Raw genomic sequence first — 115,343 nt, forward strand, 5'->3', positions numbered from 1 at the left:
GATCCTGTAGGGGTCATCCGCCGCCAGGTAAACAAAATTTTGCCCATTGAAATCCTCTGGTGTGAGGACCGCTTTTGCATTGAGCACGTGGTGAGACGGCAAGACACACACCACATCAAGGTTTAACAAGGTTTCGCTGTAGGTTCCAGGTGGCGTCTCAAGGGTCTCGGTGAGCCCCAAATGATAACGCTGAGCCGTCAGCGACTCTTCAAGCGCGGGAGACTCCTGCGGCGTGACATTAATGCTGACACCCGGGAATTTATTACAAAAATCCTGGCACACCTGCGGCAGCAAGGCATTCGAAAACGCCGGCTGGCAGGTCAGCGAAATTTGCCCCTGGCGAAAGTGACGGATCGCCTCAGCAGCGTTCTTGACACGCGCCAGGCCTACATAGCTGCGCTGAACTTCATCGAAGAGCATCAGGCCATGTTCAGTGGGAACCAGTTTTGCGCCTGCGCGTTTGAACAGCGTCAACTGAGTCAAGGTTTCAAAGCGACTGAGCTCGCGGCTGATAGTGGGCTGCGAAGTATGCAGGAGCGCTGCGGCAGCGGTTGCGCTGCCGGTGGTCATGACCGCCCAGAACACTTCCACGTGGCGAAAACTGAAATTCATGGGCAACCCTCACGCTGAATTAAATGGCGCAGAGCATATCAGAAATGAATAGGTGGCCATCATTTTGATATTTTTCCTTTATTTTTTCGCCATGCATACTTTCTACGTACCCAACGCGTCAGTGATCAGGGTGATCACTGACAGGAGTGCGCGTACCGCCCTGAACACAATAACTAGAGAGCGAGTGGGCAATGGAATACCGGCGATTTGGACGACTGGAATGGAGCGTTTCTGAAGTTGGATATGGAATGTGGGGCGTCGCGGGTGGTGAAGGCGGTTGGACCGGTTCTTCGGATATCAGCGGCATGGCAGCACTGGACCATGCGATCAATTCAGGCTGCAACTTTTTCGATACAGCCTGGATTTATGGGCGCGGGCACAGCGAAAAAATGCTCGGTGAAGTACTGCGAAACCACCCAGGTAAAACCTTATACGTTGCGACTAAAGTCCCGCCGAAAAATCGAGAGTGGCCCTCTCGTCGAGGCGACCGCTTAGAGCAGGTTTTTCCGCCGGAGCATATTAAAGAGTATGTCGAAAAAAGTTTGCAGTGCCTGCAGTTAAGCTCGCTTGATTTGTTGCAGTTTCATGTATGGGAAGATGAGTGGGCCAAGGATGAGTCGTGGATGCGGGTGGTGGATGACCTCAAACGTGAAGGCTTGATTCGCGGGATTGGGATCAGCGTCAATCGCTGGGAACCGGACAACGTCGTTGAAACCCTGAAAACCGGCATGATCGACGCGGTACAAGTCATCTACAACATTTTCGATCAGGCACCTGAAGATCTGTTAATGCCGGTATGCCGTGACCTCGACATTGCCGTCATCGCGAGGGTGCCTTTTGACGAAGGTTCATTGACGGGCAGTTTGACGCTCGACTCAAGTTGGCCGGCCGGTGATTGGAGAAACAGCTATTTCGTGCCGGAGAATCTGGCCGCAACGGTTGCACGGGTCGAGTCGCTGAAACAGGCGTTGCCCGCTGATGCAGACCTGGCAGACATCGCGCTGAGGTTCATTTTGTCTAACGACACCCTGGCGACCACCATTCCCGGCATGCGTTCTATCGCACATGTGGAAGCCAACCTGGCATGTTCGCAGAAGGGCAAGTTGGACGACGCATTAAAAAAACAACTTAGACACCACCGGTGGGATCGTGAACCGACGCAGTGGTCGCAATAACATCTGTGCAGCGCACTCTTGATAACACCACCTCTATAAAGGACTGCAGCGTGAACTTCTCGGACTTGAAAGGTAAGAAAGTAGGTATTTGTGCGTCTGGCGGTCTGGTCAGCTTATTCATTGCACAACGCTTGAAAGAAGAAGACGCCGACATTGAACAGTTTATTGTCGATATCGGCCAACCCGGTGACGAAGCGCATGAGTTTTGTGCAGACAACATTGAGTTGATGCACGCGGTCAATGTCATTGACCTGAAGGAAGATATTGCCCTTACCTTTCTCCAGGCGGTACGTGCCCAGGCGCAGTATGACGGCGGCTACTGGAACACCACGGGGATTGCCAGAGCGGTAACGGTCAAGGGCTTGGTGGATGCATTGCGGTCGAGAAAGTGCAGTGTATTGGCACACGGCGCTGTGCATGGCGGCAACGATGAGTTCCGCTTCAATTACTACTTGAAAATGTTTGCTCCGGAAATCACGCCCTTCTCCCCATGGGAAGACGCCAGCACCTCCAGCCGATTCCAAACCCGCACGGACATGGGCGATTTCGTCGCCGACGCTGACGAAACCATGATGCGCAATAAAGCCAAGCATTCGGTTGATGCCAATGTGGGCGGCGTCTCGCATGAAAACCGCGAAGTGGAGGTGCTCTCAAACTCGCCCGACATGATCACCCCTATCATGGGCGTGAAGGTCATGGACGCGCCTGACGTGCCAGAGAAGTGCAGCATCACCTTCAAACAGGGTATCCCCGTTGAGATTAATGGTCAGGCCGTGAGCCATTACCAAGCGATCGCTGAAGCCAACACCATTGCCGGGCGCAACGGCGTGGTCTTGAAAAACGTGCTGGAAAATAGAATGAATGGCACCAAAGGCCGGGGTTTATACGAATCTCCGGGCCTGGACATGCTGGGTATTGCCGCCAAACACCTACTGCAAGCGACTGTCGATAAGGATTCCTGGGAAGTCCTGCGATTTTTATCGCCCTTTATTGCGCGCCAATCTTATGCCGGCCGTTTATATGATCCGGCCACCCAAGCCGCATTGGCCAATGTGGCGACCTTGACTGAAAGCGCAAACGGCACAGTCGATATGATCGCGTATAAAGGCAACTACATGGTCGACCGTGTTCGAGAGTATTCCAAGTCACGCTTCACCGCCCAGCAGTTCCGTTTTGCACATGGCGGACAAAAGTGGATTACCGAGTCCGTTTAAGACCTCGGGCTGACCGTTCCGGCAGCGTGCGCGTACTCTCGAACCAAGGTGACCTATGCAACACAGACTCATTGTCATGTGGGCCCCTCCACGCTCGCTATCCACGGCGTTTGTACGTGTCATCGCTGCCCGTGGTGATTTCACCGTTGTGCATGAGCCACTCTGCGACCTGTCGGCATGTGGTGAATATAAACACCCGCAACAAGAAAACTCATCGCCACCCTTGAACAGCCCCACGGCGCTATTCGATTACATACAGACGCTGCGATCTCACAGTGCGGTATTTATCAAGGACACCTGTGAATTTGACTACCGTCATCTACTGGCAGGTACGCCGTATTTACGTGAGGCGCAGCACGTCTTTATGTTACGCAACCCGGAAAAGGTAATTAATTCGCACTATCACGTTAACCCCCAGCTCACCTGTAATGAAGTCGGGTATCAAAACCTGGCCCAACTTTATGATTCAGTGAAGGCTGAGTCGATACACGCCCCCTTGTTTGTTGATGCGGACGACCTGCTCGATAATCCAGACGCTGCGATATCGCATTTCTGCAGTGAGGCCAACTTGCAGCATTTACCCACAGCCTTGCAGTGGGAGAGTGGGCACCTGGATGTCTGGGAGAGAACCCGGCATTGGCATCTGGATGCTGCCAACAGCACACGTATCGCGCCTATCGAAAGGCAATACAGCACGCGTGTCGACAACCACCCAATGCTCAATGAGTTCTACCTGGAAAACATGCCGTATTACCAATACCTGAAAAATCAAAGGGAGACTGTGAAGAACAACACTTTGTCCCTCGCGGGTGACTGCTGATATGTCTACAACTGATGTGTCTTCTGACCTGACATGGCAATTGTTTCCGGTGGAGCAATCTATGCGCACCGCTAGATTGAAACAACAACCCTGTGTGCTTTGGTTCACCGGTTTGAGTGGCGCCGGCAAGAGTACCGTTGCGGGTTTGGTGGAGTCGTTATTATTCCAGAAAGGCTACCTGACTTACGTATTGGATGGCGACAACGTGCGCCACGGGCTCTGTCGCGACCTGGACTTCACCCCTCAAGGGCGAAGTGAAAATATTCGTCGCGTGGGCGAGGTCAGCAAACTGCTGGTGGACGCCGGTTTAATCGTGATAACAGCCTTCATATCTCCTTTTCGACAGGACCGTGCACGGGTACGCCAGTTGATGGGTGATGCGCATTACGTAGAAATCTTTATCAATGCCTCTTTCGATGTGTGTGAAGCCCGTGATCCGAAAGGGCTCTACAAGAAGGCCAGGAAAAATCAGGTTGCCGCGTTCACCGGGATAAATTCCCCCTACGAACCACCGCTGTGCCCAGAACTCATTATCAACACTGACACCGAAACCGCTATTGCCTGCGCTGAGAAGATCGTCAAACACCTGTACAGCACGGGCCGACTTTTACTGGAATCAACCGATGATGCTCTCCGCCGCGAGCCTGTCTGTGCGCTGAGTTGAAGTCATCCAATCGAGGTAGCAAGATGGACCATTTTAATTTTATCGACGGTCATTTACATGTGGAGCAGGTTGATGTGCGTGCCATTGCGGAACAGCACGGAAGCCCTGTTTATATCTATTCAGCCCAGACGCTGAAGAACCACTACGCCGTACTAAAAAGTGCATTTTCTGCCTTGTCACCCTTGATTTGTTTCTCGGTTAAAAGTTGCAGCAACCTCAGCGTCCTCAAGCTGTTGGTTGATCAAGGATCTGGCCTCGATGTGGTGAGTGGCGGTGAGCTCTACCGGGCACTGATGGCAGGCGTGACGGCAGACAAGATAGTGTTCGCAGGTGTCGGCAAGTCTCATGAAGAAATCAGCTATGCCGTTGATGCAGGCGTATTCCTTTTTAATGTCGAGTCCGAAGCCGAATTGCTGCGCCTGGATGCGATTGCATCGGCAGCCGGCAAACGTGTAAAGGTGGCCATTCGTATCAATCCGGATGTGGCCGATGCGGGTACCCATGAAAAAACGGCAACCGGCGGTCGTCAGACAAAGTTTGGCATACCGATTGAACGCGCCTATGAACTGTTTACACCCGCGCGTTACAGCAGCGTAGATGTCGTTGGCATACACGTTCATCTTGGTTCACCGATTCCATCGGCCAGCACCTACTTGTCTGCCATCGACAAGATTGAGGAAATGGTCAACCGGCTTGCGGCCGCTGACTGCACGATTGAGTTCATTAATATTGGCGGCGGGTTTCCTGCGCAATACGGCACCGAAAGCAACCCCGTGTGTTCACTCACTGAAACGGGTGCGCTTATTTGCGAGCGCCTTCAAGAACTGAAACGCCGTGGCCTGCACTTCATCATTGAGCCAGGTCGTTCGATCAGCGCGAACGCGGGCGTTTTACTCACCACCATCGAGTACACCAAACAAGGCTGGGATCGCAAGATAGCCATTGTGGATGCGGGTATGAACGTCCTGCTGCGCCCCACTTTGTATGGTGCGAATCACGTTATTTGGCCAACCCATTTTGGCGACTTTTCTGGCCACTGGACGGCGTTAACCGAGCATGTCCGTGAGGCAGGTGCCGCGCCTCTTGAAGCGATAGATATTGTCGGCCCCATCTGTGAAACCGGCGATCACTTTGCATTGGGTCGCCCCTTGCCTGTGCTGGAAGACGGTGACTTATTGGCGATTTTCTCATGTGGCGCTTATGGGATGAGCATGGCCAGCCAATACAACTCGCGTGGGCGCCCTGCAGAAGTGCTGGTTGATGGGGCGCACGCCAGGTTGATACGGCGTCGTGAGTCCCACGATGATTTAGTCGCGCATGAACGTTGTGGCCTAGAGAACATTTAAGGCTGCCCCACGCTAAATACACTGGAATGTGACAATGGCTAACAAGTTTGCTGTGATCGTCGACGCGTATTCCACTGGCGCGAAGCTGGCCTCCAAGTTTCAGGCTGAGGGCATCTCTGTTCTGCATGTACAGAGTGCCGCCCCGATCATTGATTTTTACGTCAACGACTTCAGGCCCGACGACTTTATCGCTAACGTGATTTTCACGGGGCTGGCCGAATGTGTTGCTGACATCGACCAAGTGTTGAATGGCGCCAAACCGATGTGTGTTTTGGCCGGCGCCGAGACAGGTATCGAACTCGCCGACCTGCTGGCAGCCGAATTGGGCCTGCCAGGGAACGCCACAAACAGCTCACGTGTTCGGCGCGATAAGTACGCAATGGCCAGCGCGCTGCAGGCGGCTGATTTGGCGACGCCGCACTTTCTTCGCACAGACAGTCTGGATGCGCTGAACCGATGGGCCGCTGACCACTGTTGGCCGCTTGTTCTGAAGCCTTTGGCCAGCGCCGGTAATGACAGTGTTTTCTTCTGCTATGACTCGACTGAACTGAAAACCGCCTTTCAATCCATCTATAACAAAGCCAACCGTTTTGGCGGGCATAATAATCATGTGTTGGCGCAAACCCTGTTGAAGGGTACGCAATACGTTATTAATAGTGTCTCTATCGACGGCCAACATTATATTTCTGACATGTGGGTAGACCGGCGAAAATTTATCCTGGGCGCCTCGAATATCTATGACTGCGAAGAACTCCTGGCCTATGAAGGTGACGTACAGGGTGACTTGATCACTTACATCAAAAAAGCATTGGATGCGCTGGGTGTGCGCAATGGGCCCGCTCATTCTGAAATCATGATGACCGCTGAGGGGCCGGTATTAATTGAAACCGGCGCTCGCCTGCAAGGGGCGATGCTTGAAGAGCCGGTTGTTGAGGCGCTTGGAGAAAGCCAGATCACCCTGACGATCGAACGTTATTGCCACCCGGTGCGGTTCAAGCGTCGTTTGGGTCAGCAGTATGTGTTATCCCGGCATGTGATGTGCGTAGCGATGATCTCCGACCAGGAAGGTGTCGTCGTTGACACCACAGGTTTTGAGCAAGTGTGCTCACTGCCCTCCTATGCCTGTCATTTCCATTTGCCCGAAAAGGGCGATGACATTGTGCGCACCATCGACTTGTTCTCGATCCCTGGCGTTGTTTATCTAAGCCATAAAGACCGCCACGTGCTGCAGCGTGATTACCAGACTATCCGTCAGCTTGAGCAAGCACATCAAGTGTTCACAGTGCACGAAAAAATTCGCGCATAACGTTGGCGCACGCGGCTCAACCAGGCTTGAACGCGTGCACTAACTTCAGGCCATTAGCCAGTTGACCGTCCTTGGCATTCTCGGACTAAAGCCCCCTAGCACAGATTATTTATACATTTCTATTTACAGGAGTATTAGATGATTATTGGTCACGTTGAGCACTCATGGCTGAGTGAGGGGCAAACTGATAGGCCAAGTGTATTGGCGATGGTTGAGGCAGCTGCACAAACGCATGGAAACGCAACAGCAGTCGTCTGTGGTGAAAACCGTCTTACCTACAATAATCTGATCATGTCGGCGCGTGCCAGTGCAGCGCGCTTGCGCACACAAGGTGTGGTCAACAAAGACATCGTGCTCTGTGCGCTGGCGACCGGTGTTGAACTGCCCATTGCCTGGCTGTCCGTAATGATGGCCAACGCCGTCATTATTCCGATCGATATTAGATGGCCAGAGAGCAGACTGCGCGCAGTTGTCGAGGCCAGCCAGGCCAGGCTGGTCATCACCAATGGAGATGAGCCTGCATTAAGGAATGCAGGTTTGAGCCAGTTGGAAATCCTGCTCGACAAGGGTACTGCCCTGCACGCCAAAGAGTACGCCAGTTGTACCGCTGCCGATGTGCTCTACGGCTTCTTCACCTCAGGGTCGACTGGCCATCCTAAGTGCGCCCTGAACCATCACGCTGGATTGGTTAATCGCTTTAGCTACATGACCAAGCGCTTCGGTAGCGGCCACACTGTCTATCAAAACAGCGCCCCTTTATTTGATTCCTCGATTTGGCAAATGCTCTGGCCACTGACCCAGGGTGGCGTGGCAGTCTTGCCTGAGCAACGCGATCACTGGAGCGTTGAGTCGCTGGTAGACGAAATTGAGCACCATCAAATCAGCATGACTGATTTCGTACCGACAACGTTCAAATTACTGGTACGCGCTTTAGAAAACCAAACGATTGCCGCACACCGATTAAACAGCCTGCGGCACGTGCTGATTGGCGGAGAGGAAATCGACGCCGCCTCCGTGCACAGCTTCAGACGCCTGTTTCCTGGCTGTACGATCATCAATACCTACGGCCATACCGAAGCATCAATCGGGATGGTATTTCATGAGGTGCGTGATGAAGATGAGGACAGGATTCCACTAGGACTGGCGATTGATAACACCTTTGTCAAAATAGTCGACGATCAGCGTCTGCCGGTGACTGATGGCGCCTTTGGTGAAATTGTTGTCGCCGGCATTTGCGTGGGCGCAGGCTATCTGAACGCTCCAGAACTGAGCGCGCAATCGTTTATACCCAACCCCTTCCCGGACTTGCCCGGTGAGACCGTTTACTTGACCGGGGACATCGGCCGATTGCGGCCCGATGGGTTGCTGGAATACGGCGGCAGGGCTGACGACCAGGTAAAGGTGCGTGGCGTTCGCATCGAGCTCTGTGAAATAGCGTCGGCAATGAAAGCCAGCTTCCCCGCCGTCAAGGATGCCTTGGCGATTGTCTTGCCCAATGAGCAAGGCGACGCTGGCCTGGCGTTGGTTTACGTGGCTTCACACGCATTGGATTTACAGCAGGTGCGACGCGAGCTGGCGCGACATCTGCCGGCCACCCACATGCCTCAGTTAGTGCACCACTTGAAGCGCTTCCCAGTGTCACCGAACGGCAAGGTCGATCGTAAAAACATCTTGAATGACTTGGAAAAGCACTGTTTGGATGCGGTGCAACCTTGTATCAGCGGGACACTCCTGGAAAAAATCCTGGCCTGCTATCGCGCCGTCCTGCTGAACAGCCAAATCGGAATTGATGACGACTTTTTTGAGAGTGGCGGCGATTCGTTAGCGGCCGCTAATTTGTCACTCACGCTGGGCAAGCACCTTTCAGTCAGTGTGCCAATGACCGCTATCTATCAATACTCCACGCCGCTGCGGCTTACGGATTTCATCACAGGTTGCCAACTGAAGAACGACGCCACGCCGACCTATAGCTCTGCCATCGCCCCCTTCACTAATCACCAGCCCACCGCCGTAATCAGCGCAACGCTGTTGCTCACGGGTGCAAGCGGTTTTGTAGGCATTCATATTCTTGCGCACTTATTGGCAACGACACGCGTTGCAATCACCGTGCTGCTGCGCGGCAGCAATAAAGAGAGTGCTTTACGGCGACTGGAAGCAGTGTTTTCTAAGGCATTCCCAGACAAAGTACTGCAACGCAACCGTATCACTGTCGTGCTCGGTGACCTTGCCCTGCCCTCCTGGGGGTTGGATAACGATGAATGGCAACATCAATGTGCTCATATTGATGAGGTAATTCATTGCGGTGCCGCGGTCAACTTCCTGTTTCACGCCTCGCAATTGTACTCAGCCAATGTGGGGGGCACGCAGGAGCTTATCCGGTTCTGTAATGAAGGTAAGGCGAAGCGATTGCACCATGTGTCCTCTTTGGCCGCAAAGTTGCCGGAAAGCGCGCACCGTGCGCAGGAAGATATTGTGTCAGCCGTCGAGGCCCAAGCGCTGGGCGTTACTGGGTATGGGTACACGAAATATCTGGCAGACAAACTCGTGGCGGCTGCACAAAAACAAGGGCTGCACGCCAGGATTTATCGTGTCGACGATGTACTGCCGTCCATGAGTACCGGCTACTCGAATGGTCAGTCTCTATTCCATTTACTCCTCAAACAATGCGTTCAGATGGGGGTTGCACCGGCGGGCTGCGGAAGTCTTGGACTGTTGTCTGCTGACGCTTTGGCCGATTGGTTATGCACCTTTGTCGGCAGCCAGGAACGTTTCTGCGGTGGGGCGGCGCTGATTGATGTTGTCGGTCAACAATACGTCGGCTTTGACGACATTGTGCACTACACGGCGCAAAAAACCGGCCGTGATGCAACGTCAGCGTCCTACACAGAGTTTTTATCGATGCTCACTCACTTTGATCAAAGTGAAGCAACGCTTATTCATCAAATATTACCGCCGGCGGACGCGGACAAAGTGGCCTTCACAAAAGAAACGCACTGTTTGCCCACAGACATCCCACATGCGCATCTGCTGTCCGGCGGTCTAAACAGCTTTGACGCGTTCATCAACCTGTTTGATATCGAACTCGGAGAAAGCTTTAAGCACCGGCGCAAAGCACTGAGTTAACGCGCGAGCGAAAAACCAAGCATGGTTAACGCTGCTGACGCGCGTTAACTACTTACCTACATTGTTCGGGGAAAACCTGTGATGCGTCGTTTAATTATGATCGGTGGCTGGACTGAAATATATAAAAAGGCCAAGGCGTGCGGCTTTCACCTGACTGTCGTCCAGCAGAAGGAAGATATCCAGTTTGAAGACTTCTTGATCGTGGATCAGATTATTTCCTCGCCCATGGGGGAAAAAGTTGTAGTCGATTTGGTCGAAACGCTGCATCGACGCACGCCCTTTCACGCAGTCGTTTCCTTTCAAGAGTTTGGTCTTTTGAATGCAGCATTGATTCAGGATCGCCTGGGAATACTGGGCAACCCGCTAGGCCCGGTGCTGTTAACGCGTGACAAAGGCCATATGCGCACTCACATGAAAGAAAACGGGATACCGTCGATCCCATTTGCGACCGTCACCAGCCCTGAAGAGGTGATCGTTTTCGCGCGCCAATGCGGATGGCCCATCATCATCAAACCGGTGAACGGTGCGGGCAGTCTGCAGGTGCACAAACTGTTTTCTGAAGATGAAGTGGCCGCCGCCTACCGTTCGATCAAGCAGGACTTCCTGACCACCGATTTAATTAAATACGACTTTCCCGAGATCGGGATTATCGCCGAGAAGTTTATAGAGGGTCCGGAAGTCAGCGTCGAAGCGATTTCCTGGGAGGGTCAACACACGATCGTGGGAGTCACCGACAAGCTCACCACCGGCCACCCCGGATTTGTTGAAACCGGTCACAGCATGCCTTCGGCACTGGCACCGGAGAAAATTGAAGCGATCAAGCATTTAACCGCTGCTTTCCTGGCTTCTATCGGGCATCTGTACGGCCCCTCACACACCGAAGTGATTTTTTCCGAAACCGGGCCGGTTATCGTTGAATCACATACGCGTACCGGTGGCGACCGTATTTTTGAAATGACCCAGTTGACCTATGGTGTCGACATGTTTACCGCCACGCTTCAGGGTCTGGCTGGGGCATTTCCAGACATCCAAATTGATACAACCAAAGGCGCGGCTATTCGCTATCTGTCTTTGTCTACAGGGCGAGTGGCGAACATTTCAGGGCTTGAGAACGCCCGTCAATCTGCCGGTGTCGTCAGATGCGACATCACCGTCAACGTTGGAGATAAATGCAAACACCCGGAAAACTCAGATGAACGCGCAGGCTATATTCTTGCGAATGGAGACAACGGCCCCGACGCTATCGACAATGTCATGCGCGCATTAACCAGGGTCAATATTGAAGTGGAGCCTGTTAATGCTTAGCCTGCTCTCACTTATTGCGAGCCGAGAGTTCAGCAAATATATTGCTGCTTCGATATTGACCGCGATTGGCAGCGGCATGTATTTCGTCGCTATTTCCTGGTACATCTACAAAACATCCGGCTCGGCAATGGCGGTTGGCTGGGTACTGATTTTCTCTTCGTTACCGGGCTTGCTGTTTTCACCCTGGATTGGTGTATTGGTTGACCGATGGAATGTGCGCGTTATTTGCATCGTCACCGACTTTGCCCGCGCACTTATCTTGATCTGCGTTGCTGTTTCAATGTACTACGAAGTACTCGGTCTTGAATTAATATACTTGGCGACATTCCTGATTGCGTTGTGTGAAAACTTTTTCCAGCCCGCTGTCGGAGCGCTGATACGCGATATCGTGCCTAAGGAGCGTCTGCTTGAGGCCAATGTTTCAAGCAGTATGAGCATGCAGGTTGGGCTGCTCATGGGTGCCAGTATCGGCGGCTTCCTGGTGGCTGTTTTTGGTACGCAGTATGTTGTTGTCATTAACGTTATTTCATTTTCCATTTCCGGCTTGCTGACCCTGTGGATCAAACACACTCCCGCCTTGAAACAGATTATTCATACCGTCGACGCGCCCGGCGCTCTTAAGGAGTTTTACCAGGCGATTCACTATGCGATTGGCACCCGTTTCGTGGTCGGACTCGCGATCCAGCAAATGCTCATCTATGTCACGCTGTCGGTGTGTAATACGCTCCTGCCTATTTTTGCCGACAAGGAACTGTCCGCCGGCGCTCAGGGGTTTGGCTTGATTGACGCGGCATGGGGAGTCGGCGCAATCGCCGGAGGGTTTTCCCTGACCTACCTTGTGAAAAAGATAAGCCCTGAGTGGTTTGGGATATTTGGCTTGGGCGGGATTGCTTTATTGCTCTTCATGTTCTTGAGCGCCAACGGTGTTCCCCAGGCAGCGATGGCCTACTTTCTATTGGGCGGCTTCGTGGTCATGATTCGGGTCAATTCAGACACCCTGATTGCCACTGGCGTCGACCCTGCTCAGTTCGGAAAGGTCAAGGCGGCCATTTCGATGCTGATTTCATACATGAGCCTTATTGCCTATGCAGGTGTGGGTTACCTGGGCGATGTCATCTCTGTTCGATGGATTTATCTGGCATTGAGCGCGGTGATTCTATGCTCGGCGCTTGGGATGCTTTGGATAACCCTGTCGCAAAAACCTCTGGTGTCGGAAATCGGTAAAGTCGACGGGGTTACTCAAGCCATTGAGGATGCTTGAACAACCAAAGCCTGGTGGTCAGCAAGCCACCGGGCTCACGCTATTTAAGGAAGTTGACCACCTGTTCGGTCTCGAACGGCCAATCCAGCTCCGCCCCCGTATCCAAGCGCCGAAGCACCGGGATGCGCAGCCCGTAGACGTCGGTGAGATCGACGGGGTCGGTGATATCCACCAACTCCACCAGCAGGCCGTGTTCGACGAGCGGCATGATTTGGTCTTCGGCAACCTCACAAAGATGGCAACCCAGGGTGCCGAACAACTGGCATTCAGGAAGCATGGCGAATGGACCCGTTCAAAAACAGGCAACCATTCTAAGCCCACCCACCTGACGGTGGCGAGCGGGCCAGCCGGTTGCCAGGCGGCCGATCAATCCTGGCTGACCGCGCCAATCTTGTGGATCGACAGGTCCGCGCCGTAATACTCCTGCTCCTGACTCAGGCGCAGGCCATACACACGCTTGATCACGCCGTACACCAGCAAACCACCGACCAGCGCCACGGCCACGCCCAACGCGGTGCCAATCAACTGGCTGATCAGGCTGACGCCGCCCAGGCCACCGAGTGCGGTCTGGCCAAAGATGCCGCAGGCAATGCCGCCCCACACGCCACACAAGCCATGCAGCGGCCATACGCCGAGCACGTCGTCGATCTTCCAGCGATCCTGGGCGGCGATAAAGCACCACACGAACAGCCCACCGGCGACCACACCGGTGACCAGCGCGCCCACCGGGTGCATCAGGTCAGAGCCGGCACAGATTGCTACCAGCCCGGCCAACGGGCCGTTGTGCAGGAAGCCTGGATCGTTGCGGCCGATCACCAAGGCCGCGACCGTACCGCCGACCATCGCCATCAGTGAGTTGACGGCGACGAGGCCGCTGACACCGTTGAGGGTTTGCGCGCTCATCACGTTAAAGCCGAACCAGCCGACGATCAGAATCCACGACCCCAACGCCAGGAACGGAATGCTCGACGGCGCAAATGCGACCAGCCGCCCTTCCCTGTAGCGCCCATTACGCGGGCCTAACAGCAGCACCGCCGCCAGCGCCAGCCAACCGCCCATGGCGTGCACCACCACGGAGCCGGCAAAATCATGGAAGCTGGCGCCAAAGCGCGCGAGCAACCAGGCTTGCAGGCCAAAATTGCCGTTCCACACCATGCCTTCGAAAAACGGGTAGATAAACGCCACGATCAGCGCGGTGGCACACAGCTGCGGGGCAAACTTGGCGCGTTCGGCAATGCCCCCGGAAATGATCGCCGGGATCGCGGCGGCGAAGGTCAACAGAAAGAAGAATTTCACCAAGCCATAACCGTGGTCGGCGCTGATCACCGCGGCCGGCTGCATAAAGCTCACACCGTAGGAGATCCAATAGCCTATAAAGAAATAAGCCAGGGTCGAGATCGCGAAGTCACTGAGGATTTTCGACAGGGCGTTGACCTGGTTTTTCTGGCGCACGGTGCCGACTTCAAGGAACGCGAAGCCGGCGTGCATGGCCAGGACCATAACCGCACCGATCAGGATAAACAGGGTATTGGAGCTGTGGACGAGGGTGTCCACTGCGCTTTGCAAATTTTCCATGGAGGTTGGCAGGCCTGCATTCAAGGCAAAAAGCACCAAAGCGGTTCAAGCCAGGGTTGCGCGCACTAAATTGGCACCATCGGCCCCACCCCTCTTAAGAGGGCATGAACCGTTTTAGCGCAGCGATCAACACAATGGGCCGTTGCCGACAGGGTTTTTCCGCGAGTTTGTGTGATTTAGGGTAAGGTTTTTCCAGGCATTGGCCTTGATCCGCCCCGACTCGGCGCAAGCCCCAGAGCCTGCGCACCAAGGCAAAGCAAAAGCTGTACCAGGCAATTGAAGTGAACCTTCATCGAAGTCGGTGACTCGAAAACTCATCTACACAAACCACGCACACTCAAGACATACAGAATCAGCCAATCACGGAGATACCCATGGCCAGAAGAACTGCTAAGACTGCTCAAGAAATACTGATGGCGGATTTCCAAACCCTGGTCAGTGACACCGAAAAGTTGCTCGACGATACCGCCGTACTGGCGGGTGACCAGGCCGATGAGCTGCGCAGCAAGATCCACGAGAGCCTGCTGAAGGCGCGTGAAACCCTGCAACTGACCGAAGATTCCTTGCGTGAACGCGGCCAGGCGGCGGTTACGGCCACCGAAGATTACGTGCAGGCCAACCCTTGGCAGTCGGTCGGCATCGCCGCCGGCGTGGGCTTTTTGATCGGTCTGCTGGCCACAAGGCGCTAACTATCATGTCTATCGGCGAAACCGGCTCGTCCACGGGCACCAGTTCCACTTCACGACGCCTGGGCGCAGCCGTTCTGGGCTTGCTGCACAGCCACGTCGAATTATTTGGCATCGAGTTGCAGGAACAGAAAGCCCGCACCGTGAGCCTGTTGCTGTTTGCAGGCCTGGCGCTGGTGTTTGCCCTGTTATTGCTGGTGGGGTTGTCGACCCTGGTAATGATTCTGGTGTGGGACACCGGCTATCGTCTCACCGGGATCATCTGCCTTTGCGTGTTCTACAGCCTGGCTGCGGCCTTCTGCGGGGTGCGCTTGAAAGCGGCGGTGTTCGATGAGTCCACGCCCTTCCACGCCACCCTTGAAGAGCTGGCCAATGATCGGGAGCGCCTGCTGCCATGAGCATGACTGAAATCCCGCAAAACACTTCGCGCCGGGAAATGCGCAAGGCGTTGATTCGCCTGCGCATGGAAATGCATCGCCAGGAGATTCGTCACGAGTCCCAGCAACTGATGGCGCCTTTGAACAAAATGCGCGACATGCGCCACAACTGGCAAGACAGCCTGGGCATCAAGCACGCGCCGCTGTGGGGCGTGGCGGCGGTGACGCTGATGGGCTTTTTTACCGGCAAGGGCGCCAAGGGCGGCGGTATCAGCAGCCTGACGCGCCTGGTGCGGCTGGGTGCCGGTTTGATCCCGCTGATCAAATTGGCCATGCAGCGTAAAGGCTGAGCCTGGCTGGCTGCATTCTTGCAAACAGAATCGGCCCGGCCCTCGTCACTGAGGGCCGGGCCTTTTTTCGCCAGCTCTCTTAAGGAGGCCCCGTGATCGACGGGCAACCGCTCGCCTGTTTCCAGCCCTTCATCGATACCGCCACCGGACGCATTGCCGGCGTCGAGGCGCTGGGCCGTTTACGTCAGGCCGATGGCCGCCTGCAATCGGTTGGGCCGCTGTTTGCCGACCCGCGCACACCCGGCGTGGCCCTGCGCCGCCTCGACCGGCAGATCCGCGAAAATGCCTTGAGCCGCCTGCATGAAGCACCCGTCGACTGGTTTCTGAGCCTCAACATCTCACCCCGCTGGATCAACCGGCTGCGCCCTGGCCAAGCCCTGCCCAGCCTGAAACAAGTGCAGGCGCACAACGTCGATCCCCGGCGCATTGTGTTTGAAATCACCGAACTGGGCGGCGACATCCAGCGCCTGGCCGACGTGGTCGCGCGCTACCGCGAAGCCGGCGCACGCATTGCTATCGATGACTTCGGCGCCGGCTATTCGCAACTCGACCGCGTACTGGCGCTGCAGCCGGATATTCTCAAGCTCGACATGCGTCTGTTCCAGGAAGCCGCTAAAGGCGGGCCGAGCAGTGAAGTGGTGCGGGCGCTGGCGCAAATGGCCGAAAAAACCGGGTGCTGGATCATCGCCGAGGGCGTGGAAACCGAGGCGCAACTGAGTTTTGCGCTGGAGTGCGGCGCGCGTTATGTGCAGGGGTATCTGTTTGCCCAGGCCCAGCTGGACTGGTTTGCCGCTGATGCGTTCGTGGCGCGCTTTGCCCAACTGCGCAGGGTTTACGTGCAGCACAAACTCGCCGAACGTGGCCGTGTGATGCAGTTGCGGGTGCAATTGGCCGAGCTGATGAACATCCTGCAAAGCTGGGCACAGGGCCGCGCGCCGCTCGATCAACTGCCCCAATTGCCGAACTTCCCGTGGCTGCTGCGTTTTTACCAGTGCGACCGCCATGGCACCCAGCTGACGCCCAACTTCGAGTGGCGCCAGGATGCCTGGCAGGCCGACAGCCGCTACCTGGGCCACAACTGGTCGTGGCGGCCGTACTTCTATCACCTGCTCGCCGAAGGCTGGGAGGAGCGGCGCCTGACACTGTCGTCGACCTACCGCGATGCCACCACCAACCAGTACTGCCTCACTGCTGGACAATTCTTCGATAACGGTCAGCGTTTGCTGTTAATCGATATCGATGCGGCTGGCCTGTAGATTTTTGCTTGCCGATGCCGCGCTGAACCGGGAAGCTGGGAGGGTCATTCACCGCACGGAGAGTAACCGCCTTGGATTGGCCCACCCTGCTTACCCGCGAACGTCTTGGAAAGCCCCTGCACAGCCCGGAAGAACTCGGCCGTAGCCCGTTCCACAAAGACCACGATCGGATTATTTTCTCCGGCGCGTTCCGCCGCCTGGGCCGCAAGACCCAGGTACACCCGGTGTCCAGTAACGACCATATCCATACACGCCTGACCCATTCCCTGGAGGTCAGCTGCGTCGGCCGCTCCCTGGGCATGCGCGTCGGCGAAACCCTGCGCAGTGCCCTGCCCGACTGGTGCGAGCCGAGCGATCTGGGAATGGTGGTGCAATCGGCTTGCCTGGCCCATGACATCGGTAACCCGCCGTTCGGGCACTCGGGTGAAGATGCCATTCGCCACTGGTTCCAACAGGCGGCGGGACGCGGCTGGCTGGATGACATGAGCAGCGCCGAACGCAATGACTTCCTCAACTTTGAAGGCAATGCCCAAGGTTTCCGGGTGCTCACGCAGCTGGAATACCATCAGTTCGACGGCGGCACACGCCTGACCTATGCCACCCTCGGCACTTACCTCAAATACCCCTGGACCGCCCGCCACGCGGACTCCTTGGGCTACAAGAAGCACAAGTTCGGCTGTTATCAGAGCGAGCTGCCGATCCTTGAGCAGATCGCCCACAAGCTCGGCCTGCCGCAGTTGGAAGAGCAACGCTGGGCACGTCACCCGCTGGTCTACCTGATGGAGGCGGCCGACGATATCTGCTACGCCTTGATCGACCTCGAAGACGGCCTGGAAATGGAGCTGCTCGACTATGCCGAAGTCGAGTCACTGCTGCTTGACCTGGTGGGTGACGATTTGCCCCAGACCTACCGGCAACTGGGCCCGGCGGATTCACGTCGGCGCAAGCTGGCGATCCTGCGCGGCAAGGCCATCGAGCACCTGACCAATGCGGCTGCGCGCGCCTTTGTCGAACAGCAGGACGCCTTGCTTGCCGGTACGCTGCCGGGCGATCTGGTGGAACACATGCACGGCCCGGCCAAGCGCTGCGTGCTGGACGCCAAGGACATGGCGCGCAAGAAAATCTTCCAGGACAAGCGCAAGACCCTGCACGAAATCGGCGCCTACACCACCCTGGAAATCCTGTTGAACGCCTTTTGCGGTGCCGCCCTGGAACAGCATGGCGGGCGTACGCCGTCGTTCAAGAACCGCCGCATCCTGGACTTGCTGGGCAGCAATGCGCCCGACCCTGCGTGGCCCCTGCACGCGTCTTTTCTGCGCATGATCGATTTTATCGCCGGCATGACCGACAGCTACGCCACCGAAATGGCACGCGAGATGACCGGGCGTTCCAGCCCACAGTGAAGCCTTTGATCACGCCGCCTGCGTCCCGTACAGACTTTACCTACGACGGGAACAGAGCGGCCTGATCGAATTCGCACACCCGATCGAGGAATAATCTCGCACGCTTCTTGCGAACCTGACACGCAATTCCTACGTGCCGCCCCCTCTGACTGAGCCGTGTGCCTTCTATGCCCATACCCCGTCTTCGAATCCTATTGGTGGAGGATCACCCCTTTCAGCTCCTGGCCACTCAATGCCTGCTCAAAAGCTTCGGCTTCGAGCATCTGACCCTGGCGGAAAATGCCGAGCAGGCGATCCGCTCGATGTCTTGCGCGACCCGCCCCTTTGACTTGATGCTGTGCGATCAATGCCTGCCTGATCTTCCCGGGCTGGAATTGGTGGACATTGCCAGCCGCCGACACTTCATCACGGGCGCCATATTATTGAGCGGGCTGCCTGCAATAGAGTTGTCCAACCTGACACTTCAAGCCTGGCAGCGCGGCCTGCCACTGCTGGGTTACTTATTGAAGCCCCTGAATAAAGACGCCTTGGCAGAATTGATTGAGCCACTACTTTCTTTATAAATGTAGGATTATAAACGCTGTTCACGGGTAAACAATCGCCGCAACGTCATCGCTGAATCCCTGGCACTGCACCAGGGCGAACGAATTAAACCATTGCTTACATCCGACGACACAGAGCCTTATCAAGCGGTAGGTTATTACCTTTTATTATGTAGGAATTCTCCTGTTTTATATCTACTCCCCCCAACGCTCGTCCTCCTCCCTCATCTTCTGAGCTAATGTGCCCGCTTTATTTGCACTTGCATGGAATATGATTATGAACACGGTTTTTATCATTGATGACCACCCGGTTATCCGGCTGGCGATTCGCATGTTGCTGGAACACGAGGGCTATAAAATCGTTGGTGAAACGGACAACGGTTGTGACGCCATACAAATGGTCCGCGAATGCCTGCCCGACCTGATCATCCTGGACATCAGCATCCCGAAGCTCGATGGCCTCGAAGTGCTCTGCCGATTCAACGCGATGAACACCTCAATGAAAACCCTGATCCTGACGGCCCAGAGCCCGACGTTGTTTGCCACCCGCTGCATGCGCTCGGGCGCAGATGGTTACGTGTGCAAGGAGGGCGACCTGAGCGAACTGCTCAGCGCCATTCGCGCCGTATTGTCCGGCTACAACTACTTCCCCAGCCAGGCACTCAATTCCCATGGCGCCGACAGCAAGGACGCACTGGAACTTGAACTGTTCAAGGCCGTGAACGACCGGGAACTGATGGTATTGCAACTGTTCGCACAAGGCCGTACGAACAAGGAAATCGCCAAAGGCATGTTTCTAAGTAACAAGACAGTAAGCACTTACAAAAAAAGGCTGATGCAAAAACTTAAAGCCAAGTCCTTGGTAGAACTTATCGAGATGGCAAAACGAAACGCGCTAGTGTGAGAAAGCGGATGCCCAGGCGTATAAAGGACTATCTGATTATATTATCGGCCGGCATGTGCTTAAGCGCGACCGTGCCCGCGGTTCCTCAAATCGGACCGGAACACTTCACCTTATTGAGCCGCGCGGGTACCGTTCAACTCGATACTCATCTGGATAAGGGCCAGCGCCAGTGGCTACAGTCCAAGCGCGAGCTGGTACTGGGCACCTCGGCACCCGACTACCCGCCCTTTGACCTCAGCTCCAGCGGTCGCGACTATGAAGGCCTGACCGCCGATTATGCAGGGCTGCTGGCCAAAGCCATGGCCTTGCCCGTCAAGGTGTTGCGTTACCCGACACGTGACGCTGCGATAAACGCGCTGGAAGCCGGCGAAATCGACCTGCTGGGCTCATCGAATGGTTTTGAGGCTGCCAACCCGGAACTCGTCCTGTCGCAACCCTACGCGGTAGACCAGCCGGTGCTGGTGACCCGCGAAGGCGAAACACGCACCTTGAGCGACGGCCTGACCGGCCTGCGCCTGAGCCTTGTCTACCACTATCTGCCGCTGAGCGAAGTCGAAAAGTTGTACCCGCAGGCGGATATCCGCACGTTCCCCTCTTATCAAAACGCGCTGAATGCCGTGGCTTTCGATCAGGCGGACGTGTTCCTGGGGGACACTATTTCCACCCATTACATGATCAACAAGGGCTACCTCAAAAATATCCACATGGCCAACTTCGGCAAGCATGAAGCCTATGGGTTCAGCTTCGCGTTGCGCCACGATCAAACGGTTTTACTGAGCATCGTCGATGCGGTGCTGACCGCCGTCCCCATCAATGAGCGGGACAACATCGCCAAGCGCTGGAGCGCCGGCAGCGACATCTTGCTGACCGACAAAAAGCTGCAACTGACCCAGCGTGAAGAGCGCTGGCTCAAAGAACATCCGGTAGTAAAAGTCGTGGTCAATGAGACGTTCGCACCGTTGACGTTCTTTGATGCCGACGGCAATTTTCGCGGCATCACCGCTGACCTGCTGGAGCTGATCCGCCTGCGCACCGGCCTGCGTTTTGAAGTGCAGCGCAGTCGCGAAGTCAGCACGATGATCGACCAGCTCACCACGGGTAAAGCCGATGTCATCGGGGCCATCGCCCCCAGCGCCGAACGCGAATCTCAGCTCAATTTCAGCCGCCCCTACCTGGAAAACTCCTATGTCCTGCTGACGCGCAAGGAGCCCGATGCCGCCGCGAACCTGGAGCAGATGGCAGGCAAGCGCCTGGCAATCACCCTGGGTAACCCGCTGGAAAAAACCCTGCGGGAGGACTTCCCACAGATTCGCCTGGTAGAAGTCAGTGATACCTTCAAGGCTTCGGAAATGCTGGCTCAGGGAAACGTGGACGGGGCAGTGAACTCACTGGTCATCGCCAACTATTTCCTTGCCTCCCAGGTGTTCCAGGACAAATTGCAGATCAGCGCCAGCATCGGCACCCTGCCCGCCACCTTCGCCCTGGCCACGCCACGGGGCGCCGTCGAACTGAGCTCAATCCTGGACAAAGCGCTGCTGAGCATTGCCCCGGACGAAATGGGCGTAATCAACAGCCGCTGGCGCGGTTACACGCCGGCCTCCGACAGCTACTGGCGCAATTACCACCAACTGATTGCGCAAATCATCATTGGCACCGGTTTGCTGCTGCTGATCTCCCTGACCTGGAACGCTTACATGCGTCGCCAGATCAAGCATCGCAAGATGGCCGAGCGTGCCCTCAACGACCAGTTCGAGTTCATGCGCGCACTGGTCAATGAAACGCCGCACCCGATCTATGTGCGTGATCGCAAGGGGCTGTTGCAGACCTGTAATGACAGCTACCTGCAGGTGTTCGGGGTCAAACGCGAAGAGGTCATCGGCAAGAGTGTGGTGCAAATGGACATGGCCCTGGCGCCTGAAGCCGCGCAGTACCATGCCGACTACCAACGGGTGGTGGTGGAAGGCACTCCGCTGATCCTCGATCGCACCCTGCACATTCATGGCAAAAAACTCACGATCTACCACTGGATCCTGCCCTATCGCGACTCGGACGGCGAAGTCCAGGGCATCATCGGTGGCTGGATCGATATCAGTGACCGGCGCCAACTGTTCGACGAGTTGCGCACTGCCAAGGAACGCGCCGATGAAGCCAACCGCGCGAAAAGCACGTTCCTGGCCACCATGAGCCATGAAATCCGCACGCCGATGAATGCTGTGATCGGGATGCTGGAGCTGACCCTCAAACGCGCCGACCAGGGCCATCTCGACCGCCCGGCGATCGAAGTGGCCTACAACTCGGCCAAGGACCTGTTGGAGCTGATCGGCGATATCCTCGACATTGCACGCATCGAATCGGGCCGCCTGAGCCTGGCTCCCGAGCGCGTTAACCTGCGCGAAGTGATCGAATCGGTGGTGCGCGTCTTCGATGGTCTGGCCCGCCAGAAGACCCTCAGCCTGTTACTCGAATTCGACCCCAAACTCGACAACACCGCCGTGCTGATAGACCCGCTGCGCTTCAAGCAGGTGCTGTCCAACCTGGTCAGCAACGCGATCAAGTTCACCGAGCGCGGGCAGGTGAAGATCAAGGTGCAGGTGCAACCCACCGAGCAGCCCCAAGAGGTGCAGATGAAGCTGGTAGTCGAGGACACGGGCATCGGCATCAGCCGGGACGACCAATTGCGCCTGTTCGAACCCTTTGCCCAGGCGGACAACTCCGGGCACTTGGCCAGGAGCGGAGCGGGCCTGGGGCTGGTGATCTGTCGCAGCCTGTGCGAGATGATGGGCGGGCAACTGAGCCTGAGCAGCGTGCCCATGGTGGGCACTCAGGTACAGGTGAGCTTGAAGATGACCTGCCTCAAACCCATTGAAGCGCCGGACGAGCTCAAGTCTCAGGCGCCAACGGCCGCAGCGGTACTCAATGTACTGGTGGTGGACGATCATCCGGCGAACCGCTTGCTGATGTGCCAGCAATTAGGTTACCTGGGGCACCAGTTCACGGCAGCCCAACATGGCGCCGCCGGGTTTCAGGCCTGGCGCCAGGAGCATTTCGACCTGGTGATTGCCGACTGCAACATGCCCGTGATGAATGGCTATGAGTTGAGCCGTTCTATCCGTGAATACGAGCAGCGAGAGCAGCAGATGCCCTGCGTGATCCTCGGTTTCACCGCCAATGCCCAACCCGAGGAAAAACTCCGCTGTGCGCAAGCGGGCATGAACGACTGCCTGTTCAAACCCATCAGCCTCACGGCACTGGAGCAGCATCTGGCGCTGATCAAACCCCAGTCCAGCGGCCAGCGGCTGGATCTCGATTGCCTGGATGCACTCACCGGAGGCGATCCACAACTGAGCCGACGCCTGCTGGAGGAGCTGCTGAGCAGCAGCCGTCAGGACCGCGAGGACCTGCTGGCCTTGATGGCCCGACACGCCGCGCACCAGGCCATCATTGAGCAAGCCCACAAGATCAAGGGCGCCGCGCGCATCGTCCAAGCGAGCGCCTTGGCCGCGCAATGCGAAACACTCGAGCAGGCCTGTGCCCGCAACGAAGAGCGCCCCACAATCGAAGCAGGGGTCAAGGCCCTGGAAAAACTCATGCTGGAGCTGGAGAGGACCCTGCAAGTGCAGCTACATAAGCTGGACAGCCAATAACGGCGGCCAGCCCTCTCCTGCAAGGTCAGCAGTCGGTCAACCGCAGGAAAATCGCCGCCAACTGCTCGATGCCCGCCTGGTCCTGCTCGCTGAAACGGGCCAGCGACGGGCTGTCCAGATCGAGCACACCCACCAGCAGGCCATCCTTGACCAAGGGCACTACCAGTTCGCTGTTGGAAGCGCTGTCACACGCAATATGGCCCGGGAACGCATGCACATCTTCCACCCGCTGGGTTTGCCGCGATGCCGCCGCCGCGCCGCAGACGCCACGCCCGAAGGGGATACGCACGCAAGCGATCTGGCCCTGGAACGGGCCAAGCACCAGTTCTTCATTGCGATTGAGGTAGAAGCCCGCCCAGTTCAAGTCGTCCAACTGGTTGAACAGGAACGCCGAGAACTGCGCACTGTTGGCGATAAATTCACGCTCATCGGCGAGCAGTGATTCCAGCTGCGCGCAGAGCATGGCATAGCCATCGAGGCCAGTGCCGGCCTGCTGCAAATCGATCATGGTTGACGCTCCAACAACTTGAGACCCACCCAGTAACGGGCAAATTGATACGCGCAACGGCCGTTGCGGTTGCCACGCCCGGTGGCCCAGCGCACGGCCAGGATGTCGAGGGCTTCATCACGCTGCCACTGCAAGCCGGCCTTGCTGGCCAGTTCGCCGATCCAGTGTTCAACCACATCCAGGAAGTGTTCCTGGCTGAACGGGTAGAACGACAACCACAAGCCAAAACGGTCGGACAAGGCGATTTTGTCTTCCACTGCCTCGCTGGGGTGCAACTCACCGTCCACGCGTTTCCAATTGTCATTGTCACTCTGGTTTTCCGGCACCAGGTGACGACGGTTGGAGGTGGCATACAGCAACACGTTTTCCGGCGCTTGCTCAAGGGAGCCATCCAGTACGCTCTTGAGTACGCGATAATCGCCCTCACCCGCTTCGAAAGACAGGTCATCACAGAACAGGATAAACCGCTGCGGCAGCTTGAGCAGTTGCTCGACCACGCGCGGCAGGTCAGCCAAGTGATCACGCTCGATTTCAATCAGGCGCAAACCGGCTTTGGCATGCTGGGCCAGCAAGGCGCGCACCATGGAGGATTTGCCGGTGCCGCGCGAGCCCCACAGCAACGCATGGTTGGCGGGCAGGCCATCGAGAAACTGCTGAGTGTTGCGAGCCAGTTGCTCACGTTGCTTGTCTACGCCGATAAGGTCGGACAGGCGCATGTCCAGGCTCACTTCCAACGGCAGCAAAAAGCCGCTGCGGCCTTCGCGCTGCCAACGGGCGGCGAGGCAATTATTCCAGTCGATGGCTTGACGGGGTGCCGGTAACAGCGGCTCCAGGCGAGCCAAAACCGCGTCGGCCCGCTCAAGAAAGGCATTCAATCGAGAATCCACGATTATTCCTCTGGCAAGTTCTTGCAAAAGATGGCGTATTGGCAACCCTGTGGCAGACCCCACGAGGCTGCGTATAAAACGATTCATGCCGGCCAAGCCAAAGCCTGTGGATGTTCAGCTATGCTTGCCGGGCGAAGGGAAACGTGAAGTGGTTCAACACCCGATGGATATCAAGTTCACCCACCGCTTGTCTTATAAACAAGCTCGATTGACTGTGCTGGTCGGTTTCGTCTTGGGAACCTTGCTCAGCCTGATCCAGATCGGCATTGATTATGCCAGCGAAGACGCCTCGATCAACCGTGAAATACGCTCACTGATCGAAATCAGCCATAACCCTGCCTCACGTATCGCCTACAACATCGATGCCGAGCTCGCCCAGGAACTGACCCTGGGTCTGTTGCACTCGCCGGCCATCACCCATGCGCAACTGGTCGATAACAATGGCGTGGTACTGGCCGACGTGAACCGGCCGCGCAAAGAGAGCGCCTACCGACCCATCAGTGACTTCCTGTTTGGCGCCAACCGCCTGTTCGAAGACCGACTGTTCCTGAGCCACATGCCCGAGGATTCCCTCGGTGTGCTGCGCCTGGACGTCGATACCTACGCCTTTGGCAGCCGTTTCCTGCACCGCGCCGAGATCACCTTGCTCAACGGGTTCGCCCGCAGCCTGCTGCTGACCGGCATTCTGTTGGGGCTGTTTTACGTGATGCTGACGCAACCGCTGGTGCGCATTATCCGTGCTCTCAGCACCAGCAAGCAGGCCCGCCTGGATTGCCCGCCGGGTCACGAAAACGATGAAATCGGCGTGCTGGTGAACGTCGCCAACCAGCAATTCGAAAACATGCAGACCGAAATCCAGCAACGCCAGCATGCCGAGGACCGCCTCACCGAGTACCTGGGTCAACTGGAAGATATTGTCTCGGCACGCACCCTGGAGCTCAAGGCCAGCAACCAGCGCTTGAGCCAATCCAACGATGAACTCGAAGCCGCCAAATTGACCGCGCTGGCCATGGCCCAGGCGCGCGCCGCGTTCCTGGCCAATATGAGCCATGAGATCCGCACGCCGCTCAATGGCTTGCTGGGCATGATCGCACTGTCGCTGGACAGCCCGCTGAACGCCGAACAGCGCCAGCAACTGTCGATCGCCCACGATTCGGGCAAGGTGCTGGTGGAACTGCTTAACGATATCCTCGACCTGTCGAAGTTCGACGCTGGCCAGTTGGAGCTGGAACGCATCCCGTTCGACCTCGGCTCATTGGTGGAAGACACCGCCAACCTGCTGTCGCAGAACGCCGCGCCGAGTGTGGAGTTGACCTGCCTGATCGACCCGCTGTTTCCTGCGCAGGTGATTGGCGACCCGACACGGGTGCGGCAGATCGTCAGCAACCTGCTGTCGAATGCCTTGAAGTTCACCCGCTTTGGCCGCGTGGATGTGCGCCTCAGCGCCCAGGGTGGCCGGGTAAAAATCGAAGTCTGTGACACCGGCATCGGCATTGCCCAGGAAGCGCAGGTGAAGATATTCCAGCCGTTTACCCAGGCAGGCGCAGGTATCACACGCCAGTTCGGCGGCACCGGACTTGGGTTGGCGTTGACGCATAACCTGTGTGAAGCGATGAAGGGCCGCCTGAGCATCAGCTCGGAAGTCGGCTTTGGCAGCCAGTTCTGCGCCGACCTGCCGCTGCCCACACATTTGCCGACCGCACGACAAGCGCCACTGCTGGGCGAAGTCATCGCCATCACCAATACCGGCAGCGGCCTGGCGGAATTGCTCGGCACCTTGCTGCCGGCTTGGGGGCTGGCGCTGCGCTGTTACTCCCAGGATGACGACCTGACCGGGCTGAACCCTGACTTGCTGATCACCGATTGCCCGGAGTGCCTGTTCCGCCTGCGCCCAGGCATCAGCGCGCCGATCTTGCTGGTGACCGCCTATGGCAACTTCATGCCCAGCGAAGAAGTCGCGGCCCTGATGCCGCTGCAGCAACAGGCACGCCCGCTGAGTCGCAATGCGCTGTACCAGATTCTGCAACGCAACCTGCGCAGCGAAGCGCAACTGATCCTCGACCCTGTCCAGATGGACGCCGTGCCCCTCGCCCATCGCGCGCGCATTCTTTTGGTGGAGGACAACCCGGTCAATCAATTGGTCGCCAAGGGCATGCTCAGCAAGCTCGGCTGCGCAGTGATTGTGGCTGCCCACGGCGGCGAGGCGCTCAAGTTGCTGGAGGAGCAGCGCTTCGACATGGTGCTGATGGACTGCAATATGCCGGTAATGGACGGCTACGAGGCCAGCCGGCAGATTCGCCGCAGCGGGCGCTGGCCGGAACTGCCTATCGTCGCCTTGACCGCCAACGCCCTGGCGGAAGAACGCGAGCGCTGCCGGGCGGCGGGAATGGATGATTACCTGGCCAAACCGTTTCGCCGCGAAGAGCTCAAGGCCCTGCTGGACCTGTGGGTGCCGAACTCGACAAGCCTTTGATCTGCGCCAGCAATTGGTCCAGACCATCGCGCAAGACGTCGGCCTGATTGAGGTCGACGCCGCTGTCGCATAACAGCCGGGTTTTCAACGCATGGGCCTGGTCTCTTAGCTGCAAACCCGCCTTGCTCAAACTCAGGTGCATCTCACGCTCGTCCAACGTGCTGCGCTGACGCTTGACCAACGCCAGCTGTTCCAGGCGCTTAAGCAACGGCGTCAGCGTGCCAGAGTCGAGCATCAGGCGCTCGCCCAGGGCTTTAACCGTGGGTTGCGCCGGGGCGGCGGCGTGCCACTCCCACAACACTAGCATCGCCAGATATTGCGGGTAGGTCAGGCCCAACTGATCGAGCATCGGCTTGTAAGCTCGCGTCACTGCGCGGGACGCGGCATAGAGTTTGAAACACAGCTGGTCGTCCAGGGCCAGGGACACACGGGGCACGTCGGTCATTTGAGCAGGGCTTCGATCTCTTGGGTCAGGGCTTCGGGCTTGGTGGTCGGGGCAAAACGCTTGACCAACTTGCCATCACGGCCGATCAGGAACTTGGTGAAGTTCCACTTGATGCGTTGGGAGCCCAGCAGCCCCGGCGCTTGTTTTTTCAGTTGCACGAACAGGGGGTGGGCGTCGCTGCCGTTCACGTCGATCTTCTTGAACAGCGGGAAGCTGACACCGAAGTTCAGCTCGCAGAACTCGGAAATCGCCCCTTCGTTGCCGGGCTCCTGTTTGCCGAACTGATTGCAGGGAAAGCCCAGCACCACCAGACCTTGGTCCTTGTACTGCTGCCACACCTGCTCCAGGCCCTTGTACTGCGGGGTGAAGCCACATTTGCTGGCGGTGTTGACCACCAAAATGGCCTTGCCGGCAAAATCGGCCAAGGTCTTTTGCTCACCCTTGATGGTGGTGCACGGGATGCTCAGCAGGTTGTCGCTCATGGCGGCGCCTCGAATACGGGGAAAGAACTGCAAAGATAGTAGGCAATTCAATTGTGCGCAATTTAATTGACCGCAGTGATGCCTGCACATAGATCGTTCCCACGCTCCGCGTGGGAATGCAGCCCAGAACGCTCTGCGTTCGCTTCTAACGTCGTGACGCGGAGCGTCACAGGAGGCTTCCCACGCGGAGCGTGGGAACGATCAGTCAGCGAGGAACGAGGTCCAGGCACACCGAGTTGATGCAGTAACGCAGGCCGGTCGGTGGTGGGCCGTCCGGGAACACATGCCCCAGGTGCGCGTCGCACTTGGCACAGGTGACTTCGGTACGGATCATGCCGTGGCTGACGTCACGGATCTCGATCATCGCGCTGTCGGCAATCGGCGCGTAGAAACTCGGCCAACCGCAGCCGGAATCAAACTTGGTGGTGGAATCGAACAGCGGCTCATTGCAGCAAATGCAGTGGTACACGCCATCGGTCTTGGTGGCATTGTATTTGCCGCTGAAAGGTCGCTCGGTGCCTTTGAGACGGCACACGTTGTACTGCTCCGGATCGAGCATCGCCTTCCATTCTTCAACGGTTTTCTGCAACTTATCCATCGGTACACCTCGGCAACTGAAAAACCCTGATCTGTGTCTTTTCCATGGATCAGGCGGCACGTATGATTGCGCCTCTTCAAAACGCCAGTCTGGCACCCGCGCTAACGGCATTCAAACGTATTTATGGGTGCAGGCCTCGCAGGATTCGCAGTACGGTAGTGTCCACGCCGTCTGGATCGTTCATTTTCAGGATCACATCGCCATGCAGGTCAGCAAATCGAACAAGCTCGCCAACGTCTGCTACGACATTCGCGGCCCAGTGCTCAAGCACGCCAAACGCCTGGAAGAGGAAGGCCATCGCATCCTCAAGCTGAACATTGGCAACCCGGCGCCTTTTGGTTTCGAAGCGCCGGACGAAATTCTCCAGGACGTGATTCGCAACCTGCCGACTGCCCAGGGCTACAGCGACTCCAAGGGTCTGTTCAGCGCGCGCAAGGCGGTGATGCAGTACTACCAGCAAAAGCAGGTCGAAGGTGTCGGCATCGAAGACATCTACCTGGGCAATGGCGTGTCCGAGCTGATCGTGATGTCCATGCAGGCCTTGCTCAACAACGGCGACGAAGTGCTGGTGCCCGCACCCGACTACCCGCTGTGGACCGCTGCCGTGACCCTGGCCGGCGGCCATCCGGTGCACTACCTGTGCGATGAGGGCGCCGACTGGTTCCCGGACCTGGCCGACATCAAGGCCAAGATCACCCCTAACACCAAGGCCCTGGTGATCATCAACCCGAACAACCCCACCGGCGCCGTCTATTCCAAGGAAGTGCTGCTGGGCATGCTCGAACTGGCGCGCCAGCACAACCTGGTGGTGTTCTCCGACGAGATCTACGACAAGATCCTCTACGACGACGCCGTGCACATCTGCACCGGCTCCCTGGCGCCGGACCTGCTGTGCCTGACCTTCAATGGCCTGTCCAAGTCCTACCGGGTGGCGGGTTTCCGCTCCGGCTGGATCGCCATCTCCGGCCCCAAGCACAATGCCCAGAGCTACATCGAAGGCATCGACATGCTGGCCAATATGCGCCTGTGCGCCAACGTGCCGAGCCAACATGCGATCCAGACCGCACTCGGCGGCTACCAGAGCATCAATGACCTGGTCCTGCCCCAGGGCCGTCTATTGGAACAACGCAACCGCACCTGGGAACTGCTCAACGCAATCCCGGGCGTCAGCTGCGTGAAACCCATGGGCGCGCTGTATGCCTTCCCGCGCATCGACCCGAAAGTCTGCCCGATCCTCAACGACGAGAAATTCGTGCTCGACCTGCTGCTGTCGGAAAAGCTGCTGGTGGTGCAGGGAACGGCGTTCAACTGGCCGTGGCCGGATCACTTCCGCGTGGTGACCTTGCCGCGCGTGGATGACCTGGACATGGCCATTGGTCGCATCGGCAACTTCCTCAAGTCCTATCGCCAGTAATGTAAAAGTCGCTGTACGACCGCCCTCCGGTCGTACAGCGAGTATCTGGCAACACTTCTCTAGCCTGCCTCCCCTCCTCGCTTGCCGCTGCACACCACGGACCGGTCAGCCCCTTGAAACTACAGGGCGCGAAGGCATGAGTGCGGTGATCATGAGTGCCTTTTCAGGTCAGAAATTCCCTTCAGGGCTCTACATTGATGCTGTAGGACACAGTTTGAAATAGTCGCTCGGTTGAATCACCCCAGGCCGCACCTTATATACCCCGCAGTACGCGACATATTAAGCATGAGGAGAATTCTACAACCATGATGCGCATCCTGCTGTTCTTGGCCACTAACCTGGCGGTCGTGCTGATTGCCAGCATCACCCTGAGCCTTTTCGGCTTTAACGGGTTCATGGCGGCCAACGGGGTTGATCTGAACCTCAATCAGCTGTTGGTTTTCTGTGCGGTCTTTGGTTTTGCCGGCTCGCTGTTTTCGCTGTTCATCTCCAAATGGATGGCGAAGATGAGCACCAGCACCCAGGTCATCACCCAGCCACGCACCCGCCATGAGCAATGGTTGCTGCAAACCGTTGAGCAACTGTCTCGCGAGGCCGGCATCAAGATGCCGGAGGTCGGGATCTTCCCAGCCTACGAGGCCAACGCGTTTGCCACCGGCTGGAACAAGAACGACGCACTCGTCGCGGTGAGCCAGGGCATGCTCGAACGCTTCTCCTACGACGAAGTGAAGGCCGTGCTGGCCCACGAGATCGGCCACGTGGCCAATGGCGACATGGTCACCCTGGCGCTGGTACAAGGCGTGGTGAACACCTTCGTGATGTTCTTTGCACGGATCATCGGCAACTTTGTCGACAAGGTGATCTTCAAGAACGAAGGTGGCCGCGGCATCGCTTACTTCGTGGCGACCATCTTCGCTGAAGTGGTGCTGGGCTTCCTGGCCAGCGCGATCACCATGTGGTTCTCGCGCAAACGTGAATTCCGCGCAGACGAAGCCGGCGCCCGCCTGGCCGGCACCGGGGCGATGATCGCAGCGCTGCAACACCTGCGCTCCGAACAGGGCCTGCCGGTTCACATGCCGGACAGCCTGACCGCGTTTGGCATCAACGGTGGCATCAAGCAAGGCTTTGCACGCTTCTTCATGAGCCACCCGCCGCTGGAGGAGCGCATCGACGCGCTGCGTCGTCGGGGCTGATGTGACACAGAAAGGGGCGATTTGATCGCCCCTTTTTTGTGGGTGCTGATAACGCCATCGCGGGCAAGCCCGGCTCCCACATTGGAACGCATTCACTCTGGGAGCCGGGCTTGCCCGCGATGGCGATGCAATAGTCAACGCAGAGTCAGTTGATACACACGCTCCTCCAGCCGCGTAACGCCGTCCTGCACAAACTTCCAGCTCTCGCCCAGGATGTCTTGCTCTTCAAGTACAGTCAGGCTCCAACGCAAGCCCAGCAATACCCTGACTTCTTCGTCAGTCACCGCAAACGGCGGTCCAGCCTTCTGCGTCTGATCATAGTCCAGGGTGATCAGCAGCCCCTTGCAACCTGGACGCAGAAGCGTATTGAGATGCTCAGCGTATTGCGCCCGCATCAGTGGCGGCAAAGCGATCAACGCCGCGCGGTCATAGAGTGCAGTGCAATCGCTCACCGCATCGGCGTCGATGGCGAAGAAGTCGCCGCACCACACCTCGATCAAGCCGCACACATACACCTTGAACGCACCCTGCTGGCGGATATGCGGCGTCAACGATTGCTCATTGAAGAAGGCTTGAACCGCCTGCTCCGACAGTTCGACGCCCATTACGCGATACCCAAGGCTTTCAAGCCAGATCAAATCCAGGCTCTTGCCACACAACGGCACCAGCACTTTCGCAGCATCCGGCAATGCCAGTTTCGGCCAATGCCGCTGCAGGTAAGGGTTGACGTCAGGCAGGTGAAAGCCAATCTGATTGCGCGCCCAGCGCTCTTGCCAAAACTTAGGCTCCATAAATCACTCTGAAAATTCGATCAAAAGGCGCTAAAACTTATATTAGATTTAGATCAATGATCTGATTGAAGATGGGCCCATGTTAACCCTCAGGACCCGACTTATGCTCCCCAGCCTGTTTATCTCCCACGGCTCGCCCATGCTTGCCCTGCAACCCGGCGCCAGTGGCCCGGCGTTGCGGCGTCTGGCGGCTGAACTGCCACGGCCAACAGCGATTGTGGTGGTATCGGCGCATTGGGAAAGCCACGAATTACTCGTCACGGGCAGCGCCGCCCCAGAGACCTGGCACGACTTCGGCGGTTTCCCTGCCGAGCTGTTTGCCGTGCAATACCCGGCGCCGGGCAACCCGCAGCTGGCCGCGCAGATCGTCGAACTGCTGCAAGCCGATGGGCTGGATGCACGAACTGATGAACGCCGTCCCTTTGACCACGGCACTTGGGTGCCGCTGTCACTGATGTACCCGGCGGCAGATATCCCGGTGGTGCAGGTCTCCTTGCCCAGCCGCATGGGCCCGGCGCTGCAAACCCGAGTCGGACAGGCCCTGGCCAGCCTGCGCGAACAAGGTGTGCTGTTAATCGGCTCCGGCAGCATCACCCATAACCTGGGTGAGTTGAACTGGCGCGCCGGGCCAGAGAGCATCGAGCCCTGGGCACGGGATTTTCGTGATTGGGTGGTGGATAAACTTGCCGCCAACGATGAGACGGCCCTGCATGACTACCGCCGCCAGGCGCCGCATGCCGTGCGCAGCCATCCGAGCGATGAGCATTTGTTGCCGTTGTACTTTGCACGGGGGGCCGGCGGTGATTTCAACGTGGCGCATCAGGGGTTCACCTTGGGCGCGCTGGGCATGGACATCTATCGTTTCGGCTAACAGAGATCTAAAGGTGGGAGCTGGCTTGCCTGCGATAGCGGTGGTTCAGTTAGCCTATTTGCCACTGATACACCGCTATCGCAGGCAAGCCAGCTCCCACATTTGATCGGGTGCTGATCCGAAAGAAATGCCAGGCAAAAAAATCCCCGAACCAGTCGGGGATTTTTTATCTGCGATCAATCAGCCCAAGGGCGGATCAATCTTCGCGGTAGCGACGCAGTTTCAGCTGCTTACCGGCAACGCGAGTGTCTTTCAGCTTGGCCAGCAGTTTTTCCAGGCCGTCTTCCGGCAGCTCCACCAGGGAGAAGCTGTCACGCACCTGGATGCGACCGATGGCTTCACGTGCCAGGCCACCCTCGTTGAGGATAGCGCCCAGCAGGTTCTTGGCGGCGATACCATCACGCGCGCCCAGCGCGGTACGGCAACGAGCACGACCTTCAGCCAATGGAACCGGAGCGCGACGCTCACGATCACCACGGTCTGGACGGTCGCCAGTACGCTCTGGACGATCACCGCGTGGCGCGTTGTTCGGTACCAGTGGGCGTTCTTTCTCGATTGCTGCCAGGGTCAGGGCCTGACCATTGGTAGCTTTGCGCAGCAGGGCTGCAGCCAGGGCACGTGGGGTGCAACCGATATCGGCAGTCAGGCGGTCCAGCAGCTCGCCGTGGGTCGATTCAGCGTCAGCCACCAGCGGCGACAAGCTGTTGGTCAGTTTCTTGATGCGAGCATCGAGAACGGCCTGGGCATCCGGCAGGCGGACTTCGGCAACTTTCTGACCGGTTACACGCTCGATCACTTGCAGCATGCGGCGCTCACGTGGAGTCACCAGCAGCAGTGCACGGCCTTCGCGACCGGCACGGCCGGTACGGCCGATACGGTGAACGTAGGACTCTGGATCGTAAGGCATGTCAACGTTGAACACGTGGGTGATACGTGGAACGTCGAGGCCACGGGCGGCAACGTCGGTCGCCACAACGATGTCCAGACGGCCATCCTTGAGGGAGTCGATCACGCGCTCACGTTGGTTCTGGGCAATGTCACCGTTCAGCGCAGCGGCTTTGTAGCCTTTGGCTTCCAGGGCGCTGGCCAGGTCCAGGGTCGCTTGCTTGGTGCGCACGAACATGATCAGGGCGTCGAAGTCTTCGACTTCCAGCAGGCTCAATACAGCCGAGGTCTTCTGGTCAGCGTGAACCAACAGGTGAGCCTGTTCGATCGCGGTAACGGTCTGAGTCTTGGTCTGGATCTTCACGTGTTGCGGATCGCGCAGGTGGCGTTCGGCAATGGCACGGATCGACTGTGGCAGGGTGGCCGAGAACAGTACGGTCTGACGGGTCGGTGGCAGCGCTTTAAAGATGACTTCCAGGTCATCCATGAAGCCCAGCTTCAACATTTCGTCAGCTTCGTCCAGAACCAGGTGGTTCACGGTCGACAGGACTTTCTCGTCACGACGCAGGTGGTCGCACAGACGGCCCGGAGTGGCGACAACGATCTGTGCGCCGTTACGGATTGCTTTCAGTTGTGGGCCCATAGGCGCGCCGCCGTAAACGGCCACAACGGTTACGCCTGGCATTTGCTTGGCGTAGGTTTCAAAAGCGGTTGCTACTTGCAGCGCCAACTCACGGGTTGGCGCCAGGATCAGGGCTTGCGGCTCGCGCTTGGCAGGATCGATGCAGTGCAGGATAGGCAGGGCGAACGCGGCGGTTTTACCGGTACCGGTTTGCGCCTGGCCAATCATGTCTTGGCCGGCCATGATGATCGGAATCGATTGCTGCTGAATAGCCGAAGGTTCTTCGTAGCCGGTCGCAATGACGGCAGCAAGAATGTTCGGGTTAAGATTAAAAGCGGCGAAGCCGCCGGTTTCCTGGGTCATGGGTCTGCCTCTAAGTGCATCCGCAAAGACCCATGCTCCAAAGCTGCGCATGCCGTGTTGAGACTCAAGAGTCGCCCTGGCTGCTTTGTCGGCGGGGATTTGCGAAAACGAATGAATGAAAAAGATTCGTCAAGGGAGAGTCCGCTGTGCGGACGTGCAGCCGAAGCTGACTTCGGGGAATTGCGCTACCTAAACGCGGCCCGGTTAAAGGCCGGCGCGCACTATACCGGAAATAGCTGAAAAAGGGAGCTTTTTTTATCCGAAAGTGCCGATATACCGCGCTGCGTCACAGTCTTTGCGCATACCCGCGCCAAGGTCTATTTTTCAAAGGCCCGGCCCTGTTGGTCACAACACTTAAACGGTTCACCTGTGCATCAAGACCCATTGGTCTAAAACCCTACCCAAGCCCCCGAGGCCACACCCGATGAATCAAGCCAGCAGCAGTCGCGTCAGCCGTGAATTACAGGGTCATGTCCTGCTGTTGGGGCTGGATCGAGTGGCCAAGCGCAATGCCTTTGACCTGGACCTGCTCAATGAGCTGAGCCTGGCCTATGGCGAATTTGATCGAAACGACGACGCTCGCGTGGCCGTGGTATTCGCCCACGGCGAGCACTTTACCGCAGGGCTTGATCTGGCCAATGTCAGTGGCGTGATGTCGGGAGGCTGGCAACCACCCTTGGGCGGCTGCGATCCGTGGGGCGTGTTTGCCGGCCCTCGCGTCAATAAACCGGTGATCGTCGCAGCCCAGGGTTACTGCCTGACCATCGGCATCGAGTTGATGCTGGCAGCGGATATCAACCTCTGCGCCAGCAATACGCGCTTTGCGCAGATGGAAGTACAGCGCGGGATCTTCCCGTTTGGCGGCGCGACCCTGCGCTTTCATCAGATTGCCGGCTGGGGCAACGCGATGCGCTGGCTGCTGACCGGCGATGAATTCGACGCCCATGAGGCGCTGCGTCTGGGGCTGGTGCAGGAAGTGATGGCCAGTGAAGACCTGCTGCCCCGCGCCGTCGAGTTGGCCAACCGCATTGCCCGCCAGGCGCCGCTGGGCGTGCAGGCGACGTTGATGTCGGCGCGCCAGGCGCGCATGGAGGGTGAAACCGTGGCGGCGGCCGGGTTGCAGGGGGTGGTGGAGAAATTGTTGAACAGTGAAGATGCCAAAGAAGGTGTGCGGGCCATGGTTGAGAAGCGGCCGGGGGTGTTCAAGGGCATTTGAGTGGGCTGTGCTGGCCTAATCACGGGCAAGCCCGCTCCCACAGGTGGAATGCATTTCAACCGGAAAATGCTATTCAACTGTGGGAGCCGGGCTTGCCCGCGATGGCGTCAGAACAGGCAACTAGGTCGCCGGCCGAATCGCCTTGATCAACGCCTGCAACGAATACCCCAACCGCGGCGCCAACGCCTCGGCGCGGTCCGACAAAGCGGCCATATCCAGTTCCTGATCCAGCTCCGAAGGCACCAGCAAAATCACATTGCCCTCCTTCACCGGCAGTTCCCAGTAATGCCGGTGATACAACCCGCGCAACAACGCCGCGCCCAATGGTTTACCGTCATCGGTCGCCCACTGGTTGATCACCAGCCAGCCGCCGGGGTTGAGTTTTTTCTGGCAGTTTTCCAGGAAAGTCCAGGCCAGGTGCCCGACGCCTGGGCCAACATCGGTGTACAGGTCGACGAAAATCAAGTCGGCCGACTCGGCGGTATCGAGCAATTGCAGCGCGTCACCAATGCGGATGTACAAGCGCGGGTCGTCATCCAGCCCCAGGTACTCGATGGCCAGGCGCGGCACATCCGGGCGCAGCTCAATGGCCTCGACGTCTTCCAGCGGCAGGAACTTGAGGCACGCCTGGGTCAGCGTGCCGGCGCCCAGGCCGAGGAACAGCGCGCTCTCCGGTTGCTCATGGCACAACGCGCCAATCAACATCGCGCGGGTGTAGTCGTACTCGAGCCAGCTCGGGTCGGCGGTAAACACGCAGCTTTGCTCGATGGCATCGCCAAACTCGAGAAAACGGTAATCGGCCACTTCGAGCACACGGATCATGCCGAAATCATCATGGACTTCGGCCAGCAGGTGCTCGACACGCTCCTCGCTCATCACTACTCCTAAAGGGTTTACCGCACGGCAAAGGCGCGATTGTCGGCCAAGCGGCGGCAACAGGTCACGCACTAATTGCTGCTAACATTGGCGCCCGACCGTCAATCAACCTATCGAGTTCATGATGAGCCAACCCTGGAGCCCCGACAGCTGGCGCGCCCTGCCGATCCAGCAACAACCCCAGTACCCGGACGCTGCGCACTTGCTGCAAGTGGAGCAGAACCTGGCCAGCTACCCGCCACTGGTGTTTGCCGGGGAAGCCCGCGAGCTGCGCCGTCAGTTTGCCGAAGTGACCCAGGGCCGCGCCTTCCTGTTGCAGGGTGGCGACTGCGCCGAGAGCTTTGCCGAGTTTTCTGCGGCAAAAATCCGCGACACCTTCAAGGTGCTGCTGCAGATGGCGATTGTGATGACCTTCGCCGCCGGTTGCCCGGTGGTCAAGGTCGGACGCATGGCCGGCCAGTTCGCCAAGCCGCGTTCGGCCAACGATGAAACCATCGACGGCGTCACCCTGCCCGCCTACCGTGGCGACATCGTCAACGGCATCGGCTTCGACGAAAAAAGCCGTGTGCCGGACCCGGACCGCTTGCTGCAGTCCTACCACCAGTCCACTGCCACCCTGAATTTGCTGCGTGCGTTTGCCCAGGGCGGGTTTGCCGACCTGCATCAGGTGCATAAGTGGAACCTGGACTTTATCGCCAACTCCGCGCTGGCCGAAAAATACAGCCAACTGGCCGACCGCATCGACGAAACCCTGGCGTTCATGCGCGCCTGCGGCATGGACAGCTCGCCGCAATTGCGCGAAACCAGCTTCTTCACCGCCCACGAAGCGCTGCTGCTGAACTACGAACAGGCCTTTGTGCGCCGCGACAGCCTGACCAACGACTACTACGACTGCTCGGCCCATATGCTCTGGATCGGTGACCGCACCCGTCAGCTGGACGGCGCCCACGTCGAGTTCCTGCGCGGGGTCAACAACCCGATCGGGGTCAAGGTCGGCCCGAGCATGAAGCCTGAGGACCTGATTCGCCTGATCGACATCCTCAACCCGGACAACGACCCAGGCCGCCTCAACCTGATTGCGCGCATGGGCGCCGGCAAGGTCGGCGACCACCTGCCCAACCTGATTCGTGCGGTACAGCGCGAGGGCAAGCAGGTGCTGTGGAGTTCGGACCCGATGCATGGCAACACGATCAAGGCCAGCAGCGGCTACAAGACCCGCGACTTTGCGCAGATTCTTGGCGAGGTGAAGGAGTTCTTCCAGGTGCACCAGGCCGAGGGCAGCTATGCCGGCGGGATCCATATCGAGATGACCGGGCAGAACGTCACCGAATGCATCGGCGGCGCGCGGCCGATTACTGAAGATGGCTTGTCTGACCGTTATCACACCCATTGCGACCCACGGATGAATGCCGACCAGTCGCTGGAATTGGCGTTTCTGATTGCCGAAACCTTAAAGCAAGTCAAACGCTGAGGTTTGGGTTGCCTGGGCCGACGCCATCGCGGGCAAGTCGAATCGTCGCACCGCCGCTCCCACAGGGGAATGCATTCCAACAGGGGAATGCAATTTTTATGTGGGAGCGGGCTTGCCCGCGATGGCGTCCTAAAGTCCAACACCCAAGCTGAGCATCGCCACCCGCAGCCGCGCCGCACTCGGCCGCTGGCAGTTGAGCTGCACCTGCTCCAACCCAAGCCAGTCCGCCATCTGCCGCAGATTCAGGGCCAACGCCTGCATCCCTTCCTCATCCAGCCCCGGTTCTTCTTCATGTACCGCGTGCACCGCCAGGCGCCCATTCGCGCGTTCGGCGCGCAGGTCAACCCGGGCGGCGATCCGCTCGTTGTGCAAAAACGGCAGCACGTAGTAGCCGTACACGCGTTTGTCTTGCGGCGTGTAGATCTCCAGCCGGTAACGAAAATCAAACAGACGCTCGGTGCGGCTGCGCTCCCAGATCAATGAATCGAACGGCGACAGCAAAGCGCTTGCCGGCACTTTGCGCGGCACTTTGGGTTCGGGCAGGCAGTACGCTGGCTGTTTCCAGCCTTGTACCTGGCACACCTGCAACTGCCCATCTTCGACCAACTCGGCCAGACGGCCGCGGCTGTCGGCGGGGTCCAGGCGAAAATAGTCGCGCAGGTCTTTTTCGGTGGCGACACCCAATGCGGTTGCGCTGTGCAGCAGCAAGCCGCGCTGAGCCTCGGCTTCGCTCACAGACGCTTGAAGAATGTCGGCGGGAATGACCCGTTCCGGCAAATCATAAAGCCGCTCAAACCCGCGCCGCCCCGCGACGGTGACCAAGCCGGCGGCGAACAGCCATTCCAGCGCGTGTTTTTCATCACTCCAATCCCACCAGGGGCCGGCACGCTCCTCGCGGGTCGACAAACTGCCCGCGCCCAATGCGCCTTGCTGCTCGACAGTGTGCAACACGCGCTGGATGGTGGCTTGCTGCTCACGCCCAAAGCGCGCCATCTGCGAATAGATGCCCTGCCCCAACTTCGCTCGCTCCATGCGCCAGCGCATCAACGGGTACAACGCCATGGGCAGCAAAGAGGCCTCATGGCCCCAATACTCAAACAACGAACGCCGCCGCCCCTGGCTCCAGGCAGCGTGTTCAAGGATCAACGGGGAGTAATGGCCCAAGCGCGAAAACAGCGGCAGGTAATGCGAACGCACCACGGCGTTGACCGAATCGATCTGTAATACGCCCAACCGCTCAATCACACGGTTGAGGTGCGCAGCCTTGATCAGTGCTGGCGCCTGGCGCCCGGAAAAACCCTGGGCCGCCAGTGCCATGCGACGCGCTTGCTTGAGGGAAAACGACAGGTCGGCGGGCATGGTTCTCTCCGTGTGGGCTCACCGACCACCCTACTGCATCCTGGGTTATTTTCGCAGCGGATCTTGCCAGAAATGCAGGTGACGCTCCTGCTCGACATCGCCGCGGTTGAGCCCGATATCCTTAAGCGCCTCATCGCTCAAGCTTGCCAGGGTATGACGCTCTTCATGCAGCGCCTGCCAACGGGAAACCGTGCGCAACAGCCCGGAAAACGGGCGCTTGCCCAACAACACAAAACCTTTCTGACTTTTCATCTTCTCGCCCTCCAGTAGGGATGGCGCAAGTGTGTGCCGGGCCTTATGATCAATCCAACGAATGTTTTTTATGCAATACATCTCGGAGATTGATCAATTGCCCGGCTACCCCAGCATCGACACCGAAGTGCTGCGCACCTTCGTCGCCATCGCCGACCAGGGCGGTTTTACCCGTGCGGGCGAGTTGGTCAACCGCACGCAATCGGCGGTGAGCATGCAGATGAAGCGCCTGGAAGAAGACGTGCTGCAGCGCAAGCTGTTCGAGCGCGATGGCCGCCAAGTAAGGCTCACGCCCGAAGGCCAAGTATTACTGGGTTATGCACGGCGCATCCTGAAACTGCACAGCGAGGTGTTCAACACCCTGCGCGAGCCGCATATGGTCGGATTAGTGCGCATCGGCACGCCGGATGACTACGTGATGCGCTTCCTGCCGGGCATTCTCAAACAGTTTTCCAAGGCCTACCCGCTGATCCAGATCGAGATGCACTGCGAGTCGTCGTCGGTACTGATGCAGCGCAGAGACTTGGCGCTGACCGTCATCAGTCGTGAACCCGGCAAGGAAATCGGCGAGTTGTTGCGTACCGAGCGCATGGTATGGGCGGCCGCGCCGTGCTTCTGCGTGGACGAGCACGAGGCACTGCCCTTGGCAGGTTCCGGTACTGACTGCCTTTACTACCAGTGGACCCGCGCTGCGCTGAATGCGGCCGGGCGTGACTATCGCATGGCCTACCACAGCTCGAATGTGGCGGCGATCCAGGCGGTAGTTAACGCGGGCCTGGCAGTGATGGTGTGCATGGAAAGCCTGGTGACCGACGACTTGCGGATTCTGAGCAGTGACGAAGGTTTCCCGCCACTGCCCTCGATGAACCTGCACTTGTTGCGCAACCCGGCAATGAGCTCGCCGATCACCGAATGCCTGGCGCAATACATCGTCGAAGGCTTCAGACTTTAAAGGTCAACATCACCGCACACACGGCCAGGAAGCCGCAGAACAGCCCGCGCAACATACGCTCCGGCAGCGCGTGGGCGACTTTCACGCCCCAACTGATGCTGAGCAGGCCGCCCACCGCCAGTGGCACGCCGATCATCCAATCCACCTCATGGTGCCAGGCGTAGGTGACCAGCGTCACGCTGGTGCTGGGCAATGCCAGGGCCAGCGACAAGCCTTGCGCAACCACCTGGGTAGTGCCGAACACGCTGGTCAGTACCGGCGTGGCAACCACTGCACCGCCCACGCCGAACAAACCACCCATGGAACCGGACGCGGCACCCAGCACGCCAAGCCACGGCCAGGAATAACGCATTTGCGCAGTCGGCGGTGCGTTGCGGGTAAACAGGCGCAGCAGGTTGTACGCCGCCAGCGCCAGCAAGAACGCGATAAAGCCGATGCGCATGGCCCCGGCGTCCAGGCCCACCGCCCAGATCGAACCGAGCCAGGCAAAGCTGAAGCCCATGACCCCCAGAGGCAACGCGTGACGCAATTCAATCCGGTTACGTTGGTGATAGCGCCACAAGGCCAGCATCACGTTGGGCACGACCATCACCAAGGCCGTGCCTTGGGCAATCTGTTGATCCAGGCCAAACAGCACCCCCAGCACCGGGATTGCGATAAGCCCGCCACCAATGCCAAACAAGCCGCCGACCGTACCGAGCGCTGCGCCCAATACCAGATACATTGCCAAATCCACCACGCTCACCACTCCACAAACCCAAGCCTTGCATGCTACGCAGTCGGCTCTAGCGTGGAAACGCACAGCAACGCACAATGGCTATGCCAATCTCGCATAAGCGTACACCCATGAACCCCAATGCCCTGACTGATCAACTGAGCCTGTTTCTGGACGTATTGGAGACCGGCAGTTTTTCCGCCGCCGCACGCCGCCATCCGCTGACACCCTCGGCGGTGGCGCGCCGCATCGACAGCCTGGAAAGCTCGGTGGGCAGCCGCCTGTTCCAGCGCAGCACCCACGCGGTGGTGCCCACCCCAGCGGGCCTGGCCTTCGCCGAGCGGGCGCGGCGGATCGTCAGCGAGTTGCAACTGGCCCGCGCCGAGGCTGTGTCCTTGAGCCATGCGCCGGAAGGTCTGATCCGGGTGGACGCCCCCGCCGCCTTTGGTCGACGGCATTTGGCGCCGGTAATTGCCGACTTTTTGAACGTGTACCCAGGGCTGGACGTGCACCTGCACTTGATCGACAGCTTTGTCGATATGCAGGGCGCGCACTTGGGCAAAGTCGATCTGGTGCTGCGCGCCGGGCATATCGTTGACACGCGCCTGGTGGCCACGCCCCTGGCGAGCATTGTGCGCATCGCCTGCGCCAGCCCGGCCTACCTCAAAAACCGTGGCACGCCGCGCCATCCACGTGAGCTGAGCGAGCATGATGGCCTGGACTGGGACGGCCTGGCGCCGATGTTCGCCTGGCGCTTCGAGCTGGATGGGCGCCGCACCCTGTACCGGCCGCGCCGGATCCGCATGAGCGCCAACAATGCCGAAGCCCTGCTGTCCGGCGCCCTCGCCGGGCTGGGCATTGCCCACCTGCCCACGTGGCTGGCCAGCGAATACCTGGTGCGCGGCGAACTGGTGCCACTGTTTTGCGAAAACGGTTTGCCCAGCCCGGAAACCGCCGGTATCTACGCGTTGCGCCTGGAACAGCAACCGAATGCCCGCAGCCGCTTGTTGCTGGAATACCTCAAATCGCGTTTCAGCCCCGTGCCGCCGTGGGATCTGGCGCTGCAGAGCGGCTTGGTCTGACCGGTGCGCCAGAATTATCTGGCGCATTAAAGATTTGCCCGCTAGATTCTGGGCATACACGCTTTTTAAGGCAGCACCATGAGCAAAAATCCCGACCCGTGCGAAAACCTGATGCTGGACAACCAGCTGTGTTTCGCCCTGCACTCCACGTCGCTGCTTATGACCAAGGTCTACAAGCCCCTGTTGCAAGCCCTCGGCCTGACCTACCCGCAGTACTTGGCCATGATGGTGCTGTGGGAAGAGGATGGCTTGACCGTCGGCGAAATCAGCCACCGCTTGCTCACCGACCCGGGCTCCCTCACGCCATTGCTCAAACGCCTGGAGGCCGAAGGCCTGCTCAGCCGCACCCGTAAGCGCGAAGATGAGCGGGTGGTGGTGGTGGAACTGACTGAAGCGGGGCGTGCCTTGCAGGTAAAGGCAATGGGGATTCCGCAATGCATCCTTGGGGCGAGCGGCTTGCAGCTTGAGCAGTTGCGCAAGCTGCAGGCGGATCTGGTTGCGTTGCGTAGCAATTTGCAGAACGCGGTCTGACGCAAATTTCCAAGCACTAAAAATTTACATGTGGGAGCGGGCTTGCCCGCGATAGCGGTGGATCAGTTAGCACATCTGGCGACTGACACACCGCTATCGCGAGCAAGCCCGCTCCCACATTTGTTTTTTTGAACCCATCAAATATTTTTTATATTTATCTTGCGCACTAAATATTAGCGCTATATATTCGCCTCACCAACTACTTAGCGCGCAAACATTTAGCGCTAAAAACCAAGAGGAAAATACCATGCAAACGCTCTATACCGCAGTAGCCACCGCCACCGGCGGCCGTGATGGTCGTGCTGTTTCCAGCGACAACATCCTCGACGTCAAACTCTCCACCCCTAAAGAACTCGGCGGCGCTGGCGGCCAGGCCACCAACCCGGAGCAACTGTTTGCCGCCGGCTATTCGGCCTGCTTTATCGGCGCGCTGAAATTCGTTGCCAGCCAGACAAAACGCAAAATCCCGGATGACGCCTCGATCACCGCCCACGTCGGCATCGGCCAAATCCCCGGCGGTTTCGGCCTGGATATCGATCTGCACATCAGCCTGCCTGGCCTGGCACAAGACGAGGCGCAAAGCCTGGTCGACGCCGCGCATCAGGTGTGCCCGTACTCCAACGCCACCCGTGGCAACGTCGATGTACGCCTGCATGTAACGGTCTGATTTACACACGCGCACAAAAAAGCCCGACGCTAGGTCGGGCTTTTTTTGTCGTACGGTTGGGCCAGAATTACTTCTTGGCGCGACCTTTGTACGAACCACCTTCACGGGTGTCAATCTCGATCATGTCGTCGATTTCGATGAAATCAGCAACTTGCAGCTCGGTACCGTTAGCCAGTTTGGCAGGCTTCATCACCTTGCCCGAAGTGTCGCCGCGAGCGGAACCTTCGGTGTAGGCAACTTTACGCACGATGGTGGTTGGCAGCTCTACGGAAACCAGACGGTCTTCGAAGAAGATCGCTTCGCAGACGTCTTCCATACCTTCTTCGATGAACGGCAGAACGGCTTCGATATCTTCAGCGTTCAGCTCGTACATGGTGTAGTCGGTGGTGTCCATGAACGTGTAGGTGTCGCCGCTGATGAAGGACAGGGTCGCTTCTTTGCGGTCGAGGATCACGTCTTCCAGTTTGTCATCGGCGCTGTAGACGATCTCGGTCTTGTAGCCGGTCAGCAGGTTCTTCAGCTTGGTCTTCATGATTGCGCTGTTACGACCAGACTTGGTGAACTCAGCTTTCTGAACCAACCAAGGGTCGTTTTCGAGCTTGATGACGGTACCGGGTTTCAGCTCTTTACCAGTTTTCATTGCGTATATCCGAAATTTGGATGGGATTTACAAAAATCAAGGTGGCGTATCATATCCAACTTTCATAAAACTGTACCAGCGCCGTAGCAAGATCGGCCTGCAAGCCTTGTTCCAGACACCACGTTTGCGCGTGCTGGTGCACCTCCGGCCAGTGTTCCATGAGCATTTTCCACGCTTGTGTCATATCGCCATCAGCGTTCCAGGCTTGCCACAGGGTCACGACAGCGACCTTGGCGGCGGGCGATAAGGCGGCGGTGTAGAGCGTCAGGAAAGCATCGAGCTTGTCCAGATGGATGTCTTCGTCCTGGCGGTAGATGTGCCACAGTAACGGCCGCCCGGCCCATTGGGCACGCACGAACGAGTCTTCGCCGCGCACGGCGTTGAAGTCGCAGCACCACAGCAGGCGGTCATATTGTTCCTGGCGCACGAACGGCAGCACCTGCACGGTCAGCGTCTCACGCTGATGCACATCGCCCACCGCCAGCGCCTCGACCCCGAGCCAGCGCTGCACGTCGCCGAGAATGCGGCCTTCGGGCACCAGCAGATGAGTGGCATGCCCATCCGTCGCCAACACGTCCAGCCAGCTGGCGAGCCCGGCATTTTCATAGGCAAACAGCGACATCAGCCGCGCACCCGCTACCGGAACGATGCCCATCGACTGCAGGAATTGGTGTTGCGCTGCGCCGTCTTGCTGGAATGCCTGACGCTGCTTTAATAACCCGCCTTCGCGTAACAGCCCGCCCGTGCCCGGACGAAACCCCGGAAAGAAGAAGTACTTTTGCACGCCCTTGAACTTCACCGACGGCAGGCGGTGGCAGCCCACCACCCAGTCTTCGGCGCTGAGGTAATCGAGGTTCATCCACAGGGGCGTGCGTTCGCACGCGGCCATGGCTTCCATATAGTCGGGCGGCAACTGGCAGGCAAAGGCGGCGATCACCACGTCGGCTGACGGTGTTGGCGACCAGTGTGCCGGCCAGTAGCGCACTTCAACGCCCTCTTGCCATTGCTGATCCAACTGCACATCGATCGCGGGGCACATGCGCTCAAAGGCGCGCAGGTCATCGACCCACAAGCGCACTTCGCAGCCATGCTCCACCACCAATTGCCGGGCCAGGCGCCAGGTCACGCCGATGTCGCCGTAGTTGTCGACGACGCTGCAAAAAATATCCCAGCGGGCTTTCATTCCGGGCTCCAACATTCAAAGGCTCGATTGTCCGCATAAATGCGCCGATGCAGAAGGCTTGATCACGATTATTCTGCACAGTGGCTGTGCGACAATCGCCGCTCTGCCGCTAATGCCCGCCAGGAGGCCATCATGTCTGAACGTCCGTTGTCGCTGTTCAAGCTCAGTGCTGCCGTGGCTTTTGGCCTGTGGCTGGGGTTTATCGCCATTGTGCTGACCGCCTGGCTGGCCTCGCGCTACCTGTTCCCGCAAAGCTTCGCTCCCGTGGCTCAGGCGGTTCAACAATTGGCAAAACCGGCGGCTGTGGCACCGGAGCCGCCGAACCGAATGTTTGAGCAATACACCGAGAACCTGCGCAAACAGGAACAGCAACAAACCCTGGACCAGGCGCGCAACAATGCGCGCAACCTGTCCAACCCCAAATGCCAGTTCTGGCTGCAACAAGACCAGAACGCGCCCAATGAAAAGAGCAAGGCGAATGTCCTGCAATTTTGCGAATGACCCAGCACACCCATGAATAAACATGCCGTTCACCAACTGATCCTGGAAAAACTCAGCGTCGACCTCGACATCGCCCAGCGCGCTGCGCAGACCGCCTACGAAACCGCGACCCATGAAGAAAACATCGCGGAAAACAAATACGACACCTTGGGGCTGGAAGCTTCCTACCTCGCGGCCGGGCAAGCCAAGCGCGTCGAAGAGATCAAGCAAGCGCTGGCCCTGTGCCAGAACCTGCAACTACGCGCCTACGATGATCAACGCGGGATAGAGGTCGGCACGCTACTGGGCCTGGAAGACGAGAATGGCCGCCAGCAGTGGCTGTTCCTGGCGCCGGATGCAGCTGGCCTGAAAGTGGATGTGGTGGGCCAGCCGGTGACCGTCATCACCCCGCGCTCGCCTTTGGGCAAAAGCCTGCTGGGCAAGTTCGAAGGTGATGAGGTGGATATTCTGGTGGCGGGCGCCCGGCAACACTTTACGGTTACCGAGGCCAAATAAACCACTCCTGTGGCGAGGGAGCTTGCCCCCGCTGGGGTGCGTAGCAGCCCCAAAAAACTTGCGGGCGCTACGCACCCGAGCGGGAGCAAGCTCCCTCGCCACTAAAAGCTCGCCCTCACCGTCAGGCAATATCAGTGGACGGGCAATTCAACGCCGTCAAACAACTCCTCGAGTTCCTGCTTATTGTGGCACTGGATCGCCTTGGCCATGACTTCACGGGTCAGGTGCGGCGCAAACTTTTCGATGAAGTCGCACATGAAGCCCCGCAGGAAAGTGCCGCGGCGGAAGCCGATCTTGGTCACGCTGGACTCGAACAATTCGCTGGCGTCGAGCACGACCAGGTCTTTATCGAGGTTGGTGTCGACCGCCATCTTGGCGACGATACCGACGCCCAGGCCCAGGCGCACGTAGGTCTTGATCACGTCGGCGTCGGCGGCGGTGAACACCACTTTCGGCGTGAGGCCGCGATGGCTGAAGGCTTCATCGAGCTTGGAACGGCCGGTAAAGCCGAACACGTAAGTGACGATCGGGTATTCAGCCAGGGCTTCGAGGGTCAGCTTCGGCAGCTTGGCCAACGGGTGGCCCTGAGGCACAACCACGCAACGGTTCCAGCGGTAGCACGGCATCATCACCAGGTCGCCGAACAGCTCGAGGGCTTCGGTGGCGATGGCAAAATCGACGGTGCCGTCAGCGGCCATCTCGGCGATCTGCATCGGCGAACCCTGGTGCATGTGCAGGGCGACATCGGGGTATTGCTTGATGAAATCGCGGATCACCGGCGGCAAGGCATAACGTGCCTGGGTGTGGGTGGTGGCGATCGACAGGGTGCCTTTCTTCTCGTTGGAGAATTCCTGGGCGATCTGCTTGATGCTTTCGACTTTGCGCAGGATCTCGCCGGCGGTGGTGATGATGCGCTCACCGGCCGGGGTAACGCGGGTCAGGTGCTTGCCGCTGCGCGCGAACACTTCGACGCCCAGCTCGTCTTCGAGCAGGCGGATCTGCTTGCTGATACCGGGTTGCGAGGTGTAAAGGCTTTGAGCGGTAGCGGAAACGTTGAGGTCGTGGTGCGCCACTTCCCAGATGTAGCGCAGTTGTTGAAGCTTCATATATGTCCCTCAAAGCGGATAGACGCCACGGGTATCAGCGACGGTATATAACTATATTAAAGGTCAGACAGATAAATCTAGAACTTTTTATCGTTTTTACCAATCACGCATCATCACTGCGTCGACGCTGCAACGACGGCACCATATAAACCGGCACTGTCGCCAACTGCAGCACCCGCGCCGCTGTGCGCCCAAGCGGTGTGGCGGCCGCAGTTGCGTGGCTATGACTTCCTACGATCAACAGGTCAACGGAAAGTTTACGCAGCTGGTCGAGAATCACCTCGCACGGGTCCCCCTGGATGACGCGCACCGAGCGAATCAACTGCAAGTCTTGCTCGCCCTCCCCCAACTCCTCGCGAAAACTGTCGAGCACCCGTTGCTCGATGGTCGCCATCACCGTGTTCAGGCCCTGGCTCTGCCATTCGCTCAGGGCCTTCTCATCAAGGTAGCTCTGCAGCACCGATTCGGCGAACAAGCCAATCGGCTCGACCACATGGATCACATACAAATCCGCCTTGAACGTTCGGGCCAGCGCCAGCGCATGTTGCATGACATACGGCGCATACAGACCGAGGTCCGTGGCATACAGCATCGAACGAATCATAGAACCTCCTGGACTGCCAGGATGGCGGGGATTGATTGAGCTTAGCAGCTAGCTCTCGGTCTGGATTTTCAACTCATTGCTGATGCCATGGGGCACATGCCCGGTGGTCACCACCTCCCTGGCTTTCTCACAATGACCGGCCTGGTCATCGAAAAACACATCGGCGGCGAACGCTTCCAGGAACGCGGATTTCTCCAGGCCGCCAAGGAACAGTGACTCATCCAGGCGGATGTCCCATTCGCGCAAGGTGCGAATCACCCGCTCATGGGACGGCGCCGAACGCGCAGTGACCAGGGCGGTGCGGATCGGGCAGGCCTCGTCCGTGAACTCGCGCTGCAACAAGTTGAGCGCCGCCAGGAAGCCCTTGAACGGGCCGCCGTGCAAAGGCTCGCGTGCCGACTCGCGCTCGCTGGCATGAAACGCCTCTATCCCACCGACCTGATACACGCGCTCGGACTCATCGGAAAACAGCACCGCATCGCCGTCGAATGCAATGCGCAGCTCTTCACTCGATGCCCGGCGCGCGCCGCCGGACAGAATCGTCGCCGCAGCGAAACCAGCATCCAGGGCGCTGCGGACATCTTCAGCATGGGTGGACAAAAACAGATGGCAACCAAACGCGGCCAAATAAGGATAGGGACTACGCCCGCCTACGAAAGCGGCGCGGGAAATATCCAGGCCGTAATGCTGGATCGAATTGAACACGCGCAAACCGGTATCGGCGCTGTTGCGTGAGACCAATACCACTTCGACGCGGGCACGCCCAAGGCTGGCGTTGAGGCTCAAGAGCTTCTTGACCAGCGGGAAGGCGTCGCCGGGTTCGAGGGTTTCTTCCTCGTGTTCGATCTGGTATTTGCGATAAGCCTCGACCCCTTCGGTCAGGTAGACCTTGTGGCTGTCGCTCAGGTCGAACAGTGCCCGTGACGAAATCGCCAGCACCAGTTTGTCGCCCAATCCTTTCGCCATGGTGTTTCTCCCCAAATCAGCGGTTGCGCCGATCAATAAAACTCAAGGCCTGGTAGAGCGCCTGCATGCGTGGCAATTCACAGCCCGCCGCTTTGGCAGCGGCCAATGGCCGGGCGTAGATTGCCGCCAGTTCCAGCGGGCGTTTGTGCACGTGGTCGTGGTACATGCTGGGCAGGTAGTCAGCCATCGTGTCGGTCATGGTGAGCATTTGCTCGACGTAACTGCCGGGAATTTCATGCCCACAGGCGTGGGCGCCCTGTACCACTTCGGTCATCAAGGCCTGGATCAGTTCGCGACTGGACTCATCGGCCATCATTGCGCTGGTGCCGGTGCCCAGCAACACCGAGAGGCCATTGAACGGCACATTCCAGACCAATTTATGCCACCGGGCCTGGTGTACATTGGCCATCGCCTGGGATTCGATACCGGCCTGGTGAAACAGCGCGGCGCCCTCTTCGACAATGGCTTGCTGGCGTGCCTCATCATTGGCCGCCGTGCCACTGTGATAGCCAAGATTCACCCGGCCCAACGCCTGATGCTCGACGACACCCGGCCCGGAACGATGCACGCCGATGTAACACAGGCCACCCAACAGGTGCAGCGACGCAGGCAGGTGTTCGCGCAGACTGTCTTCGACGTCGAGGCCGTTTTGCAGAAGCACGACCTTGGCGCCCGGTGCGGCGACCTGGGCAAGGGTTGGGGCCAGCTCCACATTGCCGGTGGATTTGGTGCCGACCAGCAGCCAGTCGCACGCCGGCATATCGGCAGCCTGGGCATAGGCCTGCACCGGGTGCAGGTGCAGCTTGCCATGCAAGGTGCTGTTGAGGTGCAGGCCTTGATCGGCGACCACCGCATATTCACTGCGCAACAGAAAGTGCACATCGAACCCGGCACGCGCCAGCATCAGGCCGTAGAAACCACCGATGGCACCGGTGCCGATAATGCCGATGCGGGGCGACTGTGCTGTCATGGCAAATCCTCTGGAGTACGGGTAAGTGCTTGATTAATCGCATCTGTAAGCTCGGTCTGAGTAAGACGCGCCTGTAGCTGCCCAAGGAATTGACCCTCGCACACGAGGAACAACGCAGGCAAATGAAAGATCTGGTAGCGTTCAACCGCCCCGCCGTTGTGCCCGGCGTCCACCCAGCACACGCGCTCGACCGGCAACGTCCAGCCCGGCAGTTGCTGGCGTGCCCAACGGCAACTGGAACAGCCTACGCTGGTAAACACCAGCAGCGAAATACCTGGCAATCCCAGCAATTGCTGGTCAATATCCAGGTCGGTCAATTCCAGTTCCTTCACTATACTGCTGCCACTGCCGTCAATTGGACGGTGCTCGGAGTCCGTGTACATGGGTCGTTTTTTACCTCACCCTGATGATGTCGCTGTCGAGTTAATCCAACGTCCCGCCCCAGCTATTCCCCGCCAACGCCTGCACACTATCGGCCTGGGCGGCGTCGCCTGCAATTGCCCGCGTGCCTGGCGCCAGGGCACGGCGGTTGATCTGCGCATCCCGTCACTGGGCGCCAGCGCCCGTTATCCGGGCTATGTAGCCTGGTGTCGCAAAGTCGAAAACGGCTACCGCATCGGCATCTCCTTTACCGATGAACATGCCTTGTTCGGTGCGCGCATGGGCGAGCAAGTGTGCCAGATCGAACGCTACTGCCGCCTGCACGAAGCCACCGAGCCAACCCCTGCCCAGCTCGAGACCCTGGCCCGTGAGTGGGTCTCGCGCCATGCCAGTGAGTTCGCCCTCGACACCTTTGTGGCGCCGGTGCTGGATTAAAGCCGGCTTTGCCCATTGTCGCGGCCCCGTGTTACGCGCTAAGGTTCCTCCCCCCTGCATTCAAATCATGCTGTGCCCGCCGCACGGGGATAGCTGGCGGCCGGCACCCGTGACCCTGGCGAGTAACACGATGGCTGATTTACCGATCAATGACCTTAACGTCGAATCCAACGAGACCCTGATCACCCCTGATCAGCTCAAGCGCGAAATCCCTTTGAGCGATGCTGCCCTGCAGACCGTGACCAAGGGCCGCGAAGTCATCCGCGAAATTCTCGACGGCACCGACCACCGCCTCTTTGTAGTGATCGGCCCTTGCTCGATCCACGACCTCAAGGCTGCCCACGAATACGCCGAGCGCCTTAAAGTGCTGGCGGCTGAAGTGTCCGACACCTTGTACCTGGTGATGCGCGTCTATTTCGAGAAACCACGCACCACCGTCGGCTGGAAAGGTTTGATCAACGACCCGTACCTGGACGACTCGTTCAAGATCCAGGACGGCTTGCACATCGGTCGTCAATTGCTGCTGGACCTGGCCGAAATGGGCCTGCCGACCGCGACCGAAGCGCTGGACCCGATCTCCCCGCAGTACCTGCAGGACCTGATCAGCTGGTCGGCCATCGGCGCACGTACCACCGAGTCCCAGACCCACCGCGAAATGGCGTCCGGCCTGTCCTCGGCCGTGGGCTTCAAGAACGGCACCGATGGCGGCCTGACGGTTGCGATCAACGCCCTGCAATCGGTGTCCAGCCCGCACCGCTTCCTGGGCATCAACCAGGAAGGTGGCGTGTCCATCGTCACCACCAAGGGCAATGCCTATGGCCACGTGGTATTACGTGGCGGCAACGGCAAGCCCAACTATGACTCGGTCAGCGTGGCGCTGTGCGAACAGGCGCTGAACAAGGCCAAGATCAAGCCAAACATCATGGTCGACTGCAGCCACGCCAACTCCAACAAAGACCCGGCCCTGCAACCGCTGGTGATGGAAAACGTCGCCAACCAGATTCTTGAAGGCAACCAGTCGATTATCGGTTTGATGGTCGAGAGCCACCTGAACTGGGGTTGCCAGTCGATTCCAAAAGACCTGGCCGACTTGCAATACGGCGTGTCGATCACCGATGCCTGCATCGACTGGTCCGCCACCGAGACGACCCTTCGCAGCATGCATGCCAAGCTCAAGGACGTGTTGCCCAAGCGCAAACGCACCTGACCTTAAACTGCACACACAAAAACGCCGGGCTAAGCCCGGCGTTGATCGTTCCCACGCTCTGCGTGGGAATGCAGCCATGGACGCTCCGCGTCCCGCCTCACTCAATATTCAGAGCTTCGCGGCATGGCGCTGATGGCGCTCCATGTAGCGCTCTACGTAAGAGCACGAGGGAATCACGGTGTACCCGGACTCTTCGGCGAACTTCAACGCTTCCTCGGTCAACGCAGCAGCAATGCCGCGTCCGCGCAATGCGTTGGGCACGAAGGTGCGATAGATGTCCAGGGTCTGCTTGCCCAGGTCCATATAGGTCAGATAGGCACGATGACCGTCCACATTGGTCTCGAACTGATGACCAGCCTGGTCATGGTGGATGGACAACGCCTCGCTCATCACTACTCCTCGCGGGTCTTGGATCTCGACCCCTACCTTACCGATGTTTTTCCGGCGAAGGAACATCTACGCCACCCCGTGCCGCTTTCGACAACGAGAAAACCTATAGCGCTCACAACCAGCACGTAGAGAATAGTAGGCACCAATGCTGCAATAGCTCAAGGCGCACTCGTCATCCCCGGCCGCTGGTGGTTACAGAAAGGGCTTCGATCAATCGATGATCGATAGCCTGAACATTGCCGGCAGTTGAAGCTTGAGACGAACTGCCGCTCTTAAAGTCACCTCTAGATGCGGCTACATACGCAAAAGATGCCGGACCAGGCAAAGACCCACTGAAAAAAAGTGTCATCGTAGATATATAAATCTACACCTGCTTGCCCAGCCTGACACAGGCTGGCCGGACCTCTCAGCTTGGATCCAGTTCCCGACAAAATGAAAATTCCTGAGCGGTTTTTATACAAACCTCCAAAAGATTAGCCAAAATAGATACGGCACAAGAATTTTTTTTGCTTCTTGCGCTACGTCAGTTTACTTACTACAAGTAATGAGTAGTATGTACGCCGGCTATCAGCTCACCCTGAGAAAGTAGCCATTTAATAGAAAGTCCTTGAAGGGGAACACGATGAACAACGTTCTGAAATTCTCTGCTCTGGCTCTGGCCGCAGTTCTGGCTACCGGTTGCAGCAGCGTCTCCAAAGAAACCGAAGCTCGTCTGACTGCAACTGAAGACGCAGCAGCTCGCTCCCAGGCTCGTGCAGACGAAGCCTACCGTAAAGCTGATGAAGCTCTGGCTGCTGCTCAAAAAGCACAACAGACTGCTGACGAAGCTAACGAGCGCGCTCTGCGCATGCTTGAAAAAGCAAGCCGCAAGTAATAATCCCTCGGGGTTGTTATCAAGCCGATCCATTCTTGGATCGGCTTTTTTATTGCCTGCAATTCAGCCCTGAATCCAGCGCAATAAAAAGCCCGCCATAGCGCAAGGCTTTGGCGGGCTTTTGATCAACAGCTTTATTGCTGCAGATCGACCGGCGTGCTGGACACCACCGGCGTATTGGCACCCGGTACACCAATCTCGGTGGGCAGGCCATCTTCGGCGGCCACCACGTCACGTACCTGATCCCAGTTGACGCGCAAGTTGTTGGCCAGGTCTTCGCGCTTGAGCAGGGCATTGATGACGGCGGTGTGCTTGTCGACCACCGAAGGCGTGCCATCGTCGTTCAACGGCGTATGCGCCTCAAGGTAGACCTTGCCGCCACTGCTGCCGAACTTGTAGGCATCGTTGATGATGCGCACCGATGTGCCGACCGGCACCATGTCGGCCATCTCCAGCACGTTGTTGTTGAACATGCGGAAGCAGCCATGGCTTGTACGCGTGCCGATACCAAATTTCATGTTCGAACCGTGGATCAGGTAACCCGGCGTGCCCAAGGTGAACTTGAATGGCCCCAGCGGGTTATCCGGCCCGGCCGGCACCACATTGGGCAGCGGGTCGCCATTGGCGGCGTGCTCGGCCTTGATCGACGCCGGCGGGGTCCAGGTCGGGTTAGGGATCTTACCGGTGATGGTGGTGTGCGCGACCGGCGAACCCCAGCCTTCACGACCAATGCCCAACGGGAAGGTGTACACCACGTTCTGGCCCTTGGGGTAATAGTAAAGCCGGTATTCCGCCAGGTTGATCACGATGCCTTCGCGTGGGCCGGGCGGCAGGATAAAGCGCGTAGGCAGCACAATATCGGTGCCCGCACCGGGCAACCAGGCATCTACACCGGGGTTGGCCGCGACCATTTCCGAATAGCCCAGGTCATAGGTGGTGCCCAGGTCGGCAAAGGTGTCTTCGTACTTGGCCTTGATCACCTGGACCTGACCGACGATGTCTTCACCCGGCGGGGGCAAGGGCAACTGCAAGGCTGACGCCGAACCAGCTGCACACAGGGCAGCAAGAGACAGGCAGCAGGTAACGACGGAAAGGCGCGACAACATCCGGAAAATCCTTCGCAGAACGACGGGTAGGTAAAAAACGAGCCGCAAGCAGCAAGCTTACAGCTTATAGCTAGAAGCTTGCAGCTGCTTCAATTATTCAAAGCGCAGCTCTGGCCAGATCAGCGGCGTGCCGCGCTTTTGCGATTCGAGAATTGCCCGGCACAGTGGGCACAGGCGCTGGTCCTGGAAGATCGCACGATCTACCGATGACCAGCGTGGTTGCGCCGGCAATAAAGTGCCGCAGAGCGTGCGGTCGATCGAGCCACCCAACTCCAGTTGACGCGCGACCAGATGCACCCGGACTTCCTGGCAGGCGAACAGATCCAGCTGCTCGTCAGGCTCGATCAGTTGGTAGTTGAACAGGGACCAGGCAGGGCGCGACATCGGGGGCTCCAGATCGGGGGGGCGCCACCTTAGCCGAAAGCCTGCCGGTAGAAAAGCGTCATAGCAGCGGTTTTAGCGTCGGCCAGACATTTTCCAGCAACTTGCCCTGTGCACCGACGGCCGGGTGAAGCTGATCGGCCTGCATCAACTCGGGATGACCACCCACGCCTTCAAGGAAAAACGGCACCAGCGGGATGTTTTTTTCCTTGGCCAAGGCACCGTAGACCTCGGCAAACGCCGTGGTGTATTTGGGGCCGTAGTTAGGGGGCAACTGCATGCCCAGCAACAGCACCTTGGCGCCACCGGCCTTGGACTGGTCAATCATCGACGCAAGATTTTGTTTCAATTGCGCTGGTGGCTGCCCACGCAGGCCATCATTGCCGCCCAACTCGAGAATAACCACATCCGGTTTATGCTCTGCAAGCGCCGCCGGCAGCCGCGCCAAGCCTCCGGCACTGGTGTCGCCACTGATGGAGGCATTGACCACTTTATCGTCGAAACCTTCGCTCTTGAGCCGTTGTCCCAGCAACGCTACCCACCCTTTGCTGGTATCCAGCCCGAAACCGGCACTGATACTATCGCCAACGATCAGGACTGTACCCGCCGCTGCGTTCTGGGCCATGCACATCAAGGCCAGGCCAGCACTCAAAAACCACATTCGCATCGGATTCTCCATGGGCGCAAGCATTCTCACCGCGCGAAACCTTAGCAAAGTGGTTCCCAGCGCGGAAGGTGAACTGACTATCCTGCACGAACTGAGCCTGGAACTGAACAAGGGCGATAGCCTGGCTATCGTCGGCAGCTCCGGTTCCGGCAAATCCACCCTCCTCGGCCTGCTGGCCGGCCTCGACCTGCCCAGCAGTGGTGAGGTCACGCTTGCAGGCCAAGCCTTGAGCACCCTGGATGAAGACCAGCGCGCGCGCATACGCGCAGAGCACGTGGGGTTTGTCTTCCAGTCATTCCAATTGCTCGACAGCCTCAACGCCCTGGAAAACGTCATGCTGCCGCTGGAACTGGACGGCCGCAAGGACGCCCGCGAGCGCGCCACCCACCTGCTGGAACGGGTAGGCCTGGGCCAACGCTTGACCCATTCGCCGCGCCAGCTGTCCGGTGGCGAGCAACAGCGCGTCGCCATCGCCCGGGCCTTTGCCGCCGAACCGGATGTGCTGTTTGCCGATGAACCCACCGGCAACCTCGACAGCCACACCGGCGAGCGCATCAGTGACCTGCTGTTCGAACTCAACAAAGAGAGCGGCACGACCCTGGTGCTGGTCACCCATGACGAGCGCCTGGCCCACCGTTGCCGACGCCTGATCCGCCTTGAAGCCGGCCTGATGGTCGCGCCCCTGGAGCCTTGATGGCACGTTTGCCGCTGTTGCGCCTGTTCAGCCTTGCCATGCGCCAATTGCTGCGCGACGCCCGCGCCGGTGAGTTGCGCGTGTTGTTTTTCGCCCTGCTGGTGGCGGTTACGGCCAGCACCGCTATCGGCTACTTCGGCGCACGCCTCAACGGCGCCATGCTGTTGCGGGCCACCGAATTCCTTGGTGCCGACCTGGTGCTCGAAGGCAGCTCACCGGCCCGCCCCGAGCAAATAAGGTCAGGGACCGAACTGGGCCTGGACCACGCACGCATTGTTGAGTTCTCCAGCGTTATCGCGACCGATAACGGCATCCAACTCTCCAGCATCAAGGCGGTCAACGAGCAGTACCCGTTGCGCGGCGAACTCAAGAGCGCCACTGAGCCCTTCGGCGCAGAAACCGCCGGAGGCGGCCCCAAACCCGGCGAAGCCTGGGTGGAAGCACGGCTGCTGACCGCGCTGGACCTCAAAGTCGGCGACAGCATCGACGTGGGCATGAAGACCCTGCGGCTGACGCACATCCTGACCTACGAGCCCGACCGCGCCGGTAACTTCTACAGCCTCACGCCGCGGGTGATGATCAACCTCGCCGACCTGGACGCCACCGGCGTGGTGCAACCCGGCAGCCGCGTGAGCTACCGCGAACTGTGGCGTGCGCCCCAGGGCAGCACGGCACTGCAAACCTATCGCGACCTGGTCAAGCCGGGCCTTGCCGCCAACCAGCGCTTACAGGATTCGCGTGACGGCAACCAGCAGATCGGCGGAGCCCTGGGCAAGGCCGAGCGTTACCTGAACATGGCCAGCCTGGTGGCAGTGTTGCTGGCCGGCGTGGCCGTGGCGCTGTCGGCCAACCGCTTTGCCAGTCGCCGCTTCGACGCCAGTGCGCTGCTGCGCTGCCTGGGTTTGTCCCGCCGCGAAACAATGCTGCTGTTCAGCCTGCAATTAAGCGTACTGGGACTGTTGGCCAGCCTCACCGGCGCCGTGCTCGGCTGGTTGGCGCAATTTGGCCTGTTCTATTTCCTGCATGACCTGCTGCCCGCCGACGTACCGCCCGGCGGGCTGCTGCCGGCGGTGGCGGGTATCGGCACCGGGCTGGTCGCCCTCGCCGGCTTCGCGCTGCCACCCTTGGCAGCGCTGGGCCGGGTGCCGCCGCTGCGGGTATTGCGGCGCGACATGCTGCCGATCCCTTCCAGCACCTGGATGGTCTATGGCGCGGCGCTGTTCGCCCTTGGTCTGATCATGTGGCGCCTGAGCCTCGATCTGGTGCTGACCTTCGCGTTGCTCGGCGGTGGCGTGATGGCCGCGCTGATCCTCGGCGGCCTGCTGTTGTTGTTGCTGCAAAGCCTACGCCGGCTACTGGCCCGCGCCTCGCTGCCCTGGCGCCTGGGCTTGGGCCAACTGCTGCGCCACCCCTTGGCGGCGGCCGGCCAGTCCCTGGCGTTTGGCTTGATCCTGTTGTCCATGGGTTTGATCGCCCTGCTGCGCGGCGAATTGCTCGACACCTGGCAAAACCAGCTACCCAAGGACGCTCCCAACTATTTCGCCCTGAACATCCTGCCGGCCGACAAAGACGCCTTTGGCGCGCGCCTGCTGGAGTTGCAAGCGCAAGCGGCGCCGCTGTACCCGGTGGTGCCGGGCCGCTTGATCAGCATCAATGGCGAGCCGGTGCAGGAGATTGTCAGCAAGGACTCCAGTGGTGACCGCGCCGTGCAGCGCGACCTGAGCCTGACCTGGGCCGCTGACCTGCCACCGGGCAACGTCCTCACCGCAGGCGCTTGGTGGTCACAGCAACCGGGCGATGGCATCCCGGGGGTGTCGGTGGAAGCCAAGGTCGCTGAAAGCCTGAAGCTGAAGCTCGATGATCACCTGGTGTTCACCGTCGGTGGCGAGAACCGCGAAGCACGGGTCACCAGCCTGCGGACCATCAACTGGGACAATTTCCAGCCCAACTTCTTCATGATCTTCCAGCCCGGCACCTTGAAGGACCTGCCCGCCACTTACCTGACCAGCTTCTACCTGGCACCCGGGCATGACCAGCAGATCGTCGACCTGTCCCGTGCGTTCCCGGCCGTCACTATCCTGCAGGTCGAAGCCTTGCTGGAGCAGCTGCGCAGCATCCTCGCCCAAGTGACCCTGGCGGTGGAGTACGTGTTGCTGTTTGTGCTGGCGGCGGGCATGGCTGTGTTGTTCTCGGGCCTGCAGGCCACCCTGGATGAGCGGATTCGCCAAGGCGCGCTGTTGCGTGCGCTGGGGGCCGAGCGCAAGTTGCTGGTCAAGGCGCGACGGATCGAGTTCGGCTTGCTGGGTGCGGTAAGCGGCTTACTGGCAGCCCTGGGCACCGAATTGGTGACCTGGGTGCTGTACCGCTACGCCTTTGACCTGGCGTGGCATCCGCACGCATGGTTGCTATTGCTGCCGGTGATCGGTGCCGTGCTGATCGGCGGCGCTGGTGTATTCGGTACGCGTCGCGCGTTGAATGCCAGCCCATTGACGGTGTTACGCGAAGGTTGAAACCCGCGCTGGCCAGCACGCCCGACGGCGTGTCGGCCAGCCTTTACTTCACATACTCGATACCCGTAATCCACCAGCACACCTCGCCGGTCGGCGTCTGCACCATGGCTTCATCGTCAACTTCCTTGCGCAGCAGCGCCCGGGCCATCGGGGAGTCGATGGAGATGTAATCCATGCGCTCATAAATTTCGTCATAGCCAACGATCCGAAACCGCTTGGTCTCGCCTTGCTCGTTTTCGATATCGACCCAGGCGCCGAAAAACACCTTGCCCTCCTGCTCGGGCATGTACTCCACCACCCGCATGTCTTCCAGGCGCTTGCGCAGGTAACGCACACGACGATCAATCTCACGCAGCAGTTTCTTGTTGTATTGATAGTCCGCGTTCTCGCTGCGATCACCGAGGGACGCCGCCCAAGTCACCTTGCGGGTAGTATCCGGACGTTTTTCACGCCACAGGTAATCCAGCTCTTTTTTCAGCGCCTCATGACCTTCTTTGGTAATCAGCTTGGTACTCAAACGCGTGCATCCCCAGACAGTGTCCAATGGTGCCGATACGCCAAGGCGTCATGCCCTGGCGCCGGCCGGCTGGGGTTGATGATAAATGAACCCTGAAAAGTAGCCAGACCATAGAGCACATCAGCTTCACGCCTGGCCATCCAGGGTTTGATCCAACTCCAGGAGCACACCTTGCAGACGCTCGCGTATCCCGGATACATGCGACAGCGCCAGCGTCAATTTTTCAGCCTTCTGGCCAACCTCAAGGTTTCGCGCCTGCAACTGCAGGGTGTGCTGCTGCAACTCCCGGCTCTTTTCTTCCAATTCGCGTTGCTCCTGTTCGAGTCGCGCCTGCCACTGCTCAAGCTTCTGCTCTCGCTCGATTGCCACTTGCTGCTGTTGCGACAGCTCTTGGGCGACCTTGGCCAGGCTGGTCAACGTGCTGTCTACCTCAACCAACGAGGCATGTTCCATCTGCGGCGCAGATGGGCGCGGTGCAGGCGCGGCCGGCTCAACCTGAACCGGCGGCGCGCTGAGCTGGACCGGTTCCGGCTCTGGCTCTTGTTCTGGCTCTGATTCAGGCTCTGGTTCCGGCTCCAATACCTGCTCCTGAGCAACCGCGACGGGTGCCTCCAGTGGTTGCGCCTTGAGCGCCTCGGAAACCGTTGGCTCAGCGGAGTCGGCCGGGTTCGTGGGCCTGGGCGGGGCAATCATCTGCGACGAGAAGCGAATCGAAGGCACGATCAACGAAGCACTTTCGATGGCCGGTAGTGCGGGCGCAGACATGCCCAGGGTAATGACCTTCATGACCAAACCCTTCTTGATGATCACTGAATGATGATCTTCCGGTCTGGCGGGCGGCAACTTGCAGCCTTTCAAATCAATGAAATGGAAAGGGATCGAAGATTCGCTAACAGCGCCGGTCTTGGTGCCGGAGGCCGCCGCCGCCATCAGGATCTGCTTGAACACTTGCATAGCAACTTGCAGGTCTTCCTTGGACTCGACCCCACCCAGGAAATACCGATCAATTTTCTTACGGAGCGCCGCGATATAGACCCTGGAGTTACCAGGTTCGGTCTCTTCATCCAGGCTATAGACCAGAAAGTTTGAATCGATCTGTGCAACGGCAAACCCACACAGTAGTGCACCGTTGATCGGCGTGTCCTGACCGCTGCGTTCAAGAACAAGCGTGCGAAGAAGCATCATGATATTCAGGCCTTATTGCGAAAGAGTAAACCTTATATAAACGCCAGATAAACACCTGACCGTTAACAAGCCTCGGAACAACGCAATTGTTTCAGCAAGTTAGGCGATGCGGCGTAGGACTTATCTGATAAACATGTCCCCACGTTCCCAAGTCCAATGATTAAACGTAACCTTCCTGGCGCTCACCGTACATGACGGTAAATGTTCCTACGCCTCGCAAAACTTATTCGGTAACAAGATGCTCGAGTTAAGCAGCCTGACAAAGCGTTTAGGTAAAAGAAACGTCATCACTAATGTCTCATTTTGTGCTCAACGCCAGGAATGCATAGGCTTGTTTGGGGAGAATGGCGCAGGCAAGACCACACTACTGAACGTGATAGCCGGGCTCGCCAAACCTTCTGCGGGGCATGTGACGGTACAGGGCTTCAACACTCAGACGCAGCCACTGCAGGCGCAAAAAAACCTCGGTTATCAACTCTAGGGCGGCTTCAGCCATCAGACACTGACGGTCAAAGGCGTGCTCAATTTCATTGCCGCTGTTCGCGGCTTCAGTGGTGCCGAAAAACGCAGCCGTGTCGATCGGGCCGCCATGCGCCTTGAGTTGTCACGGGTGCTCGATACACCGATTGCTATGCTCTCGATCGGGTTGAAACGCAGAGTCGCCATCGCCCAGGCGATCCTGCACGCCCCCGGCCTGCTGTTGCTGGATGAGCCGACCGAGGGGCTCACACCGGATCAGTTGCTCAGGTTCAAGCTACTTATCCAGGCGCTGACCGAAGACATGGCCGTCATCATCGCCTCCCGGCACTGTGACCACCTGTCCGGCCTCTGCACGCGCGCTCTGGTTATCGCCGGTGGGCACCTTGTGGCAGATACCCCGCTGCCCGACTTGCAGCGCAACTCCCGGCATTACCGCGCTGTCACGCTGGCGGCAGAAACACCCCTGGATTTACTCGCCCTTGCCGTATTACCCGGCGTGGCAGGTATCGAAGAGGACCGGCACTCGCCCGGCACCGTGACGGTTCTGGCCATGCCCGGGCACGCCATCTACCCCCATATCAATGCACTTATCGCCAGCCGCGGCTGGAACATAACGTCACTGAATCTGGAGCCAGGTCGCCTGAACGAAGTCGTTCAGCACCTGAGCCACGAGGTCACTCTTTGAAACTGTTGCCTGTCATTTTCAAGCGCCAACTGGCCAGTTATGCCTGTACACCCAGCACGTACCTCGGTATTGCCGCGTTTCTAGTGTTGTGCGCCACCTTGGGGTTGTACACAAGCAAGTGGCTGGAACAGGACAGCGGCGACCTGCTGGTGTTTTTCCAATTGCACCCTTGGCTCTACCTGCTGCTGATTCCCATGTTGTCGACACAATTGTGGTCGGACGAACACCACGCCGGCATGCGCGACATGATGAAAACCCTGCCCATCACCAGCGCAGAGCGGGTCATCGGAAAGTTTCTGGCTGCGTGGGTCGTGTGCGGTATCGCATTGTTGCTTACTTTCCCACTGGTAATCCTCGCCAACTACCTCGGCACCGCCGACAACCGTGTTATCGCGTCACAGTTTCTAGCCAGTTGGTTGCTGGCCGGCGCTTATCTTTCCGTCGGATGCTTTACGTCTGCCCTGACCCACCAACGTTTGGCTGTCTTCCTGATAACGGTGGTGATGTTACTGGCAGTCAGCGGACTTTCATCGGTTCTCGATGCACTTGAGCATCAGGCGCCGATCTGGGTCCTGGACAGCCTGGTCTCGATTAACCCGATTTCGCGTTTCGGCGCTATCGACAACGGCAAACTGACACTGCATGACGGCTTGTACTACCTCAGCATGATCCTTGCCTTTCTCTCGGCATCCACAGTCACGCTCAACTACAAAACCAGTTGAGAAGGAAAGCAAACGATGCGTTCCACTCTGAGTACGGGTATGACACTGGTGGTCATAGTGCTGCTTTTCCTTGCATTCAATCTCGCTTGGCTTGGCAAACTACCGAATATCCGCTGGGACTTCTCACAGCAGGAAATCCACACGTTATCGCCGCCTGCGCGACAACTGCTTGCGACTCTGGAACACCCACTGGATTTGTATTACTTCAACTCAAGTAATGATGCGAGAAGAAGCCAGGCAATAAACCGCTTCGGCGAACGAGTGGAAGATTTACTCAAAGAGTTCGAAAAAGCATCAGAGGGCATGATTAACCTACATGTTATAGATCCGACCCCTTATTCGGAGGATGCCTACAAAGCCGGCCTGTTCGGATTGGATGACAAGCAAGGCTTTCTTGGCCTGATCGGCACCCGCCCAGGCCAGCCCGCACAACGCATCAATGTTCTGCGCCTGGATGACGAGCCCTTGCTTGAGTACGAAATCAGCCATCTGATCCACCAACTGATGCACCCCGAGCCCCCCACCGTCGGTGTATTGGCGGGGTTGGCATTGAACGCGTCCGGCGAACAGATGCTGGCACAGATGCATCAGCATTTTGAACTGATAGGCCTGGGATCAAGCACCCCGACAGTGCCCGAATCGATCAAAACCCTGATGGTCGTGCACCCGCGCACCCTGCCGGAACAAACCCTGTATGCGATTGACCAGTTTGTATTGAGGGGCGGCAAACTGATGCTCTTTATTGACCCGGTGAGCGAGACCGAGACAAATGCCAAACCCGCCGACACAAGGCTGGACGGGCTACTGGCGGCTTGGGGCATACAGATGCCGGCGGACAAACTGCTGGTCGATCACACATTTGGCTCAGGTGCGCCAGCAGTACTGCACCCGGCCAAGCTGAACCTGCCACGGCAAGCGATGGCGGCCAACGATGTGAGTGCCTGGAAACTGGACACAGTCATCGTCTCGAGCAGCGGTGCGCTGTCGCGCGTGAGGAAAAGCCGCACCACACTCACGCCTCTGTTGCAAAGCTCCAGGCGCTCCGCCCTGCTGGACGCTGGCCGCTTTGCAACAACGTCTGCAGCCGACTTGCTGGCTGAAGGGATACCGGTTGCCGCGCAACCCCACATGATCGCGGCGCGCCTCGAAGGTCCCGCCTACTCAGCCTTTCCAGACGGCATCAAGGGACAACCCGCCGGAGTGCAAAAGGCTGCACATATCGAGGTGGTGGTGGTTGCCGATACCGATTTGCTGATGGACGCTGTGGTCAACTCTGCGCCCAATAGCAACGTGATGTTTGTCTTGAATACCTTGGATAATCTTACCGCTCCCGACGTGCTCGCAAACATTCAACCGCGTACCAGGGCCAGCCATTCTCCCCGCGCACTGGAGCAACTGCGCGAGGCTGCCGAGCAGACTTATGCGCAGAAGGCCGGCGAACTGCAAAGGCGGCTTGTGCAAACCGAGCAGGAATGGCAGCGCTTGAATCCACCGAGTATCGGCTTCGGCACCCGGGCAGTGGACACCACTATCCAATTGCAGGCGCTCAACAAGGAACGCCTGCGCCTGCCCATGGAGTTGCAGGCACTCAAGGTCCAGGCGTATGCATCCGTGAATCAAGTGGAGCGCAATCTCAAATTATTGATGATCGGCGCGGTGCCGTTGCCGTTATGCCTGATCGCCTGCGCAGTGTTCCTCTATCACCGGCGCCGTCAGTCGGCGGCTGTCGTTCACTGATCAGCCGTCAACGACGCGCAATCAGCCCTTGCCGGGCGATGCGCGTCAGTTGGCGGATCACCTCATCGGCATCGCCCGCACTGGGCGCCTGGATAACGGCAAGATCAAAGCTGTTGCTGGCAAAACGCGCCAGGGAATCGCCATCTTCCACAAACTGGATAAGAAACGCCGAGGGTCTGCCTGTACGGCGCGGCCAGCCGTCGAGGTAGCGCAGCAACGTCGGCTGATGCTTGCCGCCCAGCAGGATTTTGGGGTTGCGTTGAGTCAGGTCCGCAGTGATCGGGGCCAGGCGTATGAGGGGGCGTAGTGCATTCATCGTGTCGTGTCTCTGCCTCAAAAGTCTGCGGGCAGGTGAGAGGCAACACCGAACCAGCGCTTTAGCGGTATTTCGAAGCCTGACTCGTGATGAGTGCATGCTTCTGTCGGGCTGCATTGAGTCCCAGTGGCGCCCCGCAATTAGCTGTTTAAATCGGCGCATGAGCAGCATCCTAGAGAAGCCGGTAGGGCGATGTCAAGAATCCCGAGCAATGAAAAAGCCCGCTCATGGCGGGCTTTTTCAGGCGGTTACGCAGGTAATCAGTGGGCGATGGCGCGGTCGACGGACAGTTTGCCGGCGCCTTCGAACAGCACCGCCAGCGCACCGCCGAGCAAGGCCAAGGCGAACTCATAACCGTTGTTGGCCATGAACAGGCCGTTGTGGATATGCACCGAGAAGATCGCCACCAGCGACAGGAACGCCAGGCCCAATGCCGCTGGGCGTGCCAGCAAGCCGATGATCAAGGCCAGGCCGGCAAAGAACTCAGTACCACCTGACAGCACCGCCATCAAAGTGCCCGGTGTCAGGCCGAGGCTTTCCATGTACTGCGCCGTACCGGCCAAGCCGCCGCCACCAAACCAGCCAAAGAGCTTTTGCGAACCGTGGGCGGCGAAAACGATGCCGACGAAAATTCGCAGGATGGTCAGGCCGTAACCGGCGCGGGTGGACAGAATGCAAGTGATCAGTGGGCTCATGGTGAGAATCCTTTTCAAAGTAGGGGTTGGTTGGCCGCTATATTAATCGGATCAGACTATGATAAAAGCGCAAAAATCGCCTAATACTTATCGATAAAACCGATTATTTCCGTGAGGCAATTTTCGGCGCCGACGGTTCCAGGGATTCGCGCTCCCGATCAAACGCCAAGTAATACTTGTTCACGCTATTAACATAGCTGACGCCACCCATTCCGACCTGCTCCATGGCAATGCGCTCGACCTGGAAGAACCATTGATTGGGGTTCAAGCCCCGCCGGCGAGCCTCTGCGCGCATACCCTGAACACGCTCCGGCCCCATGTTATAGGCCGCCAGCACAAAGGCCATGCGTTCGCGCTCGTTGAGTTTGGGGCTGGCGAAGAACTTGCGGCGGATCATCGCCAGGTAGCGCGCACTGGCCTGCACATTGCTGTCCAGGCTCTCGATATTATTCACGCCCACCCGCTGCGCCGCCGATGGCGTGATCTGCATCAAGCCGGTCGGCCCGCCGCTGTTGCGCGCGCCAGGGTCGAGGGCGGATTCCTTGAATGCCAGCGCGGCCAGGTTCAGCCAGTCCATGCCCTGCTCGCGGGCGTGCTTTTGCAGCACCGGACGCAGTTTCTCCAGGCGCTGGCGATCGGCGCGGGCCAGCGGATTGCGCACTTGGTAGAGACGTCGATAGATCCGCTGGAACGCCACGTCCTGGTCGGACGGCGTGTGGTAGGTCTTGAGGAAGCGATCAATGCTGGCCCGCAGCATCGAGGCATCCTGGCGTACAAACCAGTATTCATCACCTGGCTCGCTGATGGCCACTTGCCGATCAACACGTAACTTGGGCAGGATTTTTGACCAGCGTTCGGCAATCGGCTTTTCGACGATCGTGAGGTGGAAGATCCCGGCCTGGACCATCTCCAACACATCTTCCACGGCCAGCGTCGGGTCAACCCACTCCACCTTCACCGGCGGGCGCTTGTGCAGCGCCAGTTGCTGGTTGACCTGGTTGATCGCATCCGCCGCCGCACTGCCGGTGGTCAACGCCAGGGTGCGCCCGGACAATTGCTCCAGCTTGGTAAACCGCCGCTCACCCTTCACGCCCACCAGCCATAGCGGCACACCACTGGCAATCGGGTCACTGGTGCTGATTTTGTGCGAGGCCTTCACATCGATTAATTCACCCGGCGCCACCAAGTCGCCTTCGCCACGGGCTAACGCGCCGAGCAATTGGTCCTTGGCCTTGGGGATGATCTTGAGATTGATTGCTTCGCCGTCCCGGGCATGGCCGTTCAGGTATTGCTCGAAAGCCCGCAGGCGATGGTATTCGACCCCGATGGCCTGGCCCTGGACCTCACCGGAACTGTTACGGCTCTGGTTGACCAGCACACGCAGGGTGCGACTCGAGCGGATCTGCGCCAGGTCGCGGACCTTGCCGGGCTTGGTCACTTCCAGCGGCCCGTCCAGTCGCGCGACCGCCGCCGTGGGCAGCAGTAACGTCAGGCACAACATAAGCAACGCCGAGGGTCGGATCATCCGCTCTCCGGAAAGAATACTGGCCAGCCATTTCGTGAAAGACGAAAAGCTGGAGGTCAGAAACAGAGCGCTTCAAGCGCTGGCAAGGCACGCAACGGTGGCGTCGGGGCAGGCAGTCAGCCAACCACAATGTCACTTGCGACGTTCAAAGACAGCTATAACGCGTTGTAGTTCTTAGTTTTTCTTATAAATCTACAGCTCTGATATGCTTTCCGGCCGCAGGCGGAGCTAGCACCATGCAACTCATTGATATCGGCGTCAACCTGACCAACCCCAGTTTCGACGAGAGGCACCAGGCCGTTCTCGACCGTGCCTACGCCGCTGGCGTGCAACAATTGGTGCTCACCGGCACCAGCGTCGACGGCAGCGAACAGGCGCTGGAACTGTGCGTAAAACTCGATGACAACGGCCAACGCCTGTTCAGCACCGCCGGCATCCACCCGCACTCGGCCAGTGACTGGAACGGCGACAGCGCCCAGCGTCTACGCGCATTACTCAACGAAAGCCGCGTACGTGCGGTGGGTGAATGCGGGCTGGACTTCAACCGGGACTTTTCCCCGCGCCCACAGCAGGAAAAAGTCCTCGAAGAGCACCTGGCACTGGCGGTTGAGCTGAAACTGCCGGTGTTTCTGCACGAACGTGACGCCAACCAGCGCCTGCTGGAAATCCTCAAGGACTACCGCGATCACCTGACCGGCGCCGTGGTGCATTGCTTTACCGGCGAGCAACAGGCGCTGTTCAGCTACCTCGACCTCGACTTGCACATCGGCATCACCGGCTGGATCTGCGACGAACGCCGTGGCACACACTTGCATCCGCTGGTCAGGGAAATTCCCCGTGGCCGCCTGATGCTGGAAAGCGATGCGCCGTACTTGCTGCCGCGCACGTTGCGGCCCAAGCCGAAAAATGGCCGCAATGAGCCGGCTTATTTGCCCGAAGTGCTGCGTGAAGTGGCCCTGCATCGCAATGAAACGCTGGAGGACCTGGCCGAACACAGCACCGCCTGCGCCCGTGCGTTTTTCGGTTTGCCCTCGGTGGCAACGCAGGGTTCGACCTAAGCTCAGAAGCCATACCCGATTAAATGCGGGAGCTGGCTTGCCTGCGATGCAAGCACCTTGGTATGTCAGGTGTACCGAGTTGATGCCATCGCAGGCAAGCCAGCTCCCACATGATGCGGCGCATTGACCCATGTCAAAAACGCTTTCCTGAGTAGCGGCACAATAATGGCACCTTGCCAATGCTGTTTCCGCTATCAGAGAAAACCTTCCATGGGTGCCTGGCTTAGCAATATCTCGCTGAAATACAAATTCTGGGCCGTCAATGCGGTCGCTTTCATCACCACGCTGCTGCTGGTGCTGTATGCCGTGCAGCTCGAACAACAGGCCCGCAGCGATGCGTCCCGGGCCTCAGCCCAGGCGCAGGCGCAACTGCTCGGTGCCTGGCCGGCCGACAAGGCACTGCCCACGGGCGAGCACTGGCTGACCTTTGCCCGAGGCCAAATCCCACAGTTGGCCGATCAAGATCTTTCCGCCCTGAGCACCGCCAGCGGTTGGGTCGAACTCAAGCACATGCCCTTGTTCGGGGAAAACCCGCTGATCGGTGCCGAAGTCGTCACACGTGCCGATGGCCAACAGATCGCCGTACTCGCCTACGGCCGTAGCCTCAGCCAGGTCTTCAGTGAACGCTTCGCCAACTACGCCGTGGCCGTGTTGATCCTGATGCTGGCGATGCTCGGAGCCTCGCAGTTGCTGATCCGCTTCTTGCTCAGCCAACTCAACACCCTCAAGGACGTGATGCTGCACGTAGAGAAGACTGGCGACCTGTCGGCCCGCGTGCCTCTGGCGTGCAAGGACGAAGTTGGCCAGATGGCCAGCGCCTTCAACGCCATGCAGGCCGGCTATCAGCGCGTAGTCACTACCGTGGCGCGCACCGCCCAGCAACTCGACGATGGCGCCGCGCGCCTGGCCAGCAGCATGAACGAGGTACAGCACGGCATGCTCGGCCAGCAAAGCGAAACCGACCAGGCCGCCACCGCCATCAATGAGATGACGGCCACCGTCTACCATATTGCCCAACATGCCGGCGCTACCCGCGACCTGTCCCAGACCGCCGACACCCTCGCCGGCAGCGGCCAGGAAGTGGTCATTCGGGTGCAGCGCTCTATCGCCGGCCTGTCTACCGGCGTGCAGCAGACGGCTGAAATGATCCAGAAACTCGCCGAAGACAGTCAGAAAATCAACGGTGTGGTCGGCGTGATCCACAGCATCGCCGAGCAAACCAACCTGCTCGCCCTCAACGCCGCCATCGAAGCCGCGCGCGCCGGCGAAATGGGCCGTGGCTTTGCCGTGGTCGCCGACGAAGTACGCAACCTGGCCAAGCGCGTGCAAAGCTCCACCGACGAAATCACCCGCATGGTCTCGGCGCTGCAAGCCGGCACCCGCGACGCGGTGGACTTCATGCAGGAAAGCTCGTTCAAGGCTGACGATTGCGTGCAACAGGCCCAGGAAGCCGGCGCCGCACTGGCGGAAATCACCGGCGCCGTGGCCCAGATGCGCGAAAGCAATACCCAGATTGCGGTGGCGGCCGAACAGCAGAGCCATGTGGCCGAAGAGATGAACCGTGCGGTGGTGAGCATTCGCGATGTGACCGAGAACACCGTGCAGCAGACAGTGGAGTCGGCCACCACCAGCAATCAGCTGGCGACCTTGGCTGGGGAATTGAGCAAGGCGATCGGGCAATTGAAACTATAAGCCAAGCAAGGCTGGCTATGGCCTTCATAGCGAGCCTTGATTCGCCGTCCCACGTGCCCGCGACCTACACTTTGTCCATGTTGTTCCAACGGACAGAGGATTGATCATCATGGGCAAACGTCACCCCAACTTCCCCGCCTGGCAATGGCGCACTCAGCCACAGGCTCATCAGCACCCCACCAACCTGGGCCTGCAACTGCTTGCCGTACCTTTGCTGATCATTGGTTTTCTGTTGATGGTGTCAGGCGTGTTCAGCTTCAGCCTGGCCAGCTTTGCCATCGGCGTCGTCGGTCTGTTGGCGGGCGTGGCGCTGCAACGCCACGGCCGCACGCTGGAAGCCCAGGGCAGCCAGCACTTCTAAGGATCAGGCGAAGACCACCACAGTCTGGCGGCTGATGGCGATCAACTCGCCGGTCGGGCTCCAGAGCGCGGCAGCGGCATGGCCGTAGCCGTCGCGGGCGTGCTCGATGTTGACGTAGTACTGGCACCAGTCGAGGGTGGTCAGGTTTTGCAGCGGCTGGATGAACTCGATGGTCCAGGTCAGGGTGCTGCCCGGCGCCGGTTTGGTCAGGTGTGGCAACAAGGCTGGTGGCCAGGCGTCGACCAGGGCAAGAATATGCGACTCCGTCAGCGGCTCTTCCTTCACGTCGCCACGCAAACGCACCCAACCGCCCATGTCGCGGGATTTATTACCGGTAAACGGCAGGCCGCCGACACTCCAGCGCATCGCCAAGTGGCGCATGAATTCGGGGGTAACGCCCTTGATATAGGGCAGCTCCTGGCACTCATCCCAGTGTTTGAACACCGGCGGCGGCTCGCTCGCTACATCAATGACCGACTCGCGGGCTGCGCCAAAGCTGGCTTGCACCAAGGTCGCCACTTCGCCGTTCTGCACCACACGGCCGAGCAACTGGCTGACCGCCTTGCCTTCGCGCAGCACTTCGACCTGGTAACTGGCGGGCACATCCGGCGCTACCGGGCCGACAAAAGTGATAGCCAGCGAGCGCAAAGGGCGATCCGCCGGCACTTGGGCGCGCAAGGCTTCGTATTGCAACGCAGCCACCAGGCCACCAAACGTCGCGCGGCCCTGCGCCCACTCGGCGGGGATGGTCACCTCCAACGGGTTGTTACGGGCGGCATCGAGCAAATCACTAAAGCGCATGGCAACCTCACATCCAGAAAACCGATGCAGGGATCTTAACCAGCAGGCTGGCCAGGCACAGCGCCTATTCCGGCCAAAAGCCGGACCGGTTAGAAACAATCCGCGCTGAGCTTGTCCAGTACCCGATCCGCCTGGCCTTCAGCCTTGGCCATGGTACGGTGCCAAACCGCAACGCACGGCTGCAGGTCGGGTTGATGTTCGGCCTGGGCCAGCCATTGCCAGCAATCGTGCCAATCGCCCAGGGCGCCTTGCGCTTGCTTGAGGCGTTGCATCGCCTTGGCAGGCAGTTTGTCCAGTTCCGGGTAGGCTTCGGCCGCGTAACGCACGCGCTTGATCAGCAGGCGCAGACGGTGGCGGTCATGATCAGGGTCTTTGAGGGCGTCATCGAGTTTCAGCCATTGCTTGGCCAGACGCTTCTCGATGCGCGGGCGCAGGCCTTTGAGCAGTTTCTGGTGTTGGGAGGCGCGGATAAAACGCGGGAAGGCATCCAGGATCAGCAGCAAATGCGCGAGCTCCGGGCTTTGCGCCACCTGGCGATAGGCATCGGCTTGCAAACGCAGGCGCCGGTCGGCCGCCGCGTGATGACCGTGCTGGTGCAGGTACGCCGCCAGCACCTCACGGTCACGCAGCGGCGTGGTCAATTGGCCGACCGTGCTGGCGGCCAATTCCAGTTGCTCGACACCCGGCAGCCCACGCAAGGGGCGCAACAAACTGCGCAGGCGCCGCACGGTAGTGCGCAGGTCATGCAAGGCTTCATCGTCGGTAACGGCGACGAGGCGAGCCTGGCAGCTCAGTAACCCTACTTCCAGGCCAATGACCTGAGCGACTAACTGATCAACCAGCGCTGACATCCCTTCCCCCTTAACGATGAAACCCTGTTCGCCGCTTACCGATCAACGCCCGGCGCGCGACTCACGAATATAGAAACGCGCCTTCTCGGCCTTGTTGGAACAGCCTTCAAACGCTTCGAATTGCTGCTGGGTCTTGGCGCCCGTCAACAACGACAAAGCCTTAGAGTAGCTCACGGTGCCGGCAAAGCCCTCGGCCTTGGCCAAATCCAACTCGTGCCAGGCCGCATCCAATTGCGTGCCACAGCTGTCGCGGTACGCGGTTTTCCCGGCACAACCGGCCAGGGCCAACACGATCACAGGCACACACATCCAGGCTTTCATCAATGACACCTCAAATACAGAAAAACAGTCGTAGGCTGTAGACGTTGCCTACAAGGAAAAGTGCCTTGTGCGCAGCCTGAAATCAGAAACGCCTATTGCCAGAGCATACCCGAGCGTTATGACTATTCTGGAGAAATATTTTGATGCTCTCGGTGACTAAGCGCATTGTGGGCCACTGTTTTGCGAAGGATCAGCTCATGAAAAAACGTGTTGCCTTGGTGCTCGGTTCCGGCGGCGCCCGCGGTTACGCCCATATTGGCGTGATCGAGGAAATCGAACGGCGCGGCTACGACATCGCCTGTATCGCCGGCTGCTCCATGGGTGCCGTGGTCGGCGGGATCTACGCCGCCGGCAAGCTCGACGAATACCGCAACTGGATCGAGAGCCTCGATTACCTCGACGTGCTGCGCCTGGTGGACGTGAGCTTTCGCCTGGGGGCGATTCGTGGCGAAAAAGTCTTCGGGCAAATCCGCAAGATCGTCGGCGAGATCAATATCGAAGAGCTGCGGATTCCCTACACTGCCGTGGCCACCGACCTGACCAACCAACAGGAAATCTGGTTTCAGGAAGGCTGCCTGCACCAGGCCATGCGCGCTTCGGCGGCGATTCCCAGCCTGTTCACGCCGGTAATGCAAGGCAACCGCATGCTGGTGGACGGCGGCCTGCTTAACCCGCTGCCGATCGTGCCGGTGGTGTCGAGCCATTGCGATTTGATCATCGCGGTCAACCTCAACGCCACCAACCAGAAGCACTACCACCTGCCGGTGATCCAGCGCCCGCCGGCGTTCAAGAGCCGCTTCAACAGCCTGGCCAAATCACTCGGTTCGCACCTGCCGTTTCGACGCAAGCAGGCCGAGCAACTGATGAAGCTGGAGCAGGAAGCCTTGCAGTCCCAGGCCGCCGACATCAACCCGTGGCTGGAGTCGGCCGAACCCGAGGCCCAGCAACCTGCGGCCGCCCCGGAAAAACAAGGCGCGCCGAAGTCCGCGACCGGCTCGTTCATCATCGATAACGTCGGCCCGGCGTCACTGCTGGACCTGATCAACCAGAGCTTCGAAGTGATGCAGACCTCGTTGGCGCAGTACAAGATTGCCGGTTACCCGCCGGACGTGCTGATCAACGTGCCGAAGCGCGTGTGCCGTTTTTTCGAGTTCTACAAGGCGCCGGAGTTGATCGCGTTGGGGCGGGAAATTGCCAGTGATACGTTGGACAAGTACGAGAGTGAGCAGGGTTGAACGTGTGGATGTGGCTGATGGCTCTATCAGCAGGGCTGACCAGGAGGGTGGGCGGTCGGGGTGGGGGCATATCCATTATTTAGGTAACGGCGGCCTATGGTTCCGCTCTTACAGCGGGTCACTTTTGTAAAGACACAAAAGTAACCAAAAAGTCTTCGCCCCAACACTCGGTGCCTCGCTTAGGCTCGGCATGCCCGCAATCCGACAGTGATTTGGGGGGTCGCCGCGATGGGCCATCCTTGGCCCAGCGCGGCTAAACCGGCATCCCTGCCGGTTTACCCCCCAAATCACTGTCAGATTCCGGCCATCGTGTTTGACGGGGCGATTTCAGATCAAGATCAAAAGCGCAGATCAAAAGACCGCTGACTTCGTCATCGAAAAGGATGTAAGAGCCAGAGCAACAGCAACAGCAACAGCAACAGCAGAGCCATACTCGGTCAACTGTGGGAGCTGGCTTGCCTGCGATGGCATCAACTCTGTGTACCTGATACACCGAGGTGTCTGCATCGCAGGCAAGCCAGCTCCCACAGAAAAGCAGTTCTTCAGTGTATTCAGATAGGCTTTTGCCTTGCACTTGATCTGGCTTTTGCTTCAACCACTCAGGTCGGCTTTCAGGCCGCCGTGCTGTAGATCTTGATCTTGATCTGCTTTTGATCTGAGACGCCCCGTTAACCACGATGGCCGAACGCAGGCTTGAATCCGTGGGTAACCCGGCAGGACGCCGGGTTAGCCGCGCTGGGCCAAGGATGGCCCAGCGCGGCGGCCCACGGATTCAAGCCGGAGTGAGGGCACACCGAGCCTAAGCGAGGGGCCGAGTGGTGGGGCACAGACCTTTTGGTTACTTTTGGGGCGTTTGCCAAAAGTGACCCGCTGTAAGAGCGGAACCATAAGCGGCCGTGACCGCAGCAACGGATATACACACCCACTGCGACGATACCCCCCCCCAACACCCCAACACCACAAACGCCAATATGTGTGTAGATACCCACGCTACGATAAGGCCAGTTCAGGCACTGCAACCTTCAGGCGTTCAACAACCGATACCCCACACCCGCCTCGGTCACGATAAACCGTGGCTGGGTCGGATCATCCGCCAGTTTCTGACGCAGATGGCCTACCACGATGCGCAGGTAATGGCTGTCTTCGGTATGGGTCGGCCCCCAGATATCCTTGAGCAATTGCTGTTGGGTGATCACCCGCCCAGGATGCCGCGCCAGCTGTGCCAGCACCGCATACTCCTTGCGGGTCAGGGCCACCTCGACACCGTCCAGCAGTACCCGGCGATAGGCCAGGTCCACCGTCAACGGGCCGAAACTCAACGCCGCTTCCTGGGCCTCTCCCGCTGGCGCCTGGCGCAACAAGGCGCGCACACGGGCGAGAAATTCCTGGATGCCAAAGGGTTTGGTTACATAGTCATTGGCGCCGCTGTCCAGGGCTTCGACTTTTTGCACTTCGCTGGCGCGCACCGACAGCACCAATACCGGCACCGTCGACCACTCGCGAAACTCGCGCAACACTTGCTGGCCGTCCATGTCGGGCAAGCCGAGGTCGAGCACCAGCAGATCCGGTTTGCTCAATGCCGCTTGGGCCAGGCCCTCGTTGCCGGTGCCGGCTTCGATCACCTTGTAGCCTTGGGAGGCCAGGCTGATACGCAGGAATTTGCGGATCTGCGGTTCATCATCAATGACTAAAATCGTCGCGGTCTGGCTCATGGTGTCCAATCAAAATCCGTGGAAAAAAGAGGGTAGCTCAAGGCTCGCGCTCCGGGCCAGGTTGCGTCGGTAACGGCAGGAATAAACTGATGCAGGTGCCGCGCCCTTCTATACCGTCATCGACGCGGATGTGCCCACCGTGAGCGCCCACCATGCCCTGGCAGATCGCCAGGCCAAGGCCCGTGCCCTGCCCGCCGCGATCACCACGAGCGGCGGTGTAGAACATATCGAAGATCTTCGCACGCTCGTCCTCGGGGATCCCCGGCCCCTCATCGGCCACTGCAAAAAACAGCTGTTCATCCGCCACGCCGGCACTCACCTGCAAACGGCCGTGGGGCGGTGAGAAACGCGCGGCATTTTCGAGCACATTGACCAGCGCCTGCTCGATCAATGCGGCGTGTACATACAGCAGCGGCAACTGCGCCGGCACGTCAGTGTGTACCTGCAACGGCGCCAGCACCGCGCGCAAGCGGCCCATGGCGCTGCCGACGATATCACCCGGCGAGACCCAATCGCGCGCCAGTTTCAGCGCGCCGTGGCCCAGGCGTGTCATGTCCAGCAGGTTCTGGATATAGCGGTCCAGGCGCTCGGCTTCATCGCGGGTGCCTTCCAGCAATTCGCGGCGGTCCTCCAGTGGGATGGCTTCGCCGAGCGCCAGCAGGCTGTCGATGCTGCCGCGCATCGAGGTCAACGGCGTGCGCAAATCGTGGGACACCGAGGCCAGCAAAGCGCTGCGCAGTTGCTCGGTTTCGCCGTGCAGGCGCGCCGACTCCAGCTCCTGCGCCAGTTGCGCGCGCGCCAGAGCCTGAGCCAACGGCTGGCTCAATGCGGTGAGCAAACGTCGGCGTTGGCCGCTCAATTCCAGGCCCGGTTTGGGGCTGACACCGAGCAGGCCTAACGGCCCCTCCTCGCCCGACAGCGGCCACCACCACCAACGCCCAAACGGCAAGGTACCGGTGCCCATGCCGGCCGGTTGATCATGCTGCCAGGCCCAGTCGGCGGCAGCGCGTTCGGCTTCGGTGAGGTTCAGCGCGGCGCCGGTTTCGACCTTCCAGTCGCCCTGGCCGTCTCGGTTCAACAGGCACAGGTCCAGGTCACTCCAGCCTTCCAGGTGATGGGCCGCCGCACTGATCACCGCCTGGCGGTCGGTGGCGGCGGTGAGTTTGCGCGACAGGTCGAGCAGTTCGCTGGTTTCTTCCTGGGTGTCACGCAGAGCCTGCAATTGCCGACGCTGACGCGCCGCGAGGTTGCCGGTCAGCGCGGCCATCAGCAGGAAGAACAACAGGGTCAGCACGTCTTCTTCACGCTGGATGGCGAAGGAGAAACTCGGCGGGATAAACAGAAAGTCGTAGGTCAGGAACGACAGCGCCGCACACAGCAGCGACGGCCCCAGGCTGCTGCGCACACCGACCAACAGTACTGCCGCAAGAAACACTAACGAGATATTCGGCAGCGGCAACACACTGGCCACCGCCCAGGCCAACGCAGCCGCGACGATGGTCGCAACCACCGCCAGCCCATAGTCGAACCACACCAGCCCGCGTACATCCGGCAGGCGTGGCGGCGCGGGCATGTCGTCGCTGTCGAGGACGTTGATCTCCAAACCCCGCGCATTGCGCAGCAAGCGTGCCGCCAAGCCACCTCCGAACAGCCTGCGCCGCCAGCGCATCCGCGACTGCCCCACGAGTAGCAGGCTGGCGCGGCGTTCGGCGGCATGCTGGATCAGCGTCTTGGCCACTTCACCGGCGCGCAGCAACACCACTTCGCCGCCGAGCCGCTCAGCCAGTTGCTGGGCATTTTGCAGGCGCAGGCGCGATTGCTCATCGCGCGCGCGACCGTTATCGATATGCACCAGGCTCCACGGCAAATGCCGACGCTGGGCCACGCGGCTGGCGTGACGCACCAGGCGTTCGGCCTGCGCATCACCGTCCACGCCCACCAGCAAACGCCCGCGCACCGCCGGAGCAGCCTGGCCAAGCTGGCGGTAGCCTTGGGCCAGATCGTCATCGACATGCGCAGCGGCGGTTTGCATGGCCAGCTCGCGCAGGGCCATGAGGTTGGTCTGGGTGAAGAACGCATCGATGGCGGCGCGGGCCTGTTCCGGCACATACACCTTGCCGTCGCGCAGGCGTTCCAGCAGCTCGCGGGACGGCAGGTCGATCAGCAACAGCTCGTCGGCCTCTTGCAGCACCCAGTCCGGCAAGGTTTCACGCACTTGCACGCCGGTGATGCCACGCACCTGATCGTTCAAGCTTTCCAGGTGTTGGACGTTGACCGTGGTGAACACGTTGATGCCGGCGGCGAGCAGTTCCTGGATATCTTGCCAGCGTTTTTCATGGCGGCTGCCGGGGGCATTGCTGTGGGCCAGTTCATCCACCAGCACCAGCTTGGGCTTGGCGGCGAGCAGGCCGTCGAGGTCCATTTCTTCGAGCATCACGCCACGGTATTCGCTGCGCAGCAGGGGTTGCTGCGGCAGGCCGCTGAGCAAGGCTTCGGTCTCGGCGCGGCCATGGGTTTCAACCACGCCTGCGATCAGGCGCACACCTTGGCGCAGTTGGGTGTGGGCGGCCTGGAGCATGGCGTAGGTCTTGCCCACACCGGGCGCCGCACCGAGGAAGACTTTGAGCCGGCCACGGCCGTCCCGTGGCAGATCGGCTAACAGGGCATCGGCGCGGCCGGAGTCGCTCATGCTTTGGAGTTCCTTCAGGTGTTTATTTGGAATCCTTCAGGCCGTCATCGCGGGCAAGCCCGCTCCCACATTTGGAATGCATTTCCCTGTGGGAGCGGGCTTGCCCGCGATGACGGCACCACGGTTTACAGTTTTTCCAGCGCCATGTTCAGCGCCAGCACATTCACCACCGGCGGCCCCACCAGCGGGCTTTCGATGTGCTCATCGAGCAAGCGCTGCAGTGTAGACACCAGTACATTTCGCGCCGCCGCCACTCGCGCCAGTTGATAGGCAATCGCCGCCGGTGGCAAGTGTGGATCAAGGCCGCTGCCGGAGGTAGTCAGGGAGGCCAAAGGCACCGGCCCCTGGCCTGGCACCAACTGTTTATTCGCGTCATCAAAAATACGCGTGGCCAATGCCGGGTTGCTTGGGGCCAGGTTGCTGGCGCTGCTGGAGACCGTGGCGAACGCGCCGGCCGATGGCCGTGGGTGGAACCAGCTGTCACCGGTAAAATCCTGGGCGATCAGGCTGGAGCCGCGCACTTTGCCCTCGGCGTCACGCACCAGGCTGCCGTTGGCCTGGTCGGGGAACGCAACTTGGGCGACGCCGGTGACCACCAGCGGGTAGGCAACGCCGGTGATCAGGGTCATGAGGACCAGCAGGCTCAGGGCCGGGCGGATCATGTTAGTCATCTTGAAATCCTCAATAAATCGAGTAACCACTGTGGAGAGGGAGCTAGCTCCCTCTCCACAAAAAGTGCGATCCAGTTACACCAGGTGCAGCGCGGTCAGGAGCATGTCGATCGCCTTGATGCCCACGAACGGCACCAGAATCCCGCCCAGCCCGTAGATCAGCAGGTTGCGGCGCAGCAACGCCGCCGCACTCGCCGCCTGTACGCGCACACCGCGCAGTGCCAGGGGAATCAACACCACGATAATCAGCGCGTTGAAGACGATGGCCGAGAGAATCGCGCTCTGCGGGCTCTGCAAATGCATCACGTTGAGCACGCCCAGTTGCGGGTAGATCGAGGCGAACAGCGCCGGCAAAATCGCGAAGTATTTGGCCACGTCGTTGGCGATGGAAAAGGTCGTCAACGCGCCGCGGGTCACCAGCAGTTCCTTGCCGATCTGCACCACGTCCAACAGCTTGGTCGGGTCGCTGTCGAGGTCGACCATGTTGGCGGCTTCGCGCGCGGCCTGGGTGCCGTCGTTCATCGCCATGCCGACGTCGGCCTGGGCCAGCGCCGGAGCGTCGTTGGCGCCGTCGCCGCACATCGCAACCAGGCGCCCGTCGTTCTGCTCGTGGCGGATGCGGGCGAGTTTTTTCTCTGGCGTGGCCTCGGCCAGCACGTCGTCCACACCGGCTTCAGCGGCAATCGCGGCGGCGGTCAACGGGTTGTCGCCGGTGACCATCACGGTGCGAATCCCCAGTTTGCGCAGTTCGGCAAAACGTTCGCGGATGCCGGGCTTGACCACGTCCTTGAGGTGGATCGCACCGAGCAGTTTGCCATCGGCGCATACCAGCAATGGCGTGCCGCCGCTCTGGGCGATCTTGTCGATTTCCCGCGAGAGTGCCGGTTGCAGGTCACGGCGTTGTTGGCCGATAAACGCCAGCAGCGAATCGACCGCGCCTTTACGGAACACACGGCCTTGGTAGTCGACACCGGACAAGCGCGTTTCGGCACTGAACGGCACGGAGGTCAACTCGTCCAGGGTTGGCTCGGCCTGAGGGTGCAGAGTGCGCAGGTATTCAACGATGGATTTACCTTCCGCCGTGTCGTCCGCCAGGGACGCCAGCAGCGCGCCTTCAGCCAGGTCGCGACCACTGACGCCCGGCGCCGCGATCACGGCCGCACAACGACGGTTGCCGAAGGTGATGGTGCCGGTTTTATCCAGCAGCAACACATGCACGTCACCCGCCGCCTCCACGGCACGCCCGGATTTGGCGATGACGTTGAGGCGTACCAGACGGTCCATACCGGCAATACCGATGGCCGACAACAGGCCGCCGATGGTGGTCGGAATCAACGTCACCAGCAGAGCAACCAGGAACACCAGCGGCAAGCTGCCATTGGCGAAGTGGGCGAACGGCTGCAGGGTGACCACCACCAGCAGGAAGATCAGCGTAAGGCCGATCAGCAGGATATCCAGCGCCACTTCGTTAGGGGTTTTCTGGCGCTTGGCGCCTTCCACCAATGCGATCATGCGGTCCAGGGTGGACTCACCCGGGTTGACGGTGATGCGCACCAGCAACCAGTCCGACACCAGCCGCGTGTTACCGGTAACGGCCGAACGGTCGCCGCCGGATTCACGGATGACCGGCGCGGATTCGCCGGTGATCGCCGCTTCGTTGACGGCCGCGATCCCCTCGATGACCTCGCCGTCACCGGGGATCATCTCCCCGGCAGCGACGCGCACCACATCACCTTTGCGCAGGCTGGTGGCCGGCACGACTTTGAAACTGCCGTCGGCTTCTTTGCGGCGCGCGCTGAGGCCTTCGCTGCCGGCCTTGAGGCTGTCGGCGCGGGCCTTGCCGCGACCTTCAGCCAAGGCTTCGGCGAAGTTGGCGAACAGCACGGTGAACCACAGCCACACGGCGATCTGTACGGCGACAAAAGTCGGCACGTTGATGTCGGGCACAAAGCACAGCACGGTGGTGAGCATGGCGGTCAGTTCGACCACCAGCATCACGGGCGAGCGTTGCAGTTGGCGTGGGTCCAGCTTGACGAAAGCCTGGACCAGCGCCGGACGCCAAAGAGCGGAGATGGCGGTTTTGGCCGGTTCCTGAGTAGTCACAGGGGCCGCATTTTTTGCAGGCATATTCATTTTCATATCCCCTCTAGCTCTTTATTTAGGAGCAGCCATGCTCAGATGTTCAGCGATAGGCCCAAGTGCCAGCGTCGGCAGGAAGGTCAGGCCGCCCACCAGCAAAATGGTCACGGTCAACAGGGTCACGAACAGCGGGCCGTGGGTCGGGAAGCTGTTCTGGCCAATCGGTGCGGTCTTCTTCATCGCCAGGCTACCGGCCAGGGCCAGTACCGGGAGGATGTAGCCGAAGCGGCCGAGCAACATCGACAAGCTCATCATCAGGTTGTGAAAGGTGGTGTTGGCGCTGAAGCCGCCGAACGCCGAACCGTTGTTGGCACTGGCCGAGGTGTAGGCGTACAGCAATTGGCTGAAACCGTGCGGGCCAGGGTTACTGATGGCACCGGCCGGGCCAGGCAGGCTGGCGGCGATGGCGCCCAGTACCAGGGTGCCGAGCGGCATCACCAGCAAGGTCACCACCAGCAATTGCACTTCCTTGGCCTGCAGCTTCTTGCCCAGGTATTCCGGGGTGCGGCCGATCATCAGGCCGGCGAGGAACACCGCGATCAACACGTTAAGCAACATGCCGTACATACCGGCGCCGACACCGCCGAAGATCACTTCGCCGACCATCATGTTGACCAGCGACACCATCCCGGTCAGCGGGTTGAGGCTGTCTTGCATGCCATTGACCGAACCGTTGGACGCCGCCGTGGTGGCCACCGACCACAACACCGTGCCAGTGGTGCCAAAGCGCGCTTCTTTGCCTTCCAGCGGTGCGGTTTGTTCAACCGCTGGATTGTTCAGCGTCGGGTTGGGCTGGTATTCGGCCCACATCGACGTCGCGCCACCGATCAGGAACAGCGCCAGCATGCAGCCGAGAATTGCACGGCTCTGACGCAGGTCTTTCACGTAGTGGCCGAAGGTGAACACCAACGCTACCGGGATCAGGATGATTGCCGACAGCTCGAACAGGTTGGCCCAGGCCGTCGGGTCTTCAAACGGGTGCGCCGAGTTGACGCCAAAGAAGCCACCGCCATTGGTGCCCAGTTGCTTGATCGCAATCTGGCTGGCTGCCGGGCCGAGTGGGATCACTTGGTCCACGCCCTGCATCGTCACGGCATTCGCATAATGCGCGAAGGTTTGCGGCACGCCCTGCCACACCAGGAACAACGCGAACACCAGGCACATCGGCAGCAGGCCGTAGAGGGTGGCGCGGGTCATGTCGACCCAGAAGTTGCCCAAGGTCTTGGTGGACTTGCGCCCGATACCACGGCACAGCGCGACCAGCACAGCCAGGCCGGTGGCGGCGCTGACGAAGTTCTGCACGGTGAGGCCGATCATCTGGCTGAGGTAGCTCAGGGAGGCTTCACCGCTGTAGTTCTGCCAGTTGGTATTGGTCATGAAACTGACGGCGGTGTTGAAGGCCAGCGTCCATTCCTGACCCGGCAATTTCTGCGGGTTGAGTGGCAGGTATTCCTGGAACAACAGCACCGCGAACAGCAACACAAAACCGGCCAGGTTGAACGCCAGCAGCGCCAGCGTGTATTTCTGCCAGCTCTGTTCCTGGTGCTCGTCCACGCCGGACAGGCGATAACACGCGCGCTCGACCGGGCCGAGCACCGGCGAGAGCCAGGTGCGCTGGCCTTCCATCACCTTGTAGTAGAACCGCCCCAGGAACGGTGCCGGCACCAGCACCACGGCAAAGAAGGCGATGATCAGCCAATAGTCATAACTGTGCATAGCCTGCTCCTAGTTCCGATCCGCGCGTAACAGCGCAACCAGCAGATAAATGAACAGCGCCACGGCCAATAGCAGTGACACCCCGTCCAGAACGCTCATGGAAGTCTCTCCGTTTTGCGGCGATTGCCGCGTGTGAGGCAATTGTCCGCAGGAGTGGCGTAAAGGAACGAGAGCGACGGTATGGGCAGGGCGTAAAGACGGCGTAAAGAGTGGGTTTATGCGGGGTTTACAGGGGGATTTTCAGTGCCTGGGCGGGGGGGGTTATCGTGGCGGTGGGGTGTATATCCGTTATTTAGAGCACGGCGGCTTATGGTTCCGCTCTTACAGCGGGTCACTTTTGCAAGGACGTGTACGGACCGGACACATGGTGGACACATGTGCGGGGACATGGTGGACACATTATTGACCATAATCAGGCTTACTAACTTCGATAGTTCGCAAAAAATGATGGCAGAAATAGACATCGAACAGACCATCGCTTTCAGGGTTAGGGCGGATTGCTATGTGTTGCCCTGCCAGGCCTTTTGCGATGCTGAAATAGCTTTTCTGAAAGCGAAAACGGCTGTGATAAACCTTGGCTAATACGTCATCTGGTCCGTATTCAAACTCCGGTAGTTGCTGCGGATAATCCCAAGAACTGCTGCGATAACGGTCCATTGGCACCTTGTATTCCAGCGCCTGATGGGGACGTTGCAGGTTGTATATTTCACGCCATTGATCGAAAGCTAGCTGGGCATCTGCCAGTGTAGAAAAGTGACGTCCGTTAAGGACTTCTGCCTTGAGTGATCGATGGAAACGCTCGATTTTCCCATTTGTTTGCGGATGGTAGGGACGACTGAAACTTATCCGAATTCCCAAACGCACCAGCCAAATGCTCAACTCGGTGATCTCGCCAGGATTACGCGGTGAGCCCCAAGGCGCGCCATTGTCGACGTTGATACGTGCTGGTAAACCGTAAATTTCAAATACCTTGCTCATCTTCTCTTTTACGGTGGTACCTCGCTCGTTATCACACGCTTGGATGGCCAGATTGAACCGCGAATGATCGTCCAGGATGGTCAGGGGGTGGCATCGGCCTTGCTGCATTGCAAAGTGGCCTTTGAAATCCATCTGCCAAAGATCGTTGGGCTCAGGATGTTCAAATCTCAGCAGGGCCCCTGGTTCTTTATCTGAGGGTTTAATCAAGCTATGCCGGTGCAAGACATTCGTGACAGTACTGGGGGCAATTCGCTTGTCCAGCATGCTGCTAATTGTGCGTCCGCCCCATGCCGGATGATCTTGGCGAAGTGCAATAACCTCAGCCTCCAGCTCGGCCTGGGTCAGCTTGGGGCTGCTGACGGGCTTACGTGACTTCTCTTGCAGGCCTGCAGAACCGCCGGCCTCGTAGCGTTTTAGCCACTTGTAGGCTGTCTGCGGACTTATGCCGAATCGTCGGCACAGCTCTCGCTTATTACTGCCGGGTTTCTTTGCTAAGGAAACAAACTCTTCTTTTAGGCTCATGGCGTCTCTCGAGTTCCAGGGCATGATGGCCTCCCGGCGCAGTTAGCTTGCCGAGAAGTGTCCACCATGTCCCCGCACACCCGTCAACCATGTGTCCGGTCCGTACACAAGGACGCAAAAGTAACCAAAAGGTCCTCGCCCCACCACTCGGCACCTCGCTTAGGCTCGGTGTGCCCTCACTCCGGCTTGAATCCGTGGGCCGCCGCGATGGGCCATCCTTGGCCCAGCGCGGCTAACCCGGCGTCCTGCCGGGTTACCCACGGATTCAAGCCTGCGTTCGGCCAGCGTGGTTAACGGGGCGTCTGAGATCAAAATCAAGATCAAGATCTACAGCACGGCGGCCTGAAAGCCGACCTGAGTGGTTGAAGCAAGAGCCAGATCAAGTGCAAGGCAAAAGCCTATCTGAATACACTGAAGAGCTGCTTTTCTGTGGGAGCTGGCTTGCCTGCGATGCAGACACCTCGGTATATCAGGCACACCGAGTTGATGCCATCGCAGGCAAGCCAGCTCCCACAGTTGACCGAGTATGGCTCTGCTGTTGCTGTTGCTGTTGCTGTTGCTGTTGCTCTGGCCCTTACATCCTTTTCGATGACGAAGTCAGCGGTCTTTTGATCTGCGCTTTTGATCTTGATCTGAAATCGCCCCGTTAAACACGATGGCCGCAATTCGACAGGGATTTGGGGGGTAAACCGGCAGGGATGCCGGTTTAGCCGCGCTGGGCCAAGGATGGCCCATCGCGGCGGCCCCCCAAATCACTGTCGGATTGCGGGCATGCCGAGCCATAGCGAGGCACCGAGTGTTGGGGCGAAGACTTTTTGGTTACTTTTGTGTCTTTACAAAAGTGACCCGCTGTAAGAGCGGAACCATAGGCCGCCGTTACCGCAGCAATGGATATGCCCCCGACCGTCCAGCCCCACCAAGACCGCCTCAACGTTAACGTTGTATAGATACCCATGGCCATCACGGACAAGCCCTGCTCACACAGGGAATGCATTTCAAAGGTGGTGGGGCTTGCCCGCGATGGCGTCAGCACTGTCACCACTGCCCCCATCTGGTGCGACGCCGAAACGATTCAAACGCCAAACCGTCCCCGTGGCGACAGTTCGACGCCTTTACGACATGAGTTCGCGCAATGGCATGGCCACTGCAACACCCAGAATCATTTCAACCAGTTCAGGGAGCGCGACACGATGAACACACAACTCAAACCCACCTTGGGCACCCTGCATTTGTGGGGCATTGCCGTGGGGCTGGTAATTTCCGGCGAATACTTCGGCTGGAGCTATGGCTGGGGCGTGGCCGGTACGCTGGGTTTTCTGGTGACCTCGTTGATGGTCGCCGCCATGTACACCTGCTTTATATTCAGTTTCACCGAACTGACGACTGCGATTCCCCACGCAGGTGGCCCATTTGCCTACAGCCGTCGCGCCTTTGGCGAAAAAGGCGGCTTGATCGCGGGCCTCGCGACATTGATCGAGTTTGTCTTCGCACCGCCTGCGATTGCCTTGGCCATCGGCGCTTACCTGAACGTGCAGTTCCCGGCACTCGACCCGAAGCACGCAGCGGTGGGTGCCTACATCGTGTTCATGGGCCTGAATATTCTGGGAGTGAAGCTTGCCGCCACCTTTGAGCTGGTGGTGTGCGTGCTCGCCGTCGCAGAATTGCTGGTATTTATGGGCGTGGTTGCGCCGGCGTTCAGTTTCAGCAACTTCGCCCTGAACGGCTGGGCGGGTTCCGACACCTTCGGCGCGCCGGCGATTGCCGGGATGTTCGCAGCGATCCCTTTCGCCATCTGGTTCTTCCTCGCCATCGAAGGCGCGGCCATGGCGGCTGAAGAGGCGAAAGATCCCAAGCGCACCATTCCAAAAGCCTACATCAGCGGCATCCTGACCTTGGTGATCCTGGCCATGGGCGTGATGTTCTTCGCCGGTGGCGTGGGCGACTGGCGCACCCTGTCGAACATTAACGATCCGTTGCCGCAAGCGATGAAAAGCGTGGTCGGCACCGGCTCCGGCTGGCTGCACATGTTGGTGTGGATCGGCCTGTTTGGCTTGGTGGCAAGCTTTCACGGCATCATCCTCGGCTATTCTCGCCAGTTCTTTGCCCTGGCCCGAGCCGGTTACTTGCCGCCGTTCCTGGCCAAACTCTCGCGCTTTCAGACACCACACCGGGCAATCATCGCCGGCGGTGTGGTCGGCATCGCCGCGATCTACAGCGATGGCCTGATCAACCTGGGTGGCATGACGCTGACCGCAGCGATGATCACCATGGCCGTGTTCGGTGCCATTGTGATGTACATCATGAGCATGCTCAGCCTGTTCAAGCTGCGTAAGACTGAACCGCTGCTGGAGCGCACATTCCGCGCACCGGGCTATCCGATCGTGCCCGCTATCGCGCTGGTATTGGCGCTGGTGTGCCTGGTGGCCATGGCCTGGTTCAATGCCCTGATCGGCCTGATATTCCTGGGCTTTATGCTGGCAGGGTTCATCTATTTCCAGCTGACCGCACAAGACCGTGCCGACGCACCGGCTGACGCAATGTTGACGGGGCTCTGAAGGTTAACGAGGCGGAACAGGCCTACAATGAACTACTCAGAAAGCCTGTTACTCAAAGCCGTTATTAGCGTTGGAACATCCTCCGACGTTAGTCCGCCTCAAGGAGAGCCTTATGCCGTGGTATGCGTGGTTGATTTTAGTGGTAGCGATCGGGTCGATCGTCGGTGGGCTGCTGATGCTGCGTGACAGCGCCAACAAGGTAGAACTCACCGACGAACAACGCAAACGCGTGGTCGAGCGCAACGCCCAGGCGGACGCCAAGGACGCGCAGGACCGCTGAGGCGGGTTATTCCCGCCCTTTATTCCCAGTCTGCCTTGGCAATATGCAAACCGTGCTGCCCTTTGTAGGCAGCACGCTCAGGCTGGCTCCAGCCGTTGAGCAACGCCTCCTCCAAGCGATAGATCTCTACGCCCAACGGGCGGCACACGGTCAATGGGTCTTGTGCGTCCGGCCCCCACATCGGCAGCGACAGGTCCCCGCCCGGGCATGTCGACAATGCACAGAGCAAATCAATCTCGGCAAAAAACTCCAGGTAATCGCCCTTCTGCGCCGGGCAAGCTTTCATGAAGTACATGTCGTCGTGATTAAGGCCGGTGCACTGGAAAATATTCAGCACGTCGTGCACGTCAAATTCTGTGAGGCCATGGGGCAGCACTGCGCGGGTCAAATTGGAATGGCAGTGGTGGTGGAAGTCTTCGCCGGTGAGCATGCGGTTCACATACGGGTCACAGCGGGTGCCGAGCAAATCGTGCAGGCGCCCGCCGTGTTCGTCGATGCCATAGCTTGCCAGGCTGTCATCGGTGATGGTCACCAGGGGGCGCAGAAACGGCAGGTTCGACCATAGCCGGTCATAGGTACTGACATGGGCGCCCTGCAACTGCCGCGTGCGTGCCGCCCATAGGCGTTCGCGCGGGTCATTGGCGTTCCAAACGTTGAAGTCGCCGACCTGTGGGCCTACCGGCGTCGTCACGCGAAACACATGCCCGGCCGGCACTTTCCACGCCCTGCCCGTGCGAATCGGCACTTCAAACTGCTCGATCAAAGTGCGTTTATCCGCCTGGTCGCGAATACGCGCGTAGAAGGCCGTGTCCACTTGCAGCGCCGAGCCTTTGCTGACCTGATAGGCGGCCGGATAGTCTTTGTACATGGGTGCAATCCTCCATCAAGGGTAATCAAACAGCGCCAGGGAAAGACGTTCAGAGTCGTGCAGGTAGAGGCTCATCGCCTCCTGCGCAGCTGATTTATTGCCCTGTGCCAGCAAGGTGTAGATCTCACGATCACGCTCCAGCCAGGGCGACTGAAAACGTTGTTCATCGGGCGCCGCGCAAAACACCAAGCGCAATTGAGCGATCACTTGGGCGAAGAACTCATCGAATAATGGGCTGCGCATCAACCCGACAACGTGCTGGTGGAACACCAGGCTGTGAGTGGCAACGGCGCGCCAATCTTCACGCTCGCGCGCCAGCGTGGTGGCTTCGATGGCATTTTGCATGCGCACGTCGTGGTCGCCCGTCAGCGTGCCACTCTGGGCGATGGCCTGCAGCTCAAGGGTACGGCGTACTACGAACAGGTCGCGTACTTCGTCGCGCGCCACACGCCTAACCATCACGCCTTTGTTGCGCACATAGCGGGTAAGCCCCTCCTGCCCCAAACGGTGTAACGCTTCGCGAATGGTATTGCGCGAGGCGTTGTAGCGTTTGACCAGGTCCACTTCGACCAGCGCCATCCCCGGTAAAAGCCGCCCACCCATGATGTCGGCGCGCAGTTCAAGGGCAATCTGGTCGGCTAGCGACAAGCTGAGCGTCATTATTACGCCTCGATTGTTGAACAATTCATGCAGCAGATGTAATCACTTTTCATGCCAAGCCCGCTGAATCCTGTCTCTATGGGTAAACGGGCTCGACTCCGCTAAAATGCGCACTCGTTCTAGAGGCCGTCCTATGCGTTATTCAACAGACCACAAAGCCCAGACTCACCAACGCATCATCAAGGAAGCCTCCGTCAGATTTCGCCGCGATGGTATTGGCGCTACCGGCCTGCAGCCCTTGATGAAAGCCTTGGACCTGACGCACGGCGGGTTCTATGCGCATTTCAAGTCCAAGGATGAACTGGTGGACAAAGCCCTGATGGCTGCCGCCGCAGAGCTGGATGCCCATTGCGCAATGTTGTTCAGCCAGGAACGACCGCTGGACGCGTTCATCGACAACTACCTGTCGCAGTGGCACCAGACCTCACCAGGTGAAGGCTGCCCGCTGCCTACGATGTCGTCGGAGCTGGGCCTGCGAGGGCAGCATAGTCCGGTAACGGATGCGGTACTTGAAGCCAGGCTGACGCAGATCGACTCAGCATTGGAGCATCCCAAGGGTGAACACGAGAGCCTGGTACTGATGTCGACGCTGGTGGGCGCATTGGTGTTGGCCAGAAGCGTCGAAAGCTCGGAACTGGCAGCCCGCATCCTGGAAGGGGTAGGTGGGTGTTTGAAAGCACAGGTCTCGGACAAACAGAAGGCCGGTCAATGACCGGCCTCTTGCACAGGCTTTACACCCTTAGTTGATTGCCAGCCTGTCGCGGTTTTTCTCCAGCAACGCCTTGCCGATACCTTTGACTTCCAGCAGTTCGTCTACCGCGGTGAAAGGACCATTGCTGTCACGATAGGCGATGATCGCCTTGGCCTTGGCGGCGCCAATACCGAACAGGTCGCGGCGCAGTGATTCCGCGTCGGCGGTGTTGAGATTGACCTTGGTGGATTGCTCGACGTTGGCCATCTGGGCCGTGATAGGTGCCGGGGCTTCGGTTTTGATGGAAGGGGCTGCGGTGGTTGCTACGGAGAGGCTGGTGAGGACGGCAAAGATCAGGGAAGAAATATAGGCGTTTTGCATTGGTGACACTCCATGACATCGGTAGAAGAAAAGCAGCTTTCCAAAAGCTGCTTTTCTAACTTAGGCGATGTGGCGAGAGAGTCAAAAGTGGGTGAGTAACAGGGTGTTAACTCACGGCTCCAAACGACGCTGCTGGTAGATCCAATCGACGATTTCGCCGTCGGGAGAGTAGCCGCTCACGGTGTCGCGCAGCAGTTGGCGAACGCGCGAATAATCATCCGCATCTATTGCTGCCAGCAGCTCAGAGAGCTTGCCTTTGAGCACATCCCAGGACAGATGGTCTTCATTGGCACTCATGATCATGGGGTGCTGAGTGGCAACCACGTTGTCGCCTATCAGTAACTCTTCGTAAAGCTTTTCGCCCGGACGCAGGCCGGTGAATTCAATCGCGATATCCCCGTGGGGATTTTTGTCGGAGCGCACGCTCAAGCCGGAAAGATGAATCATCTTCTCTGCCAGCTCGACAATTTTCACCGGCTCGCCCATGTCCAGCACGAATACATCACCGCCCTGACCCATGGAGCCAGCCTGGATAACCAACTGCGCCGCTTCTGGGATGGTCATGAAATAGCGGGTGATTTTCGGGTGGGTGACGGTGATCGGCCCTCCCCATTTGATCTGCTTGTGAAACAGGGGAATAACCGACCCCGAGGAGCCCAGTACATTGCCAAAACGCACCATGGTAAAACGGGTTTTGTTGACACAGGAGATGTTGAATTTGTCGCCAAACATGACCGGAGCCAACTCGCGGCTCAGGGCCTGCAGCGTCAGTTCAGCCAGGCGCTTGGAGCTGCCCATCACATTGGTAGGTCGCACCGCTTTGTCTGTGGAGATCAGGACGAAGTTGGCAACCCCCACCTGAAGCGCCGCCTGAGCGGTGTTGAGCGTTCCGATCACATTATTGAGCACGCCTTCGGCAATATTGTGTTCGACCATTGGCACATGTTTATAGGCCGCCGCGTGGTACACCGTATCGACGCGCCAGGCTTTCATGACGTCCAGCAACTTGGCCGGGTTACGCACAGAACCGAGGATCGGCAGCAACTTTATCGGCAATGATTCGCGGGTGACGCGCTGCTCAAGTTCCGAAAGGATGCTGTAGAGGTTGAACTCGCTGTGTTCGAACAACAACAAGGTGGTGGGGCGCAACGACAGGATCTGACGGCAAAGCTCAGAACCGATGGAGCCGCCGGCGCCCGTCACCATCACGCATTGACCCTTGATACAGTGCTCCAGCAAATCGCCCTGGGCAGGCACGGAATCACGCCCCAACAGGTCGGCAATATCGACCTCCTGGATGTCATCAACCTTTACCCGACCGCTGGCCAGATCCATAAACCCGGGCACACTGCGCACATGCAACGGGAAACCTTCCAGGAAGCCAAGGATTTCACGGCGCCGACCTCGGTTGGAGGATGGAATAGCCAGCAGGATCTCTTGGGCGCCGGTCGCATCAATCATGCGTTGTATATGTTTAGGCTTATAGACCTGGAGGCCGGATATGACGCGATCGGCAATACTGGCATCGTCATCGATGAACGCAACCGGGCGCATCAGCCGCCCTATTCGCAAGGCCGCCACCAGTTGGTTGCCGGCCGCTCCCGCACCATACACGGCAACCCGCGGCAGCCCGTCGTCACGGCTGGTGAACGGCACGTGTTGGGAGGCGGAGAACCAGTCGCCAAGGAAGTACTGGCGCATGGCCAGACGCAGCCCGCCGACCATAATCAGACTGAGCCACCAGTAATTGAAGATGATCGAGCGTGGGACGACGTGCGTGTGGTTACTGTTCCAGTAGACCACCAGGCCCAGGATCAAGGCGGACAAGCTCACGGCCTTGATGATGGCGATCAGCGCATCGTTACCGAAATAGCGCATGACGGCGCGGTACATCCCAAAGCGAACAAACAGCGGGATGGCGACGACAGGTGCTGCGACAAACAGCCAGAGATGGTCCCGAAATGGGTTGGCCATCTCATCAATGCCGAGCCGCACGACAAATGCCAGCCACAGAGCGGCCCAGACCACCACGACGTCCGTAGACACCTGAATCAGGCGTTTTTTACGACGCGGCAGTCCCACCAAACGGGCCCGTAACCTTTCCATCATCCCTTCGTCCACCTCAGGCAATTCCTCTCGTTAATGACCACGTGGCCGTACGACACATCCGACTGATTCAAAACCTTTTGAATCCTCAGGCGCCTTCCTTTGCAGTGTCAGCTTTTTCCAGTTCGCCTGCATGGTATTTGATCGCCAGCACCACCAGGGGCACATAAGCGATAACCGCACCCAGCGCGCCGTCCAGCCCCAACACGACCACGCACAGCGCCACCGGCAGTAACCAGAACAGGTTCAGCCCGGCGACAGCGAGTGTCACTGGCAAATGCCGGCCAAATCGCCGCGAAGCAAACTGATAAGCGTGGCTGCGATGTGCCTCGTACACCTTGTCTCCACGCACCAGACGACGTATCAACGTGAACGTGGCGTCTACGATGAACACCCCCAGCAAGATCAGCCACGCCCACAGTAGCGGCGAGGACACCCAGGCCGCCTGGAGTGATAAAACCCCCAGGACAATCCCTAGAAAACCGCTGCCGGCATCGCCCATGAATATCCGCGCGGGAGGAAAGTTCCAGAAAAGAAATCCAGCCACCGCCAACGCCAGGGTCATTGGCAACCACGCCAAACCTGTGTGTCCACTCAAACCGTACAGCAAACACATGCCCAGGCACGCGCAGATAGCTTCAACACTGGCAATACCGTCGATACCATCCATGAAGTTGTATAAGTTCAGCATCCAAACCAGGTAAAAAGCAGCGAGCACGCTCCCTACCCATCCCAGGTTTGCAGCAAAGCCAAATACGCTTATCTCAGGCAAACCGCCTAGCCAGTATAGCGCCCATGCGGAAGCCACAAAGTGCCCCGCCAAACGCCAACGGGCGGCGATATGCCCGTGGTCATCCATAAAACCGATGATTGCAATCAAGGCACCCGCGCCACCCACGGCCAGCAGGACAGGCATTGAAACGACCTGCCCCCATGCCAGCAAAGGCAAAGCCAGTAGGAAAGAGACTACGATCGCTACGCCTCCCCCTCTGGGAGTGGGGACTGTATGGGAGCTACGCGCAATGGGAATATCAATGATGCTATGAGCCAGCGCGTAGCGTCGTAACGCAGCGGTCAACACCCACGAAAAAAACCCTACGACGACTACAAACCACCAATATGTCATTGTTTCTTATCACTCTTATACTGCGCAGCGACGGATGCCAGTGCGTTATCCACCGAGACGGGAGGCGACCATTGCAATAAGGTTACGGCCTTTTGGATATCAACCTGCAGTGAGCCACACAATCTCTGTGACAGCGCCTTTTTACCCAAGAGCCTGGCAGCCGTACTGAGCATCCAGGCCGGGATGGGCAGCAGGCGAGCGGGCCTGCCGAGCGCTGCTGCGGTCCGACGCAAAAGCTGCGTGGTGGAGAGATCCTCACCGTCGCTGACCAGGAAGATCTGGTTGGCCGCTGCCGGGTGATTAATCGACGTCACGATCAAGTCCACCAGATTATCCAGCGCCACCAGACTGCGGCGGTTATTGATCGCGCCAAAGGGCAAAGGCACACCGTTATCCAACCAACGCATCATGTTCAGGAAGTTAGCTTTGACGCCTGGGCCGTAGACCAGCACTGGGCGAATGATCACGACCTCCATACCCGTGCGCTCAGCCAGGGCCAGCAACCCCTGCTCCGCTTCCATTTTCGAAATACCGTAGGGATCACTCGGCTCAGGTGTGTCATCCGCCGTATAAGGCTTGCCGGGCAAGGTGCCCTCGCCGTTCACCTTGATCGAACTGATGAAGATAAAGCGCCGCACGCCAGCCTGTGCCGCCTGCTCCGCAAGGTTCAACGTGCCCTGCACGTTGACCTTGCGAAAGGCCGCCAATGGGTCCGTTTCGACATCGTTCATGACATGCACACGCGCCGCGCAATGAACCACCGCATCGATGCCAACACAGTTTTCGTGCCAGTTCGTGGTGTCAAACGCGTCAAACCAAACCGTGTGAGCAGCCTTCTCAGGCACATTGGCGCCATGACGAACAGCTGCCGTGACAGTGACGCCATCCATGATTAAACGGCGCAATACCGCGCTGCCAACAAAACCGCTGGCGCCCGTCAACAAAACAGATTGCGACATCATTGCTGTTCCTTACGTAAAGTTGCCTCGCGAAACAGCGTTTCCAGACGAGTCATCAACGTTAGCTTCGAATAATTTTCAAGATAATACCGCCGGCCTGAGGCGCCCATTTCCTTGCGCTGCTCGCCATCGAATAAAGCCAATTTCGATGTTATTTGCGCCAAGGCAGCTGCATCACCTGACGGGCAGCACAACCCGGCGCCTGCGGCTTCGATAACACGTGCGGCTTCGCCATTGATCATGCCCAGGATCGGCTTGCCCGACGCCAGGTAGGCCTGCACTTTTCCGGGGATGGTTTTCTCAAACACATCGTTGGTTTTGAGCGAAACAAGCAGTGCGTCTGCGCAAGCGAACAAGCTAGGCATTGCCTCCAGCGGATGGCGTCCCAACAAAAGCACGTTACCCATGTCGCGAGCGCGCACTTCATTGGCGAGCCACTCACTCATACGGCCATCGCCTACAATCACCCAACGGACCGCGACCGTGCCTGCCAGTGCGCGAGCAGCTTCAATGATCGCGGGAAAATCCTGCGCATCTCCCAGGTTACCTGCAAAGAGCACGGTAAAAACCGAGTCATCTCGGTCAAGTAACGCGGAGGTTGGTTGCGCCGTGCCGGAGAAATCGTCCTCAGCCCAACTCGGAAAATACACCAGGCGATCAAGGGCAATGCGCTTGGTGCAGTAGCCCTTTACGTTCTCAAGAAAACCATGGGACTGCAGCAGCAAGTAATCAGCGCGATTGTAAATCCACGACACCATTCGCCCCACGGTCTTCAGCAATATAGGGTTGCGTACAACGCCTACCGCCCGCAGGGTTTCCGGCCACAAATCCAATACCCAGATGAACACCGGTGCGCGTTTGATCCGGCCGAGTACCAACGCAGGAATAGCAGCCATGACCGGTGAAACGGCATAAACGAAGACGGCGTCATAGCGCTCTGAGCGTAACTTCCAAGGCCCCAAGAGTGATGCCGAAATAAAAAACGAGGCATAGTTCAACATCAGGCTAATGCTGCGCTTCCCACGCGGCACCAAGGGCACACGGACTACTTTCGCACCTGCATATTCAGCAAACTTCTCCGGCGCGGCGCGATAACTGCTGTAGACGCTGCCTTCGGGATAGTTGGGGAGCCCTGTCAATACCGTAACGTTATGCCCCTTCTCGGAAAAATCACGCACAAGATCATTAATACGCATATTTTCCGGCCAAAAATATTGCGTAACGACGAGTATATTGAGTTTACGATCAGGCATTGACATAAACTCGATTAGTAGCGTTTCCAGACTATCCGATTCACATAATCAGTATAGCTGTGAATAATCCGAGCTACTTTTTCGGAAACATTCGGCATGCTGTAATCAGCCACCTGGCGCAAGGTCCTATTTTCTTCGGTACCCTGCCCTTCCAATACGCTCAGTCCTTGAAGCACTCGATTAACCTCCAGTCCAACCATCATTACCGCAGCTTCTTCCATGCCTTCCGGGCGCTCGTGAGCTTCACGAATGTTCAGTGCCGGGAAGTTCAATATCGATGACTCTTCGTTAATCGTTCCGCTATCAGACAGTACCGCCTTGGCGGTCAGCTGCAACTTGTTATAGTCCTTGAAACCCAACGGCTTGAGCAACTTGACGTTCTTGTGGAAGACGATGCCCATGGCATCTACGCGTTTTTGCGTGCGCGGATGGGTGGACACGATCACCGGGAAGTCATACTGCGCAGCCACGGTATTGAGCACATCCGCCAACTTCAAAAAGTTCTTATCCGAATCGATGTTTTCTTCACGGTGCGCGCTGACAACGAAGAACTTGCCTTTTTGCAGGCCCAGTCGTTCAAGAACGTCCGACGCCTCAATACCTTCACGGTAGTGAGTCAGTACCTCAAACATCGGGCTACCGGTTTTAATCACCATGTCTGGAGACAGGCCTTCGCGTAACAGGTAGTCACGTGCAATGGTGCTGTAGGTCAGGTTTATATCCGCCGTGTGGTCAACGATGCGACGGTTAATCTCCTCCGGCACCCGCATATCAAAGCACCGATTGCCGGCCTCCATATGAAACGTCGGAATCTTGCGGCGCTTGGCAGGGATCACCGCCATACAGCTATTGGTATCCCCTAGCACCAGCAGTGCTTCAGGTTGAATCTCGGCCAGCACGCGGTCGACCGAAATGATGACGTTACCAATCGTTTCCGCGCCACTGGCACCGGCCGCGTTTAAAAAGTGGTCGGGTTTACGAATGGCCAAATCCTGGAAAAAGATCTCATTGAGCTCGTAATCGTAGTTTTGGCCGGTGTGCACCAGGACATGATCACAATGCCTGTCAAGCGCATCAATAACGCGCGACAAGCGAATGATTTCAGGGCGGGTACCGACCACCGTGACAACTTTCATTTTTTTCATAACTGGATGCTCAAGATTATAGTTAGGCTTCAGTGCCGACAGCCATTGAGAAAGTGTCCGGATGCTCACGGTCAAAAATCTCATTAGCCCAGAGCATAACGATTAACTCACTGTCGCCCACATTGGTCACGTCGTGAGTCCAACCCGGCACCGTCTCGACAATCTCGGGTTCTTCTCCCCTGGTGAATAACTCATAAAACTCACCCGAGACGATATGCCTGAATCTAAAGCACGCGTGGCCTTTGATAACCAGAAACTTTTCAGTCTTGGAGTGATGGTAATGGCCACCCCGGGTAATCCCTGGGTGGGCAGTAAAGAACGAAAACTGACCCGCATCCGGGGTTTTAAGCATCTCGACAAACGTTCCCCGCGGGTCCTCATATTTGGGAACCTTGTAGGTAAAACGTTCGGGAGGCAGGTAGCTCAAGTAGGTGGAGTACAGCGCGCGAACCAGGCCTGTACCCACACGTTCACTGACCATAGTGGTACGGCTGTCTCGAAAGGCCGACAGTTGCTCGACCAGGCCGCCAACACTGATGCTGTATTGAGGCTCAACGTCGACAAAGCCCTGGGTGCTGACGTTGCCATCCATGACCTGGATAAACCGGGTCACCACGTCATCAATATAAACAAGGTTAATCATCGCCTGCGGATCATTGATCTTGATCGGGATATCACGGGCGATGTTATTGCAGAATGTCGCAACGGCAGAGTTGTAATTAGGGCGCGCCCATTTACCAAACACGTTGGGCAAACGGAATAGGTAGACGGGAACATTCGCAGACGACTGCAGATTAAGCAGTAACTCTTCAGCCCCACGCTTGCTGCTGCCGTAAGGGTTATCCAGTTCAGCCTGACTGGACGACGTATACAGCACCGGCACACGCCGACCACTGCTGATGACCGCATTGCAAAGCGCACCGGTCAGGTCCGTATTCCCGGTATTGAATTCCTGCGGGTCAACAGGCCGGTTGACACCAGCAAGGTGGAAAATAAAATCCACCTGCGCTACCAGGCCAGGCAGGCTCGAGAGATCATCGTCGCGAGTAAAGCGCACGACGTCGATATCATCACGCTCTCCAAGATGCGCGACGAGGTTCTGGCCGACAAAGCCATTGGCGCCCGTGATCAAAACCTTCATTGCTTATTCCTCAGGGGTTGCGTGCTCACCGCGCTGAATTGCACGCATGAAGTCCAATTTCAACAAAAGCTTTTCCATACCGGCAACGTCCAGCCGCTCGGTGTTGTGGGAATTGTAGTCTTCGGTTCTGGAAATTTTGGTTTCGCCCTGCTCTACAAACTTGGCGTAATTGAGGTCACGCAAATCAGGTGGGATACGGAAGTATTCGCCCATGTCTTCAGCGCACGCCATCTCTTCACGGCTCAGCAGCGCTTCAAACAGTTTCTCGCCGTGGCGGGTACCGATCACCTGAATCTCATGCTCAGGCTTACCCACCATGGCAGTCAGTGTCTTAGCCAATACTTCCACGGTGGCAGCTGGCGCTTTTTGCACAAACAGATCACCGTTGTTGCCATGTTTGAACGCGTAAAGCACAAGGTCGACGGCGTCGGCGAGGGTCATCATGAAACGCGTCATGTTCGGATCAGTCAGGGTCAACGGCAGGCCAGCGCGGATCTGCTCAATGAACAACGGGATCACCGAACCACGGGATGCCATGACGTTGCCGTAGCGCGTACCGCAAATGACGGTCTTTGTCTCATCAACATTTCGCGACTTGGCGACCATGACTTTCTCCATCATCGCCTTGGAGATCCCCATGGCGTTGATAGGGTATACAGCCTTGTCGGTGCTCAGGCACACAACACGCCTGACCCCGTTCTGGATCGCGGCTTCAAGCAGGTTCTCGGTCCCCAGCACGTTGGTCTTGACCGCCTCCATGGGGTGGAACTCGCACGACGGGACTTGCTTTAACGCGGCGGCGTGAAAAATGTAATCGACGCCGCGGGTAGCGTTCAACACACTTTGATAATCTCGAACGTCACCGATGTAAAACTTGAGCTTGGAGTTTGCGTAGCGCTTACGCATGTCATCCTGTTTTTTTTCGTCGCGGCTGAAAATTCGGATTTCGGTAATATTGGTATCCAGAAAGCGCTTAAGAACGGCGTTACCGAAAGAACCGGTCCCCCCAGTAATGAGCAGCTTTTTTCCTTCAAACATATCGTTCTCCTTTAATCTCTTCTAATAACTTACGTACCTGTACACCAGGCATTTTATTGTCAACGATAAATCTTTTGGCAGAACGGCCCTTTGCCAAAAGCTCCTCGTCAGAAAGCCTTGACAACTCTAGCAGCTTGTCCCTCAGGCCATTATCACCCAGCGGGACCACAAAGCAAAACTCGTAATACTCATCGGGGATGCCATCCAGCTCATACATCAACACGGGCGTACCCGAGGACATGTATTCAATGACTTTCGAAGGGAACGAAAATTTCGTAAAAGCAGATTCGTTATCCCGAGGGTTGATCAGCAGCTTCGCTTGACGCTGATAATTGAGCACTGCACTGCGGTCTAACTGCCCAAGAAATTTCACCTGAGGGTGCGCAGCCGAAATTGTTTCAACATATTTACGGTCGTCACCATCACCGCAAATTAGCAATTCGTATTGATCAATACCGGCGGCAATGAACGAGTCAAGCAAATTCCTTATGCCATAACGGCGGTCTAAGGTCCCCGTGTAAAGAAAGTAATTCAACTTGCCCTCAGGCTCGCCGGCCGATAGATACTTTTCATCCGCAATGCCTTCTATGACCACTTTTTTCATGGAACTGTGAAAGACATTCAGCATTTGAGCGGTGATAGCTACGATACTATCTGCACGATTAACGACAAAATAAGAGACCTTTGACAGCACCTCGAAAAGCGACTTCATGAACCCGGTTCTTACACTCATGTATTCGGGCAGGTCCGGGACGATTACACACAGATGAACGTCCTTTTTTATTCGCTTGACGATATGACACGCCACCAAGAACGGCAGGTGCATCGAATAGCAGACCAATACACAATCTTTGCCATTATGTTTGTTGACATGAGCAATAATCTGCGTAATTGCGAGGACAACCTTATGAATATTCTTGACCACTGAAAGGTTGAAGAAACCTACATTAAAGACGGTTGCACGCCCCAGCAGCTCAGTACTTTGCACTGGCCGAAAATACACATCGTCGTATCGCTTGGGGTAAGCGCCAATGAAGGGCAAATTAATCACGGATACAGACTGCACACTCTCATTCTGGCAGAACCCATCGAGGTAGTTTTTTTGTAGCGTGTCCGCGGCGTATTGCATACTGCCCTTGGACTTGCGGGTGATTTGCCCCTTGTCCAACTCGGTAAAAATCCCACCCAAGAACAAAATATTCACACAGACCTCACTTAAAAAAACGTCGACAGATGTACGGCTGCACGCAAACACCTTCTACAGCGCTCTGGCTCATACCTCAGTTTAAAAACAGATTGTTTTTCCACATGGCAATATAGGTGCCCTGAGCAACAGGCACGAGGAAAAACAGCACCAGATAGCCACCGAACACCACCACATACGACAACAAAAACAGATAGCTGCGGCGCTTTATAAATAGCGAGTTGGCACAATGTAAAATATTAAAGAAAATAATCACTCGCAACAGCCGGATAAAAATCTCAGATTCGAAATACAGCACAAGAAAAAACAATGAGAAAATATTCAAATTCAGAATGAAGGCTAGTTCCTTATCGCGCCCCGCCGAGCAGTCTACTCTGCTGAGACTCTTGCGCTCCCCCATCACTGCCAGTACGAACAAGACAAACGATACGAGATGAGTAAGGACGTTCGCCAGTATACTCTTCCAGGTCGTATTATAAAAATTAAAATGGCTTGCCACACTGTCCGGCAGGGGCACCACGTACCGGGCGATTACATAGCATGCTATGAATGTCAGGTAGCACAGGAAAAATCTCCCAAGCGGCACCACCCGATCCAGCGGCATAAAAATAAACACCATGAACATCAATGATGATTGATGCATGGCTGTTGCCAGCACGATTAGCAGCGCGTACTTGACCCGGCAATACTTATGCCCTTCAAAGAGGATAATCATAGCCTGTAAGAAAATAGCAAAGGCCAGAAAATTTCGCATCAACACAAAGTCGAGCGAAAAAAAGCACACCATGTAAATAAGAATAGACAGAAACGGCGACACTGTTCGTTTGACGATATACCTAAAGACCAAGAACAGCGTGACCAGCGAAATCAAGATCTGGAACGACTGAAATGAAAGCCCAGACTGGCTAGCGAGTATATTCAGATAACCATAGCCTACCTCACCACCCCAACTGGCATAGGTATCACGCGTATGGTAATACAGTTCATACGCGTCCCTGTCGCCGTTCCAGGAGTTCCAGCCATAGAGCCCCCACATTATCAAAAACACCAATAATGCTAGAAAGATGGACAGTGAACGTTTCTTGTACATCCGCATCACTTCCCGAAAAACCGACTCTTTAGAAAGCTTACTATACTTTGGGTTTTCTTGATTCCAAGGCGCTCCCGGATGAAACGAGAGGTTCTGGAGCGCAACGAAAAGAACCCGGGATTCAATATTATTTTCGCAACAGGCACTTCAAAACCCACGTCCAGAAGTACACTCTGTGGGTGTTTCAAGGGAAACTCCATTGCCTTGGTCTGAATCCCGCAGAACCGCTCCACCATCACGTCCGCCAAGCTATTACCGCCATGCGTGGAATCATTATCAACGCCAATGTTTTTTATCTGATTATACTTTGGCACCACGGCATAGACGTTATGCACACGCATCGAAAAGCTCATCTGGTAATCCCAGGAGTAAAACTTTCCACGCGTCGCCTTGGCGTCCAGTTCGTATTCGAAGTTATACTTATCCTGGTAGTACAGTTTCTTGTAAAGGTATTCGCCTTTAAGTCGCTCCTGCACATACGTGTTCTGCCAAAGCGTGAGTTCACCATCATAAAACTTATTGAATTTGTGCGCCCATGACGCCCAACCACACGGCATCATATTCTTGCTGAACACGTAACTGGAACCGTCGGCAGGTTCGTACTCTTTCAAATAGTTTGTACCGCAAATCCACAACACTCGCGTATCATCTTGATACTTGGCCAATACCTCTTCACAGAACTTGAAAAACGACAGTTCCGGCAAATTATCATCTTCGAGAAAAATAGCGAACTGTTCGCGCTCAAAGACCCATTTCGCGCCTTCGGCGATGTTTGCATAAACCCCTATATTCTCGTGTTCATATTTTTTTATGACCTCACAATCCCATGTGATCGCACCCTCAATAGCTTCCCTGCACTTCGCAGCCTGAGCCTTCTCCTCTTCGGTACGCCCACCATCGGCCAGCAGGTAGAGCCTGGCAGGCGCCACCTTGGAGATCTGCTTGATGACCTCGAGAGGCTTATCTATTCTCTTGAACAGAAATAAAACCACTGGAATATTAAACGGGTCCATTATTTTCTCGTACTCCAACTCTCACAGAGGGGCTTTCATCCAGCAACACACCGGCTGGCGGCCTGACCATACAGCGCATAACGACCTGCCTTGACAGACTAATACCCCTCCACTTTTTTTACCAATGAGTAACTATAGACAATTTCCAGCAGGGCCGAGCTGACAAGCGCCAACACCACAGAATAGACGCTCCAGCTGACCATCAGGTAAGCAGCACAAAAACTATAGAACGATATCACCGACACCACTTGGTTTCGCAAGACAAGGTCGTAGCGCTGGTGCGGCACATAAATGAAATAGATATGACTGCCGACAATCAAAAATGTCATTATGTTAAAACTCAACATGATCGACAAGTAATAGGCATCGTGCATATCATGCACCGACACGAGGTCCACCACCCAGTAACCGCCGACCACCACAGAAAGAATACATAGCAGCCCGACAAAAAACTCTATCTTGATTACCTGACTGACTACATTTTTCTTGGCTTTCTTTACCATGATGGGAAACAGAGCCGCGTTTATATTAGAGGCCAACAAGCTGGGCACCGAAAATATTTTATTCGCCAGATCATAAATAGCCAGCTCTTTCATCCCGAAGAAAGAGCCAATGATAATTTCAACACTTTTTTGCTTGAGTGTATTCGTCGCCGTCGACCAAAAAAACGGTTGAACCTGCTGAAGCAACTGCTTCAGACTTGAGAATAATGGCCACGCCAACGCTTGACCGCTCATGTGAACAGCCACAACAAACGCTACCGCCGACGCAATCACGTTGGTGAAGACCACAATGGCTGTATAAACTGCTATATCACCCTCGCCACTGATGGAAAAATAGATCAGCGGCAGAGATAGCAATTTAAAAGACAGCTGGATCAACGTCAGCACCTTCATTTTCTGCAAGCCATGAAAGTACCAGGTCGGTAAAAATATACACGACAGGGTATTGGCAAAGCATAAAAAGAACAGCGTGCTGTTGGATTTTAAAAAATCGATATTCAGCACCAAAGCGACGAACACAATCAGCGCCAATACCTCCAACAACACTTTCGCCAGTGTCACTGAAGACAACAACGAGGCATGTAAATGCCTGTCGTCCTGGCTCAGCGAAACGAGTTTGGCGGCATGCATATCAAAACCAAAATTTATGAACACCATAAAATAGGTTGCGATACTTGTGGCAAACACGAACAACCCATAATTATCAACACCCACCGTATTAATGACAAACGGGTAGATCAGGATATAAAAGAACGAGTTCATGACTTGCAAAATAGTCATATGGGAATAATTACTGATTACCCTCATATTTTGCTGTAGTAGTATTTTTATAGCAGCAAAATTCAACCAACACCTCACAAAGTTTTAACCACCTCAAAGCTCCCTTCAACTCAACACCCGAGGCTGCTGAAATCGCCGGGGCAAGCCTGAAGGAAACCTACACCGGAAATCAACTAAAACAAAGATTTTTCCCGTCTAAGCAGGCACAGCTCAGGCAAAGCCTCCAATGAGCAGCCCCGCACTCGATGGAGTAGTAGAATATCCAACATCGGTAATATTTTGTAAGAAAAAGCTGAAAGCTGCTGCCTATACGCATTAAGCGTACAAAAACCCGCTCAACGGCTTAACAACCTACTCCTTGAAAAGCTATTTCCGACTTGCAGCGCAATTGTACCCTTCAGTCCATGCTGCTGCAGCCAGCATGACTTTCGGTTAACTAGGCAGAAGGGTGAGAGTGTAGCAGGCGATTCAGACTATCCATGCCTAATGTGCAAAGAAACGCCTGGTAGATGGACAGCAAGACCCGCTAGACAGGGTTTAACCTGTTCCGCGCAGCATCAAGGTGCCATCATCAAGAATTGCGCACTTGGAAGGATCGATTATGCACAGGTATAAGCATCGTGCAAAAGCTGCTAAATGCCATAAGCATCCGCTCTAGAAGGGAACTGCGTGGTTGCCATACAAGGAGTTTGAAAATATAGGCATCAAACTACACCCTTCACATATCACTTGGGGCGAGGCCCGCATGATGGGTGTAGATACGAACAGAAGGACTAACGCTCTGACGGCTTCGACCGACGCCGACCGTTAACGCGCAACAGCACGCCTAGTACAGGGCCGATAACCATCCCTACGATCAAGGACAGCACCATGAACACAGATGCCGGCATCTGCATGGTGGACCAGCCCAGGAATGAAACAGAGACCGCCTGCTGGTTTTCCAGCACAAAGCCCAAAACCACCAGCGCGACAATCAGCACCGATAAGACCAGAACAACGCGCTTAACCCCACGCATAATTTACTCCTACCTCAAAAAGACTCAGACGCCTTCTTCCTCGTCTTCGTTCACACGATCGCGCAATTCCTTGCCCGGCTTGAAGTGAGGCACAAACTTACCGTCAAGGCTCACGGATTGCCCGGTTTTCGGGTTGCGACCTACGCGCGGTGCGCGGTAGTGCAGGGAGAAACTGCCGAAACCACGGATCTCAATGCGGTCCCCGGTAGCGAGGCACTGGGACATCTGTTCAAGCATAGTCTTGATAGCCAGCTCTACATCCTTGGATGAAAGCAGCCCTTGATGGGTGACAATTCGTTCGATCAACTCCGACTTCGTCATATTTTTCCCTTCTTTTTCAAGCAGCTAGGAAAAGCGCTTCGAAGGTTTTAGCATGACTTGGTGAATTTGAACAGCCCACCTGCCAACTTATCTGCGGCGCCCTTGGGAACCCGCTACACATGCTTGACCCGCTCATTTACAGATCACCAGCATGGTGCGAGTGACAGCGCCAGCAGGGTTCCAGCCGAACAGGTAGTCGCCCTCCTCGTCCTTGGCGTCACTGGAACGAGTGATGACCTTATAGCCCTGCATCTTGCACTCACGGGCGGCACGCTTCTCACACTTGCCCCAGTTGCTGCCAAGCCCCGAGCAATCGATCTCGATGCCGCTGACGCCGCGCTTGGCGTGGGTTATGGCGCTGGTGGCGGTGCAGCCTGCAAGCAGCGCCACTGCGAATAATACGATGAGCCTGTTCATTCAAATCCTTATTGAAACAACAACACGGCGGAGCCTGTGTTAAGAACTATAGCCAGCTCTGACACTGGGCCGCACACCTTGGTTCTAACTTGTTGATTCAACGAATTTCAGGCACAAAAAAGGGCGACCGAAGTCGCCCTTTTTCTATGGTCTGACAGAACTTAGTTCTGCTTTTCCATTTGTGCACGCAGCAGGTCGCCCAGAGTGGTAGGACCAGCAGCAATTTCAGAGGTAGCTGGCTTGTCGCGCAGGCTCTGGATTGCTTCTTTCTCTTCAGCATCGTCTTTCGACTTGATGGAGAGCTGGATTACGCGGCTCTTGCGGTCAACGCTGATGATCTTGGCTTCTACTTCCTGGCCTTCTTTCAGAACGTTACGCGCATCTTCAACGCGGTCACGGCTGATTTCGGAGGCTTTCAGAGTCGCTTCGATATCGTCGGCCAGAACGATGATGGCGCCTTTAGCGTCAACTTCTTTCACGATGCCTTTAACGATTGCGCCTTTGTCGTTGTCCTGAACGTATTCAGAGAACGGATCGCTTTCCAGTTGCTTGATACCCAGGGAGATACGCTCGCGCTCTGGGTCAACCGACAGGATAACGGTGTCCAGCTCGTCGCCCTTCTTGAAACGACGAACAGCTTCTTCGCCGACTTCGTTCCAGGAGATGTCGGACAGGTGAACCAGGCCGTCGATGCCGCCGTCCAGACCAATGAAGATACCGAAATCGGTGATCGACTTGATGGTGCCGGAGATTTTATCGCCCTTGTTGAACTGGCCAGAGAAATCTTCCCATGGGTTAGATTTGCACTGCTTGATGCCCAGGGAGATACGACGACGCTCTTCGTCGATGTCCAGAACCATAACTTCCACTTCGTCGCCGACTTGTACGACTTTCGAAGGGTGGATGTTTTTGTTGGTCCAGTCCATTTCGGAAACGTGTACCAGGCCTTCCACGCCTTCTTCCAGCTCTGCGAAGCAGCCGTAGTCGGTCAGGTTGGTAACACGCGCGGTTACGCGAGTGCTTTCTGGGTAACGAGCTTTGATAGCAACCCATGGATCTTCGCCCAGCTGCTTCAAGCCCAGGGAAACGCGGTTACGCTCACGATCGTACTTCAGAACCTTGACATCGATCTCGTCGCCAACGTTGACGATTTCGGAAGGATGCTTGATACGCTTCCAAGCCATGTCGGTAATGTGCAGCAGGCCATCGACGCCACCCAGATCGACGAATGCGCCGTAATCGGTGAGGTTCTTGACGATACCTTTGACTTGTTGGCCTTCCTGCAGGGATTCCAGCAGAGCTTCACGCTCGGCGGAGTTCTCTGCTTCCAGGACGCTGCGACGGGAAACGACAACGTTGTTGCGCTTCTGGTCGAGTTTGATGACCTTGAATTCGAGTTCTTTGCCTTCCAGGTGCGTGGTGTCGCGCACAGGACGAACGTCGACCAAAGAACCTGGCAGGAACGCACGGATGCCGTTAACGTCGACAGTGAAGCCGCCTTTAACCTTACCGTTGATAACGCCCTTGACCACTTCTTCAGCTGCGAAGGCTGCTTCGAGAACAATCCAGCATTCAGCGCGCTTGGCTTTTTCACGGGACAGCTTGGTTTCACCGAAACCGTCTTCAACCGAGTCCAGAGCAACGTGAACTTCGTCACCGACATTGATAGTCAGATCGCCAGCATCGTTGTAGAACTGTTCCAGCGGGATCAGAGCTTCAGACTTCAGACCAGCGTGAACGGTTACCCAGCGAGCTTGGTAATCGATATCAACGATAACACCGGTGATGATGGAGCCTGCCTGAAGGTTCAGGGTTTTTAGGCTTTCTTCAAAGAGTTCCGCAAAGCTTTCGCTCATTTTAATTCCTGTTGATAAGGGCGAAGAATACGCCCATCTCCACACCCCAGACGGTGTGGGTCAGTTTCAGTTAAAAGAAGCCACCGCAGGACTATGACTGGTCCCCTGCGGCCTTCTTGATCACCCGGCGATATCGCGAATGGCGATTTCACTCAAGATGCGTTCCAGCACCTGCTCGATGGACAACTCCGTGGAATCCAGCTGTATGGCGTCAGCCGCCGGCTTTAGCGGGGCTACCGCACGCTGGGTATCACGCTCATCGCGTGCACGGATCTCATCTAGCAGACTCGACAGACTAACACCATCGACTTTGCCCTTCAACTGCAAGTAACGGCGGCGAGCACGCTCCTCGGCGCTGGCGGTCAGGAAAATCTTCAGCGGCGCGTCGGGAAATACCACCGTACCCATGTCACGGCCATCAGCGACCAGGCCCGGCGGCTCCTGAAACGCCCGCTGGCGCTGCAGCAATGCGTCGCGCACGGCCGGCAGCGCGGCAACCTGGGAGGCCCAGGAGCCGACTTGTTCGTTGCGCAGATCATCGGTCACGTCATCACCTTCGAGGATGATGCGCTGCGGGTGACCTTCCGTCGCGCCGACGAACTGCACATCAAGGTGCGCCGCCAGCAGCTTCAGGGATTCTTCGTTGGTCAGGTCGACGCCATGGTTGCGTGCGGCAAAGGCCAGCAGGCGGTATAGCGCGCCGGAGTCCAGCAGGCACCAGCCCAGGCGCTTGGCCAGAATGCCGGCGATCGTGCCTTTGCCCGAGCCGCTTGGCCCGTCGATGGTAATCACCGGTGCTTTGATATTCACAATTGAGCCTCTTGGGCAACACGGATGCCGACGTGGGCACACAGTGTAAGAAAGTTCGGAAAAGATGTAGCTACGTTGGCGCAGTCACGGATACGAATCGGCGCCGTCGCCCGTAGGGAAGCCACGCTGAAGGCCATGGCGATGCGGTGATCACCATGAGATTGCACTTCGCCACCGCCCATTGGGCCGCCGTCAATGATAATCCCATCAGATGTCGGTTCACACTTCACGCCGAGGGCCAGCAGACCGTCGGCCATGACCTGGATGCGGTCGGACTCCTTGACCCGCAGTTCTTCGGCGCCACGCAGCACGGTGCGCCCTTTGGCACAGGCCGCCGCCACGAACAACACCGGGAATTCGTCGATCGCCAGCGGCACCAGGGCCTCAGGAATCTCGATGCCTTTTAACTCAGCGGCGCGCACGCGCAGGTCGGCAACCGGCTCACCACCCACTTTACGCGGGTTTTCCAGGCTGATATCCGCACCCATCAGCCGCAGGATATCGATCACGCCGGTGCGCGTCGGGTTGACGCCTACGTGCTCCAGCAACAACTCGGAGCCTTCGGCAATCGAAGCCGCCACCAGGAAGAACGCCGAAGAGGAAATATCCCCCGGCACTTCTATATGGGTCGCCGTCAATGCGTGGCCCGACTCAACAGACGCTGTAGCCCCCACCACGCCAACCGGATAACCAAAGCCGCGCAACATCCGCTCGGTATGGTCACGGGTTGGCGCAGGCTCGGTCACTGAGGTCTTGCCCTCGGCATACAATCCGGCCAGCAATAGGCAGGATTTAACCTGTGCACTGGCCATCGGCATCGAATAATCCAGGCCCTTGAGCGCCTGACCACCGTGAATCGTCAGCGGCGGGCGCCCGTCCGGCCCGGTCTCGATCACTGCACCCATTTCCCGCAGCGGCTTGGCCACGCGGCTCATCGGGCGCTTGGACAGCGACGCATCACCGGTCAACACGCTGTCAAAGCGTTGCGCCGCGAGCAACCCGCAGAGCAAACGCACCGACGTGCCGGAGTTACCCAGGTAGATCGGCCCCGGCGCCGGCTGCAAACCGTGCAAACCCACACCATGGATCGTCACGCGCCCATGGTGCGGCCCTTCAATGACCACGCCCATGTCACGAAACGCCTGCAGGGTTGCCAGGGCATCTTCGCCTTCGAGGAAACCTTCGACTTCGGTCACGCCGTCGGCCAATGAGCCCAGCATGATCGAGCGATGGGAGATCGACTTGTCGCCCGGCACCCGGATCTGCCCGCTCAAGCGGCCACCCGGGTTGGCGAGAAAGGTCTGCTCATCGGCGTTCACAGCGGTTTCCATGTAGGCCCGGCGCGCCAGGATCTTGCTGAAATGCTCACGCGCCACCCGCGCACGGGTGAACACGCCCAATAATTGATGGCCATCCCCCGCATCCACCGCATCGCGCAAGGCGTCGAGGTCACTGCGGAAGGTGTCCAGGGTGCGCAACACGGCTTCGCGATTGGCGAGGAAGATGTCGTGCCACATCACCGGGTCACTGCCGGCAATCCGCGTGAAATCGCGAAAGCCGCCGGCGGCGTAACGGAAAATCTCAAGGTTTTCGTTGCGCTTGGCCAGAGAATCCACCAAGCCAAAGGCCAGCAAGTGCGGCAAATGGCTGGTCGCCGCCAACACTTCGTCGTGGCGCTCAACCTGCATGTGCTCGACATCCGCGCCCAACTCGCGCCACAGGCGATCCACCACCGCCAAGGCCGCCGGATCGGTCTGCTCAAGCGGCGTCAGAATCACCTTATGGCGACGGAACAACTGCGCATTGGACGCCTCGACGCCGCTCTGCTCGGAACCGGCAATCGGATGGCCCGGCACAAAACGCGCCGGCATGCCGCCAAAGGCGAGTTTGGCAGCGCGCACCACATTGCCTTTGGCACTGCCGACGTCCGTGAGGATCGCCTGGCCAAGGTCCATGCCCGCCAGCAAGGCCAGCAACTTCTCCATCGCCAGAATCGGCACGGCGAGCTGGATCACATCCGCGCCCTGGCACGCCAGCGCCAGGTCTGCCTCACAGCGGTCCACCACACCCAGCTCCACCGCCAGCTTGCGCGATTGCGGGTCCAGGTCCACACCGACCACCTCGCCACACAGCCCGCTTTCACGCAGGCCTTTGGCGAAGGAGCCACCGATCAACCCCAGGCCGACCACCACCAGGCGACCGATCATAGGCACAGCAGGTTGCAATGCAGTGACATCAACCACGAGCCAGAACCTTGGCCAACGCCTCCAGGAAGCGGCTGTTTTCAGCCGGCAAGCCAATGGTGATACGCAGGTGGTTCGGCATGCCGTAGTTGGCCACCGGGCGCACGATCACGCCCTCACGCAGCAGGCCCTGGAACACCGGTGCGGCGACCTGGCCGAGGTCCACACAAATGAAGTTGCCCTTGGAAGGAATCCAGCCCAGGCCCAGCTCACGGAAACCTTCTTGCAGCTGCAGCATGCCACTCTCGTTGATGCGACGGCCTTCTTCCAGGTACTCGGCATCCTTGACCGCCGCACACGCCGCCGCCAACGCCAGGCTGTTGACGTTGAACGGCTGGCGCACACGGTTGAGCACATCGGCAACCACCGCGGTGGACAAGCCGTAACCCACGCGCAGCGATGCCAGGCCGTAGGCCTTGGAGAAGGTGCGCGACACCAGCAGGTTCGGGTAAGCCGCCAGGAAGTCCAGGCCGTCCGGCAGGTCGCTGCCTTCGGCGTACTCGATGTAGGCTTCGTCCAGCACCACCAGCACGTGCTCGGGCACATCCTGCAGGAAGTCGTTCAGCGCCTGGGCGTCAAACCAGGTACCGGTCGGGTTGTTCGGATTGGCGATAAACACCACGCGGGTTTGCGCGTCGATGGCCGCCAGCATGGCCGGCAGGTCATGGCCCCAATCCTTGGCAGGAATGACGCGGGCGTCAGCCCCCACAGCCTGGGTCACGATCGGGTAAACGGCGAACGCGTGCTCACTGAACACCGCATTCAGGCCTGGCGCCAGGTAAGCACGGCCGACCAGCTCAAGAATGTCGTTGGAACCGTTGCCCAACGTCACCTGGTTCAGCTCGACGCGGCAGTTTTCCGCCAGCAACGACTTGAGGGCGAAGCCATTACCGTCCGGGTAGCGGGTCAGCTCGGTCAATTCTTCACGAATGGCCGCCAACACCTTGGGGCTTGGGCCCAACGGGTTTTCGTTACTGGCCAGCTTTACGATCTTCGACGGGTCCAGGTTCAACTCACGCGCCAGCTCGTCCACAGGCTTGCCTGGAACGTAAGGCGACAGTTGTTGCACGCCCGGCTGAGCCAGGGCGAGGAAGTTGCCACTCATGTTAAAGCCTCACAAAACCGCTTTCGGGTAAGAGCCCAGCACCTTGAGTGCCACGGCTTCCTGACTGATTTTCTCCAGCACACCTTTGACCAGTGGGTCGCGGTGGTGGCCGATGAAGTCGATAAAGAACACATAAGTCCATTTACCGCTGCGCGAAGGGCGAGTTTCAATTCGCGTCAGGTCAATCCCGTTATCGTGGAACGGCACCAGCAGCTCGTGCAGCGCGCCAGGCTTGTTGCTCATGGAGACGATGATCGAGGTCTTGTCGTCGCCAGTGGGCGGCACTTCCTGGCTGCCGATCATCAAGAAGCGCGTGGAGTTGTCCGGGCGGTCTTCGATTTTTTCGGCCAGGCGCGTCAGGCCATACAGGCCCGCAGCCATGTCACCGGCGATAGCCGCCGAATTCCACTCACCCTTGACCCGCTTGGCCGCTTCGGCGTTGCTGGACACCGCCACGCGCTCGACATTCGGGTAATGCGCGTCCAACCACTTGCGGCACTGGGCCAGCGATTGGGCATGCGAGTAGATACGGCTGATGCTGTCGGTCTTGGTGTTCTCGCCCACCAACAGGTGGTGGTGGATACGCAGCTCAACTTCGCCGCAGATCACCATGTCGTGCTCAAGGAAGCTGTCCAGCGTGTGGTTGACCGCGCCTTCGGTGGAGTTTTCCACCGGCACTACGCCAAAATTCACCGCACCGGCCGCCACTTCACGGAACACTTCGTCGATGGCCGCCATCGGCTTGCTGATCACCGCGTGGCCGAAGTGCTTCATGGCCGCCGCTTGGGTGAAGGTGCCTTCCGGGCCGAGGTATGCCACTTTCAGCGGCTGCTCCAGCGCCAGGCACGACGACATGATTTCACGGAACAACCGCGCCATCTCTTCGTTGCCCAACGGGCCTTTATTGCGTTCCATCACACGCTTGAGTACCTGGGCTTCACGCTCAGGCCGGTAGAACACCGGCACTTCGCCTTCGGCCAGGGACGCCATCTTCACGCGGGCGACTTCCTGGGCGCAGCGCGCACGCTCACTGATCAGCTCCAGGACTTTCTCGTCCAGGCTGTCGATGCGTACACGCAGGGCCTTGAGTTCTTGCTCAGACATTAGCCGTGTTCCTTTTCGAACTCTGCCATGTAGGCAACCAGCGCGTTGATCGCGTGGATGTCGACAGCGTTGTAGATGGAGGCGCGCATGCCACCGACCGAACGGTGGCCCTTGAGGTTCAGCAGGCCGCGCGCGTCGGCACCGGCCAGGAATGGCTTGTCCAGGCGGTCATCGGCCAGACGGAACGGCACGTTCATCCACGAGCGGTCGGTGAGGTTGATCGGGTTGCTGTACAGGCCGCTGGCGTCGATGAAGTCGTACAGGGTGCGCTTCTTCTCTTCGTTGAGCTTGCCCATGGCGGCAACACCGCCCTGCTCTTTCAGCCACTCGAACACCAGGCCCGACAGATACCAGGCGAACGCCGGTGGCGTGTTGTACATCGAGCCATTATCGGCCGCGACCTTGTAGTTGAGCATGGTCGGGCACAGCGAACGCGCGCGGCCCAGCAGGTCTTCGCGGATGATGTTGACCAGGATGCCGCTCGGGCCGATGTTTTTCTGCGCACCGGCGTAGATCATGCCGTACTTGGACACATCGATCGGGCGCGAGAGGATGTCCGAAGACATGTCGCACACCAACGGCACGTCGCCCACTTGCGGCACCCAGTCGAACTCCAGGCCGCCGATGGTTTCGTTGGCCACGTAGTGAACGTAGGCCGCGTCTTTGGACAGCTTCCACTCGTTCTGACCGGGAATGGCGAAGTAGTCGTAAGGCTTGGCGGTGCCGGCCACGTTGACGTGACCGTAGCGCGAAGCCTCTTCAATCGCTTTCTGGCCCCAGATACCGGTGTCGATGTAGTCGGCAGTGCCGTCTTCCGGCAACAGGTTCAGCGGAATCTGAGCAAACTGCTGACTCGCGCCGCCTTGCAGGAACAGCACTTTGTAGTTGGATGGGATGTCCAGCAAGTAGCGCAGATCCTGCTCGGCCTTGGTGGCGATGGACACAAACTCATCGCTGCGATGGCTCATTTCCATCACGGAGAGGCCTTTTCCATGCCAGTCGAGGAGTTCACCCTGCGCACGCTGCAGGACTGCTTCAGGAAGCGCCGCGGGACCGGCACAGAAGTTATAGGCTCTCTTGCTCACATCCAATCTCACTCTGATCTGGTTGGGGCTGCAATCATGTTCGGCAACGGCCTTGCGCTGGAGCGAGCCCTTGTGGGAGCTGGCTTGCCTGCGATACAGGCACCTCGGTAGTTGCAGTGATACCGCGGTGATGCTATCGCAGGCAAGCCAGCTCCCACAGGGATCGAAGCCAGACTAAAGACCTGTATTTCAAAGGGGACACAAACAACAAGGGGGCGAATCTTCATCCGCCCCCTGTGTGTCCGCTTATTCCTGCGGTTCTTCTTCGTCTGCGGCAGCATCGAGGGTTGGCTCGTCGACGTTGTCATCGCCTGCTGCGATCACCTCGCCATCGAATACCGCACCTTCTTCGCCTTCCAGCTCTTCGCCTTCGACTTCCGATGGCTCCTGGACGCGCTCCAGGCCTACCAGCGTTTCGTCGCTGGCCAGCTTGATCAGCGTCACGCCCTGGGTGTTACGGCCCAGGCTCGACACTTCAGCCACACGGGTACGCACCAGAGTGCCCTGGTCGGAAATCAGCATGATCTCCTCACCATCAAGCACCTGCACTGCGCCAACCAGACGGCCGTTGCGGTCGTTGCTGACCATGGCAATAACGCCCTGGCCGCCACGCTTGTACTCGGGGAACTCGCTGATGGCGGTCCGCTTGCCATACCCACGCGCCGAAGCGGTAAGGATCTGGCTGCCTTCTTCCGGGATCAGCATCGAAATCAGCTTCTGCCCTTCCGGCAGACGCATGCCGCGCACACCGCGGGCGGTACGGCCCATGGCGCGAACGTCGGATTCCTTGAAGCGTGTCACTTTGCCGCCGTCGGAGAACAGCATGACTTCACGCTCGCCGTCGGTGATGGCCGCAGAGATCAGTACGTCGCCTTCGTCCAGCTCCAGGGCGATAAGGCCCACGCTGCGCTGGCGACTGAAGGATTCCAGCGGAGTCTTCTTCACGGTGCCTTTGGCGGTGGCCATGAAGATGAAGTGACCTTCGGTGTATTCCTCGACCGGCAGCATGGTGGTGATGTATTCATCACTGTCCAGCGGCAGCAGGTTGACCAACGGACGACCACGGGCAGCGCGGGAGGCTTCCGGAATCTCGTAGGTCTTGAGCCAATACACCTTGCCTTTGCTGGAGAACAGCAACAGCGTGGTGTGGCTGTTGGCAACCAGCAGGTGAGCGATGTAGTCCTCATCCTTCACGCCGGTAGCCGATTTACCTTTACCGCCACGACGCTGAGCCTGGTACGCAGCCAATGGCTGGGTCTTGGCGTAGCCACCGTGGGAGATGGTCACCACACGCTCTTCTTCCGGGATCATGTCACCCAGGGTCAGGTCGAGGCGCGCATCGAGGATCTCGGTGCGGCGCACGTCGCCGTATTCGGCGCGGATCACTTCCAGCTCTTCGCGGATCACTTCCATCAGGCGCACAGCGCTGTTGAGGATGCGGATCAGCTCGCCGATCTGGTTGAGAATCTCCTGGTACTCGGCCAGCAGTTTCTCGTGCTCCAGGCCGGTCAGGCGGTGCAAACGCAGCTCCAGAATGGCCTGGGCCTGTTCCGGCGACAGGAAGTACTTGCCGTCACGCAGGCCGTATTGCGGGTCCAGGGTCTCCGGGCGGCACGAATCGGCACCGGCACGTTCAACCATCGCCACGACGGCGCTGGATTCCCACGGCATCTTGATCAGGGCTTCCTTGGCTTCCGACGGCGTCGGCGAAGCCTTGATCAGCGCGATCACCGGGTCGATGTTCGACAGCGCTACCGCCTGGCCTTCCAGGATGTGGCCGCGCTCGCGGGCCTTGCGCAGTTCGAACACGGTGCGGCGGGTGACCACTTCGCGGCGGTGACGCACGAAGGCTTCGAGCAGGTCCTTGAGGTTCAGGATGCGCGGGCGGCCGTCGATCAGGGCCACTACGTTGATACCAAACACGCTTTGCAGCTGGGTCTGGGCGTAGAGGTTGTTGAGGATCACCTCAGGCACTTCGCCACGACGCAGCTCGATCACCACGCGCATACCGTCTTTGTCAGACTCGTCGCGCAGTTCGGTGATGCCTTCGAGCTTTTTCTCTTTAACCAGCTCGGCGATCTTCTCGATCAGACGCGCCTTGTTCAACTGGTAAGGCAGTTCGGTGATAACGATCTGCTGGCGGCCACCGACCTTGTCGATGTCTTCGATCATCGAGCGGGCGCGCATATAAATGCGGCCACGACCGGTGCGGTAGGCTTCGATGATGCCGGCGCGACCGTTGATGATCGCGGCGGTCGGGAAGTCCGGACCGGGGATGTATTGCATCAGCTCGTCGACGGTCAGCTCAGGATTGTCGATGAGGGCCAGGCAACCGTCGATGACTTCACCGAGGTTGTGTGGCGGGATGTTGGTGGCCATGCCCACGGCGATACCGCTGGAGCCGTTGACCAGCAGGTTGGGAATACGGGTCGGCATGACGGCCGGGATCATCTCGGTGCCGTCGTAGTTCGGCACCCAGTCCACGGTTTCTTTGTGCAGGTCGGCCAGCAGCTCGTGCGCCAGCTTGGTCATGCGCACTTCGGTGTATCGCATGGCCGCAGCGTTGTCGCCGTCGACCGAACCGAAGTTGCCCTGGCCGTCTACCAGCAGGTAGCGCAGGGAAAACGGCTGGGCCATCCGAACGATGGTGTCGTACACC

Annotated in this window: 106 protein-coding genes and 2 pseudogenes (2 of these 108 only partly in view); 44 read left to right on the forward strand and 64 right to left on the reverse strand. The window is 58.3% G+C overall.

From position 1 onward, the window contains the following. A protein-coding gene (locus P5706_RS23370; protein ID WP_058422857.1) for a LysR family transcriptional regulator crosses the window boundary here: on the reverse strand, window positions 1-612 show its 5' portion. The gene continues 300 nt to the left of window position 1, outside the view; 612 of the gene's 912 nt are visible here — the first part of the coding sequence; the start codon lies at window positions 610-612; its stop codon lies beyond the left edge, outside the window. Window positions 613-803: 191 nt separating this feature from the next. Between P5706_RS23370 and P5706_RS23375 the strand changes: the two genes are divergently transcribed. The 9 genes from P5706_RS23375 (at window position 804) to P5706_RS23415 (ending at window position 12,826) form a co-directional block, all read left to right on the forward strand. Beyond that, on the forward strand, window positions 804-1,787 hold the full coding sequence (locus P5706_RS23375; protein WP_200432745.1) for an aldo/keto reductase: 984 nt from the start codon (window positions 804-806) through the stop codon (window positions 1,785-1,787). 50 nt (window positions 1,788-1,837) lie between these two features. Continuing rightward, window positions 1,838-3,001: an argininosuccinate synthase domain-containing protein gene (locus P5706_RS23380; RefSeq protein WP_200432746.1), complete on the forward strand. Its 1,164-nt coding sequence runs from the start codon at window positions 1,838-1,840 to the stop codon at window positions 2,999-3,001. Between the two features lie 55 nt (window positions 3,002-3,056). Then, a complete protein-coding gene (locus P5706_RS23385) occupies window positions 3,057-3,821 on the forward strand; it encodes a sulfotransferase-like domain-containing protein (protein WP_200432747.1) in 765 nt (254 codons plus the stop codon). Window position 3,822: 1 nt separating this feature from the next. Further along, complete coding sequence (cysC, locus tag P5706_RS23390; protein WP_219268101.1) at window positions 3,823-4,485, forward strand: adenylyl-sulfate kinase; 663 nt, start codon at window positions 3,823-3,825, stop codon at window positions 4,483-4,485. A gap of 23 nt (window positions 4,486-4,508) precedes the next feature. After that, window positions 4,509-5,831: a diaminopimelate decarboxylase gene (gene lysA, locus P5706_RS23395; RefSeq protein WP_200432749.1), complete on the forward strand. Its 1,323-nt coding sequence runs from the start codon at window positions 4,509-4,511 to the stop codon at window positions 5,829-5,831. 34 nt (window positions 5,832-5,865) lie between these two features. Further along, the gene (locus tag P5706_RS23400) at window positions 5,866-7,137 is read left to right on the forward strand and encodes an ATP-grasp domain-containing protein (protein ID WP_200432750.1); all 1,272 of its coding nucleotides are present in this window, start codon (window positions 5,866-5,868) and stop codon (window positions 7,135-7,137) included. Between the two features lie 138 nt (window positions 7,138-7,275). Continuing rightward, window positions 7,276-10,260, forward strand: coding sequence for a non-ribosomal peptide synthetase (locus P5706_RS23405; RefSeq protein ID WP_285682074.1), 2,985 nt, complete (start codon window positions 7,276-7,278; stop codon window positions 10,258-10,260). Between the two features lie 81 nt (window positions 10,261-10,341). After that, a complete protein-coding gene (locus P5706_RS23410; RefSeq protein ID WP_200432752.1) occupies window positions 10,342-11,565 on the forward strand; it encodes an ATP-grasp domain-containing protein in 1,224 nt (407 codons plus the stop codon). Next, window positions 11,558-12,826, forward strand: coding sequence for an MFS transporter (locus tag P5706_RS23415; RefSeq protein WP_200432753.1), 1,269 nt, complete (start codon window positions 11,558-11,560; stop codon window positions 12,824-12,826). Before P5706_RS23410 ends, P5706_RS23415 begins: the two co-directional genes overlap by 8 nt. 40 nt (window positions 12,827-12,866) lie before the next feature. On the opposite strand, the gene P5706_RS23420 is transcribed toward P5706_RS23415, so the two are convergent. Together P5706_RS23420 and P5706_RS23425 are read right to left on the reverse strand one after the other, a co-directional pair. Further along, window positions 12,867-13,103 carry a glutaredoxin family protein gene (locus P5706_RS23420; protein ID WP_200432754.1) on the reverse strand — a complete coding sequence of 79 codons (237 nt, stop codon included), beginning with the start codon at window positions 13,101-13,103 and terminating at the stop codon, window positions 12,867-12,869. A gap of 89 nt (window positions 13,104-13,192) precedes the next feature. Further along, the gene (locus P5706_RS23425) at window positions 13,193-14,401 is read right to left on the reverse strand and encodes an ammonium transporter (RefSeq protein ID WP_138816078.1); all 1,209 of its coding nucleotides are present in this window, start codon (window positions 14,399-14,401) and stop codon (window positions 13,193-13,195) included. Between the two features lie 374 nt (window positions 14,402-14,775). Here P5706_RS23425 and P5706_RS23430 point away from each other — a divergent pair, with 374 nt between their 5' ends. The 8 genes from P5706_RS23430 (at window position 14,776) to P5706_RS23465 (ending at window position 23,563) form a co-directional block, all read left to right on the forward strand. Continuing rightward, window positions 14,776-15,090, forward strand: coding sequence for an ElaB/YgaM/YqjD family protein (locus P5706_RS23430; protein ID WP_017136182.1), 315 nt, complete (start codon window positions 14,776-14,778; stop codon window positions 15,088-15,090). Window positions 15,091-15,095: 5 nt separating this feature from the next. Then, complete coding sequence (locus tag P5706_RS23435) at window positions 15,096-15,485, forward strand: phage holin family protein (protein WP_017136181.1); 390 nt, start codon at window positions 15,096-15,098, stop codon at window positions 15,483-15,485. Next, entirely contained in the window at window positions 15,482-15,814 is a 333-nt protein-coding gene (locus tag P5706_RS23440) for a hypothetical protein (protein ID WP_017136180.1), read from the forward strand. Before P5706_RS23435 ends, P5706_RS23440 begins: the two co-directional genes overlap by 4 nt. A gap of 92 nt (window positions 15,815-15,906) precedes the next feature. Beyond that, a complete protein-coding gene (locus P5706_RS23445; protein ID WP_200432755.1) occupies window positions 15,907-17,070 on the forward strand; it encodes an EAL domain-containing protein in 1,164 nt (387 codons plus the stop codon). A 71-nt stretch (window positions 17,071-17,141) separates the two neighbouring features. Further along, the gene (locus P5706_RS23450) at window positions 17,142-18,473 is read left to right on the forward strand and encodes a deoxyguanosinetriphosphate triphosphohydrolase (RefSeq protein WP_200432756.1); all 1,332 of its coding nucleotides are present in this window, start codon (window positions 17,142-17,144) and stop codon (window positions 18,471-18,473) included. Window positions 18,474-18,640: 167 nt separating this feature from the next. Then, window positions 18,641-19,036 (forward strand): response regulator, encoded by a 396-nt coding sequence (locus P5706_RS23455; RefSeq protein WP_200432757.1) that lies wholly within the window; start codon window positions 18,641-18,643, stop codon window positions 19,034-19,036. Between the two features lie 256 nt (window positions 19,037-19,292). After that, window positions 19,293-19,919, forward strand: a complete 627-nt coding sequence (locus P5706_RS23460) for a response regulator transcription factor (RefSeq protein ID WP_200432758.1) — start codon at window positions 19,293-19,295, stop codon at window positions 19,917-19,919. An 8-nt stretch (window positions 19,920-19,927) separates the two neighbouring features. Beyond that, window positions 19,928-23,563 (forward strand): transporter substrate-binding domain-containing protein, encoded by a 3,636-nt coding sequence (locus P5706_RS23465; RefSeq protein WP_285682082.1) that lies wholly within the window; start codon window positions 19,928-19,930, stop codon window positions 23,561-23,563. A 25-nt stretch (window positions 23,564-23,588) separates the two neighbouring features. Here P5706_RS23465 and msrC read toward each other — a convergent pair whose 3' ends face one another. Together msrC and P5706_RS23475 are read right to left on the reverse strand one after the other, a co-directional pair. Then, on the reverse strand, window positions 23,589-24,071 hold the full coding sequence (msrC, locus tag P5706_RS23470) for a free L-methionine (R)-S-oxide reductase MsrC (protein ID WP_285682083.1): 483 nt from the start codon (window positions 24,069-24,071) through the stop codon (window positions 23,589-23,591). Continuing rightward, the gene (locus tag P5706_RS23475) at window positions 24,068-24,958 is read right to left on the reverse strand and encodes an ATP-binding protein (protein WP_138816083.1); all 891 of its coding nucleotides are present in this window, start codon (window positions 24,956-24,958) and stop codon (window positions 24,068-24,070) included. Before P5706_RS23475 ends, msrC begins: the two co-directional genes overlap by 4 nt. A 163-nt stretch (window positions 24,959-25,121) precedes the next feature. On the opposite strand from P5706_RS23475, the gene P5706_RS23480 reads away from it, so the two are divergent. Then, window positions 25,122-27,431, forward strand: coding sequence for a hybrid sensor histidine kinase/response regulator (locus P5706_RS23480; RefSeq protein ID WP_285682086.1), 2,310 nt, complete (start codon window positions 25,122-25,124; stop codon window positions 27,429-27,431). Here the strand turns inward: P5706_RS23480 and P5706_RS23485 are convergent. The 3 genes from P5706_RS23485 to msrB form a co-directional block, all read right to left on the reverse strand. Next, window positions 27,385-27,876: a MarR family winged helix-turn-helix transcriptional regulator gene (locus tag P5706_RS23485; RefSeq protein ID WP_200432761.1), complete on the reverse strand. Its 492-nt coding sequence runs from the start codon at window positions 27,874-27,876 to the stop codon at window positions 27,385-27,387. The genes P5706_RS23480 and P5706_RS23485 overlap by 47 nt on opposite strands. Further along, the gene (locus P5706_RS23490; protein WP_065912391.1) at window positions 27,873-28,358 is read right to left on the reverse strand and encodes a glutathione peroxidase; all 486 of its coding nucleotides are present in this window, start codon (window positions 28,356-28,358) and stop codon (window positions 27,873-27,875) included. Before P5706_RS23490 ends, P5706_RS23485 begins: the two co-directional genes overlap by 4 nt. 205 nt (window positions 28,359-28,563) lie before the next feature. Next, on the reverse strand, window positions 28,564-28,956 hold the full coding sequence (gene msrB / locus P5706_RS23495) for a peptide-methionine (R)-S-oxide reductase MsrB (RefSeq protein ID WP_200432762.1): 393 nt from the start codon (window positions 28,954-28,956) through the stop codon (window positions 28,564-28,566). Between the two features lie 202 nt (window positions 28,957-29,158). Between msrB and P5706_RS23500 the strand changes: the two genes are divergently transcribed. Then, on the forward strand, window positions 29,159-30,370 hold the full coding sequence (locus P5706_RS23500; RefSeq protein WP_017136168.1) for a pyridoxal phosphate-dependent aminotransferase: 1,212 nt from the start codon (window positions 29,159-29,161) through the stop codon (window positions 30,368-30,370). A gap of 305 nt (window positions 30,371-30,675) precedes the next feature. Beyond that, complete coding sequence (gene htpX, locus P5706_RS23505; protein ID WP_200432764.1) at window positions 30,676-31,563, forward strand: protease HtpX; 888 nt, start codon at window positions 30,676-30,678, stop codon at window positions 31,561-31,563. 134 nt (window positions 31,564-31,697) lie between these two features. On the opposite strand, the gene P5706_RS23510 is transcribed toward htpX, so the two are convergent. Next, complete coding sequence (locus P5706_RS23510; protein WP_285682091.1) at window positions 31,698-32,354, reverse strand: thiopurine S-methyltransferase; 657 nt, start codon at window positions 32,352-32,354, stop codon at window positions 31,698-31,700. A 103-nt stretch (window positions 32,355-32,457) separates the two neighbouring features. Here P5706_RS23510 and P5706_RS23515 point away from each other — a divergent pair, with 103 nt between their 5' ends. After that, window positions 32,458-33,225, forward strand: a complete 768-nt coding sequence (locus tag P5706_RS23515) for a DODA-type extradiol aromatic ring-opening family dioxygenase (protein WP_285682093.1) — start codon at window positions 32,458-32,460, stop codon at window positions 33,223-33,225. Window positions 33,226-33,421: 196 nt separating this feature from the next. Here P5706_RS23515 and P5706_RS23520 read toward each other — a convergent pair whose 3' ends face one another. Beyond that, entirely contained in the window at window positions 33,422-35,095 is a 1,674-nt protein-coding gene (locus P5706_RS23520) for a DEAD/DEAH box helicase (RefSeq protein WP_053255160.1), read from the reverse strand. 424 nt (window positions 35,096-35,519) lie between these two features. Here P5706_RS23520 and P5706_RS23525 point away from each other — a divergent pair, with 424 nt between their 5' ends. Further along, window positions 35,520-36,311: a crotonase/enoyl-CoA hydratase family protein gene (locus tag P5706_RS23525; RefSeq protein ID WP_200432767.1), complete on the forward strand. Its 792-nt coding sequence runs from the start codon at window positions 35,520-35,522 to the stop codon at window positions 36,309-36,311. A 120-nt stretch (window positions 36,312-36,431) separates the two neighbouring features. Here the strand turns inward: P5706_RS23525 and P5706_RS23530 are convergent, their stop codons facing one another. After that, window positions 36,432-37,187 (reverse strand): spermidine synthase, encoded by a 756-nt coding sequence (locus P5706_RS23530; protein WP_285682096.1) that lies wholly within the window; start codon window positions 37,185-37,187, stop codon window positions 36,432-36,434. Between the two features lie 124 nt (window positions 37,188-37,311). On the opposite strand from P5706_RS23530, the gene P5706_RS23535 reads away from it, so the two are divergent. Next, the gene (locus P5706_RS23535; protein ID WP_200432769.1) at window positions 37,312-38,658 is read left to right on the forward strand and encodes a class II 3-deoxy-7-phosphoheptulonate synthase; all 1,347 of its coding nucleotides are present in this window, start codon (window positions 37,312-37,314) and stop codon (window positions 38,656-38,658) included. A 129-nt stretch (window positions 38,659-38,787) separates the two neighbouring features. Here the strand turns inward: P5706_RS23535 and P5706_RS23540 are convergent, their stop codons facing one another. Then, the gene (locus P5706_RS23540) at window positions 38,788-40,017 is read right to left on the reverse strand and encodes a winged helix-turn-helix domain-containing protein (RefSeq protein ID WP_285682099.1); all 1,230 of its coding nucleotides are present in this window, start codon (window positions 40,015-40,017) and stop codon (window positions 38,788-38,790) included. 45 nt (window positions 40,018-40,062) lie between these two features. Then, window positions 40,063-40,269, reverse strand: coding sequence for a DUF1127 domain-containing protein (locus P5706_RS23545; protein WP_244657834.1), 207 nt, complete (start codon window positions 40,267-40,269; stop codon window positions 40,063-40,065). A 70-nt stretch (window positions 40,270-40,339) separates the two neighbouring features. Between P5706_RS23545 and P5706_RS23550 the strand changes: the two genes are divergently transcribed. Then, entirely contained in the window at window positions 40,340-41,221 is an 882-nt protein-coding gene (locus tag P5706_RS23550) for a LysR family transcriptional regulator (RefSeq protein WP_285682102.1), read from the forward strand. Here P5706_RS23550 and P5706_RS23555 read toward each other — a convergent pair. Next, entirely contained in the window at window positions 41,211-41,960 is a 750-nt protein-coding gene (locus P5706_RS23555) for a sulfite exporter TauE/SafE family protein (RefSeq protein WP_200432773.1), read from the reverse strand. The two genes, P5706_RS23550 and P5706_RS23555, sit on opposite strands and share 11 nt — an antisense overlap. 107 nt (window positions 41,961-42,067) lie before the next feature. Between P5706_RS23555 and P5706_RS23560 the strand changes: the two genes are divergently transcribed. From P5706_RS23560 to P5706_RS23570, 3 genes are all read left to right on the forward strand, one after another. After that, window positions 42,068-43,018 carry a LysR family transcriptional regulator gene (locus P5706_RS23560; RefSeq protein ID WP_285682104.1) on the forward strand — a complete coding sequence of 317 codons (951 nt, stop codon included), beginning with the start codon at window positions 42,068-42,070 and terminating at the stop codon, window positions 43,016-43,018. 78 nt (window positions 43,019-43,096) lie between these two features. Next, entirely contained in the window at window positions 43,097-43,549 is a 453-nt protein-coding gene (locus P5706_RS23565; RefSeq protein ID WP_285682106.1) for a MarR family winged helix-turn-helix transcriptional regulator, read from the forward strand. 247 nt (window positions 43,550-43,796) lie between these two features. Continuing rightward, window positions 43,797-44,216 carry an organic hydroperoxide resistance protein gene (locus P5706_RS23570; protein WP_056857183.1) on the forward strand — a complete coding sequence of 140 codons (420 nt, stop codon included), beginning with the start codon at window positions 43,797-43,799 and terminating at the stop codon, window positions 44,214-44,216. A gap of 67 nt (window positions 44,217-44,283) precedes the next feature. On the opposite strand, the gene P5706_RS23575 is transcribed toward P5706_RS23570, so the two are convergent. Next, window positions 44,284-44,856 (reverse strand): elongation factor P, encoded by a 573-nt coding sequence (locus P5706_RS23575; protein ID WP_053255151.1) that lies wholly within the window; start codon window positions 44,854-44,856, stop codon window positions 44,284-44,286. A 49-nt stretch (window positions 44,857-44,905) separates the two neighbouring features. Then, the gene (gene earP, locus P5706_RS23580; protein WP_285682108.1) at window positions 44,906-46,039 is read right to left on the reverse strand and encodes an elongation factor P maturation arginine rhamnosyltransferase EarP; all 1,134 of its coding nucleotides are present in this window, start codon (window positions 46,037-46,039) and stop codon (window positions 44,906-44,908) included. Between the two features lie 132 nt (window positions 46,040-46,171). On the opposite strand from earP, the gene P5706_RS23585 reads away from it, so the two are divergent. Then, a complete protein-coding gene (locus P5706_RS23585; RefSeq protein WP_200432778.1) occupies window positions 46,172-46,540 on the forward strand; it encodes a hypothetical protein in 369 nt (122 codons plus the stop codon). A 12-nt stretch (window positions 46,541-46,552) separates the two neighbouring features. Further along, entirely contained in the window at window positions 46,553-47,035 is a 483-nt protein-coding gene (locus P5706_RS23590) for a GreA/GreB family elongation factor (RefSeq protein ID WP_285682111.1), read from the forward strand. 131 nt (window positions 47,036-47,166) lie between these two features. On the opposite strand, the gene cysB is transcribed toward P5706_RS23590, so the two are convergent. From cysB to P5706_RS23615, 5 genes are all read right to left on the reverse strand, one after another. Next, the gene (gene cysB / locus P5706_RS23595; RefSeq protein ID WP_003189876.1) at window positions 47,167-48,141 is read right to left on the reverse strand and encodes an HTH-type transcriptional regulator CysB; all 975 of its coding nucleotides are present in this window, start codon (window positions 48,139-48,141) and stop codon (window positions 47,167-47,169) included. A 103-nt stretch (window positions 48,142-48,244) separates the two neighbouring features. Next, window positions 48,245-48,745, reverse strand: coding sequence for a universal stress protein (locus P5706_RS23600; RefSeq protein WP_065929725.1), 501 nt, complete (start codon window positions 48,743-48,745; stop codon window positions 48,245-48,247). 48 nt (window positions 48,746-48,793) lie between these two features. Further along, window positions 48,794-49,711 carry a 5'-nucleotidase gene (locus P5706_RS23605; protein ID WP_285682114.1) on the reverse strand — a complete coding sequence of 306 codons (918 nt, stop codon included), beginning with the start codon at window positions 49,709-49,711 and terminating at the stop codon, window positions 48,794-48,796. A 16-nt stretch (window positions 49,712-49,727) separates the two neighbouring features. Continuing rightward, complete coding sequence (locus tag P5706_RS23610) at window positions 49,728-50,681, reverse strand: putative 2-dehydropantoate 2-reductase (protein WP_200432781.1); 954 nt, start codon at window positions 50,679-50,681, stop codon at window positions 49,728-49,730. Beyond that, window positions 50,678-51,064 carry a YbbN family protein gene (locus P5706_RS23615; RefSeq protein ID WP_200432782.1) on the reverse strand — a complete coding sequence of 129 codons (387 nt, stop codon included), beginning with the start codon at window positions 51,062-51,064 and terminating at the stop codon, window positions 50,678-50,680. The genes P5706_RS23610 and P5706_RS23615 overlap by 4 nt, the downstream gene beginning before the upstream one ends. Here P5706_RS23615 and P5706_RS23620 point away from each other — a divergent pair. Together P5706_RS23620 and P5706_RS23625 are read left to right on the forward strand one after the other, a co-directional pair. Beyond that, window positions 51,063-51,497 carry a PilZ domain-containing protein gene (locus tag P5706_RS23620; RefSeq protein WP_285682117.1) on the forward strand — a complete coding sequence of 145 codons (435 nt, stop codon included), beginning with the start codon at window positions 51,063-51,065 and terminating at the stop codon, window positions 51,495-51,497. The genes P5706_RS23615 and P5706_RS23620 overlap by 2 nt on opposite strands. A 130-nt stretch (window positions 51,498-51,627) precedes the next feature. After that, on the forward strand, window positions 51,628-52,704 hold the full coding sequence (locus P5706_RS23625; protein ID WP_200432784.1) for a 3-deoxy-7-phosphoheptulonate synthase: 1,077 nt from the start codon (window positions 51,628-51,630) through the stop codon (window positions 52,702-52,704). Window positions 52,705-52,812: 108 nt separating this feature from the next. On the opposite strand, the gene P5706_RS23630 is transcribed toward P5706_RS23625, so the two are convergent. Beyond that, the gene (locus tag P5706_RS23630; protein WP_003233387.1) at window positions 52,813-53,094 is read right to left on the reverse strand and encodes a GNAT family N-acetyltransferase; all 282 of its coding nucleotides are present in this window, start codon (window positions 53,092-53,094) and stop codon (window positions 52,813-52,815) included. 622 nt (window positions 53,095-53,716) lie between these two features. On the opposite strand from P5706_RS23630, the gene oprI reads away from it, so the two are divergent. After that, window positions 53,717-53,968, forward strand: a complete 252-nt coding sequence (gene oprI, locus P5706_RS23635) for an outer membrane lipoprotei OprI (RefSeq protein ID WP_003172710.1) — start codon at window positions 53,717-53,719, stop codon at window positions 53,966-53,968. A gap of 134 nt (window positions 53,969-54,102) precedes the next feature. On the opposite strand, the gene P5706_RS23640 is transcribed toward oprI, so the two are convergent. The 3 genes from P5706_RS23640 to P5706_RS23650 form a co-directional block, all read right to left on the reverse strand. Beyond that, on the reverse strand, window positions 54,103-55,074 hold the full coding sequence (locus P5706_RS23640; protein WP_200432785.1) for a L,D-transpeptidase family protein: 972 nt from the start codon (window positions 55,072-55,074) through the stop codon (window positions 54,103-54,105). 93 nt (window positions 55,075-55,167) lie between these two features. Next, window positions 55,168-55,458, reverse strand: coding sequence for a hypothetical protein (locus P5706_RS23645; RefSeq protein WP_017136142.1), 291 nt, complete (start codon window positions 55,456-55,458; stop codon window positions 55,168-55,170). A gap of 58 nt (window positions 55,459-55,516) precedes the next feature. Then, window positions 55,517-56,122: an arylesterase gene (locus P5706_RS23650; RefSeq protein ID WP_200432786.1), complete on the reverse strand. Its 606-nt coding sequence runs from the start codon at window positions 56,120-56,122 to the stop codon at window positions 55,517-55,519. Between the two features lie 10 nt (window positions 56,123-56,132). Between P5706_RS23650 and P5706_RS23655 the strand changes: the two genes are divergently transcribed. Both P5706_RS23655 and P5706_RS23660 read left to right on the forward strand, forming a co-directional pair. Further along, window positions 56,133-56,816 (forward strand): ABC transporter ATP-binding protein, encoded by a 684-nt coding sequence (locus tag P5706_RS23655; RefSeq protein WP_017136140.1) that lies wholly within the window; start codon window positions 56,133-56,135, stop codon window positions 56,814-56,816. Then, window positions 56,816-59,326, forward strand: a complete 2,511-nt coding sequence (locus P5706_RS23660; RefSeq protein ID WP_285682121.1) for an ABC transporter permease — start codon at window positions 56,816-56,818, stop codon at window positions 59,324-59,326. Before P5706_RS23655 ends, P5706_RS23660 begins: the two co-directional genes overlap by 1 nt. Window positions 59,327-59,369: 43 nt before the next feature. Here the strand turns inward: P5706_RS23660 and greB are convergent, their stop codons facing one another. Both greB and P5706_RS23670 read right to left on the reverse strand, forming a co-directional pair. Beyond that, window positions 59,370-59,843: a transcription elongation factor GreB gene (gene greB / locus P5706_RS23665; protein ID WP_056857197.1), complete on the reverse strand. Its 474-nt coding sequence runs from the start codon at window positions 59,841-59,843 to the stop codon at window positions 59,370-59,372. Between the two features lie 126 nt (window positions 59,844-59,969). Continuing rightward, window positions 59,970-61,028 carry a hypothetical protein gene (locus tag P5706_RS23670; RefSeq protein WP_285682123.1) on the reverse strand — a complete coding sequence of 353 codons (1,059 nt, stop codon included), beginning with the start codon at window positions 61,026-61,028 and terminating at the stop codon, window positions 59,970-59,972. A gap of 238 nt (window positions 61,029-61,266) precedes the next feature. On the opposite strand from P5706_RS23670, the pseudogene P5706_RS23675 reads away from it, so the two are divergent. The 3 genes and pseudogenes from P5706_RS23675 (at window position 61,267) to P5706_RS23685 (ending at window position 64,652) form a co-directional block, all read left to right on the forward strand. Further along, window positions 61,267-62,193: pseudogene (locus P5706_RS23675) on the forward strand (ABC transporter ATP-binding protein). Then, complete coding sequence (locus P5706_RS23680) at window positions 62,190-62,915, forward strand: ABC-2 transporter permease (protein WP_285682125.1); 726 nt, start codon at window positions 62,190-62,192, stop codon at window positions 62,913-62,915. Before P5706_RS23675 ends, P5706_RS23680 begins: the two are co-directional and overlap by 4 nt. Before the next feature lie 15 nt (window positions 62,916-62,930). Further along, window positions 62,931-64,652, forward strand: a complete 1,722-nt coding sequence (locus P5706_RS23685) for a Gldg family protein (RefSeq protein ID WP_285682127.1) — start codon at window positions 62,931-62,933, stop codon at window positions 64,650-64,652. 7 nt (window positions 64,653-64,659) lie between these two features. Here the strand turns inward: P5706_RS23685 and P5706_RS23690 are convergent, their stop codons facing one another. From P5706_RS23690 to P5706_RS23700, 3 genes are all read right to left on the reverse strand, one after another. Next, complete coding sequence (locus P5706_RS23690; protein ID WP_016975361.1) at window positions 64,660-64,968, reverse strand: hypothetical protein; 309 nt, start codon at window positions 64,966-64,968, stop codon at window positions 64,660-64,662. Window positions 64,969-65,228: 260 nt separating this feature from the next. Then, window positions 65,229-65,663: a DoxX family protein gene (locus P5706_RS23695; protein WP_285682129.1), complete on the reverse strand. Its 435-nt coding sequence runs from the start codon at window positions 65,661-65,663 to the stop codon at window positions 65,229-65,231. Window positions 65,664-65,766: 103 nt separating this feature from the next. Next, window positions 65,767-67,188, reverse strand: coding sequence for an MltF family protein (locus P5706_RS23700; RefSeq protein WP_285682131.1), 1,422 nt, complete (start codon window positions 67,186-67,188; stop codon window positions 65,767-65,769). A gap of 236 nt (window positions 67,189-67,424) precedes the next feature. Here P5706_RS23700 and P5706_RS23705 point away from each other — a divergent pair, with 236 nt between their 5' ends. From P5706_RS23705 to P5706_RS23715, 3 genes and pseudogenes are all read left to right on the forward strand, one after another. Further along, the gene (locus P5706_RS23705) at window positions 67,425-68,246 is read left to right on the forward strand and encodes a TatD family hydrolase (RefSeq protein WP_285682133.1); all 822 of its coding nucleotides are present in this window, start codon (window positions 67,425-67,427) and stop codon (window positions 68,244-68,246) included. Between the two features lie 210 nt (window positions 68,247-68,456). Then, window positions 68,457-69,938, forward strand: a complete 1,482-nt coding sequence (locus P5706_RS23710; protein WP_285682135.1) for a methyl-accepting chemotaxis protein — start codon at window positions 68,457-68,459, stop codon at window positions 69,936-69,938. Window positions 69,939-70,047: 109 nt separating this feature from the next. Further along, window positions 70,048-70,296: pseudogene (locus P5706_RS23715) on the forward strand (terminase); the annotation flags it as partial. Window positions 70,297-70,302: 6 nt separating this feature from the next. On the opposite strand, the gene P5706_RS23720 reads toward P5706_RS23715, so the two are convergent. From P5706_RS23720 to P5706_RS23730, 3 genes are all read right to left on the reverse strand, one after another. Further along, complete coding sequence (locus P5706_RS23720; RefSeq protein ID WP_200432797.1) at window positions 70,303-71,100, reverse strand: acyl-CoA thioesterase; 798 nt, start codon at window positions 71,098-71,100, stop codon at window positions 70,303-70,305. A gap of 89 nt (window positions 71,101-71,189) precedes the next feature. After that, window positions 71,190-71,951 (reverse strand): CHAD domain-containing protein, encoded by a 762-nt coding sequence (locus P5706_RS23725; protein ID WP_285682137.1) that lies wholly within the window; start codon window positions 71,949-71,951, stop codon window positions 71,190-71,192. Window positions 71,952-71,993: 42 nt separating this feature from the next. After that, window positions 71,994-72,272 (reverse strand): hypothetical protein, encoded by a 279-nt coding sequence (locus P5706_RS23730; RefSeq protein ID WP_010176194.1) that lies wholly within the window; start codon window positions 72,270-72,272, stop codon window positions 71,994-71,996. Between the two features lie 197 nt (window positions 72,273-72,469). On the opposite strand from P5706_RS23730, the gene P5706_RS23735 reads away from it, so the two are divergent. Continuing rightward, window positions 72,470-73,507 carry a patatin-like phospholipase family protein gene (locus P5706_RS23735; protein WP_200432799.1) on the forward strand — a complete coding sequence of 346 codons (1,038 nt, stop codon included), beginning with the start codon at window positions 72,470-72,472 and terminating at the stop codon, window positions 73,505-73,507. 1,022 nt (window positions 73,508-74,529) lie between these two features. On the opposite strand, the gene P5706_RS23740 is transcribed toward P5706_RS23735, so the two are convergent. From P5706_RS23740 to P5706_RS23770, 7 genes are all read right to left on the reverse strand, one after another. Continuing rightward, window positions 74,530-75,219: a response regulator gene (locus tag P5706_RS23740; RefSeq protein ID WP_053255124.1), complete on the reverse strand. Its 690-nt coding sequence runs from the start codon at window positions 75,217-75,219 to the stop codon at window positions 74,530-74,532. Between the two features lie 37 nt (window positions 75,220-75,256). Continuing rightward, the gene (locus tag P5706_RS23745) at window positions 75,257-77,908 is read right to left on the reverse strand and encodes a DUF4118 domain-containing protein (protein ID WP_285682139.1); all 2,652 of its coding nucleotides are present in this window, start codon (window positions 77,906-77,908) and stop codon (window positions 75,257-75,259) included. 125 nt (window positions 77,909-78,033) lie between these two features. After that, window positions 78,034-78,579 carry a potassium-transporting ATPase subunit KdpC gene (kdpC, locus tag P5706_RS23750; RefSeq protein WP_285682141.1) on the reverse strand — a complete coding sequence of 182 codons (546 nt, stop codon included), beginning with the start codon at window positions 78,577-78,579 and terminating at the stop codon, window positions 78,034-78,036. Window positions 78,580-78,654: 75 nt separating this feature from the next. Then, window positions 78,655-80,712, reverse strand: a complete 2,058-nt coding sequence (kdpB, locus tag P5706_RS23755; protein WP_455930693.1) for a potassium-transporting ATPase subunit KdpB — start codon at window positions 80,710-80,712, stop codon at window positions 78,655-78,657. Between the two features lie 21 nt (window positions 80,713-80,733). Further along, window positions 80,734-82,434, reverse strand: coding sequence for a potassium-transporting ATPase subunit KdpA (kdpA, locus tag P5706_RS23760; RefSeq protein WP_285682145.1), 1,701 nt, complete (start codon window positions 82,432-82,434; stop codon window positions 80,734-80,736). A 9-nt stretch (window positions 82,435-82,443) separates the two neighbouring features. After that, on the reverse strand, window positions 82,444-82,533 hold the full coding sequence (gene kdpF / locus P5706_RS23765; protein WP_003218754.1) for a K(+)-transporting ATPase subunit F: 90 nt from the start codon (window positions 82,531-82,533) through the stop codon (window positions 82,444-82,446). Between the two features lie 300 nt (window positions 82,534-82,833). Further along, window positions 82,834-83,958, reverse strand: coding sequence for an IS481 family transposase (locus tag P5706_RS23770; protein ID WP_285679088.1), 1,125 nt, complete (start codon window positions 83,956-83,958; stop codon window positions 82,834-82,836). A 1,166-nt stretch (window positions 83,959-85,124) separates the two neighbouring features. Between P5706_RS23770 and eat the strand changes: the two genes are divergently transcribed. Together eat and P5706_RS23780 are read left to right on the forward strand one after the other, a co-directional pair. Beyond that, window positions 85,125-86,489, forward strand: a complete 1,365-nt coding sequence (eat, locus tag P5706_RS23775) for an ethanolamine permease (RefSeq protein WP_065911944.1) — start codon at window positions 85,125-85,127, stop codon at window positions 86,487-86,489. A gap of 112 nt (window positions 86,490-86,601) precedes the next feature. Then, the gene (locus P5706_RS23780) at window positions 86,602-86,769 is read left to right on the forward strand and encodes a DUF2897 family protein (protein ID WP_017136085.1); all 168 of its coding nucleotides are present in this window, start codon (window positions 86,602-86,604) and stop codon (window positions 86,767-86,769) included. A gap of 19 nt (window positions 86,770-86,788) precedes the next feature. On the opposite strand, the gene P5706_RS23785 is transcribed toward P5706_RS23780, so the two are convergent. Next, entirely contained in the window at window positions 86,789-87,637 is an 849-nt protein-coding gene (locus P5706_RS23785) for an urea carboxylase-associated family protein (protein ID WP_200433255.1), read from the reverse strand. Window positions 87,638-87,652: 15 nt separating this feature from the next. After that, complete coding sequence (locus P5706_RS23790) at window positions 87,653-88,297, reverse strand: GntR family transcriptional regulator (RefSeq protein ID WP_285682150.1); 645 nt, start codon at window positions 88,295-88,297, stop codon at window positions 87,653-87,655. 133 nt (window positions 88,298-88,430) lie between these two features. Here P5706_RS23790 and P5706_RS23795 point away from each other — a divergent pair, with 133 nt between their 5' ends. Beyond that, window positions 88,431-89,009 carry a TetR/AcrR family transcriptional regulator gene (locus P5706_RS23795; RefSeq protein ID WP_285682152.1) on the forward strand — a complete coding sequence of 193 codons (579 nt, stop codon included), beginning with the start codon at window positions 88,431-88,433 and terminating at the stop codon, window positions 89,007-89,009. Window positions 89,010-89,036: 27 nt separating this feature from the next. On the opposite strand, the gene P5706_RS23800 is transcribed toward P5706_RS23795, so the two are convergent. The 22 genes from P5706_RS23800 to gyrA all read right to left on the reverse strand — a co-directional run. After that, complete coding sequence (locus P5706_RS23800; protein WP_200433258.1) at window positions 89,037-89,369, reverse strand: ComEA family DNA-binding protein; 333 nt, start codon at window positions 89,367-89,369, stop codon at window positions 89,037-89,039. 111 nt (window positions 89,370-89,480) lie between these two features. Then, window positions 89,481-91,475, reverse strand: a complete 1,995-nt coding sequence (locus P5706_RS23805) for a polysaccharide biosynthesis protein (protein ID WP_425540596.1) — start codon at window positions 91,473-91,475, stop codon at window positions 89,481-89,483. 88 nt (window positions 91,476-91,563) lie between these two features. Further along, window positions 91,564-92,601 carry an MraY family glycosyltransferase gene (locus P5706_RS23810; RefSeq protein ID WP_285682155.1) on the reverse strand — a complete coding sequence of 346 codons (1,038 nt, stop codon included), beginning with the start codon at window positions 92,599-92,601 and terminating at the stop codon, window positions 91,564-91,566. After that, the gene (locus P5706_RS23815; protein ID WP_285682814.1) at window positions 92,598-93,560 is read right to left on the reverse strand and encodes a UDP-glucose 4-epimerase family protein; all 963 of its coding nucleotides are present in this window, start codon (window positions 93,558-93,560) and stop codon (window positions 92,598-92,600) included. Before P5706_RS23815 ends, P5706_RS23810 begins: the two co-directional genes overlap by 4 nt. Beyond that, on the reverse strand, window positions 93,560-94,813 hold the full coding sequence (locus P5706_RS23820; RefSeq protein WP_285682157.1) for a glycosyltransferase family 4 protein: 1,254 nt from the start codon (window positions 94,811-94,813) through the stop codon (window positions 93,560-93,562). The genes P5706_RS23815 and P5706_RS23820 overlap by 1 nt, the downstream gene beginning before the upstream one ends. A gap of 14 nt (window positions 94,814-94,827) precedes the next feature. Then, complete coding sequence (wecB, locus tag P5706_RS23825) at window positions 94,828-95,958, reverse strand: non-hydrolyzing UDP-N-acetylglucosamine 2-epimerase (RefSeq protein ID WP_200433261.1); 1,131 nt, start codon at window positions 95,956-95,958, stop codon at window positions 94,828-94,830. A gap of 22 nt (window positions 95,959-95,980) precedes the next feature. Next, window positions 95,981-97,099 (reverse strand): UDP-2-acetamido-2,6-beta-L-arabino-hexul-4-ose reductase, encoded by a 1,119-nt coding sequence (gene wbjC / locus P5706_RS23830; RefSeq protein WP_285682158.1) that lies wholly within the window; start codon window positions 97,097-97,099, stop codon window positions 95,981-95,983. 3 nt (window positions 97,100-97,102) lie between these two features. After that, the gene (locus P5706_RS23835; RefSeq protein ID WP_285682160.1) at window positions 97,103-98,137 is read right to left on the reverse strand and encodes a polysaccharide biosynthesis protein; all 1,035 of its coding nucleotides are present in this window, start codon (window positions 98,135-98,137) and stop codon (window positions 97,103-97,105) included. After that, the gene (locus P5706_RS23840) at window positions 98,130-99,341 is read right to left on the reverse strand and encodes a glycosyltransferase (protein WP_285682162.1); all 1,212 of its coding nucleotides are present in this window, start codon (window positions 99,339-99,341) and stop codon (window positions 98,130-98,132) included. Before P5706_RS23840 ends, P5706_RS23835 begins: the two co-directional genes overlap by 8 nt. Window positions 99,342-99,417: 76 nt before the next feature. Next, window positions 99,418-100,431: an EpsG family protein gene (locus P5706_RS23845; RefSeq protein ID WP_285682164.1), complete on the reverse strand. Its 1,014-nt coding sequence runs from the start codon at window positions 100,429-100,431 to the stop codon at window positions 99,418-99,420. Between the two features lie 5 nt (window positions 100,432-100,436). Then, window positions 100,437-101,444: a glycosyltransferase family 2 protein gene (locus P5706_RS23850; RefSeq protein WP_285682166.1), complete on the reverse strand. Its 1,008-nt coding sequence runs from the start codon at window positions 101,442-101,444 to the stop codon at window positions 100,437-100,439. 98 nt (window positions 101,445-101,542) lie between these two features. After that, a complete protein-coding gene (locus tag P5706_RS23855) occupies window positions 101,543-102,727 on the reverse strand; it encodes an oligosaccharide flippase family protein (RefSeq protein ID WP_285682168.1) in 1,185 nt (394 codons plus the stop codon). Between the two features lie 773 nt (window positions 102,728-103,500). Next, a complete protein-coding gene (locus tag P5706_RS23860) occupies window positions 103,501-103,743 on the reverse strand; it encodes a LapA family protein (protein ID WP_285682170.1) in 243 nt (80 codons plus the stop codon). A 24-nt stretch (window positions 103,744-103,767) separates the two neighbouring features. Next, entirely contained in the window at window positions 103,768-104,064 is a 297-nt protein-coding gene (gene ihfB, locus P5706_RS23865) for an integration host factor subunit beta (protein WP_003218804.1), read from the reverse strand. Window positions 104,065-104,196: 132 nt separating this feature from the next. Beyond that, window positions 104,197-104,481 (reverse strand): hypothetical protein, encoded by a 285-nt coding sequence (locus P5706_RS23870; RefSeq protein WP_285682172.1) that lies wholly within the window; start codon window positions 104,479-104,481, stop codon window positions 104,197-104,199. Window positions 104,482-104,642: 161 nt separating this feature from the next. Further along, complete coding sequence (gene rpsA, locus P5706_RS23875; protein WP_200433269.1) at window positions 104,643-106,337, reverse strand: 30S ribosomal protein S1; 1,695 nt, start codon at window positions 106,335-106,337, stop codon at window positions 104,643-104,645. 120 nt (window positions 106,338-106,457) lie between these two features. After that, window positions 106,458-107,147 (reverse strand): (d)CMP kinase, encoded by a 690-nt coding sequence (gene cmk / locus P5706_RS23880; RefSeq protein ID WP_016971485.1) that lies wholly within the window; start codon window positions 107,145-107,147, stop codon window positions 106,458-106,460. Beyond that, window positions 107,144-109,354 (reverse strand): bifunctional prephenate dehydrogenase/3-phosphoshikimate 1-carboxyvinyltransferase, encoded by a 2,211-nt coding sequence (locus tag P5706_RS23885; RefSeq protein ID WP_285682816.1) that lies wholly within the window; start codon window positions 109,352-109,354, stop codon window positions 107,144-107,146. The genes cmk and P5706_RS23885 overlap by 4 nt, the downstream gene beginning before the upstream one ends. A gap of 28 nt (window positions 109,355-109,382) precedes the next feature. Next, window positions 109,383-110,495 (reverse strand): histidinol-phosphate transaminase, encoded by a 1,113-nt coding sequence (gene hisC / locus P5706_RS23890; RefSeq protein ID WP_138449030.1) that lies wholly within the window; start codon window positions 110,493-110,495, stop codon window positions 109,383-109,385. A gap of 9 nt (window positions 110,496-110,504) precedes the next feature. Further along, window positions 110,505-111,599, reverse strand: a complete 1,095-nt coding sequence (gene pheA, locus P5706_RS23895; RefSeq protein ID WP_003172650.1) for a prephenate dehydratase — start codon at window positions 111,597-111,599, stop codon at window positions 110,505-110,507. Beyond that, entirely contained in the window at window positions 111,599-112,684 is a 1,086-nt protein-coding gene (gene serC, locus P5706_RS23900) for a 3-phosphoserine/phosphohydroxythreonine transaminase (RefSeq protein ID WP_285682177.1), read from the reverse strand. The genes pheA and serC overlap by 1 nt, the downstream gene beginning before the upstream one ends. A 246-nt stretch (window positions 112,685-112,930) precedes the next feature. Next, window positions 112,931-115,343, reverse strand: partial view of a DNA gyrase subunit A gene (gene gyrA / locus P5706_RS23905; protein ID WP_200433272.1) — the 3' portion only. It continues 251 nt past the right edge of the window; 2,413 of the gene's 2,664 nt are visible here — the last part of the coding sequence; its start codon lies beyond the right edge, outside the window; the stop codon is at window positions 112,931-112,933.

Origin of the sequence: Pseudomonas sp. ChxA (assembly GCF_030263855.1) — a bacterium.
Taxonomy (GTDB): domain Bacteria; phylum Pseudomonadota; class Gammaproteobacteria; order Pseudomonadales; family Pseudomonadaceae; genus Aquipseudomonas; species Aquipseudomonas fluorescens_CB.

Coding starts and splice junctions, on each gene's coding strand:
- P5706_RS23420 (WP_200432754.1), bottom strand. CDS start 13,103: ATGCTTCCTGAATGCCAGTTGTTCGGCACCCTGGGTTGCCATCTTTGT.
- P5706_RS23860 (WP_285682170.1), bottom strand. CDS start 103,743: ATGCGTGGGGTTAAGCGCGTTGTTCTGGTCTTATCGGTGCTGATTGTC.
- P5706_RS23410 (WP_200432752.1), top strand. CDS start 10,342: ATGCGTCGTTTAATTATGATCGGTGGCTGGACTGAAATATATAAAAAG.
- kdpC (WP_285682141.1), bottom strand. CDS start 78,579: ATGACTAACATGATCCGCCCGGCCCTGAGCCTGCTGGTCCTCATGACC.
- P5706_RS23730 (WP_010176194.1), bottom strand. CDS start 72,272: ATGAAAGCCTGGATGTGTGTGCCTGTGATCGTGTTGGCCCTGGCCGGT.
- P5706_RS23530 (WP_285682096.1), bottom strand. CDS start 37,187: ATGAGCGAGGAGCGTGTCGAGCACCTGCTGGCCGAAGTCCATGATGAT.
- earP (WP_285682108.1), bottom strand. CDS start 46,039: ATGAAAGCCCGCTGGGATATTTTTTGCAGCGTCGTCGACAACTACGGC.
- P5706_RS23670 (WP_285682123.1), bottom strand. CDS start 61,028: ATGATGCTTCTTCGCACGCTTGTTCTTGAACGCAGCGGTCAGGACACG.
- P5706_RS23610 (WP_200432781.1), bottom strand. CDS start 50,681: ATGACAGCACAGTCGCCCCGCATCGGCATTATCGGCACCGGTGCCATC.
- P5706_RS23590 (WP_285682111.1), top strand. CDS start 46,553: ATGAATAAACATGCCGTTCACCAACTGATCCTGGAAAAACTCAGCGTC.
- P5706_RS23625 (WP_200432784.1), top strand. CDS start 51,628: ATGGCTGATTTACCGATCAATGACCTTAACGTCGAATCCAACGAGACC.
- P5706_RS23430 (WP_017136182.1), top strand. CDS start 14,776: ATGGCCAGAAGAACTGCTAAGACTGCTCAAGAAATACTGATGGCGGAT.
- P5706_RS23645 (WP_017136142.1), bottom strand. CDS start 55,458: ATGTCGCGCCCTGCCTGGTCCCTGTTCAACTACCAACTGATCGAGCCT.
- P5706_RS23820 (WP_285682157.1), bottom strand. CDS start 94,813: ATGCCTGATCGTAAACTCAATATACTCGTCGTTACGCAATATTTTTGG.
- P5706_RS23655 (WP_017136140.1), top strand. CDS start 56,133: ATGGGCGCAAGCATTCTCACCGCGCGAAACCTTAGCAAAGTGGTTCCC.
- P5706_RS23885 (WP_285682816.1), bottom strand. CDS start 109,354: ATGATCGGTCGCCTGGTGGTGGTCGGCCTGGGGTTGATCGGTGGCTCC.
- P5706_RS23770 (WP_285679088.1), bottom strand. CDS start 83,958: ATGCCCTGGAACTCGAGAGACGCCATGAGCCTAAAAGAAGAGTTTGTT.
- P5706_RS23845 (WP_285682164.1), bottom strand. CDS start 100,431: ATGTACAAGAAACGTTCACTGTCCATCTTTCTAGCATTATTGGTGTTT.
- cysC (WP_219268101.1), top strand. CDS start 3,823: ATGTCTACAACTGATGTGTCTTCTGACCTGACATGGCAATTGTTTCCG.
- P5706_RS23515 (WP_285682093.1), top strand. CDS start 32,458: ATGCTCCCCAGCCTGTTTATCTCCCACGGCTCGCCCATGCTTGCCCTG.
- P5706_RS23465 (WP_285682082.1), top strand. CDS start 19,928: ATGCCCAGGCGTATAAAGGACTATCTGATTATATTATCGGCCGGCATG.
- P5706_RS23785 (WP_200433255.1), bottom strand. CDS start 87,637: ATGTACAAAGACTATCCGGCCGCCTATCAGGTCAGCAAAGGCTCGGCG.
- P5706_RS23500 (WP_017136168.1), top strand. CDS start 29,159: ATGCAGGTCAGCAAATCGAACAAGCTCGCCAACGTCTGCTACGACATT.
- P5706_RS23835 (WP_285682160.1), bottom strand. CDS start 98,137: ATGTTTGAAGGAAAAAAGCTGCTCATTACTGGGGGGACCGGTTCTTTC.
- P5706_RS23745 (WP_285682139.1), bottom strand. CDS start 77,908: ATGAGCGACTCCGGCCGCGCCGATGCCCTGTTAGCCGATCTGCCACGG.
- wecB (WP_200433261.1), bottom strand. CDS start 95,958: ATGAAAAAAATGAAAGTTGTCACGGTGGTCGGTACCCGCCCTGAAATC.
- P5706_RS23660 (WP_285682121.1), top strand. CDS start 56,816: ATGGCACGTTTGCCGCTGTTGCGCCTGTTCAGCCTTGCCATGCGCCAA.
- msrB (WP_200432762.1), bottom strand. CDS start 28,956: ATGGATAAGTTGCAGAAAACCGTTGAAGAATGGAAGGCGATGCTCGAT.
- P5706_RS23685 (WP_285682127.1), top strand. CDS start 62,931: ATGCGTTCCACTCTGAGTACGGGTATGACACTGGTGGTCATAGTGCTG.
- wbjC (WP_285682158.1), bottom strand. CDS start 97,099: ATGAAGGTTTTGATCACGGGCGCCAATGGCTTTGTCGGCCAGAACCTC.
- lysA (WP_200432749.1), top strand. CDS start 4,509: ATGGACCATTTTAATTTTATCGACGGTCATTTACATGTGGAGCAGGTT.
- P5706_RS23600 (WP_065929725.1), bottom strand. CDS start 48,745: ATGATTCGTTCGATGCTGTATGCCACGGACCTCGGTCTGTATGCGCCG.
- P5706_RS23545 (WP_244657834.1), bottom strand. CDS start 40,269: ATGAAAAGTCAGAAAGGTTTTGTGTTGTTGGGCAAGCGCCCGTTTTCC.
- P5706_RS23425 (WP_138816078.1), bottom strand. CDS start 14,401: ATGGAAAATTTGCAAAGCGCAGTGGACACCCTCGTCCACAGCTCCAAT.
- P5706_RS23870 (WP_285682172.1), bottom strand. CDS start 104,481: ATGAACAGGCTCATCGTATTATTCGCAGTGGCGCTGCTTGCAGGCTGC.
- P5706_RS23570 (WP_056857183.1), top strand. CDS start 43,797: ATGCAAACGCTCTATACCGCAGTAGCCACCGCCACCGGCGGCCGTGAT.
- P5706_RS23650 (WP_200432786.1), bottom strand. CDS start 56,122: ATGCGAATGTGGTTTTTGAGTGCTGGCCTGGCCTTGATGTGCATGGCC.
- P5706_RS23460 (WP_200432758.1), top strand. CDS start 19,293: ATGAACACGGTTTTTATCATTGATGACCACCCGGTTATCCGGCTGGCG.
- P5706_RS23490 (WP_065912391.1), bottom strand. CDS start 28,358: ATGAGCGACAACCTGCTGAGCATCCCGTGCACCACCATCAAGGGTGAG.
- P5706_RS23700 (WP_285682131.1), bottom strand. CDS start 67,188: ATGATCCGACCCTCGGCGTTGCTTATGTTGTGCCTGACGTTACTGCTG.
- P5706_RS23400 (WP_200432750.1), top strand. CDS start 5,866: ATGGCTAACAAGTTTGCTGTGATCGTCGACGCGTATTCCACTGGCGCG.
- P5706_RS23795 (WP_285682152.1), top strand. CDS start 88,431: ATGCGTTATTCAACAGACCACAAAGCCCAGACTCACCAACGCATCATC.
- P5706_RS23810 (WP_285682155.1), bottom strand. CDS start 92,601: ATGACATATTGGTGGTTTGTAGTCGTCGTAGGGTTTTTTTCGTGGGTG.
- P5706_RS23620 (WP_285682117.1), top strand. CDS start 51,063: ATGGGTCGTTTTTTACCTCACCCTGATGATGTCGCTGTCGAGTTAATC.
- P5706_RS23415 (WP_200432753.1), top strand. CDS start 11,558: ATGCTTAGCCTGCTCTCACTTATTGCGAGCCGAGAGTTCAGCAAATAT.
- P5706_RS23375 (WP_200432745.1), top strand. CDS start 804: ATGGAATACCGGCGATTTGGACGACTGGAATGGAGCGTTTCTGAAGTT.
- P5706_RS23535 (WP_200432769.1), top strand. CDS start 37,312: ATGAGCCAACCCTGGAGCCCCGACAGCTGGCGCGCCCTGCCGATCCAG.
- P5706_RS23805 (WP_425540596.1), bottom strand. CDS start 91,475: ATGGAAAGGTTACGGGCCCGTTTGGTGGGACTGCCGCGTCGTAAAAAA.
- P5706_RS23780 (WP_017136085.1), top strand. CDS start 86,602: ATGCCGTGGTATGCGTGGTTGATTTTAGTGGTAGCGATCGGGTCGATC.
- P5706_RS23850 (WP_285682166.1), bottom strand. CDS start 101,444: ATGGACCCGTTTAATATTCCAGTGGTTTTATTTCTGTTCAAGAGAATA.
- P5706_RS23615 (WP_200432782.1), bottom strand. CDS start 51,064: ATGTACACGGACTCCGAGCACCGTCCAATTGACGGCAGTGGCAGCAGT.
- P5706_RS23405 (WP_285682074.1), top strand. CDS start 7,276: ATGATTATTGGTCACGTTGAGCACTCATGGCTGAGTGAGGGGCAAACT.
- P5706_RS23520 (WP_053255160.1), bottom strand. CDS start 35,095: ATGACCCAGGAAACCGGCGGCTTCGCCGCTTTTAATCTTAACCCGAAC.
- P5706_RS23385 (WP_200432747.1), top strand. CDS start 3,057: ATGCAACACAGACTCATTGTCATGTGGGCCCCTCCACGCTCGCTATCC.
- P5706_RS23710 (WP_285682135.1), top strand. CDS start 68,457: ATGGGTGCCTGGCTTAGCAATATCTCGCTGAAATACAAATTCTGGGCC.
- P5706_RS23630 (WP_003233387.1), bottom strand. CDS start 53,094: ATGAGCGAGGCGTTGTCCATCCACCATGACCAGGCTGGTCATCAGTTC.
- htpX (WP_200432764.1), top strand. CDS start 30,676: ATGATGCGCATCCTGCTGTTCTTGGCCACTAACCTGGCGGTCGTGCTG.
- P5706_RS23800 (WP_200433258.1), bottom strand. CDS start 89,369: ATGCAAAACGCCTATATTTCTTCCCTGATCTTTGCCGTCCTCACCAGC.
- P5706_RS23585 (WP_200432778.1), top strand. CDS start 46,172: ATGTCTGAACGTCCGTTGTCGCTGTTCAAGCTCAGTGCTGCCGTGGCT.
- P5706_RS23695 (WP_285682129.1), bottom strand. CDS start 65,663: ATGAGCCCACTGATCACTTGCATTCTGTCCACCCGCGCCGGTTACGGC.
- P5706_RS23740 (WP_053255124.1), bottom strand. CDS start 75,219: ATGAGCCAGACCGCGACGATTTTAGTCATTGATGATGAACCGCAGATC.
- P5706_RS23790 (WP_285682150.1), bottom strand. CDS start 88,297: ATGACGCTCAGCTTGTCGCTAGCCGACCAGATTGCCCTTGAACTGCGC.
- P5706_RS23575 (WP_053255151.1), bottom strand. CDS start 44,856: ATGAAAACTGGTAAAGAGCTGAAACCCGGTACCGTCATCAAGCTCGAA.
- kdpF (WP_003218754.1), bottom strand. CDS start 82,533: ATGAGCGTTCTGGACGGGGTGTCACTGCTATTGGCCGTGGCGCTGTTC.
- P5706_RS23480 (WP_285682086.1), top strand. CDS start 25,122: ATGGATATCAAGTTCACCCACCGCTTGTCTTATAAACAAGCTCGATTG.
- msrC (WP_285682083.1), bottom strand. CDS start 24,071: ATGATCGATTTGCAGCAGGCCGGCACTGGCCTCGATGGCTATGCCATG.
- P5706_RS23725 (WP_285682137.1), bottom strand. CDS start 71,951: ATGTCAGCGCTGGTTGATCAGTTAGTCGCTCAGGTCATTGGCCTGGAA.
- P5706_RS23705 (WP_285682133.1), top strand. CDS start 67,425: ATGCAACTCATTGATATCGGCGTCAACCTGACCAACCCCAGTTTCGAC.
- eat (WP_065911944.1), top strand. CDS start 85,125: ATGAACACACAACTCAAACCCACCTTGGGCACCCTGCATTTGTGGGGC.
- kdpB (WP_455930693.1), bottom strand. CDS start 80,712: ATGAATATGCCTGCAAAAAATGCGGCCCCTGTGACTACTCAGGAACCG.
- P5706_RS23435 (WP_017136181.1), top strand. CDS start 15,096: ATGTCTATCGGCGAAACCGGCTCGTCCACGGGCACCAGTTCCACTTCA.
- P5706_RS23540 (WP_285682099.1), bottom strand. CDS start 40,017: ATGCCCGCCGACCTGTCGTTTTCCCTCAAGCAAGCGCGTCGCATGGCA.
- cysB (WP_003189876.1), bottom strand. CDS start 48,141: ATGAAGCTTCAACAACTGCGCTACATCTGGGAAGTGGCGCACCACGAC.
- P5706_RS23690 (WP_016975361.1), bottom strand. CDS start 64,968: ATGAATGCACTACGCCCCCTCATACGCCTGGCCCCGATCACTGCGGAC.
- pheA (WP_003172650.1), bottom strand. CDS start 111,599: ATGTCTGAGCAAGAACTCAAGGCCCTGCGTGTACGCATCGACAGCCTG.
- ihfB (WP_003218804.1), bottom strand. CDS start 104,064: ATGACGAAGTCGGAGTTGATCGAACGAATTGTCACCCATCAAGGGCTG.
- P5706_RS23640 (WP_200432785.1), bottom strand. CDS start 55,074: ATGTTGTCGCGCCTTTCCGTCGTTACCTGCTGCCTGTCTCTTGCTGCC.
- oprI (WP_003172710.1), top strand. CDS start 53,717: ATGAACAACGTTCTGAAATTCTCTGCTCTGGCTCTGGCCGCAGTTCTG.
- kdpA (WP_285682145.1), bottom strand. CDS start 82,434: ATGCACAGTTATGACTATTGGCTGATCATCGCCTTCTTTGCCGTGGTG.
- P5706_RS23440 (WP_017136180.1), top strand. CDS start 15,482: ATGAGCATGACTGAAATCCCGCAAAACACTTCGCGCCGGGAAATGCGC.
- P5706_RS23605 (WP_285682114.1), bottom strand. CDS start 49,711: ATGGCGAAAGGATTGGGCGACAAACTGGTGCTGGCGATTTCGTCACGG.
- rpsA (WP_200433269.1), bottom strand. CDS start 106,337: ATGAGCGAAAGCTTTGCGGAACTCTTTGAAGAAAGCCTAAAAACCCTG.
- P5706_RS23455 (WP_200432757.1), top strand. CDS start 18,641: ATGCCCATACCCCGTCTTCGAATCCTATTGGTGGAGGATCACCCCTTT.
- P5706_RS23510 (WP_285682091.1), bottom strand. CDS start 32,354: ATGGAGCCTAAGTTTTGGCAAGAGCGCTGGGCGCGCAATCAGATTGGC.
- P5706_RS23855 (WP_285682168.1), bottom strand. CDS start 102,727: ATGACTATTTTGCAAGTCATGAACTCGTTCTTTTATATCCTGATCTAC.
- P5706_RS23720 (WP_200432797.1), bottom strand. CDS start 71,100: ATGCGCTTTAGTGATTTGCTCGATGCCGCCCGTAACAACCCGTTGGAG.
- P5706_RS23565 (WP_285682106.1), top strand. CDS start 43,097: ATGAGCAAAAATCCCGACCCGTGCGAAAACCTGATGCTGGACAACCAG.
- P5706_RS23735 (WP_200432799.1), top strand. CDS start 72,470: ATGAAAAAACGTGTTGCCTTGGTGCTCGGTTCCGGCGGCGCCCGCGGT.
- P5706_RS23560 (WP_285682104.1), top strand. CDS start 42,068: ATGAACCCCAATGCCCTGACTGATCAACTGAGCCTGTTTCTGGACGTA.
- P5706_RS23815 (WP_285682814.1), bottom strand. CDS start 93,560: ATGTCGCAATCTGTTTTGTTGACGGGCGCCAGCGGTTTTGTTGGCAGC.
- P5706_RS23485 (WP_200432761.1), bottom strand. CDS start 27,876: ATGACCGACGTGCCCCGTGTGTCCCTGGCCCTGGACGACCAGCTGTGT.
- P5706_RS23550 (WP_285682102.1), top strand. CDS start 40,340: ATGCAATACATCTCGGAGATTGATCAATTGCCCGGCTACCCCAGCATC.
- P5706_RS23525 (WP_200432767.1), top strand. CDS start 35,520: ATGAATCAAGCCAGCAGCAGTCGCGTCAGCCGTGAATTACAGGGTCAT.
- hisC (WP_138449030.1), bottom strand. CDS start 110,495: ATGAGTGGCAACTTCCTCGCCCTGGCTCAGCCGGGCGTGCAACAACTG.